Source organism: Janthinobacterium kumbetense, from assembly GCF_023703445.1.
Lineage (GTDB): Bacteria > Pseudomonadota > Gammaproteobacteria > Burkholderiales > Burkholderiaceae_D > Janthinobacterium > Janthinobacterium kumbetense.
Map to the genome: position 1 here is coordinate 114,293 of NZ_JAMQGR010000002.1, position 111,995 is coordinate 226,287.

Below are 111,995 nucleotides of genomic sequence, written 5' to 3' on the forward strand. Positions count from 1 at the left end.
CTGCGCCTGGGGCCGAACAGTCTGCTGGCCAAGGGCGCGCTGGGGGGCGCCACGGACAAGCTGACGTGGAAACTTGATGCGCCGCAACTGTCGACCCTGGGCCCCCGCTTTGCCGGCGTGCTGCAAGCGTCCGGTTCCGTCAGCGGCAAGATGGACGCGCCGGCCGCGCAGCTGACGCTCGATGGCCGCGATCTGACCTTCTTTGGCGACCAGCAATTGAAATCCATCAAGGGCAGCGCCAGCGTGGGCGCCGGCCAAGGCGCGCTCGACCCCATGGCCAGCAGCCTCGACATTACAGGCTACAGCACGCCCACCTTCAAGCTGGGCAGCGCCCGCCTGGCCACGACGGGCACGCGCGGCAGCCATACCGTGAGCCTGGCGGCGCGCAACGACGATTTCGATGCCACCGTGCAAATCCGCGGCAGCCAGAGCGGCGCCAGCTGGACGGGCACGATCGACAGCCTGCAAAACAAGGGCCGCTATGCGCTCGTGCTGCAAGCGCCCGTGCCCGTGAAAGTGGCGGGCCCTGCCGGCAGCGGCGTGGCAGGCCTGGGCCAGCCGGAGCAGATCAGCGTGGGCAACACCGCCATCAAATTGCCTGCGGGCAGCATCACCATGCAAAGCCTGGTCAAGAACGGTCCCCGCTGGACCAGTTCCGGCCAGGCGGCCGGCGTGGCGCTGACGTATCTGGCGCAAGTGATTCCCTCGCTGCAAGCCAATGCGCGCAGCGACCTGACCTTGGGCGCGCAATGGTCGCTCGACATGCAGGTGCCGACGGCGCAGCAGAAAGATCCCTCCCTGGCGGGCATGCTGCACATCTACCGCGAAAAAGGCGACGTGACGGTGGGTGTGGAACAGCCGCTGGCGCTGGGCTTGCGCACCTTCGACGCCCGCATGGATGTCGCCAACCAGCAACTGCGCCTGGCCGTGAAACTCGACGGCGCGCGCGCGGGGCAGAGCGATATCAATGCCACCGTGCAAATGCTGGGCGGGCGCATCAGCAACGACAGCGCCCTCTCCCTGACGGGCACGACCAGCATCGATACACTGGCCTGGCTGGCGCCGCTGACGGGCCAGCCGGGCCTGGAACTGGGCGGCGCCCTGAAAGTGGCCCTGTCCGGCAGCGGCACCATCGGCGCGCCGCAATTGAATGGCGACATCAACGGCAGCAAACTGCTGGTGAACTGGGCCGACCAGGGCTTGAAATTGCGCAATGGCGTGCTGCAAGCCAAGCTGGCCGGCGATCAATTGCAATTGCAGCGCCTGAGCTTTGATGGCGGCGATGGCAAGGTGCAGGCAGACGGCTGGGTACGCTTTGCGAATGGCGAAGCGAGCCTGGAACTGAAATTGATGGCGGACCGGCTGCAGGCGCTGTCGCGCCCCGACCGCACCTTGATCCTGTCGGGCAACAGCACCCTGGTCCGCAACGACAAGCGCTTCAGCTTCGAGGGCAAGTTCAAGGCCAACCGCGCGCTGATCGAACTGGCGCCGCAAGATACCCCCACGCAAAGCAGCGACGTGGTGGTGCTGGGCAAGGAAGTCAAGGGCAGCAAGGAAGCGCCGTCGCTGCCCCTGAATATCGACCTGGAATTTGACCTGGGCAATGCCTTCCACTTGCGCGGCATGGGCATCGATGCGGACCTGGCGGGCAATGTGCGCGCCAGGGTCATCAACCGCGCCGCGCCGCGCGTGACGGGCAGCATCAAGGTTGTCACAGGTCAATACGCCGCCTACGGACAAAAGCTGTCGATCGAACGGGGCTTGATCGCCTTCACGGGCGCCTACGACAACCCGTCGCTGAACATCCTGGCCGTGCGCAAGCGCCCCGAAGGCGAAGCCTTGTCGGAAACGAATGTGGAAGCGGGCGTGGAAGTGCGCGGCACGGCCCAGGCGCCGACGGCCAAGCTGGTGTCCACCCCGAGCGTGTCGGACAGCGACAAGCTGGCCTGGCTGATCCTGGGCCACGGCGCGGAAACGGCGGCCGGCGATGAAATGGCCTTGCTGACGACGGCGGCAGGCGCCCTCTTCGGCGGCTCCGGCGGCGGCTTGCAGGGCAAGCTGGCCAATTCGCTGGGACTCGACGAAGTGGGCCTGTCGCAGGCGCAAGGCCTGGAAAGCACGGTCGTCACCGTCGGCAAGCGCCTGTCCTCGCGCGCCTACCTGACGTTCGAGCAAGGCACGAGCACGGCGACGAGCCTGGTCAAGCTGCGTTACAAGCTGAACCGCCGCATCACCCTGCAATTCCAGACGGGCACGAACAATGCCCTGGACGTGCTGTACACGTGGGCGTTCGACTAATCAGACGTTGAAATGCAAGAAACAACAAAGGGCGCCTCGGCGCCCTTTTCTTTGATCTGCCGCAAAGGCAAAACTTACTCGGCCACGTCGAGGCCCCGCTCGATCATGCCTTCGACGTACGCGCGCAAATATTGTTCCAGCGCAGGGCCGGACAGCACGTTGGCCGTCAGCGCGCCATGGGGCGAGCCTTTCAGCACGCCGTCGTGATACACGCGCGCAATCCAGGCCACGTCCGTGCCCTGGGTGTAATCGAGTTCATAGTCGAACGATTCTCCGCTGACTTTGCGTGTGTAGACTTCCTTGACAATTGCCATCTAAAACAGCCTTTCTTGACGAGATTAACTGGGATGCGGGTGCGGCACGGGATCGTCCTGCGGCACCGGGTGCACGGGCCCCGGATGGTGCCCGGGCGCTTCTTGCGGCTCCGGCGCCGGCATGGGTTCATCGACGGGCGCCGGGTCGGGCGCGCGGTGGGCATGGATGACGGACATGGCTGGCCTCCCGGCGGACAAAAGAAGACCATACCACGAGATGCCCGCCGCCTGTCCATGTTTGCCTGCCGGCTTGACGTCCGCGGCCGGCGGCACGGCGTGACAAGGCATAGTGCTTGCATGCCATGTAAATGTCAACATGCAACTTTTACCGTTTGACAAGCATCGCCGCCCGTCCCCATCTGGCTTACAATCGCTGTTTTACCCGTACCCGATTGCATACATGGAAACCACCACCCTCGCCCTGCTGTTACTGGTCCCGCTGCTGGTCTGGCGCATTTATTCGCGCCTGAAGAAACTGGTGGCGCGCCAGAAGTCGCAGCTGTGGCGGCACTGGACGGTGGCAATCGCCTTCCCCGCGCTGCTGCTGTTCCTGGCGACGACGACGAAGTTCGACGTCCTGCCCCTGTCCAGCCTGGGCGCGGCCGCGCTGGCCGGCGGCTGGCTGGGCGTGCTGGGCTTGAAGCTGACGCGCTTCGAACAGGTCGGCAAGGACTTTTTCTTTACCCAGCACCGCTACCTGGGCCTGGCCATCACGATGCTGTTCATCGCCCGCCTGCTGTACCGTGGCATGGAAATCTACCTGAACTCGCGCCTCGACGTGCCCGTGCCGCCGCCACCGTTCGGCCAGAGCGCGCTGACGATGGCCGCCTACGGCCTCGTTATCGGCTACTACGCCGTGTATGCGTGGGGCCTGGTGCGCTGGCGCCAGCGCAACCAACCGCTGCAGGCGCCCGAATAAGTCATCCCGTCAGTAGTACTGGCACAGGCCTTCGCAGGTCGTCACCGACAGCGCCTGGCGTATCGTCGCCAGCGCCGGCGCCAGGGCGGGATCGAGGTCCTTGTCCGCATCAGCCAGGCTGGCCAGCAAACGCTCGCGCAACGGCGGCGCCATCAGCGCGACATTCGGCGCTGCGTACTGCGCGGCCGCTTCCAGCATGCGCTTCTTTTGCGCCACGTTCCAGAACGGCACTTGCACGAACTGCACCACGCCGACATACAGGGTGGTCGAGCCCTTGCTGAAGGCGCGCGCGCGCATGCGCTCCGTACCGCTCACTACCTGCAACGGCTGGCTACTGAATTCCTGCTCCATCAAGCCAATCAAGTGCGCATGGCAATGCATGCCAAAGGCAAAAAAAGTACTCATTTCATCGCCATAATTGGCCAGGTTCTCCGTTACCTGGTCATTGCGCGCCTGCTGCAACTCGGCGCCGGACAGCGGCAGCGGCCGCTCGCTGCCAAACGTGTAATACGCCTTGCCGATGTTGGTTGCCCGTTCGCACAGAGCCACGCTCGGGTTGATGTCCTGCAACGCCGCAACGGGCGCCCGGAACAGGCCCGGCGCATCGGTAATCCGGGCAATCAGCGCTGCCACTTCAGGGTCGCCCAGGCGCGGCAAGCCGCTTTGCAGCGTAGCCTTGGCCATCAGCGCTTCCAGGCGCGCGCTGGCTTGCTGGAAATCGGTATAGCTGTCGGCCCAGGCGGCAGGCGCCGCGAGGATGGAGGAAAGGCACAGCAGGCGGCCGAGGCGGCGCAACGGCATGGAAATCGACAGGGACATGGGATCAGGAAAACACTATTGGAAAATTGGCAATTATAGGCAATCTGTATCCACAGTGCATTTAATTATGTTTTACACCACGTTTTACCTAGGCGATGATGGTAACGCGCGGCCAGCGCGCCGCATAATCCTTGCTGGCGAGGCGCTGCGCATAGCCGTCCAGGCTGATGCGCGCCGGGTTGCGCCGTACCACCATATTGAACAGGTCATCGAGGCCATGCGGCGCGATGATGCCGATTTCGCCGTCAGGCTGCAGCGAGATGCCAACCGAGGTGGCAAACTCGGGCCAGGTAGCGATGGCGTCGTCGAGCGACCGCAGGGGCGGCACGGCGTAGCCGAACGCGTCTTCGAACCACAGGTGCACCCGCGCCTGGTTGCAAACCTCCCACGGCACGCCGGGCAGCACAGTTTCCAGGCGCTGGCGCAGCTGCGTTTCGCTTTCCGGACGCATATCGCAGGCATCGAAATACGCCACGTCGACGTCGCTCAAGGCCGACGCTTGCGCGTAGCCATGCAAGGCATCCCACACGAGGTTGCGCACGGCGCCGGCGCCGATGCAGCAGTGGGGCAAGCCCAGCTGCGCCACGGCGTGCAAGGCTTGCATGCACCACGGCGTGGCGCCGGCGATGGCGCGCAGGCGCGCCGCCAATGCTTCCTGCCGACTCATTCAGCTAGGGCCGGATCTGCGGCGCCACGCCGTCGTGGCTAACCATGCCTTCGACATTGCCGAAGTACACATCCAGGTCTTGCTTCGGATGGAAGTTGCGCAGCTTGACTTGCAAGGTGGTGGGGTTGATTTTGGTAAACGTGCCGGGGAAACACAGGCTGACCAGCTCGTCCGACTTGCCCTTGATCAAGTTCAAGGTAAAGTCTTCGATGCCATTCTTCCACGTATTGCCGGTGGTCAAAATGTACGACACCCACACGGCATTGACGAAGCCGCTTTCGCCCTGCTGGGCCGCCAGGCGGTTCCACGTCTTGTAGAAGGCCTTGTCGCCGCAGTATTTCTTTTCAAATGTATTGCCATCGCCCAGGTAGGACGCGCCCGGACCGGCCGCAACGAACGGCGCATATTGATGGCGCACGCGCACGACTTTGCCGGCAGGGAATTTCTGCTGCCACAGGTAGATGACTTTCACGGTCCAGGCCGGTACCCATTCCTCGTCGTACAGCTGGGCCAGCAAGCCTTCGCGGATCATGGTCTTGCTCTGCGCGGCCGTCAGCGGCGCCACTTTCTTGTCGAACGGCGTGTGCGAGGGGAAATACGCAATTTGCGCATCGGACAAGCCCAGCTGGCGCAAGCGGCCCGTCACGTCTTCGGCGTCGAGCTTGGCGACGAAGGTGGTTTTATATTCCTTGCGCTTGCCATCCACGTCGACGGTAAACTGCTGCGGCTGGCCATAATACGTGGGCGAGCCGTGGTAGCCGGAAGAGTATTCGGGCAGCGGGAAGAAGATCGTCTCTTCCACATCCGTTTTCGATTCGTTGAGGAACTCATACTCGACCTTGATCAATTCCGCGCTCACGCTGAGCACTTCCTTTTTCATGGCCACGGCATCCGTCTTGCCGAACAGGATGCCCCCAGCGCTCACGGAGCCGATGCCGTCGTTGGCCATGGCCGGCGCCGAACACGCCAGCGCCAGCGCGGCGGATGCCAGCAAGGTGCGCACCAGCATCACGCCACCTTGCCCGAGACGGGATCGACCCGGCGCTGCAGCACGAAAATCGGTTGCGCCCATTGGGTATCCTTTTTCTTCTTGCTCGTGATCAAAGTCAGTTCCGATGGATCGTAGACATCCGTGTTGTGCGTCAACGGCGTCGTCATCAGGTATTGCGCTTCCGTGTTCTTCAGGAATTCGCCAACCAGTTGAATGTTGCGGATATCGAGGTGGGCAAACGGTTCGTCGATGAAAACGAAGCCGCCGGAACCGTCTTCCGATTTCAGCAAGCCGATCAGCAGCACCAGCGATTTCATCACTTGCTGGCCGCCCGACGCTTCGCCATCGTTCATGCCGATGACGCCCTTGCCGTCGAACTTGAAGCGCACGTGCAAGCCCGCCTGCGACAGCTGCACGTCGTCGTTTTCCAGGCGCACGGGGTCAGCATGCACTTCGATGCCGGCCAGCTCGCCCAGCTCCTTGATATTCTTGCTGTAGGTCTTGATGGTGTAGCGCAAGCGTTCCATGTAGGCGCCGCGGGCATTGCCCGTCGCTTCGATGGCGCGGTTGTTCTGGTAGCGGCGCTCGTCCGTTTCTGACTGGCGGCCATGCAACTGGTCCGACAGGCGGTGGTGCTGGTCGATGACGGTGGCGTCGAGTTCCCAGTCGTCGCGCGCCAGGCTGTTTTGCAGGCTGGCCACGCGCAAGTCGACCTGGTGCGCATTCTGGTGCTCGGCCACAAGCGCCGCGCGTCGACCCGGCCTGCGCCAGCTTTTCGGCAAGTGGCGCCACGCATGGCGCAGGGCCAGCAAGGCGCGCGCATGCTCGGCGCGCTGTTCGATTTGTTTCTTGTAGCCCAGGCGCGAGCCCGCTTCCGCCTCGGACAGGGCCAGGCGCGCGTTTTGCCACACGGTATCGGCACGCGTGCGCGCCACGGTGGCGTTCTTCGTCAGGTTTTGCAGCTCGCCCAGGCGGCCGCCCACTTCCAGGCGCTCTTCCTTCAGCGGCTTCGAGTTGCGCAGCGCTTCGGCGAACTCTTCCTGGCGCGCACTGAGTTCCTTGGCCGCGTCGACGCCGGCGATGCGCGCTTTCAAGGCGCCCACTTCGGCCGCCAGCTTCGAAATCGCCAGGGTCAGGGTGTCTTCCTGTCCTTCCAGGCCCGGCAGGGAGCGCAGCAGCGCTTCCAGGCGGCCGCTGCGGCCAGCTTGGCCGAAGCGGTAGCGCGACGCTTCCACGAACAGCGAGCGCCCGCCGCGGCGTTCGCGGTGGTACGCCTCGGGCGTGATCCACTCTTCGTGGTTGCCCAGCTTGAAACCTGCTTCGACGGAATCGACGCGGGAAATGCGCGACAGTTGCTCGATCAGCCAGCTGGGCACGGGCGCGGAAAATTTCACCACGGCCAGCAGGCTCTCGTCTTTCGCCACCGGCGCCGTGACCAGGTCGGGCACGATGAAGTGGCGATAGCGCTCCTTCTCGGCCAGACGATAGGCGGCCGCCGCATCCTTGGCCTTGTCCAGCAACACCACCGAAGCGTAACCGCCCAGCACGCCTTCGACGGCGCCCTGCCAGCGGCTGTCCGTCACTTCGACGATGTCCGACAGCATCGCGTGGCCAATGCCCGCATCGCGCAGCGCGCGGCGCATGCCGCGCACATTGTCCGGCTCCGGCATGGCCGTCTTGCCTTGCAGCGCGGCAATAGTTGCCTGTTCGCCCGCGATGCGCGCCGCCAAGGCGTCGCGCTGCTGGCGCTGCTGCAGCAATTGCGCTTCCTTCTGTTCCAGCTGGGCCGCCACTTCGACGATGTCGCTGCCCGAGTCCGCCGCCAGCTTGTGCAAACGGTCTTTCTGCTCCAGCAGGCTGTCCAGCGGTTTGAGCTTGCTATTGATCAAGGACAAACGGCTCTGCAAGCCGATCGATTCCTGTTCCAGCAAGGTTTCGTTCATTTGCGCGTCGGACAGAGCCTTCGCCTGCGATGCCAGCGCGTTGCGTTTATCGGTCAGTTGCTGGTCCGCCTGCGCCATCGGTTTACGCGCATCGCGCAATTGACGGCTGGCCGTGGCCGCTTTTTCGCGCGCCTCGTGGTACTGCAGGCTGGGCAGCACTTCTTCCAGCAGGTTGCGGCGCTCTTTGTGCAACCCTTCCCACTGGTGGTAATTGGCCACGCGCAGGCGCAAGCCTTCCAGGTTGGTCTTCGACGCTTCCAGTTCCGTCTCGAAACGTTTCAGTTCCACTTCCGTGTCGCGCTGGTGGCGCTTGGCTTCGTCGTAGGCGTCCAGCACTTCCTTGTCGCCAAACACCTGGAACACCAGGTCGAGCAGCTGGCGCGGCGCATATTCGCACAATTTGTCCGTCTCGCCCTGCTCCAGCGCCAGCACTTTCGACATGGCGGGCGACAGGCCCGCATTGGCCAGGCGCTTGCGGTAATTTTCCACGCCGAGCCAGTCGTTGGCGTCCGTGATGTCCTCGATCTGCACATTGCCCGGACGCATCAGATACTGGCGCTTCCAGTCGCCGCCATTCTTCTGGATCTGGCAAAACAGGGTCACTTCATCGTCGCTGAAGAAGCCGGAACTGCGGAACGGGCGGTTCGACAGCTGCTTGCCCACGTTCTTGTTGTCGACCACGGCGCGCAGCCAGGCCGTCTGCTGGCCCGAGTGGCGCGCATAGTGTTTATAGGTGCGCCCCATCGAGCAATCGAGGCCAAACAGGGTACGCAAGGCGTCGAGCAAGGTGGTCTTGCCCGAGCCGTTCTGCCCCGCGATGGTGATGATCTTCGCGTCGAGCGGAATATTCTTGATGCGCTGCCAGTAATCCCAGTGCACCAGTTCAAGTGATTTGATATGAAACATGGGCGCTTTCAGTGAGGGAGGTCGGACGCGGGCTCATCGCCGTCGTCGGGCAGGTCGCCGATGTCGGCGGACAAGTCGTCCGCCAGGTCGGCGTCGGGCAACGTATCGCCGCTGACGGCCACCAGGCGCGCCGGCGCCCGCTTGAACACGTCAGCCAGGGCGCCGTTGATGATGCGCTCTTTCAAGACGTCCGTGTCCATCATCAGGTCCAGCAGCGGGCCTTCCAGGATGAAGTCGCCGCGCCGCTCGATGAAGCCCAGCTTGGCCAGGGTGCCCAGATTCATGTCCATGCGCGTCTTCTTGCCCAGCTTGTCGCCGAAGTCCGACAGCAGCGCCTTGTAGGAAATGCCGATCGACGCATCTTCCGCGCGCGGCAGCGGCTTTTCCGTGCCAAACATGTCGTTCTGGTCGTCGTCCGCGTGCTGGTGGGTTTCCTGGCGTTCACGCTTGGGCAGGATGATCTGCGCCCACAGCACCACCAGCAAGGCCACGCCATCGCGCGCCAGGCCGAAGTTATTGTTTTGCCACACGTCGCGCGCGCCGAAAATCTTCGGTTCGATGGTGCGCGTCAGTGCCAGGGTGACATGGTCGGCGTACACGTTGTCGAGCAATTTCAAGCCGCAGGCCAGCAAGCGCGCATCGATCTCGGCGCGGAACAGCTCGTCGGACAGCACGCGCTTGACGAGCTTATCGTCGCGGCGCAGGGTTTGATGCGTGAGCAGGCGCGCAATCAGGATTTGGGAATCGTCATTCATCAAAGGTGGCGCCATCTAAATCAAGTGAAACATTCAGTGAAAGCGAGGCGATCGACATGGCCGCCACGTGGGGGTCGGTCAGTTGGACCATCTCGTCGGTCGGTGTAAAGGTAATCGGCAAACGGGCCAGTTCGGCCGTGGATCCCTGCAAGCTCGCTTCGGAGACGTCGCCCAGCAGCGGCAGCATGGAGGCGCGGTACGAGGCCACGGCAAAGCTGGCCGGCAGCAGGGAATCCTGCACGGGCACCGATTTCGGCCCTTCTTCGCCGATGCTGGGGAAATTGCCCAGGCTGGCGAAGTTCGACAGGCGTTCGAGCAAGTCATCGAGTTCGAGTTGCATGGCGGGACCGTCGCTGATGGTGGTGGGCGCGTCCTCTCCGCTGGGCAGGCCCGTGTTGATGACACCCGCCGCCCGTTCGGACAGCAGTTCCGTTTCCGCCACGTCGATCATTTCGGCCGGCGTGGAGAACAGGGGGACGACAGGCTGGTCGATGGCGCCCTCGGCCAGGCTGGCCAGGTCGTCATGCAGCAAGAGCCAGCGCTTGATGTCCGTGGTCGACAAGCCCGACTGGCCCAGGTGCACCCGCTGGCGCTCGATCTGGTTCAGGGCGCGCGAAAACATGCCTTGCATGTTCAGCAATTTGCTTTGCGCGCGGCCGATCGCCTGCGCTGCCTTGTGCGTGGCGCTGTCCGCGTTTTCATCGGATGTGATCGCCACGAGGATCTCGGACCCCTTCTCGACCCAGTCGCAAGCCATGTTCCACTTCGCTTGCGCCGTGCGCAAACGGAATTCGGAACCGGAGGCAATCGCGTCGGAGAATTCTTCCGTCAAGTCCACCAGGCGGCCCAGCAAATGCTGCAGTTGCTCGACCGACACGCCACCGACGGCTTGCGCACCCGCCACCTGCGACAGCAGGAAACCCATTTCCGCTTCATCTTCCGTCTGCCCCAGGCCCAGCAAGCTGTCGATGGCGGACAGCACATTGCGCGCCATCGGGGTCACGCGGTACACGCCCTGCTGCGCATCCCAGGCCAGCAACTGGTTCGAGCGCAAGCGCAGCAAGACCGTTTCCAGGCTTTCCGGCAACAGGTATGCGAGTTTCGTATTGATATCGGCGCGCGTATAGGCGGACGTGGCCGCATCGGACGCGAGTTCGCGCAACACCAGCAGACGCACCAGCACGCCATCGAAACCGCCGTGGAACAAGGCCGTAAACACTTGCAGCAGGGGCTGCGCCCGCTTCAAGTGAAAAACTTGCTCAATTTCATCGGCCGAAATATTGGGCTGGAAATGCGCCTGCAAGGAATCGTGATGCTCTTGCTCTGTCTGATTTGCATCCGTAGCCACGGCTGCACTTGCCATTATATCAATCATTCTTTTCCGGATGAGTGTTCAGCGGGCGGCGCTGCGGGCTAACGCGGCGCTGCGGGGCGGGGGCGTCAGTATATCAGTTCTGACATGCAATTTAGCGCATGGGAGGGGGCGGTGCGGACATGGCGCAACACGGCCGGTGCGCCGTGCCGGGCCAGGAGGGTGAAATGGGGGGCCAAACACGGTATGCCTGGCCCCAAGCCATTAGTGAACACTTACTTCCTGACGATCTTTTGCAAGGTTTGCTCGACGTAATCGCCGTCTTCATCGGCGAACGTCACCTTCACGGGATACCATTCCAGCGACGGCGCCAGCCACAGGTCCACTTGCTGGCCCTTCTTGTCCGGCGGCGGCGCCTTGACCAGGTGCACGGCTTCCACCAAACCCTGGCCGGTGGCGACCGTCTCCTGCTTGACGACCTTGAAGGTCCACGGTTCGGCATCATGGCGGCCGGCAACGAAGAAGCTCCATTCCGAGCCGGGCGTGAATTTTTCCGGGGTGGCGCGCGCCACGCTGACCAGTTGCCAGACGGTGCTGTTGCGGTCCTGCTCGCCACCTTTCAGCGGATACGTTTCATCGCCCTCGCTGAAGACGATGCTCTTGCTGTCGCGCTTGAAGGTGGTCGTGGCCGCTTCCTTGCGGAAACGTTTTTCCACGAACTGCGCCGGCGCCAGGCCGTAATCGTCGACCGTGCCTTCGCTGCGCTGCTCCAGGATCTTGCCGAACAGGGCAGCCTTGGTTTCGGCCAGCAGCGAGTACTTGCCGTCGCCGGCGCGCCAGTTGCTGACCGATTCGCCGGACAGCGCAATGCCGCGCTGCTTCGCCTTGATCGAATAGACGAGGTCGGCCGACGGCGCCAGCTTGTACGGGCGCTTGATGACGGGATGGTCCACGGGCTCGTCCGCCGCCATGGCGGGCGTCAGGGTGGCCGCCAGCAGGCTGGCAGCCAGGACGCGTTTCAAGGTAGTCAAAGTAGTCATTTATTTTCCTGTTGATTCATTTACGGAGATCTTGGTCACGGTTTGCGTGGTCAGCGCCCCGTTCGCTTCGGTATTGCGTATTTGTACCGGATACCATTGCATGGACGGCGCCAGCCAGACATCGAGCTGCGACGAATACGTGCCGGGCTTCGGCGGCCGGCGCAGGTGCCACGTCACCAGGCGGCCCATTTTCGTGTCCAGTTCTTCCTCGCCCACCAGGTGGAAGCGGAACACGGTCGCTTCCTTTTCCTCGCCGACGAGAATATCGATATTGCCCACCAGCTGGTTGACGTCGGCACGGCCGATGGCGGCCAGCTGGAACGGCACGGTGGCCTTGTCCTGCGCCCCTTCCTGCCATGGCGCCGTGGCCGTCGTGGCCGAAAACGTGATGGCCTTGGCGTCGCGGTTGAAATGCGTGGCCGTTTGCGCGCGGCCCTTGCGTTTCTCCGTGGCCGTGACGGGCACGATGCCGCTGCCATCGATCCGGCCCTCGCTCGTCAGCACCAGCAGGTTGATGCGCGTGATCAGCATGCTCAAGCCCACTTCCAGTTTCAGCTGATACGTATCGCCCCGGTTTTCCCACGCCATCGCGGCCACGCCCTGCCACTTGGTGCCGTCCGCATCGCGCCTGTCCACGTGCAGGTCGAACTGGGCCGACGCGGGCGCGTTCGTCTTGTAGTGGCGTGCCTGCTCGACGGGCGGTGGCGGCGGTTCGCTGGCCGGCGCGGGCGCGGCGGCCACGGCGGGCGCCGGCGCCGTGATGGCCGGAGCCGCCACGGCGGCCGGCTCGCTCGTGGCCGGGCCTTCCGGCACGTCGCTGACGGGCGCCGTCAACTGCGGCGTTTCGCTCGACGCCAGCTCCGTCGGCGGCGGGGGCGGCGGCGGCCTGGGCTTGGGCACGGGCCGCAGTTCGGGCGGCGGCAGCGGCACCACCGGCAGGGGCTTGGGCGGCTCGGCGATCAAGGCCATGCTGACCATCTGCGCATGATTCTGTCCCAGCGGCACCATGCTGGCGCGCGAGGTGAGCCATTCCAACGCCACGTAATGCAGTACGCCGATGACCGCGACAAAGATGACGGTGCGGCGGCGCGGTGGCGAAAAGAAGGAGTCAGGCATCATAGGCCGTAGTGTAACGCTTCCGCCCCGCTTCCCGCTTCTTGCCCGTGCTCAACTCTTAATGTTTTATGTAAGAAAATGTTGGCGGCATTGCGTCAGTTGCAAGCCGATATCTGCTACGCTAAGGCTATCCACCTACCAGGAGATTTCGCATGGCAAACCCGCAAATGCCCCAAATGCCGGGCGCAGCAGTTGTGACCGATACGCTCGACTTCGTCAAAAACCTGTGGGGCAGCATGAGCGTGCCCGGCATGGGCATGCCTGGCATCACGGCGCCCACCATGTCGGTGGAAGAGCTGGACAAGAAAATCAATGACTTGAAGGCTGTTGAAGCATGGCTGAACCTCAACACCAGCATGCTGCGCGGCAGTATCCAGGCGCTGGAAGTGCAGCGCGGCACCATCGCCACCTTGAAATCGATGGGCGCGTCCCTGGCGGCAGCCATCACCCAGCCCGGCGCCAGCGAAAAATCCGTGTTTGAATCGGTACCCTACGCGTCCGCGTTTTTCCAGCAAGCCGCACCTGCGGCGCCTGAACCGAAACCGGCGCCGACGCCCGCACCGCCACCCGCTGCGGCGGCGCCCGCCGATGCCGGCAGCCAGGCCGGAGCCCAGCTGGCCAATCCAAGTGCCTGGTGGAATTTGTTACAAGATCAGTTCACGCAGGCCGTCTCGACAGCGATGTCGCCCGACGCCGCCAGCGCGGCAGCGGCCAGCTTTGGCGGCGTGAGCAAAGCCAAGCCAGCGGCCAGCAAGCCGGCCAAACCTGCCGAAGCAGGCACGGCAGCCAAGGCCAAGGCCCCGCTGCGCAAGGCGCCCGCGAAACGCGCAGCACCCAAGGCTAAAGCACCAGGCAAGGCCTGATGTTTCAAGCCGGCAATATGATCAGGCGATACGATGAATGCGGATCGCCTCGATCATGTTGTCGGCCTGGCGTTTTACGTCACCGATCGTGATCAGGCCTTCGTCGGCCAGCGCCTTGGCGTGCTCGTACGAAGACTGGAATGTTTCCAGCGTGTCTCCCTTGGCGGCGACCGGGCGTACCCAGGCAACGGCGCCGACCTTCATTTTTTTGTATACTTCATTGACCACATCACGCATAGTTTCTTCCTTATTGTTGTAAAGCAACTCAAGCACGGGCGAACCCACGCTGGCCCCTAGTTTATCATCCGGCACGCTCACGCACGGCTTTTCCCCCTTTTTCCGCTGCCGGCGGCGCATTTTCCGGCGCCGCGACGGCGTCTTCCGGCCCGGGCGGCGGTGTCAGCTGCACCAGTTGCTCCATCAATTGCGCGAAGCGCTGCTGCCCTGGTGCAATTTTGTCTACATACAACAACACTTCCATGGCTTCGGCCGCCAAATCGGCCTGAAACCCGCGCTGCTGCAGGAAGGAAACGATGATTTGCGCGGAATTGAACAGGATGCGCAAGTTGTTCGGCAGTTTTTCGCGCGCCGCGCGCATCCAGGCGACCGCTTCGTTGAGCTTGTCCGTCTTCCACAGCAGCACACCCTTGTTCATCAGGTCCGACGCTTCCTTGCGCGAGGCGATGATCAGGCTCGTGCCTTCATCGCCCATCTTCGCCTTGTCGAAAATCTTTTGCACTTCGTCCTGCACCACCTGGTTGTCGTGGTTGTTCTTCACCACGTAGCACAGCAGGCCGGCCGGCGCATCCTTGACGCCGACGGCGAACAGCAGGGTGGCCAGCTCCATGCAGATGGCCTTCTCGGGCCGCGCCGGGTCTTCCAGCAGCATGGCTTCGAGCTCGTCGCCGCACTTGCGCGCGCGCCGGTAATCGCCCGTTTCGTGGTGCACCATGCCTTCCGTGATCTTCGCGCGCAAGCCGATCTGTTCGGGCGAGAATTCGCGCTGCGCCAGCAGCAGCCACTGCAGCGCCTCTTTCGCATCCTTCTTCAAACCGCACACGCGCGCCAGTCCCAGGTAGGCGTCCGGCGTCTTCATGACGGAAAACTCGCCGATGGAAATACACTTGCGGAAAGCCTTTTCCGCCATGCTGACATTGCCCACTTTCAGGGCCGCCAGTCCCAGGTTGCGCTGGCGCGGCACGGAATTGGGCGACAGGCGCGCCGCCTTTTCCAGCACGCCGCACGCTTCCTCGTGCTGGCCCATCAGCTGGTAGGCGACGGCCATCTGGTCGTAGGCGTCGATGTAGTACTTGTTTTCGACGATCACGCCCTGGAAGATCTGCCGCGCCGCCTCGTGTTCGCCGTTATTCATGCGTATCTTGCCCAGGCCCGCCTTGGCCCAGCTGTAATCGCGCTCGGCCAGCACTTTTTCGTACACGGCGCGGGCTTTTTCCGGCTCGCCGCTTTTCAGCAGCAAACTGGCCTTCATGCGCAGCAATTCCAGCTCGTGCAGCTTGTTGACCTCGATCTGCGCGTCGCACAGCTTGGCGGCGCGCAGATAATCCTTTTCCATGCAAGCCTGGTCGATTTCGCGGAACACCTGCTTCTTGTGCCACACGCGGTTCAGCCGCGTCAGCAGCACGCCTTCCGTGATCGGCTTGATCAGATAGGCGTCGGGCTGGTGCTCGGCCGCGCCCATCACGGATTCCACGCTTTTTTCGGCCGACACCATCAGCCACACGCTCGATGGCGCCGTCAGGTTGCGCACGCGCGTCTCTTCCAGCACTTGCTGGCCATTCTTGCCTTCGCCCAGGTTGTAATCGCACAGCACCACGTCGTAGCGCGTCTTGGCCAGCAGCTTCATGGCTTCGCCGCCGCTGGCCGCCTGGTCGATATGCCGCGCGCCCAGGTTGCGCAGCGATTCGCGCAGCAGGATGCGGATGCCGATGAAATCGTCGACCAGCAGATAATGTTTGTCGGCCCAGTCGGTGCTGCCCGCTTCGGCGGCGGTGGCGTGGCTGTCTGTCGTCATGGATTCCTCGTTCAGGGCAGGCGCAGGATGAAACAGCCGCCGCCCAACGCGCCGCCATTTTCCAGGGCAATGCTGCCGCTGCTGCCCCGGTGCTTGTGCATCTTTGCCACTTCGCTGGAAAAATACAGGCCCAGTCCCGTGCTGTTGGTGGAAAAATTCACGCCGGCCGCCATGCCATCCATGGCCTTGCTGCCCGCGTCCAGCAAGGCCTGGGTATAGCCGTCGCCATTGTCTTCCACGCGCAGCTCCAGCATGTCGTCGTGCTCCCGCACGGACAGGCGGATCGTGTCTTTCGTGTAGCGGATGGCGTTGTTGATGGCATGCGCGAGCACGCCGATGACCAGGTCTTCATCGAGGGTCCAGATCAGCTCCGGCGGACAAGCCGTCTCCAGCAGGATGCCTTTCGAGGCCAGCAGGATCTTTTCCTGGTCCACCACCTGGTCGATGACCTGGCTCACCAGTTGCGGCTGCACGTCGAAGGGGTAGCCGGGCTTGCCCACTTCCTTGTACAGGGCCAGCAGCTGGATCAGGTTATCGTTGAGGCGCTTGGTCTGGTACAGCATCTGCGCCATCTGCAGGTAGGCGGGGTCGGCCTGGGGCGCGGGCTTGGCCTGCTCGGCCGCCAGCAGCGACTCCAAGGTGCCGCTGACAACGCTGATCGAGTTTTTCATGTCGTGCACGGTCGACGCCAGGAACAGGAAAAGCTCGGGCGAGCTGTGTTGATCTTCCACCGGATATCTCCTTGGGGGCCGCGGCTTGAATATTGCCAAGGATAAATTATACCGCCAGCCTGCGGGCGCCTGCCAGCCAGGCGCAAAGTCCGTGACATGACGCAACAATGCCGCCCCCGCTGGCGCAGGGGCGGCATCGGCTTGACAAGGCGGCAAGATCAGCGGCGCGCGCCCGCCAGGCGTCTGACCACGACGATCATACGGTCGATTTCCTCGTACGTGTTGTAGAAGGCGAACGAAGGGCGCACGGTCGCTTCCACGCCGAAGCGGCGCAGAATCGGCTGGGCGCAGTGGTGGCCCGAGCGCACGGCGATACCCTCGTCATTGAGGGCGCGCCCCACTTCCGCCGGCTCGTAACCGGCCAGCACGAACGAGGCCACGCTGGCCTTGTCCAGCGCCGTGCCGATCAGGCGCACGCCGGGAATCGCCTGCAAGTGGTGCGTCGCGTATTCCAGCAGCGCGTGCTCGTAGGCGGCGATGTTTTCCAGGCCGATGCGCTGCACGTAGTCGATGGCCGCGCCCAGGCCCACGGCATCGGCGATATTGCCCGTGCCCGCCTCGAAACGGTTCGGCACGCCCTGGTAGACGGTGCGCTCGAACGTGACGTCGGCAATCATGTTGCCGCCGCCCTGCCACGGCGGCAATTGCTCCAGCAAATCCGCCTTGCCATACACGGCGCCGATGCCCGTCGGACCGAACACTTTATGCCCCGAAAACACATAGAAATCGGCGCCCAACGCCTGCACGTCCACGCGCAGGTGCGACACGGCTTGCGCGCCATCGACCAGCACGCGCACGCCGGCCGCATGCGCGAGCGCGATGATCTGCGCCACGGGCGTGACCGTCCCCAGCGCGTTCGACACCTGCGTCACGGACACCAGCTTGGTGCGCCCGTTGAGCAGCTTGCGGAATTCATCGAGGATGATCTGTCCGCTGTCGTCGACGGGAATCACGCGCAATGTCGCGCCCTTTTCCGCCACCAGCTGCTGCCACGGCACGATATTGGCGTGGTGCTCGAGCTGCGAGACGATGATCTCGTCGCCTCTGCCGATGTACTTGCGGCCAAAGGTATTGGCGATCAAATTAATGCCTTCCGTGGCGCCCCGCACGAAGATGATTTCATTGGCCGAGGCGGCGCCCAGAAAACTGGCCACCTTGGCGCGTGCCGCTTCATACGCATCGCTGGCGCGCGCCGCCAGCGCGTGGGCCGCGCGGTGGATGTTCGAATTCTCGTGCGCATAGAAATACGACACCCGGTCGATCACCGACTGCGGCTTGTGCGTGGTGGCCGCATTGTCGAACCAGGCCAGCGGCTTGCCGTTGACCCGCTCGGCCAGCACGGGGAAATCGCGTCGCACGGCGTGCACGTCGAACGGCGCCGGCGTCTGGTGCTGGCCAGGCGTCGTCACCGAGGGCAGCTCGGTCTGGAAATAGAACGCGGGCTGGCCACTGGCTGGCGAGACGGGCAGCTGGCGCGCGGGCGCCTGCTGCGGCGTGGCAAACAGGCCCTGCACATCGTCGGGCACCGTCTGCCCTTGCCCCTGCCGCGCCAGGCCATCAAGGCCATTGCCCGACGCGGGATAACCATGCGCGCCACCGATAAAATAATACGGCGACGGCGCAGCCGGCGCATTGATCGCCGACAAGCGCGGCGTCGGTACGGATGCGGGAGCCGGCGCAATAGGCGCTTCCAAGGGCGCCGTCACGGGCGGCACCTGCGCCGTCGCCACGCCGGGAGCGATGGCGGCGAACACAGGACCGGGTTGCGGCGGCGGACGGTTCGCATAGCGGGGCGCCGCATCGAGCACGCTGCCGGAACCGCCGAGGCTGGGAGATTTATCCAAGCCCGGCAGGCGGGCAAAGAATTCTCCCGCCAGGCGGTTCAAGGTCGCTTCGTCGGGTAAAAACGGGACGGCAGGCAAGCCCGCCGCGCCATCACTTGTAGGTGTCTGGGTAGTCATGGTATTTACCGATCTCCACGTCTTCCAGTACGGCCAGCGCATCATCGGTCAGCACGGCCAGCGAGCAATACAGCGAAATCAGATAGGACGAAATCGCGTGGCGGTTGATGCCCATGAAACGCACGGACAGACCCGGGCTTTGCTCGCCCGCCAGGCCAGGCTGGAACAGGCCGATCACGCCCTGGCGCTGTTCGCCCGCGCGCAGCAGGATGATCTTCGTCTTGCCGTCTTCTATCGGCAGTTTGTCGGACGGCACCAGCGGCACGCCGCGCCACGTGAGGAACTGGGAACCGAACAGGCTGACGGTCGGCGGCGGCACGCCGCGGCGCGTGCATTCGCGGCCGAAGGCGGCAATCGCCAGCGGGTGCGCGAGGAAGAAGCCCGGTTCCTTCCACACTTTCGTCAGCAGTTCGTCGAGGTCGTCCGGCGTGGGCGCGCCCGTCAGCGTAAAGATGCGCTGGTCGTCGTGCACGCTGGCCAGCAGGCCGTAGTCGGGATTGTTGATCAATTCGCTTTCCTGGCGCTCCTTGATCGTTTCGATGGTCAGGCGCAGCTGCTCCTTGATCTGGTCGTGCGGACTGCTGTACAGGTCCGACACGCGCGTGTGCACGTCGAGCACCGTGCTGACGGCATTGAGGAAGTATTCGCGCGGCTGGTCGTCGTAGTCGACGAAGGTTTGCGGCAGTTCCGACTCGTCGCGCTGCGAGCAGGCCACGCGCACGTCCTTCGGATTTTTCACGCGGTTCAGGCGGTAGATACCCGCTTCCACGGGCAGCCATTGCAGCAGGTGCACGAGCCAGCGCGGCGTGATCGTGGACAGCTGGGGGACGCTCTTGCTTGCATTGGCCAGCTGGCGCGCGGCGTTATCGCCCAGCGCGAACTGGTTCTCTGTTGCTTCTGCCATGACTACTCCTGATGAGAAAAGTGAATATGCTTATCTGAAAAACAAATAAAGTATCAAGCGTCTCCCCTGATCTCTCAACATGCTATCGCCATCAACGCGACGTTTTAATCCACCCGCTTTAATCCACCAATTCCGGCTCGCAACGCGCCATCAGTCCCGCCAGGCCGATGCCCAGCGCGCCGGCCAGCTTTTCCACCGTCAGCAGCGACGGCGTGGCGGCGCCCCGTTCGATTTCGCCGATGAACGAGCGGTTCAAGTCGGCCGCTTCGGCCAGGCGCTCCTGCGACCAGCCATGCCCTTCGCGCAACTGGCGCACGGCCAGTCCAAACTGTTTGATCAACATGCTGTCCTCATGGGTGGTGGGCAAAAGCGGGGTGGGATGGCGCCGGCAACTCCGGCAACTCCGGCGCCTCCTGCTGGTTATGCGCTTGCGTGACATGGCTGCCGGGCGCCACGCTGCGGGTCAGCCAGACATTGCCGCCGATGACGGAGCCCTGGCCGATGGTCACCCGTCCCAGGATCGTCGCCCCCGCGTAGATGACCACGTCGTCCTGCACGATGGGGTGGCGCGCCAGTCCCTTTTTCAGCACGCCGTCGGCGCCGGCGGGAAAGCGCTTGGCGCCCAGGGTGACGGCTTGATAGATGCGTACCCGTTCGCCGATGATGGCCGTCTCGCCGATCACCACACCCGTGCCATGGTCGATGAAAAAGCCGCTGCCGATGATGGCGCCCGGATGGATGTCGATGCCCGTCTGCGAATGGGCCACTTCGGCGATGATGCGCGCCACCAGCGGCGCGCCCAGTGCATACAAGGTGTGCGCCAGGCGGTAATGGATGATGGCCAGGATGCCGGGATAGCACAGCAGCACTTCGTCGACGCTGTGGGCGGCCGGGTCGCCATGGAAGGCGGCCGCCACGTCCGTGTCGAGCTGGGCACGGATGCGCGGCAGCGCGCGGGCGAAGCGCTGCACGATGGCCAGCGCCTGCTGTTCGATGGACACCGTCTGCTGCAAGCCGTGCTGGCGCGCGTGGTAACTGAGTTCGCGCCGCACCTGTTCGTGCAAGCCCGTCAGGGTCGTGTCGAGCGTGTGGCCGACAAAGAAATCCTCGCTCTCCTGCTGCAGGTCGAGGGGACCCAGGCGCATGGGGAACAGGGCCGCGCACAGGGCTTTGATGATGTCGTGCAAATGCTGGCGCGACGGGAATTCGCGCGCGCCGCACTCCTGATTGCTGGCCAATCCTTCGCGCCACTGCTCGCGCACGGCGCGCAATTCATCGACGATCTGGCGCAATTCCCATTGCGGCTGCGCGGCAAGGGAGACAGGGGGAATGGCTCGCTGGTTCATGGTGATCCTGAAGGGAGATTTAATCTTGCAGCCAGGGCAGCGCATGCCAGCGCCAGCCACCGCTGTGGCCGCGCTGCTGCTGCTCGTCGAGGTCGCCCTCGAAGCCTTGCGCGATATTGAAGACGTGCGTGAAGCCCGCCTTGGCCGCCGCTTCGGCAGCTGCGGCCGAACGCTTGCCGCTGCGGCACAGCAGCACCACGACGGCGTCCTTGCCGCCCACTTTCGCTTCCAGTTCGCGCGTAAAGCGGGGATTGCGGTTCATGGACGTGCCGGTCGCCCACGCCACGTGCAGCGAGGCGGGCACGTAGCCGACGAAGGTGCGTTCTTCATTCGTGCGCACGTCGACCAGCACGGCTTTGCCGGCCTGCACCAGCTGCCATGCATCCTGCGCACTGACGATGCCCGCATACGGCAAGCCTTGCGCCTGCGCCTGGGTACGCGCGAGATTGAGCACTTCGTCAAACGCCGCCTCGCCGTGCGCGGCGCGGGGATCGAAAATCAGTTCTGCAGCAGCCATCTTTCCACCTCTTTATTCCGTCGTCAAAAACCAGCACGAGCCCACTGTAGCGAACTTATGTTGTTCGGAAAACAAATTAAAAAGAGTTTGGAAAGCTGAAAAACGTATATGGAGAAATCGAAGGGGGAGCGTCTGGAAATGCCCAGGGCCAGGCGGAGTGCCGAAGACAGTACGAACGTACGGCGAGGCAGGACAACAACGCCATGGGCTTTTTCAGGCGTTCCGGCGGCGCTCGCGCAGCAGGAAGCGGGCAGGATCGAGCGCCTCCGCCAGTTGGCGCTCCAGCGGCAGCGGTTCGCCCTCCAGCTGGCAAGCCAGCAGCTCGGCCGCCAGCGGCGCCCAGATCAGGCCGCGCGAGGCATAGCCGAGCAAGCCGAACAGGCCGGGCCAGCGGGGCACGTCGCGCAGGCGCTCGCAGCGGCCTGGCACGCCGGGGTCGGGCAAGGCGCCCGCCAGCGGCAAACGGTCCGGCGCCACGCAGCGAAAGCCCGTGCGCCCGGCCAGCGGCGCCTCGAACGGGGCTACGCCAAGGATGTCGGCGATCTTCGCGATATTTTCTTCCTGGCTCGATGGGCGCAACGTGGTGTCCGCGTCCGCATCGTAGCTGGCGCCCACGCAGACGACACCCTGGTGCGCCGGCGTCATGTAGGCTTCGCGGCAGACGACGAACGGCAACGAAGGCAAGCTGCCTTCGGCCAGGTGCGTGACCTGCCCGCGCACGGCGTCCAGCGGCAGGCCGGCCGCCTGCTCGACATCCACGGCCCCCGTGCCCGCCGCCAGGATGACGGTGGGCGCGGCCGCGATCAGGGTACCTTGCGCATCGCGCACCAGCCATTCCTGATCGCCGCGTTCGAGGCGCAGGGCGCTGCTGGAAAAGCGCCGCGTGAGCAAGGCGCCGCAGGCATCGAGCATGGCGGCGCAGACGGAGGACGGGCGCGCCCAGCCGCCCTGTTCGAACCACCAGGCGCCATCGGGCGCCGGCGCGCCCAGCATGGCCGCCGCCTCGGGCGCTTCCAGCCAGCGGGCGAATTCGCGCGGATACAGGCCGCTGGCGGCGATCTGCCGCTGCACCTGCGCATGCGCGTCATCGCGCGCCAGCTGCAGCACGCCGCATTGCGCGCCATCAAAGGCGCTGCCGATACCGCCCAGGTCCTGCCAGTAGCGCAGCGAGTACAGGTAGGCGGCGCGCACCAGGCGCGTGGCGATATTGTCGTCCTTCGACAGCTGCGGCATGAAGATGCCGGCCAGGTTGCCCGACGCCTCGCTGGCCGGCTGTGCATGGCGTTCGATCAAGGTCACCTTCCAGCCGCGCGCGGCCAGGCGTTCGCAGGCGGCCGCACCGGCCACGCCCGCGCCGATGACGATGGCGCGCCGCTCGGGCGCCACGGCAGCCACGTGCTCTGCGCGCCGCGCATAAAACATGGCGCGCAAACGGCTCTCGTCGAAGACAAAACCGTTCTTTTGCAGCGCCATGCGCTGCGCCTCGTCCAGGTGCACGGCCTGCAGGCGGGCGCCATCGACCATCAGGCGCGCCAGCACGGGCGTGGCTGCCGGCACCCAGGCCAGATGCACTTCGTCGACACGCGCCGACAATTGCGCCAGGCAGGCATCGGGCTCGCCGATCAGCACATCGAGCGTGACGAGGCCATCGTGCGAGACCATGCGGTGCAGGCCCGGCACGCAGGGCGGCCACTGCGCGCGCCACTGCTCGGGCAAGTGGTTGGCGTCGACGGGACGCGGCGCCAGCGCGATGTAATGCACGCGGCGGCCGCCATGCGCCGCGCAGGCGGCACGCAAGCGGGCGCCGTCAAAATCCGTGTCGAGCAGGACCAGCGCGCGGCGCATCAATGCCCCGCGCGGCAAAAGCAGGCGGGCGCATGGTCGTCGACCATGCCGATGCCCTGCATGTAGGCGTAGATGATGGTCGAGCCGACGAACTTGAAGCCCCGCTTGAGCAAATCTTTCGACAGTTTGTCGGACAAGGCCGTCCTGGCGGGACGCTCGCCGGTCTGCCAGCTGTTGACGATGGGCTGGCCATCGACATACGCCCACAGGAAGCTGTCCAGGGTCTGCCCTTCCGCGCGCAGGCGCAAATAGGCTTGCGCATTCGTGATGGCCGCCGCCACCTTCAGGCGATTGCGCACGATGCCCGGGTCGAGCAGCAGCTGCGCCACCTTGTCCGGGCCATACGCGGCGATCTTTTCCGCATCCCAGTTATCGAAGGCGGCGCGGTAGGTGTCGCGCTTGTTGAGGATGGTTTCCCAGCTCAGGCCAGCCTGCGCGCCTTCCAGGTTCAGCATCTCGAACAGCCGGCGCTCGTCGTGGCAGGGCACGCCCCACTCCGTATCGTGGTAATCGAGATAACGGGGATTGGCCGGATTGGCCCAGGCGCAGCGGGTAATATTCATGGTCGTGTTCTTCATGTGCAGGCAAGTCTCAGTATAGTTTATCGGCCGCGCAGGAGGCGCCCCAGTTCCTGCAAGCCGTGCGCCATCTCGGCCGGGGGAATCGCCGCAAAGCCCAGCAGCAGCCCGGGCGGCGTGGCGCAGGCGGCGCCGGCGTCAGGGTCGGCATAGTGGCCCAGCGGGCGCAATTCGATGCCGCGCGCCAGGCCCGCGTGCGACACCGCTTCCTCGTCATGGCTGCCGCGGAAATACGCGCACAGTTCCAGGCCGCTGTCGGTCGGGCCACAGGCGAGCTGGTCGTCGAGTTCGCGCGCCAGGCCACGCACCAGCAGGTCGCGTCGCTCGGCATTGCTGTCGCGCGTGCGGCGGATATGCCGGCCAAAGTGGCCCTCGGCGATGAAGTCGGCCAGCGCCATCTGCGGCACGATGGCCGTGTGGCGGTCCATCACGGCCTTGGCCTGCACCAGCGATTCGGCCAGTGCGGGCGGCGCCACCATGTAGCCCAGGCGCAGGCCCGGAAACAGCACTTTCGACAAGGTGCCCACGTACACCACGCAACCGGCCCGGTCCAGGCTTTGCAGCGAGGCCAGCGGCGCGCCCGTGTAGCGGTATTCGCTGTCGTAATCGTCTTCCACCAGCCAGGCTTTGTTTTGCGCGGCCCAGGCCAGCAAGGCCAGGCGGCGGGGCAAGCTCATGCTCACGCCCAGCGGCATCTGGTGCGATGGCGTCACGTATGCCAGCTTCGCCTGCGGGCAATGCGCCACGCCATACGCCACGTCCAGCCCCTGCGCATCGACGGGCACGGGAAAGACGCGCGCGCCGGCCGCGCGCAGCGGGCCGCTGGCGCCCCGGTAGCCGGGCGACTCCATCCAGGCCGCGTCACCGGGCGCCAGCAGGATGGTCGACAGCAGGAACAGCGCCTGCTGCGAGCCGGAGGTGATGACGATCTGCTGCGGCGTGCACTGGACGCCGCGCGACGCCTTCAGGTACACGCACAGCAGTTCGCGCAGCGGCAGGTAGCCGGCCGGGTCGCTGTAGCCGAAATGGTGGTCGGGCCGGCGCCAGCGCCGCGCTTCCAGCCGGTTCCACACGTCGAACGGAAAATGGTCGATGCGCGGCATGCCGACGCGAAAGGCGCGCAGCGGCCCCCGGTGGAAAGCCACCTGGCGCATGGCCACCACCACGCCCTGCCCGCGCGCCGACAGCGGCCGCAGCAAGCCCTGCGCCGCGGCAGGGACGGGCAGCGGAACGTCGCGGCTGACAAACGTGCCGCGCCCCACGGCGCCATCGAGATAGCCTTCGGCCGCCAGCTGCGCATACGCATTGAGCACCGTCTGGCGCGACACGGCCAGCAGGCGGCAAAAGTCGCGCGTGGGCGGCAGCTGCATGCCGGGACTCATGCGGCCATCGAGGATGGCGGCCTTGATGGCCGCATACAGCTGGCGAAACAGCGGCTCGCTGGCGCCGCGCTGCAGCGGCAAGGCGGCGATGACCTGGTGCAGGTGGGAAACTGGCATGGTGGCATTCTTGAATTGGTAGCTTCAAGATAGCACTTATTGGCTGTTTTAAATAGCCAAGACTGGCGCTAAGATGGTGCATCCCCCTTCTACTCTTGCGGAGCACCCATGCATCAGTTTTTCGCCACCGTGGCCTGGCAGCGCGACGGCCAGGATTTCGCCGGCCAGCGCTACAGCCGCGGCCATGAATGGCAGTTCGACGGCGGCCTGACGGTACCCGCCTCATCCTCTCCCCTGTCCGTGCCGCTACCCATGTCGGTGGCGGCCAACGTCGATCCGGAAGAAGCGCTGGTGGCCGCCACGTCGAGTTGCCACATGCTGTTCTTCCTGTCGCTGGCGGCGCAACGCGGCTACGTCATCGACGACTACCGCGACGACGCCGTCGGCGAACTGGGCAAGAATGCCGCCGGGCGCCTGGCCATGACGCGCATCGTGCTGCGTCCGCGCATCGTCTTCGCGGGAACGCCGCCCTCGCCCGAGGCGCTGGCCGCGCTGCACCACGACGCGCACGAGCGCTGCTACATCGCCAATTCACTGACGGCCGACGTGGTCGTGGAAGGAGCGCACTAGATGTACACGCCCGCCACCTTCCGCGAAGAGCGCCTCGATGTGCTGCATGGCCTGGTCCAGGCGCATCCGCTGGGCGCGCTGGTGCGCCATGGCGCCGATGGCCTGTGCGCCGACCACCTGCCGTTCGAGATCGCCGCGCCCACGCTTGATGCACCATTCGGCATCCTGCGCGCCCACGTGGCGCGCGCCAACCCGCTGTGGCGCGCGGCCGGCGGGAGCGATGACTGCATGGTGATCTTCCAGGGGCCGCACGCCTACATCACGCCCGCCTGGTATGCGGAAAAGCAGCGCAGCGGCAAGGAGGTCCCCACTTTCAATTACGCGGTCGTGCACGCGCACGGCCCCTTGCGCGCCATCGACGACGCGGCGTGGCTGCTGGCATTGGTGGAGCGCCTGACGGCGCGCCATGAGGCAGATCAAGCCGCGCCTTGGAAAGTGGGCGATGCGCCGGCCGGCTACATCGAGAAACTCTTGAAAGCCATCGTCGGCATCGAGATTCCCCTCACGCGCATCACGGGCAAATGGAAGCTGGGGCAGAACCGCAGCATGCAGGACCAGGCCAGCATGGCGCATGGCCTGGCGCTGGACACGCAAGCCGGCGCGGCGCAGGCCCTGGGCGCGCTGATCGCCGCCAACGTCAAGTCAGCCAGCTGACGGCCGCCGAAAACGTCAAAAACGACAGCGCCGTCGACACCAGAATGATGCGGGCGATGTGCGCTGCGCAGTGCTCACGATGATGCGCAAGGCGCGAGGCGCGGCCCGGGACAACGCGTCCACCCTCACGCCAGCCAGCTGACAGCCGCCGAAAACGTCAAAAACGACAGCGCCGTCGACACGAGGATGATGCGGGCGATGCGCGCAGTATTCGCGCCGAAACGTTCCGACAGCAGCGAGACGTTGCTGGCGCTGGGCAGGCAAGCCACCAGCACCATGCAGGTCAGCGCAAACGGATCGAGCGGCGCGCCCAGCGCGATGGCCGCGTGGCCGATGCCCCACACCAGCAGCGGATGCAGCAGCAGTTTTTTCAGCGCCACGGGCACGTACTCTTTCATCGGCGCCGGGTCGGCCGTGCTCATTTGCGAACGGGCCAGCACGGCGCCGATGGTAAACAGGGCGACGGGCGAGGCGGCGTCGGCCAGCAGGCCCACCGTCTGCATCAAAGGCTTGGGCAAGGCCAGTTCCAGCCACGACGTCAGGGCGCCCAGCACGATGGCCCACGGCATCGGATTGCCCACCATGCCCTTCAAGGCATTCATGACGGCCGCGCGGCTGCCATGCGCGCCGCCGCTGCCGATGCGCGACAGGGCGATGCACAGCGAGCTGGTAATGAGCATGTCGACGACGATGGTGACGATGACGGGGCCCGAGGAGCGGGGACCGAGCAAGGTCAATAGCAGGGGCACGCCCATGAAACCCGTATTCGGGAAAGCCGCCACCAGCGCACCGAAGGCGGCGTTGTTCCAGTCGATGCGGTGGCTCAGGGTCGTGGCCGTGGTGACGCCCACCATGATCAGGGCGCACAGCAGGTAGACGCCGAACACGCTGGCATCGAGCAGCTGCGCGATGGGCGTGGCGGCGCCAAAGCGGTACAGCATGCAGGGCAGCGCGAAGTACAGGACAAAACTGTTCAAGCCGCCGATGGCGGCCAGCGGCAGCAGCTTGCGCCGCACGGCCAGGTAGCCGCACAACACCAGGGCGAAGAAGGGAAAGGTGATGGCGAGGATGGTCAGCATGGAGCGCCATTGTAGCGCGCTGCACTGGCCGGCCGCCTGGCGCAAAAAAAGGCCGCTCGCGCGGCCCAAGGAGGTTTTCGGAAAAACGCAGGCGGCCGGCTAGGGTTTGAGCTGGGCGCGGATCTCGCCGGCCGGATAGGCGGCGCTGTGCACGTTCACGTACAGGTTGCCGGCCTGGTAGCTCGCATACTGGGGCGGCGTGAGCATGGTGCCGGCCGGCACGGCAAACATGCCTTCGGCGGTTTTCACCAGCGGCACGATGACGGGGCCGTTGGCGCCGGCGGGCGCTTCATGGATGTGCGCGACGGTGGCCACCATGCCCGTGTAGCGCACGCCGCCGCTGACGCCGCGGTCTTGGGCGACGCGGATATTGCTGCTGCCGCTGGCCGTGCTGGTATTGGCCGGCACTTCCTGCGCGCCCGTCAAGGTGACGTCATGGCCGCCTGGGTGATGCGGACCGTGGGAACAGGCGCCCAGCAAGGCGGCCAGCGCCAGCACGCTGGCGGCGCGGTGTACGTGTTGTTGCAGTGTGCTCATCGCAATACTCCCTCAACGGACATCGGATCACGGATGGCGCCCTGCCCTGCCTGTACAGCCGAGCCGGGCATACGCCGCACTTGAGTTGCATAGTGCGACAGTAACACCATGCCGCCGTGTCCGCTTTGCTGTACGCCAAACTTGCTGCTCGCCTGCCAGCGCGCATTCAGGCCAGGTGGCCTTCCGCCACCCAGCCGCGGTTGGCGGCCGGCGCCTTCGGCTTGGGCGCGATGCCGCTGCTTTTTTCCGCATCGAGGATGATGCTGCGCATGCTGTCGCTGGCGGCAGGCCCTGGCGCGAACGCGTAATACTCGTCGTTGATGGGCAAGCCCGTCGTGGCGTCGACCAGCACCGGGTCGGCGGCCAGGCCCGTGTCGCGGCTGGCGATGACGAGGCTGGCGCCTTCGGGCGCGAAGTTTTCATTACCCCAGGCAATAAACGCCAGCAAGACAGGCTTGAAGGCGCGCCCGGACTTGGTCAGCACATAGTCGTAGCGGGGCGGCTTGGCGCAATACAGGCGACGCGTCATCAAGCCCCCTTCCACCAGGTCGGCCAGGCGGCGCGTCAGGATGGTGGGCGCAATCTTGAGGCTTTTTTCAAATTCGTCGAAACGCGTCTTGCCGTAAAACGCTTCGCGCAGGATGAGGATGCTCCACCATTCGCCCACCTTGCCCAGGCTGCGTGCGATCGGGCAAGGCAAATTATTAAAGTTGGTATGTTTCATGACCATCTCCTCACGTTGATTCAACACAACAATCGAAAAAGTATTTCAGTTGCAATACGGAAACTTAGTTACTATCATCTTGAAAGCTACGCTCACCCCATGATGGCGGCCTGAAAATACGCACAAACTCACACTTTTCTTGTTCCAGTACAATCATGGCTCGTTCTGTCCCCCTCAACCCGGTACGAAAAATGGTGTCAGCCTTGCCATGCGGCATCGCTGACCACGCCCGTTTTTCGCCAGATGTATCCAAGATGACTCCTTTGAAGCTTGCCGTACTGCCAGCCCTGTTTGCCCTTGCCGTTTGCCAGACCACCACCGCCGGTACCGTCTCCTCCGCATCGTTCCAGGCCACCTTCGTCGTCCACGATGCGTGCACCATCGTCTCGCAGCGCGGCAGCGCCCAGGTGCGCTGCCAGCACAACACGCCCTATTTTCTGCACCAGCAGGCAACGCCAGCGGGCGCCGACCTCGTCACCGTCACGTTCTAGAAATAAATCGTTGCCGTCACCGTGTCCTTGTAATCGCCAGGGCGCGGCGACACCTGCGCCGGCACGCGGCCATAGATCGTCAGCGGCACGCTGGCGCCCGTTCCCGTCCCCGTCACCATGCTCGTGCCCGCCGTGCCATCACCCCATGGCGCACCATCGAGGGTGGCGGACAGCAAATAGCTGACCTTGTCCGTCGTCACCGTGTTCTTCATTTGCCGGTTGGCCACATTGGCCGCCACGCTGCCGCCGTTCAGGGCAATCTGATAGGCATTGTTATTGACGCAGCGCACCGACAAGGTGCTGGTACTGCGCAGGTTACCCGTCAGGATGGAGGCGTTAGCAAACGCCATCGGCGTGGCCGTGATGGTGCAATCGTTGACGGCCGTGGCATTCACCGTGAAACCGAAGCTGCCGCTGCTGGCCGTGCACCCCTGCAGGTTGACGAGGCCATACGTGGTGTAGGTGTAGGTGCCGACGCCGGCAAAGCTCGACGTATAGACGGTATTGGCGTTGGCGACCGTGGGCACGGCGGCCAGGGCGGTGCCGGCAGGAATCTTCGCGTACACGGTAAAGGTGGTGGAATACGTGCCGGGCGGCGCCAGCAAGCCAGCCGACAGGATCATGCCGAAGGTCGACGGCGCGCCCGGCACGCCGGCGCCGCCCCAGATCTTCGCCGTCGCATACGAATTGTCCACGTACACGTTGTACTCCATGCGGTTGCTGCCATTGCCCAGCTTGCGCGGCAGGGCCGACGTGGAATTCGTGCCCAGCCCCAGCGAAATGCACACTTGCGCATTGGGCGTGAGCAACTGCCCCAGGTTCAGCGACGAAAACAGGCAGCTGAAGGTCCCCGTGGCCTGCGCCACGTAATCGGTGCCGGAAATCGGGCTGACGGTGCCGAAATCGATATTCGTCACGCTGACCGTGCAGGTGTCGGCCGCCTGCGCCACGCCGCCCCAGGCGCAGCCCAGCAGCAGGGTCAGCCATAGCAGCAGGCGGCGCATCAGCGGCCTGCCCCGGCGCTGGCAGCGGCGCAGCGCAACGGCCCGATCACGGGCAAGCCGCCCGCGGCCGGACGTACATAGGCAAAACGCAGCGTGCATGCGCTGTCGCCTTCGCCGACTTGCAACTCGTTTTGTTCGAGCAGGTCGTCGACGAAAACGATGCCGTCGAATCCCACCACCGTCTGCTTGCCGCTTTGCACGTGCAACACGGGCAAGCCCGTGGCCAGCGCCTTGCCCTGCGCATCCTGGACGATGACGGTGGCCGCGCTGTAGCGCTCGATGGGAAAGGCCGCCAGCACGCCCGCCAGGTATTGCGGCACGACATTGATATTGCTCACGGGCACCCGCGCATCAACATCAAGCTCATCCGTGGCGATGCTGACCTGGTTATTGCCATAGGGATTCAAATTCGGCACCAGCAGATAACCGCCCCTGCCCGTCACGCCGATCTGGCGGTTTTCATGCAGCACAGGAATATTACCCACGCCGCCCGTGGAGACCAGCGCAAAACCGTTGCCCACCTGGCGCGCCGCCTCGATATGGCCATCCATCAGCACCAGCGCGCCAGCCGCGCCCAGCGAAGAGGCACTACCCATGCTGCTGCTTTGCGTGCGCGCGCTCACGCGGCCGTCATTGCCCAGGTATTCCACTTGCGCCTGCCGGTAGGCATTGCTGCCCGCCGTGCCAGCCTGCACGCTCCAGCCGAAGCCGCCGCCAAAGTCCGCCGCGCGCTGCGCACTGACGCTGCGGCCGCTCTCGCCGTTTTGCCGGCTGCTGTTCACGCTGAGGGCCAGATTGTTGTCGAAAGCCATGCTCAAGCCAAAGTAAAAGCCCCGCTTCTCGCGTTGCCGCAAGTCCTGGAACAGGCTGGCGTTGAAGAACAGGCCATGAAACAGGGTGGCCGAATAGCCCACGGTGGCCAGTTTCGATGGCGGCGCGCCAGGCGTGCGGTAACTGATATAGCTGCTGCTGATACTGCTTCCTGCAGGCAATGGCAGGCTGACGGTGAGGCGGTCGGCCGCGCGCACCACGGGGCTGCCATCGCGCGAGGCCAGGTCGCCAAAGCCGGCGCTGGCGCGCACGCTTTGCACATCGACGCTGAAGCGCGGCCCCATGTATTGATAGCCGGCACCCAGCTGCGCACCACGGCTGCGGCCGGCGCTGGCCGACAGCGAGCCGCTCAGCACGCCCGCCTGGCCCAGCCGCACCAGCGCACCCGCCCCCGCCTGATACAGGCCGGCGGCCAGTTCCGCATGGCCTTCAAGGGTGAAGCTGTCGCTGACGCCGTGGCGGCCGGAAGCGCTGGCAACCAGTTGCCGTTCATAGCCGAACAGGCGGCGGCCATAGTCGCGCCGCACGGCGCCCGCCTCGACCGAGTAATCGCTCAAGCCGCTGGCCAGCATGCGCGTATCGACATACAGGGGCAGCACGGTCGTCACGCTGCGCCCCAGCGCATCGCGGGTGATAATGGTGGCTTGCCCTGCGCCATTGATGCCGGCCACCTGGTTCAGCACGAATGGCCCGCTGGGCACGCTGGCAGCATATTGCTGCACGCCATTGACATACAGGCTCAGCGACGAAGGCACGAGCGCCGTGCCATCGACGGAAGCAACGGGAAAGGTCAGCAAGTCGGGGCGCAGCTGGAAATTCTTGCGCCACTGCACGCCGCCGACGCGCACGGCGCGGCTCCAGCTCAGCGACGAAGAAATCAGGTCGCCCACTTGCCACGTTTGCAAGGTGTCGGGGTCGGCGTGGCTCCAGAAGGTGTCAAAGCGCATGTACTTGCGCTGGTCCGACCCCAGGTTCACCGTGCCGGTATTGCTGAAGACGCCGCTGTCATTGAAGTAGCGCAAGTCGTTGAAGATGGCGGCGCGCCGCGTCCGGCCCAGTTCCGCATAGGCTTCGTAATTGAGGACGGCACCGGGCGTGACCGTCGATGGCGGCGTCTGCGCCGCCGTGCGCGCGCTGATGCGGTAAGGCGAGCGCAAGTCGTCCACCACCCGCAGCGACACGCTCTGGCGCGCCGCATCATATTCATAGCTGAGTCCGGGAATCGCGTCGAGCGCCACCTCGGTCTGACCGGGTGCGACCAGGCGCGCGGGGTCCAGCCCCAGCTGCTGCAAGTTCGCCACACTGCTGCGCAAGCCTTTGCCCACCTGGGTAAAGCGCAAGATCAGCCCGGTTGACTCAGCATTCACAGTGACCTCCAGATACAGTTCATTCGGCGCCGCCGGATCGCTGGGCAAGCTGGCGGGACCCGGATCGGCGCCCGTCAGGCCCGCCGCGCCATCGGCCCTGGCCAGCGGCGCCATGACCAGCAACAGCCACGCTGCCAGTGCGCGTTTCATGGTGTGGCCGCTTGCGCCCGGGGCGCGCAGCAAGCCGCCCCGTCATGGCAGCCATGTTCAAGGTGTCGAAGTCTTGGCAATGAGTGCCTTGGCATTCACATTTACCGCAATACTCAACGGCCCATCCAGTTCGGCCTCCCTGGCAACGGGCAGGCGCCAGACGCGCATGCGTGCCGCCAGGACATAACCAAACAGCCCCTTGCTGATGACAAACTCCTTGCCCGCCGGGTTCGTCAACGTCATCGCACCGATCTGCGCATGGAAATTGCCGCTGTTCTTGATGCGCAACATCCACTCGCCCTGTTCGCGGAAAACTTGCCAGTCGAGCACTTCCTTCCCCGGCGCACCGGCCGGCAGCACGAACACGGGCACCGAATAGCGCAGGCGGATATCGACGCCGCTGCGGCCCGCCTCATCCTCGCGGCTGACTTCATCGATGAGCACGCGATACGTCTTTTCCTGCGCGACAGGGCCAGCCTGGGCACGCACGAGGCGGATGGTCTGCCGGCTGTTGGCGGCGATTTCGACGATCGGCGGACTGGCCACCAGTTCCTGCGTCGGCGCCAGCGTTTCCTCGCCATCGCGCTGATCCCAGACGAATACCCGCACTTGCCCGTAGATGGGCTGGTCGCCGAGGTTTTGCAGGGTGAGGCCGGCCGCATTCTGCGCCGCGCGCAAATTGAGCGTCACCGGCGAAATCTGCAGGCTGGCACCGTGCGCGCCCGCGGCGCAGCAAGCCAGCAGCGCCAGCACGCCTTTCATCAGGGAAACAACACCGGCCTTCACGCAGCGCCTGGCTTAAAAGTAAACGGTGGCCGTGATGGTCGACTTGTAGGTGTCGGGCGCCGGTGTCGCCTGCGGCGGAATATTGCCGTACACCGTGATCGGCTGCGAGGAGCCGTTGCCCGTGCCGCCGACGGTATTCGTGCCCTGGGTATCGCCCCACAAGGTGCTGCCGGCCGTCTGGTACAGATTGAATTGCACCGTCCCCAGGTTGCCGCCGGTACCGCTCAGGTAGCGCGTCGTGCCGGTCGAGCCGGTGCCCGTTCCCGCCGTCAAGCCCACGTTATACAGCGTGGTATTGGTGCAGGTGACATTCACGGTCGTATTGACGTTCACGGCAGTAGCCAGTACACCCTGACTTTGGCCAAAGTCGAGATTGGCCGCCGCGATGGTGCAATTGGCGATGATTTTCAGGGTGACGTCGAAGGTGGTATTGGCGCTGCCATTCAGATACACGGCTGCGTCGGCGCCACGCGGCAAGAGCGCCGTGGCGGCAATAGCCACGCTGGCGGCGACGATAAGACGGGGGAAAATAACTCGCAACATGATACCTCCTGATGATGGAACATCATTAATGAGCCCGCCAATTTGAGGGGCATCGAGGATAGTCACGGTATTGCCGGCGTTTTCTTGGGCACGCAAACCAGGACGACAAAATACAGGTGCCGGGAGTCAGGAACCCGGGGACTCCGGCACTTTTTGCAGCATTGGCAAAACAGATTTTTTGGCAATCGACATTGCTTAAAATCAATGCACGAATGAATTATTGGCGATCTGGGAAATCCGCGCTTCTTCTGGCGGAGAAACATCTTTTGAAACACGAGAAAAGCAGAAAAAAAAGAAAAAGCGAGGCATAATAAGCCACAACTTGCTATTTGGTTAAGTCATCCATGCCATGCCATTGACCAGCGAAACCATCAAAAAGAACATCTTGCTCGTGGACGATTCCGCGTTCGAGCAGCGCATGCTGATGGAGCTGCTCAGCGAGCAGCCCTATCGTTTCAGCATCGCGTTCAACGGCTACCAGGGCTACCAGCTGGCACTAGCCACGCATCCCGACCTGATCCTGCTCGATGTGCGCATGCCCGAGATGGATGGCTACACGGCGTGCCGTTTGCTCAAGGCCAATCCCGAAACGGAACAGATACCCGTGATCTTCCTCAGCGGCGCCGATGCCGCCAAGGAACGCATCATGGGCTTGCAGGTGGGGGGCGTGGACTACATTTCGAAACCGTTCACGCCGGAAGAACTGGCCGCGCGCATCCATATCCACCTGGGATTGATGCGTAAAAGCAACAGTACCCTGCCGGTGACGACGCCGATCAGCGACAAGCTGCAGCATCCCGACCTGGTCTTCGTTAATGCCGTAAAGCAACTTATCCTCGACAACCTGGGCAGCCTGCCCAACCTGTCCGAAATCGCCCGCAGCGTCGGCACTTACCGCGAAAAGCTGACCCTGATGTTCCGCGAGCAGACGGGCATGACGGTCTTCGCCTTCATCCGCGAAGCGCGCATTGCCCGCGGCGTGGAATTGCTGCAGCAGACGGACATCGACGTGCAGGATATCGCCCTGCTGATCGGTTTTCACAACGCGGGCAACTTCGCCACGGCCTTTCGCGAACGCATGGGCGTGCCCCCCAGCGCCTACCGCCAGCGCCTGCAGGAGCAGACGAGCCAGCGGCAGGCGGCGGGCGGCTAGAACTTGTAGTTCAGCTTGAGCGCTGCAACGCGTCCGCGCGGGTCGGCCTGGGTAAAGTCAAAGCCGGTGGAGGCATAGTCCCAGGGCGCGCGCTTGTTGGCCAGGTTTTGCACGATGAAGGTGACGTTCGCCTGTGGCGTCACCTGCCAGCTGCTGGTCGCGTCAAAGGTGTTGAAGGCGGCCACCGATTCATCGAGGTGCGTCTCCTGCGCATAGCTGCCCACATAGTTCCAGGTCAGGGTCGACGACCATTTGCCCTGTTCCCAGGTGGCCGACGTGACGCCGCGCCACTTCGGAATGGAACCGAAGTGATTGGTGCCGGCGCCATTGGTGAGCGGCGCGCCATCGGACAGCGGCTCGGCAAAGCGCAGCACGCGGCTCAGCTGGCCTGCCAGGGTCAGCTTGCCCCAGTCCTTGTCGACAAAGCGCTGGCGCAGGTCGATATCGATGCCCGACACTTCGCGCTGTCCCTGGTTGCGGAACTGGCGGTACAGGGTCGTGATGCGGCCATCGGCACCGCGCGTGATCTGTTGCGGCGCCGTGCCTTCATTCTCGAGGATGGTGGTGGCGCTGGCCGTGCCGATCACGCCATCCTGCTTGATGCGGTAGTAATCGAGGCCGATGCTCGAGCTGCTGGTGGGCGACACCACCACGCCCAGGTTCAGGTTTTTCGAGCGCTCGGGGCGCAGGTTCGGATTGGCGATCGTCATCACCGTCACGCCGCGCGCCTGCGTCGGCGTCAGCGGGTCGCGGGCATCGATCACGCTGGTATAGCTGACGGCCGTGCTGTCGGTGATTTCCGGCAGCGACGGCGCGCGGAAGGCGCGTGAAACGGTGCCGCGCAGCAACAACCATGGCGCCGCCTGGTAGCGCGCGCTGGCTTTCGGCGAAAAAGCATTGCCGAAGTCGCTGTAATGGTCGGCGCGGCCGGCCACGTTGACGGACAGATCCTTCACGACGGGCACGTTGAATTCGGCGAACAGGGCCGACACATTGCGCGAGCCGTTGATGATATTGAGCGCGGGGCGCAGTTCCGTGCCCGACAGCACGGCCGTCGAAGTTTGCGAATCCATCTTTTCGCGGCGCCATTGAGCGCCGGCGGCAAAGCCCAGCGGGCCCGCGGGCAAGGCCCAGATATCCTTGGCCGCCGAGAAGTCGAGCGTGTCGAGCGTCGATTCGGCCGGGCGCAGGGTCGACAGGCGCAGGCGGTTGCGCACCGCTTCGCTGTTTTGCGATTGATCAAAGAAATTGTAGCTGCCTTCGGCCAGCACTTTCTGGAATTCGTAGCGGTTGACGAAGTTCTGTACCGTTTCCTCCAGCTTGCTGCTGGAATGGGCCACGGCCGTATCCCAGTCCCAGCCCGCCCAAGTGCCCTTGGCGCCGGCCAGCGCGCGGTAGAAGGTGACGCGGTCCTGCTTCAGGCGCGGCCCCAGGTCGAACAGGGTGGCCGTGAAGGGCAAGGGCGTCGTGCCCGGATTGTTCGGGTGCCCCACGGGCAGCACCACGGGGATGGTGTCGAGCAGCTTGGTGCTGTTGTTCCACACGCGCGTGGCGTTATTCACGCTCAACGGCGCGCTGAAGGTCTGGTCGGCGCGCGAATAACTGTGCAGCAAGTCGACATAGGCTTCCGTGTCCGCGTTCAGCTTGAGGGTGCCGCGCAGCGACGAGTGGATGCGCTGGATGCCCGGAATCAGCGTTTTATACGGCGCCGGATTGTAGGCCAGCACCTGGCCGCTGCGATCAGGATTGATATCGTTGTACGGCACCAGTTGCAGCGGGCCGCGCACGCCGCCCAGGGTCTGCGTGGGATCGTTGCCCGCGTAATTCGTGACAGCCCAGCCCAGGCTGCCGCGCTGCTGCTGGCGGTAATCGGCATCGCGCAGCCATGCCACGTCGCTTTGCTGCAGCTTGTCGCGCTGCTGCGCGTCGACCGAGAAGACCACGCTGTAGCCATCTTCCTCGAGCTTGCCGAAACCCGTTTGCAACGCCGCGCTCTTTTCATGCTGGCCCGTGCCTTGCGTCGAGCCGCCCCATTGCGCCGTGATGTCCGTGCCCGTGAATTCCTTGTACAGGATGATGTTGACCACGCCGGCCACGGCGTCGGAGCCGTACACGGACGAGGCGCCATCCTTGAGCACTTCGATGCGCTGCACGGCCGCCATCGGCAGGCTGTTCAGGTCGACGAAGGTCTGCTGCAAATCCTGCGCCGTGGCATAGCTGGCCACGCGGCGGCCATTCACGAGGATCAGGGTGTTTTGCTGGCCGATGCCGCGCAGCGACAGGCCCGAAGTGCCGGCCGAGAAACTGCCCGTATATTGTTCGTTGTAGCTGTTGCCGCTGTTGGCGGAGATGGCGCGCAGCACGTCCGACACGCTGGTCTTGCCGCCGGCTTTCAATTCCTTGGCCGTGATGACCTGCACGGCGCTGGCGCCCTCCTTTTCGCTGACGCGGATATTCGATCCGGTGACATTCACGCGCAGCATGTCGTCCTCGGCATGGGCAAGAGTGGTGACAGCGGGAAAGGCGGCGGCGATGGCAAGACTGATGGCGAGTGGTTTGAACATGGTTTCCTCTTATTGGGATTGCAGCCTTTTTCCGATAAAAAAGGCCGAGCAGGGGCACGCGGACCGGGTGGGCCAGCGGGCAAACGACAACGAAATGGATGGAGTGACTTAGGGGATGCGTGGACGGGCACGCATCGGCATCCACTGCGCCATGCATTGCATGGTCAGCTGATGACAGGTAGCGTAAAAACTGGCAGAAGGGGTAGAACGCAACATAAAAGACACCGGTAAGCGGGGAAAGGCCACTATATCCCGGCGTCTTTATCGCGTGAACGAATTAAAAATTGATTGTATATACGATTTGAATCTAAGGACTTGTCGTTTGACAACATTCAAGCATCGGCATGCGCCACTGGCGCCAGCGCCGCCCGGCGCGCCTGCACGCTCCACCAGTACCAGGAAACCACGGCATTGACCCAGTAAGCCGCATACAGCACGGCCGTCAGGTGCAGGCCGCGGCTGTAGTACAGCGGCACGGCCACGGTGTTGACCAGCAACCAGAAAGCCCAGGTTTCGATGCGCCGGCTCATCAGCAGGAATTGCGCGATGATGCTAAATACCAACACTGCCGAATCGATGAACGGCGCGTAGGCATTCGTAAAGCGGTGCAGCAGCATGCCGTAGATCACCACGGAGGCGATGCCGGCCGGCACCACCCACGCCAGGCTGCGCCAGCCCGTGCGCGTGATCGGCAACGGCTTGCCGCCGGCGCCACGCCGCCATTGCAGCCAGCCGATGACGCAGGTGACGATGAAAAACAGTTGCAGCATCACGTCGGCATACAGGTTGACCTGGAAAAACAGCACGGCAAACAGCACGCAGCCGACCATGCCGATCCACCAGGAATGAATATTATTGCGTCCGGCCAGGATGATGGAGGCAGTCATCAGTACATTGGCGGCGATCTCGAGCGGGGCAGTCAAGCGGTCTTCCTTTGCGGGGCAGTGGTGGCACCGCGCCACTATAGCCGATTACACTGTACGGTGTTCGCCGCGCCGGAGGCGACTTCCATGGGGGAAAGCGGCAAAAAACGCGCAAACATCGAGGAAATGCGAACCAGGCCCGCCTTCCGCAGCCTCAGCCCTTGACTTCCGCGGCCATTCTGGCAAATTGAATATCAAGTTGAAACTCCTGGAAACCTCCACATGCGCATGCGCCATCTCCTGTTTGCGGCAATGCTCGGCATAACTGCCCTGCCCGCCGTGGCTTGCCGCATGACGATGGCGCTGGAACAGTGGCCGCCATATATCTACCGCGATGCCCGGGGCCGCTTTACGGGCCTGGACTTGGAGTTGCTGCAAGCCATTTTCAAGGAAGCCCGGTGCACCCTCGTCACCTTGCCGGAATTGCCCACCGCGCGGCGCCAGCTGCTGTTCCAGAAAGGGGGGCTGGACCTGATGCTGGCCGCGTCCGAGACGCCGGAACGCCAGTCCTATGCCCGCTTTTCCCTCTCGTACCGCGACGAAGCCGTGGGCCTCTTCAGCAAATCCGGCGCGCCCGCCGGCCACCGCCAGATCGCCAGCTTCGCGCAGCTCATGCGCGGCAACTCGACCTTGCTGGCGCCCAAGGTGGGCTGGTATGGCGCGCAGTACGCGGCGGCCCGGCCGGCGCTGGAAAAGGCCGGCCGCCTGAATGCGTTCGGCAGCTTCCAGCAAGGCGTGCGCATGCTCGATGCGGGCCGCGCCGACCTGCTGCTGGGCGACGTGCTGGCCGTGCGCCACGAAGCGCGCCTGCAGGGCGTTGCCTTGAACACCCTGCCCTTCCTCATCCTGCGCGCCCCCGTGCACCTGATGCTCAATGCGCGCACGACCAGCGCCGACGACCTGGCGCGCCTGAACGCCGCCATCACGCGCCTGGAACAACGCGGCGCGCTGGCGGGGATACGCAGCAGCTACGAAGCGCCGTAGCCGCGGTCAGCCCTTGCTGGCCGCTTCGAGGATTTCCAGCTTCGTTTCGCGGCCGTTCTTTTGCACGCCCTGCGCCTTGTCGTAGCTTTCGATCAGCGCGCGGTACGGCGGCACGATGTGGTCCGTCATGATGGCGGCAAACTCCATCGCGTCGGCGCGGTTCCAGGTGCTCATCACTTCAGCCAGCACGGCATACGTGTCGATCGGCACGGCGCCCGCCTGCGTCACGCGCGCCATGGTGATGTCGGTGGCCATCTTCGACCAATTGCCCGAGGCGTCGATGATGGCAAACACCTTGTAGCCGGCCGCCAGCGCGCTGATGGTGGGGAAAGCCATGCACACGCTGGTGAGCGTGCCGGCGATCAGCAGGGTCTTGCGACCCGTCTTTTCGATGGCTTCGACCCAGGCCGGATTGTCCCAGGCATTGATCTGGCCCGTGCGCGGGATGTAGACGGCTTCCGGGTTGAAATGGTGGATTTCCGGGATCAGGGGGCCGTTCGGACCGTCGGGCACGGAAGCGGTGGTAAACGTCGGCAGTTTGGCCAGGCGCGACAGCTTGGCCAGCGCCGTGACGTGGCCGCGCAGCACGTGCTGCTCGATGTCGCGCACCAGCTGGAACAAGCCGCTCTGGTGGTCGATCAGCAGCATGACGGCGTCGTCGGGATCGATCATCGGCGGCAAACCTTGGAAGTTGGCGGGGGTGCTCATGGTGGTCTCCTCAAAAAACCATGCCGCGGGATGCGGCATGGGTACGGCACAAAGTGACTTACTTCTCGATGCGGGCGAAGCGGCCGCTGTTGAAATCCTCGAACGCCTGCGCGATTTCCGCTTCGCTGTTCATGACGAAGGGGCCATGGCCGACGATGGGTTCATCGATCGGCTCGCCGCTCAGCAGCAGCACCACGGCGTCGTTGTTCGCTTCGATGGTGATGCTGTCGCCATCGCGCTCGAACAGCGCCATCTGCGCTTCGCGCACCACGCTCTCGCCGTTGACCAGCACCGTGCCGTGCAGGACGATCAGCGCCGTGCTCCAGCCTCGGGTCACGGGCAGCTGCGTCAGCTTGCCCTGGGCCAGGCGCAGGTCCCACACCTGCATCGGCGAGAACGTGCGGGCCGGGCCATGCTGGCCGTCGAAGTCGCCGGCGATCACGCGCACGGAACCGGCATCGTCCGGCAGCGCCACGGTGGGAATCGTGTCGCTGGTGATGGCCTGGTAGCCGGGCGCCGTCATCTTGTTTTTCGCTGGCAGGTTCACCCACAGCTGCACCATTTCCAGGGTGCCGCCCGACTGCGTGAAGGCGGGCGAGTGAAATTCTTCATGCAGGATGCCGGCGCCGGCCGTCATCCATTGCACGTCGCCGGGACCGATCACGCCGCCCTGGCCCGTCGAATCGCGGTGCGCCACTTCGCCCTTGTAGACGATGGTCACCGTTTCAAAGCCGCGGTGCGGGTGCGAGCCGACGCCGGGCGGACGGGTGCCGGGCGCAAACTCGGCAGGGCCTGCATAGTCGAGCAGCAGGAATGGGCTCAGCTGCTTGCCATGGCCGTTATACGAAAACATCGAGCGCACGGGAAAACCGTCGCCGACCCAGTGCTGGCGGGGTGCGCTGTAGATACCTGTGACTGTGTTCATCTCGATCTCCTGTTGGGGTTTGCATTACGATGAAGACAGAATACGCTTGCAACGATGCAGGCGGTAGACGGTAAAATATGCCATCAGCGTTCCAAAAATAGAACGATCAAGGAGGCGGCATGCAGGATCTGAATGACTTGTATTACTTTGTGCAGGTGGTCGACCATGGCGGTTTCGCGCCGGCCGGACGCGCGCTGGGCATGCCGAAATCCAAGCTGAGCCGGCGCATCGCCCTGCTGGAAGAGCGCCTCGGCGCGCGCCTGCTGCAGCGCACAACGCGACATTTTTCCGTCACCGACGTGGGCCAGACGTTTTATGAACATTGCAAGGCCATGCTGGTGGAAGCGGAGGCGGCACAGGAAGCCATCGAGCTGACGCGGGCCGCGCCGCGCGGCACGGTGCGCCTGTCCTGCCCCATCGCCCTGCTGCATACGCTGGTGGGTCCCATGCTGGCCGGTTTCATGCGCGCGCATCCGCAGGTGACCCTGCTGCTCGAAGCAAGCAACCGCCGCGTCGACCTGGTGGCCGAAGGCATCGACGTGGCCATCCGCGTGCGCCCGCCGCCGCTGCCCGACAGCGACCTGGTGCTGCGCGTGCTGGCCGAACGCAGCCAGTGCATGGTGGGCAGCCCGCTGCTGTTCGCCGGCACGCCCGCGCCGCAGGCACCAGCCGACCTGGCCGACTGGCCCAGTCTGGCCCTGGGCGTGCCGCAACAGCACTACCAGTGGGATTTGCATGGCCCGGACGGCGCGCGCGCCCAGCTGCGCCACGTGCCGCGCTTCGTCACGGGCGACATGCTGACCCTGCGCGACGCGGCCGTGGCCGGCGTCGGCGTGGTGCAGCTGCCGACCATGATGATCACCGAGCAGGTGGCAGATGGCAGCCTGCTGCCGCTGATGGAGCAGTGGCGGCCGCAGCGCGAAATCATCCACGCCGTGTTCCCGTCGCGGCGCGGCCTGCTGCCGGCCGTGCGCGCGCTGCTCGACTACCTGGCGCACGGCTTCGCCGCGCTGGAGGAAGAGTGAGGGTTTTCAGGTACGATGGCGTACCCTCCCATCGCCTGGATGCCGCATGCGTTTATTGATCCTGTCGGACCTGCACCATGAGCTGTGGCGCGACGAAGCGCCGCAAGGCGACCTTGCGCTCAGCTGTCCCGATGCCGTCATCCTGGCCGGCGACATCGACACGGGCGCCCGCGCCGTCGCCTGGGCCGCCACCGCGTTTGCGGGGCTGCCGGTGCTGTACGTGCATGGCAACCACGAAGGCTATGGCCACCACCTCGACAAGGTGCGCCAGGAGCTGCGCAGCGCCTGCGCCACCACGGACAACGTGCACTTCCTCGACTGCGGCACGCACGTCATCACCGACCAGGCGGGCAACGCCGTGCGCTTCCTGGGCGCCACCCTGTGGACGGATTTCCGCCTGCTGGGCGACGACACGCGCCAGGCGGCCATGCGCGACGCGGAAGCCGTCATGAACGACTACAAGCGCATCCGCCTGGCCAACATGGGCTTTCGCAAGCTGCGCGCAGCCGACACGGCCATGTTCCACGCGCAGCAAAAAGCGTGGCTGGCGCGCGAACTGGCGCAGCCTTTCGGCGGCAGCACCGTCGTCATCAGCCACATGGCGCCGTCGCTGCTCTCGGTCGACGATGCCTACGGCAGCGAAGGCTGTTCGCCCGCCTACGCCTCGCGCCTGGACGAACTGGCCGCGCAGGCGAACCTGTGGGTGCATGGCCACATCCACGCTTCGCGCGATTACCACATCGGCCGCTGCCGCGTCATCTCGAACCCCTGCGGCTACAAGACGCGCAGCGGCACGCCGCAAAATCCCGCTTTTGATCCGAACTACATCGTCGACCTGCCGGCCCGCTAATCGTCAGCTTTGAGGCGGCCCGCCAGCCATTGCTGCAGGCGGTGCTTGCCGGCCCGGCGCGCCGCGCGCGGCGACGCTACCGACTGGTGCACGCCGGCGCCGCCGCGCAGCCTGGCGGCGGCCACCAGCGGATTGCGCGGCTTGGGCGTGGCTTTCACTCTGATTTTCATGGTATTTCCTTTCAATCCGGTCGTCCAAAACAAAAAACCCCGGCGAGTTTCCTCACCGGGGTTTGAAGGACACCGGCTCGGGATCGGCAATGCTGCCGATGGCCCCGAGCGTCATGCGCGGGGCTAGTGGTCGTACAATTTGCTGCCAGCCTGCTCGAACATGGGTTTCCTTTCCTTTATCTGGTTAATCTGCACTGCGGACGCTGATTCTGCGCCGTATGCTGCAGTGCGTCAACCGCTTTTCATGGCGCATGCGCCAACGTTGTTATTTTGTCGCAGCCTCGCCAGTCATGGCTTGTTCCTTGGCGATGCGGGCGTCGAGCTTCGCTTCATTTTTGGCAGCGTAGTTGCTGCACGCCTGCGCATCGATGAAGGGATTCGGCGTGACGCCTTCCAGCAGTTGCGTGAGCTTGCGGTCGCCGCCGGAGTGGTCGGGGTGCGCCGAGATCAGGATGTCGCACGGCAGCCTGGCGAAGTCCTGCATGACGCGGCGAAAGGCCGGCGTCAGGTCCGCATGGCGTTCATCGGCCAGGTAGTGAAAGTCGTCGGCCGCCACCGGCGTGAGGCTCGCGCCAAACACCACGTTCAGGCACTCCTGGCGCTCCGCATCCTCGCACGACACCCAGGTCCAGCTGGTGCTGCCCGGCGTATGCCCAGGCGTATGGCGCGCCGTGATGGTCACGTCGCCCAGTTGCAGGGCTTCGCCATCGGCGATCTCGCGCACGTTGTCCACGGCCGGCATGGGATCGATTTCGCCCGCTTGCGGATCTGCGGCAAGCACCGCTCCCGCGCGCAGCGCCTCCGCTCCCAGCGGGCTGGCGATCACTTGCGCGCCGCTGTCGCGGGCCAGGGCGGCGATGCCGCCCGAATGATCGAAATGCGCTTCCGTACTCAGGATGAACTTGATGTCTTGCAGGCGAAAGCCCAGCTCGAGGATATGTTCCTTGATGGCGGCCACCGATTGCGGCAATGCGCCATCGATGAGGATCAAGCCTTCGCGCGTGTCGATCAGCACCACGCTCAAGCCGCCCACGCCCACGTAATACGTGTCGCCGTGGATGCGCGCCGGTTGCTGCGGGCGGTTCCACTGCGCCGCATACGGCGAGGCGATCGGCTGCGTCAGGGGATCGACGGCGGGCGTGGCGGCATGCGCCGTCAACGGCAGCGCCATGGCGGCCAGCGCGATACTGAGCAAGGTCTTGGGAAGGAAGAAAGGCGGCATGCGGCTCCAGGAAGATAGGCAGTATGAATCAATGCCACAGGGTAACGTCGCTACCCTCGCGCGGTCAAGCAGACGGACGTGGCGACTTGCGCTACGATAGAGGCCCATCGACTGCCGTGCGCCTTGCCGCGCCCAATGCCATGCGTTTGCTGATCCTGTCCGACCTGCACCTGGAAGTCTGGGGCGAAGACACGCCCGCCATCGACCTTGCCGCCTGCCGCCCCGACGTGGTGATCCTGGCCGGCGACATCGACACAGGCAGCAATGCCATCGCCTGGGCCGCGCGCACCTTCGGCGCCCTGCCCGTGCTATACGTGCATGGCAACCACGAAGGCTACGGCCACCAACTCGAACGCATGCAGGACGCCGTGCGCGACGCCTGCGCCAGCGCGAATGCGCACGGCGCCAACATCCGCCTGCTCGACGGCGACGCCGTGGTACTGAACGGCGTGCGCTTCCTCGGCGTCACGCTGTGGACGGATTTCCTGCTGTTCGGCGCGCAGCGCCGGGAAGAAGCGCTGAACGCGGCGCAAGCCTACATGCCCGACTACAAGCGCATCAGCACGGGCGGCGACACGCCCCGCCTGCTGTGCGCCAGCGACACGGCGCAGCTGCACGCGCAGCACCGCGCCTGGCTGGAGCGGCAGCTGGCGCAACCGTTCGATGGCAAGACGGTCGTCATCACGCACATGGCGCCATCGATGCTGTCGGTGGAAGCGCAGTATGCAGACAACCTCGGTTCGCCCGCCTTCGCCTCGCAGCTGGACGCGCTGGTGGCGCAAGCGAACCTGTGGGTGCATGGCCACATGCATGCCTCGCTCGACTACCGCATCCAGGACTGCCGCGTGGTCTGCAACCCCTGCGGCTACAAACGGCCGGACGGCACGCCCGAGAACGAACGTTTTGACACAGGCTTCATCGTCGACCTGGCCAGCGCGGCTTAACGTTTTCCATAGCGCAGCTGCACCACGCCGCTGGGCAGCTGGCGCGTGCCGTCCAGGCGCCAGTCGCTGCGCGGCAAGCCATCCTCGAACAGGCGCACGCCCCGGCCCAGCACCACGGGCAGCACGGACAAGGTGACACTGTCGACGACACCGTCGCGCAAGCCGGCGCGGATGACCGCACCGCCATCGAGGTACACGTGGCGGCAGCCTTCCGCTGCCAGTCCCTGCAGCACTTCCCGCACGCTGCCTTCGCGGCGCTGCTCGCCATGGCGCGGCGCGAAGTCGCGGTGGCTCAAGACCACCACGCGCTTGCCCGCATACGGCCACGGCTCGAAGCCCAGCACGGCGTCATACGTGGTGCGCCCGATCAGCAGGGTATCGACCTGCTCCATCAATTGCGTGTAGCCGGTGGCCTCGGGCGAGTCGGGGGCCAACTCGGCCAGCCAGGACAGGTCGCCGTTTTCCCCGGCGATGCAGCCATCGAGGCTGATGCCGAGAAAAACGCTGACGAAAGGTTTTTGCATGAGTGCTCCTTGATTTAATTCTACGGTGTAGAATTATGCCCATGAAAACCCTAAAACTTCAAGCCATGGAATCTCCCGTGCGCCGAGCGGGTCGTCCCCGTCGCGCCCTGCCCGCACTGGACAACGCCAGCATCCTGCACGCGGCCCTGGCCCTGCTGGAAGAAAAAGGCGAGGCGTTTTCCATGCGCGCGCTGGCACAGAGCCTGGGCGTCGACGCCATGGCCCTGTATCACTACTACGCGGGAAAAGAGGAATTGTTGCTGGCCTTGATGGCGCAACGTTTTGCCGCGCTCGACCCACGCCAGCCGCCGTTTACGCGGCGCCAGGCAGCGCCACGGCGTGTGCTGGCGCTGTGCGCGCTGTACCTGGAACTGGTCAGCGCCACGCCGTATTTCGTGCGCCTGATGGCGCGCGGACTGGTGGAGCAAGCCGACGTGGCCGAGCGGTTTATGGCACTGTTCGAGCTGGCCGTCGACGGTCTCGCGCTGGACAAGAAAACCCGCTTGCGCGGGCGCGATGCGCTCGTCGATTTCCTGCACGGCTATGCGCTGGCGGGCAGGCCGGTGGGCGAGACGCAGTGGCACGCCTCGGTTTCCCTGATCCTGGCCGGCATGCAGGCCAGTGTTGAAACAAGCGCTTAATTGAACTGCTTGAAATCCGGCTTGCGCTTCTGGAAGAAGGCCGTAAACGCTTCCTTCGCCTCGGCGCCGCCCAGCATGGCGCTGAACAGTTTGTTTTCGTCGGCGATGGCGGCCTTCATCGGCTCCATGCGGCTTTGCTTCATCAGGCGCTTGGTGGCGCGGATCGAGGCGGCCGGCAGGGCCACCAGCTTGGCAGCCTGGCCTTGCGCGAAGGTCATCAGCTCGTACAAGGGCACGACCTTCGACACGAGGCCCATTTCCAGCGCCTCGCTTGCCGGGAAGGACTCGCCCAGCATCAGCTTTTCCGCCGCGCGCGGGTAGCCGGCCAGTTGCGTGAGCAGCAGGCTGGAACCGAATTCCGGGCACAGGCCCAGCTGCGTGAACGGCATCGAGAAGCTGGCATTGTCGGCCGCGTAGACCAGGTCGCAATGCATCAGCAGGGTGGTGCCGATGCCGATGGCCGGGCCGGAAACGGCCGCCACCACGGGCTTGCTGCTGCCGTACAGGGCACGCATGAACTGGAACACGGGCCGGTCGTGGTCGAGCGAGCCATCCTTCGGGCGCGCTGTCTTCATGAAGTCATCGAGGTCGTTACCGGCCGTGAAAATCTCGCGCTTGCCGCAGATCAGGATGGCGCGCACGTCGTCGTCCGTCTCCGCCGCCACCAGCGCATCGGCCAGGGTCTGGTACATGGCGCCCGTGATCGCATTCTTGCGTTCCAGGCGGTTGAATTCCAGGGTCAGAATGCCCTCGCTCTTGCTGCACACAATATCCATGTCGTCTCCAAAAAGATAAAGGGCGCCGGGGTAATCCCGCAGCGCCCTGTTTTATTGCTTTAGCCCGTCGAACTTAGACGCGCTCGAAGATGCCTGCTGCGCCCATGCCGGCGCCCACGCACATCGTGACCATGCCGTACTTCTGCTTGGTACGCTGCAGCGCGTGGATCACGGTGGCTGCGCGGATGGCGCCGGTGGCGCCCAGCGGGTGGCCCAGGGCGATCGCGCCGCCCATCGGGTTGACCTTCGATGGATCCAGACCCAGGTCGCCGATGACGGCCAGCGCCTGTGCGGCAAACGCTTCGTTCAGCTCGATCCAGTCCAGCTGGTCTTGCGTGATGCCGGCGGCGGCGCATGCTGCAGGAATGGCGAATTTCGGACCGATGCCCATGATTTCCGGCGGCACGCCGCGCACGGCGAACGAGGAGAATTTCGCCAGCGGGGTCAGATTATGCTCGCGCAAGATTTTTTCGCTGACGATCAGCAGCGCGCCGGCGCCGTCGGACATCTGCGAGCTGTTGGCGGCCGTGACGGAACCCTTGGCCGCGAAGACCGGTTTCAGTTTTGCCAGCGACTCCATCGACGAATCGGCGCGCGCGCCTTCGTCGGTGTCGACGGTGCGGCGCGTCACATCAACCTGGCCGGAAGCCAGGTTCGGCGTGCGCGTGATGATTTCCACAGGCGTCGTTTCCGCCTTGAAGAAACCGGCTTGCTGCGCGGCGATGGCGCGGCGGTGCGATTCGACGGAGAACGCGTCCTGCTGTTCGCGCGACACTTTCCATTGCTGCGCCACTTTTTCGGCCGTCAGGCCCATGCCGTAAGCCATGCCGATGTTCTCGTCGCTGAACATGTCGAGGTTCATCGACGGATGGTGGCCCATCATCGGCACCATCGACATCGATTCGATGCCGCCGGCGATCATCACGTCGGCTTCGCCCACGCGGATGCGGTCGGCCGCCATGGCGATGGCCGTGATGCCCGAAGCGCAGTAGCGGTTGACGGTGACGCCGCCCACGGTTTTCGGCAAGCCGGCCAGCAGTACCGAGTTACGCGCGATATTGAAGCCCTGCTCCGCTTCCGGGAACGAGCAGCCGATGATGGCGTCGGTGATCAACGCCGGGTCCAGGCCAGGCGCTTGCGCCAGGGCCGATTGCAGCACGCGCACCAGCAGGTCGTCCGGGCGGGTGTTTCTGAACATGCCGCGCGGCGCCTTGCCGATCGGGGTGCGGGTTGCAGAGACGATGTACGCGTCTTGAAGTTGTTTGCTCATTTTATGCTTTCAAAGATGTTGAACGAGGTTCGTGTTCTGTCGAATGTCCGGGGTAGAGGCTTATCGCTTCTGCGACAAATACCAGTCCACCGTCACCTGTGCCGCCAGCGTGCCTTCGGAGTCGAAGATATCGACTTCCACGGGAAACGCCACCTTGCCGTCCTGCGCCAGCTGCGCCTTCAGTGCAGCCAGGTCGCCCGGTACCCGGCCTTCGGCGCGCGTCGCGCCCCGGGCCACCTTCTGGTACTGGATGCGCGACTCCTTGGCCACCGGGCGCAAGCCCAGTATCAGCTCGGCGAAGCCGCCAGCCATGGCAGCGCCGGAAGCCGTTTCGGCCAGGGTAAACAAGGCGCCCGCATGCTGCGTGCCCAGGTGATTATTCAGTTTTGGATCTTCCGGCAGCGACACCTTCGAGGTGCCGGCGCCGATGTCGTCGATGCTGATCCCCAGCAGCCGCACGAAGGGCAAGGTGTCCATCATCTGTTGTTTGATACGGTCATACACCATGCTTGGCCTCACGCGCAGTAATACTCTAAAAACCAGGGACAGGATCGTCATCGACGTTGTGCTTAGTTGCGTACCGGTTTACCGGTTTGCATCATGCCCATGATCCGTTCCTGGGTTTTCGGATGGTTCAACAGCTCCAGGAATGCCTTGCGTTCCATATCCAGCAGCCACTGTTCGCTGACGAAGCTGCCCTGGTCCACGTCGCCGCCCGATACGATCTCGGCGATCATCTCGCCCAGCTTGAAATCGTGCGCCGAAATGAAGCCGCCGTCGCGCATGTTGACCAGCTGCGCCTTGATGGTGCCCCAGCCGTAACGGCCCGTCACCTGGATCAGCGACGGCAGTTGCGGACGGAAGCCCGCGTCGAACATGGCGCGCGCTTCGACCTTGGCCACGTGCAGCAGCTCATAGGCGTTGAACACGATCACGTCGTCTTCCTTCAGGTAGCCCATTTTCTTCGCTTCCAGCGCCGATTTCGACACGTTGGCGGTAGCTGCATTGGTGAAGCCCGTTTTCAGGAATTGCAGGATGTCGTTACCCTTGGCTTCCTTGTAGGCGCGCTGCGCCGCTTCCTTCAGGCCGCCGCCGGCTGGAATCAGGCCCACGCCCACTTCCACCAGGCCGATGTACGACTCGATCGAGGCCACGCGCTTCGACGCATGCAGCGCCAGCTCGCAACCGCCGCCCAGTGCCAGGCCAGCGACCGCGGCGATCACCGGCACGTTCGCGTATTTCAGCGACATGAAGGTGTTCTGCAGTTCGGCGATGATCGGATCGACGGCTTTCACGCCGCCTTGCATGAACGCCGGCAGGGCCGATTGCAGGTCGGCGCCGGCCGAGAAGGCGCCGCCTTCGGCTGCGTCGGCGTGCCAGATCACCAGGCCCTTGAAGTTCTTTTCCGCTTCGGCCAGCGCCAGTTTCAGGCCATTGATCACGCCTTCGCCGATCACGTGCATCTTCGTCTTGAACGAGATGATCAATACATCGTCGCCCGTATGCCAGACGCGCACGGATTCGTCTTCGAAGACGGTGGTGCCGGCGGTCTTGCCGTCGATGGCGCCGCTGCCCAAGTTGGTGCCAAAAACGGGCGCGCGGAACGGCTGGCGGTCGTACACGGCCAGGGTCGAACGTGGCACGAAGCTGTTCGACACGGCGGAGTACGAGCCTTCCGGCGTGTGCACGCCGCCTTGTTCAGCGACCGGGCCTTCGAAGACCCAGGCTGGCAGCGGTGCATTGCACAGCGCGTGGCCGGCGTCGATGTCTTCCTTGACCCAGTTGGCCACTTGCAGCCAGTTCGATGCCTGCCACGTTTCAAACGGACCCACGTTCCAGCCGAAGCCCCAGCGCATGGCGAAGTCGATGTCGCGCGCATTGTCGGCCACGGTGTCCAGATGGATGGCGATGTAGTGGAAAGCGTCGCGGAAGATCGCCCACAGGAACTGGCCTTGCGGGTTCGTCGATTCGCGCAGCGCCTTCATCTTCTTGACCGGATCCTTTTCCTTCAGGATGCGGGCGATGATGTCGGCAGCCTTGGCGCCGCCGGCCACGTATTCACCGGTGGCGAAGTCCAGGCGTTGGATTTCCTTGCCGACCTTCTTGTAGAAACCTGCGCCGCTCTTCTGGCCCAGCGCGCCTTTTTCCACCAGCGATGCCAGGACGGCCGGCGTCTTGTAGACGGCAGCGAACGGGTCGTTCGGCAGGTAGTCCTGCATGGTCTTGATCACATGGCCCATGGTGTCCAGGCCCACCACGTCCGCCGTGCGGAAGGTGCCGGACTTGGCGCGGCCCAGCTTGGCGCCCGTCAAATCATCGACGACGTCCACGGACAGGCCGAATTTTTCGGCTTCGTGCACGATGGCCAGGATGCCGAACACGCCAACGCGGTTGGCGATGAAGTTCGGCGTGTCTTTGGCGCGGACCACGCCCTTGCCCAGGGTGGTGGTCAGGAAGCCTTCCAGCTGGTCGGCGATCTGCGGCTTGGTGAACTCGGTCGGGATGATCTCGACCAGGTGCATATAGCGCGGCGGGTTGAAGAAGTGCACGCCGCAGTAGCGCGATTTCAGGTCGGCGTCGAAGCCTTCGGCCAGCTTGGTGATCGACAGGCCCGAGGTGTTCGAGGCGAAGATCGCGTTCGGGCCGATGTGCGGGGCCACCTTCTGGTACAGGTCGTGTTTCCAGTCCATGCGCTCAGCGATGGCTTCGATGATCAGGTCGCAACCGGCCAGCAGGTCCAGGTTGTCTTCGTAGTTGGCGACCTGGATCAGCGCGGCGTCATCCTTGTTGCCCAGCGGCGCAGGCGACAGCTTTTTCAGGTTCTCGATGGCGCGCAGCACGATGCCATTCTTCGGGCCTTCCTTGGCCGGCAGGTCGAACAGCACGACCGGCACTTTCGCGTTGATGCAATGGGCGGCGATCTGCGCGCCCATCACGCCGGCGCCGAGGACGGCTACTTTTTTAACGATGAAATTGGTCATATTTTCCTCAAGTCTTAGAACAGGTCTGCGTCGAGTGCCATCAGGTTGGCCGAACCGGAACGCGCCTGACGGATCAGGGTTGCCGTTTCAGGCTGCAAACGGGCGAAGTAGAAACGTGCGGTAGCCAGTTTGGCGGTGTAGAACTTGTCGCCGCTGGATTCTTTTTCGAGGGCGATCTTGGCCATCTGCGCGAACAGGTAGCTGTAGATCATGTGGCCGACGACGCGCAGGTAAGGCACGCATGCCGCGCCCACTTCGTCCGGATTCTGGAATGCCTTCATGCCGATTTCCATGGTCAGCTTGGTGACTTTGTCGCCCAGGTCGCCCAGTGGCGTAACGAATTCGCTCATCGCTTCATCGGTACCGTTGTCTTCGACGAAAGCCTTGATCTTTTCGCCGAACTTGCGCAGCTTGGCGCCGTTGTCGCCCAGGATCTTGCGGCCCAACAGGTCCAGCGACTGGATCGTGTTCGTGCCTTCGTAGATCATGTTGATGCGCGCGTCGCGCACATACTGCTCCATGCCCCATTCCGAGATGTAGCCATGGCCGCCGAACACTTGCATCGCGTCCGAAGTGGCGATCCAGGCGTTGTCGGTGATGAAGGCCTTGATGACAGGCGTCAGCAGCGCCACTTCATCGGCCGCTTCCTTGCGCACGTCGGCGTCTGGGTGGTGCAGTTCGCGGTCGATCTGCAGCGCCACATAGGAGGTGAAAGCACGCGCGCCTTCGGCGTAGGCTTTACCGGTCAACAGCATGCGGCGCACGTCAGGGTGCACGATGATGCGGTCGGCCGGCAGTTCCGGGTTCTTGATACCGGACAGCGAACGCATTTGCGTGCGGTCCTTGGCGTAGATCAGCGCGTTCTGGTAAGCGATTTCCGTCAGGCCCAGCGACTGCATGCCCACGCCCAGGCGGGCCGCGTTCATGAAGACGAACATGGCGTTCAGGCCCTTGTTCGGCTGGCCGATGATCCAGCCTTTCGCGCCGTCCAGGTTCATCTGGCAGGTCGAATTGCCGTGGATGCCCATTTTTTCTTCGATGGCGCCGCAGGTGATCGGGTTGCGCTCACCGACCGTGCCATCCGCGTTCGGCAGGAATTTCGGCACCAGGAACAGCGAAATGCCTTTCGAGCCTTCCGGCGCGTCCGGCACGCGGGCCAGCACCAGGTGCAGGATGTTTTCCGCCATGTCGTGCTCGCCGGCCGAGATGAAGATCTTGTTGCCGGTGATGGTCCAGGAACCGTCCGCCTCAGGCAGCGCTTTCGAGCGCAGCAGGCCCAGGTCGGTGCCGCAGTGCGGTTCGGTCAGGCACATGGTGCCCGTCCATTCGCCCGACACCAGCTTCGGCAGATACACTTCCTTCTGGTGGTCGGTGCCGTGTTCCTTCAGGCACTCGTAGGCGCCGTGCGACAGGCCTGGGTACATGGACCAGGCCTGGTTCGACGAGTTCAGCATTTCATAGAACGAATTGTTCAGCACGACAGGCAAGCCCTGGCCGCCATATTCCGGATCGCACGCCAGGGCCGCCCAGCCGCCTTCAACGTACTGCTTGTAGGCTTCCTTGAAACCTTTCGGCGTGGTCACGCTTTTCGTGACGGGGTCGTGGTGGCACCCTTCGCGGTCGCCGGAGTGGTTCAGCGGGAACAATACTTCGGAGGTGAATTTGCCGCCCTCTTCCAGCACCTGGTTGATGATGTCGGCATCGACGTCGGCGTACGACGGCATTTGCTTCAGTTCTTCTTCCACTTGCAGGAACTCATGCAGGACGAATTGCATATCCCGGATTGGCGCGACGTATTGACCCATAATTTTCTCCTGAAGGCGATTAGCTAAAGTGTTGTACTTGTAAGTGCGTGTGCGTTGTTGCGGATACTGCCTGACGGCTTATTTGCTTGTGACGGAATTCTGGTACGACGCCAGCAGGCGGACAAAACCCGCTTGCGCCCGTTCGATGCTGCCCGGCACGCGCAGGAAGCGCGCATCGTGATGCAGGGCCAGGATCAGGCCATACATCTCGTACACCAGCTGCTGGGCATCCGTGTCCGCTTTCAGGTCGCCCGTGGCGATCGATTGCTCGACACAGCGCAGCAGCGCGCCCTGCCAGGCCCGCACCATGGCCACCAGGGCTTCACGGATGGGACCGGGACGGTCGTCATACTCGACGGCGCCGCTGATATAGATACAGCCCGATGCGATTTCCACGCTGACCCGCTTGACCCAGCGCGCAAACATCGATTGCAGGCGCTGGATGCCGCGTGGTTCTTTCATGCTGGGAAAAAAGACTTCTTGCTCGAAACGATAGTGGTAAAGCTTCAGCACTTCCATCTGCAAGTCTTCGCGCGAGCCAAAGTGGGCAAACACGCCCGACTTGCTCATGTTCATTTTGTCCGCAAGCAACCCAATGGTCAGGCCTTCCAGGCCGTCGCGGCTGGACAAGTCCAGCGCCACGTCGAGGATGGCTGCACGGGTCAGTTCGCCCTTGCGCATGAATTTGACTGAAGTATTCAAGAGGTCCGTTCTAAAAGTGATGTTGCCGATTTGGCGGACTGAAGCGAGGGTAAAAAAAAGCACGCTTCGAAAAAATCCGAACGCTCGTACTATTATCCACTACCACGTAAAAGTCAAACGGGAACTTTAGAGCCGGCGTTCTATTGGTGCAGCGCAGCATTTTCAGGCTGCGTGTTTACAGCGATTTCAGGAGGGCAAAAGCGTCGCGCGCCCTTGCCGCTCCACATCAGGCGAGCCTCAGGAAAGGTCGCCTGCCTTGCTCAATTGACGGCGATCGCGCTTGGTCGGCCGCCCCTTGATGGTGGTGCCTGGCTCGCGGAACAGCTTGCGCTCCTCGGCCAGCTGCTCGCGGCGGGCGATGCTGGCCGGCGTTTCCCCGTACAGCAGGCGCGCCACAGGCGCCGCGCCGCGCTTGTCGGACAAGCCCAGCACGGCCACTTCCCATGTCTCCGCGCCATTGTCGATGGCCAGCTCGTCACCCAAGCGCAGGCTGCGCGCCGGTTTCACACGCTCGCCGCCCACTTTAACTTTCCCCGTGTCGACGGCCTCGCTGGCCAGCGAGCGCGTCTTGAAGAAGCGCGCCGCCCACAGCCATTTGTCCAGCCTTACCGTTGTCATCTCATTCATGCGTACTTGCCTACTGAAAAAATGCGCATCACCAGCCGGTACACGAGAAACGCGGCTTCATAGCCGATGCGCCGGAAACGGCCGATGTGCTTGAAATCATCCTGGTGAATCACGATGCCGTCGGCGACACCCTGCTCGATGTGCTGGCGCAAGCTTTGCGCGAACGCCACATCCTTGATGACCACGTTCGCTTCCTGGTTCAGGAACAGGCTCAGCGCATCGATGTTGCTGGAACCGACCGTCGCCCAGTCATCGTCGACGACGGCCACCTTGGCGTGCAGCTGCGTCTTGCGGTATTCGACGATTTTCACGCCGGCGGCCAGCAGCTTCGGATAAAACGAATGCGCCACGGCGTCCTGCATGCGGAATTCGCCCACGCCGATCAACAGCACCACGTCCACGCCCCGCTGGGCCGCCTGGGCCAGGGCGCGGCGCAGCTTGTGGCCGGGCGCGAAATACGGGTTGGCCAGCATCACGCTTTTCCTCGCCTGGCCCAGCGCCTGCAGATAGGCGCGCTGGATGGTGCGGCGGTTGCGCAGGTTATCGCGCACGACAAAGCCGGCCACCACCGGGTTCTTCGCCAGCTCCTTGCTGACGACGCGCATCTTGCGGTACAGCTTGATACGCCGCACCAGGTTCATCTTGCCCAATCTTGCCCACTGCGCCTGCACTTCCTCGTGGATGGCGTCCACCAGCGGGCCCTTCACCTGCACGGCGAAATCCCAGCGCGGCGCTTCCAGGCTGATGTTGTGGTCGTAGTCGCAAAACATGTCGTCGTTGATATTGATGCCGCCCACCAGCGCGATTTCGCCATCGGCCACGCAAATCTTGCGGTGCGTCCGCGTGATGCCGCGCCGGAACCACGGATTGAAGATGCGGTGGTGCACGCCCGCCGCTTCCAGCTCTGCATGCATGGCGTTGACCCGGCGGTTGCCCGTGCCGAACCAGTCCGTGATCATGCACACCAGCACGCCGCGCGCGGCGGCACGCTTGAGCGCATCGAGCACCAGGGCGCCCGTGGCGTCGTCGGCAAAGATATACGTTTCAAAATACACTTCCGAGCGCGCGCCGTCGATGGCGGCGATCAAGGCTGGAAAGTAATCGGTGCCGCAATACAGCAGCTGGATGTCGTTGTGGGCGATGAAATTGACTGTGCGCATGCCGGCAGTCTACGCGAGTTTCAAAGCAGCAACTATCGGCGCGTGGTCCGACAGTTTGGCCCACAGGGTGCCGTGCATCACTTGCGCGCCTTCCACGTGGAAACCGCGCACATAGATGCGGTCCAGGCGGAACCACGGCAAGGCGGCGGGAAAGGTGCGCGCCGGCACGGGGATCGGCGTTTTCGTCTGGCGCCGCGCCAGGGTGCGCACCAGGTCGCCCAGGGCCGAGTTCGACGCGCGCTGGTCAAACACTTCCACCACGCCAAGCGCATTGCGCAGCTTGTCGCTGAGCGTGTTGCGCCAATCGTTGAAATCGCCCGCAATGATGACGGGCTCGCCATTCGGCGCCGATTCCATGACGGCGTCGATCAGCGCCTGCGTCTGGCGGCCCCGCCCCGACTCGAACAGGCCCAGGTGGACGACGTAGCAATGCACGTCGGCCTGCGGCGTCTTGAGCACGCAATGCAGGATGCCGCGTTGCTCGTAGGCATGGTCGGACACGTCGTGGTTGGTTTGCGAAGCGATGGGAAACTTGCTCAGCAAGGCGTTGCCATGGTGGCCATGGTCATATACGGCATTCATGCCGTAGGCGGAATGGTGCTCGGGGCCGGCAAAGAACTCGTGCTGCGACGCTTCCGGCCAATGCTTGTGGCCGTTTTTCTCGGCGCCATAGCGGGCCGCGTTGCGGTCGTGCTTGCCTTGCACCTCTTGCAAAAAGACAACATCGGCATGGAACAGGGCAATCGCCTGCTTTAAAGCATGCACGCGGGGCAAGCCCCGCACGGAGGAGACACCCTTGTGTATATTATAAGTTGCTACGCGGATTTTCATGCATTGATTCTACTCCCAGACAGGCCCCGCGCGGCGCCGGCGTAGGTGCGCGTGCGCACCTAAAACCCACAATCAGGCCAGCATGCGTCCCACGCCCGCCGTCACGCTGACGATCAGCGCCGTGATGCCCGCCGCCCAGACGATCTTGACCAGCAACGGCGCGCCGCGCCAGGCCACGGTGCGCTTGCCCTTGGCAAACGCACCCGGGTGCAGCAGCCAGCCGATGGCCATCAGCGGCATGCCGATCGGCGGCGTGCGGCCGGGCACGGTGGAGCTGAACAGCAGGAAGATAAAGCACAGGCAAAAAACGATGCCCAGGGTGCCCAGCAGTTTTTGCTGCGCAGTCAAATGTAACCAGTTCAACATGGAATGCTTTCTAGGGAAATCAGGTGGGACGCGCCAGACCCGTCATGGCCGGCAATTGCAAGATCGCTTCCGCGTTGGACGACGAGAAACAGCGGTCGGCCGCCGCCAAGTAAGGCAGCCACGCATGCTGCAAATGCTCGCGCGGACTCAGGGTGACGGCGATGTCGCGCGGCACTTGCACGCTGAACACGTGTTCCGTGTTGCGCGTCACGCCCGGCGCATAGCGGTGGCGCCAGATCGGATAGATCTCGTACACATTCGACAAGTTCCAGTCGCGCAGCACGATATCGTGCCCATCGACAACGATGCCGGTTTCTTCCGCCAGTTCGCGCGCGGCCGTCTGCAGCAGCGGTTCGTCGACAGCGTCGACGGAACCCGTCACGGATTGCCAGAAACCGGGTTGGCCCGCGCGCTCGATCAGCAAGACGTCTAGGTCAGCCGTATGGATGACGACCAGCACGGAAACGGGAATTTTATGGCTCATATCAAGAATGAAAAAGGCGCCTCGCAGCGCCTTTTTTTGCCTCAGCAAGTAGAACGGTAGCGGCTGCCTGGGCAGCCGCATGCTTCATTACACTACTTTTGGCTCGGTGCTGCGCAAACGGATGTGCAGTTCACGCAGTTGCTTCTCGTCAACTTCCGACGGCGCATGGGTCAGCAAATCTTGCGCGCGCTGGGTTTTCGGGAAAGCGATCACGTCGCGGATCGATTCGGAACCCGTCATCATGGTCACGATACGGTCCAGGCCGAATGCCAGGCCGCCATGCGGTGGCGCGCCGTATTGCAGGGCGTCGAGCAGGAAGCCGAATTTCAGCTGCGCTTCTTCGGCGTCGATCTTCAACGCGCGGAAGACCTTGCTTTGCACTTCTTCGCGGTGAATACGGATCGAACCGCCACCCAGTTCCCAGCCGTTCAAGACCATGTCGTAGGCCTTGGCGATGCAGGCGCCCGGATCGCTTTCAAGCATGTCTTCATGGCCGTCTTTCGGCGCCGTGAATGGATGGTGGGTCGCCGTCCAGCGGTCCGCTTCTTCGTCATGCTCGAACATCGGGAAGTCGACCACCCACAATGGCTTCCACACGTCTTCGAACAGGCCGGCTTTCTTGCCGAATTCGCTGTGGCCGATTTTCACGCGCAGCGCGCCGATGGCGTCGTTGACGACCTTGGCCTTGTCCGCGCCGAAGAAGATCAGGTCGCCGTCTTGCGCACCCGTCTGCTCCAGGATCGTGGCCAGCACGTCGGCAGGCAGGAACTTGACGATCGGCGACTGCAATCCTTCAGGGCCCTTGGCTTTCTCGTTGACCTTGATGTAAGCCAAGCCCTTGGCGCCGTAGATGGCGACGAACTGGGTGTAGGCGTCGATTTCCGAACGGGGCATGCTGCCGCCTTGCGGTACGCGCAGGGCGACCACGCGGCCGCCCTTCATGTTGGCGGCGCCGTTGAAGACCTTGAATTCGACCGACTTCATGACTTCGGTCAAGTCCGTGAAGGCCAGCTTGACGCGCATGTCCGGCTTGTCGGAGCCGTACAGGCCCATTGCTTCGGCGAAATCCATCACCGGGAACGGGTTCGGCAAGTCGATGTTCAGCGTGTTCTTGAAGACGACGCGGATCATGTCTTCGAACAGGTCGCGGATTTCCTGTTCCGTCAGGAACGAGGTTTCGCAATCGATCTGCGTGAATTCAGGCTGGCGGTCAGCGCGCAAGTCTTCGTCGCGGAAGCACTTGGTGATCTGGTAATAACGGTCGAAGTTGGCGACCATCAACAGTTGCTTGAACAACTGTGGCGATTGCGGCAAGGCAAAGAAGCTGCCCGCGTTCACGCGCGACGGCACCAGGTAATCGCGCGCGCCTTCTGGCGTCGACTTGGTCAGCATCGGCGTTTCGATGTCGATGAAGCCCAGCGCGTCGAGGTACTTGCGCACTTCCATCGTCACCTTGTAGCGCAGGCGCAGGTTGTTTTGCATTTGCGGGCGGCGCAGGTCCAGCACGCGGTGCGTCAGACGCGTCGTTTCCGACAGGTTGTCGTCGTCCAGCTGGAACGGCACGGGCACGGAAGGGTTCAGCACTTCCAGCTCCGAGCAGACCACTTCGATCTTGCCCGATTTCAAGTTGTTGTTGATCGTGCCTTCGATACGGTTGGTCACGACGCCCGTCACGCGCAGGCAGAATTCGTTGCGCACGGCTTCGGCGACCTTGAACATCTCCGCTTGTTCCGGGTTGCAAACGATTTGCACCAGGCCTTCACGGTCGCGCAAGTCGATGAAAATCAGGCTGCCGTGGTCGCGGCGGCGATGTACCCAGCCGCACAGGCTGACGGTTTGTCCCAGCATGGCTTCGGTAACGAGGCCGCAGTATTCAGTACGCATAGACATAAAATTCTCAGTTCAGGTTAGTGAGTGTTCAATCCGGCCACGTCCCGCATGGGACGCCTGCCTTTATTCTTTGGCTGCCGGGGCCGGTACAGCAACAACTTCCGCAGGCGCCACCACGCCCATCGAGACGATATATTTGAGCGCCGCATCGACGCTCATGTCGAGTTCGACGACATCGCTGCGCTTCATCATCAGGAAAAAGCCCGATGTCGGATTCGGCGTCGTCGGCACGTACACGCTGACATAGTCGCCCACCAGGTGGTTTGCCGCATCGCCGCCCGGCACGCCGGTCAGGAAAGCGATGGTCCAGGAGTTCTGGTGCGGATACGGCACCAGCACGGCCTTGCGGAAGGCATTGCCCGACGGGGAAAACAGGGTATCCGACACTTGCTTGACGCTCGAATACAGGGAATTGACGATGGGTATGCGTTGCAGCAATTTTTCCCACAGTTTCACCACGTAATTGCCGACCAGGTTATTCGTCAGCAAGCCCGTGAAGAACACGATCAGTACCGTCAATACCGTGCCCAGGCCGGGAATGGTGCTCAGCGCGGGAATCTGGCGGCCGAACCAGACGCTGGGCTGCGTACTGCCGGGCACCAGCAACAGCGACTGGTCCATCGTGCTGATGACCAGATTCAGGACCCAGGCCGTAATGGCCAGGGGCACCAAAATCAGTAATCCGGTAATAAAGTATTTACGCATCGGTTTCTCGGTAAGGGATCGTATCGGCGCGGCGCGCTTTTCAGTCCGCTTTCGGCGCAGCGGCAGCCGGGGCGGGCGCAGGGGCCGCGGCAGGCGCGCTCTCTGCTGCCGGGGCGGGTTTGGCGTTATCGGCCGGGCCCGTCGGAATGGCCGTGGTGGGCGCCGTGCCGCCGCGGAAATCGGTCGCGTACCAGCCGGTGCCCTTCAATTGGAAACCGGCGGCCGTCAATTGCTTCTTGAAACTGGGCTTGCCGCACGACAGGCACACCGTCAGTACTGGATCGGAGATCTTTTGCAAGACGTCCTTGGCAAAACCACACTCGTCACAACGGTAAGCGTAAATCGGCATCTCTACTCCGAGAAAATCATCAAAAACCCTGAATTATAAAGCTTTTCCTTTGTCGCCAGCGGAAATTGCCCCGCCCGCCTCAGTCCGCCCGGCGGCGCCAGCTCATCCAGCGCTCCTTGCCGGCGAAGACGGCGATGGAATCGTCGACGGCGTCGTCGGCCAGGCAATCGAAATGCGGCGCCAGCAATTCCTGCAGTGTCTCACGCGATATGCCGAACGGCGGCCCCTTGGCATTGTCGTCAAAGAAGAAATAGCCGGCCAGCATGGCACCGGGCGCCAGCAGCTGCGCCCAGCGGGCCGCCACTTGCGGCCACATGGCGCGCGGCATGGCGCACAGGAAAGCCCGTTCATAGATCAGGTCCAGCGGCGCATCGGGTTCCCAGGCAAAGAAATCCGCTTCCACCACCCGCCCTGCCCGCTCACCCAGCTGGATGCGCGCGGCCGCCACGGCGGCCGGTGAAAAGTCGATGGCCGTAGCATCCCAGCCGTGTTCCAGCATGAAGACCAGCTCATACGCCGAGCCGCAGCCGGGAATCAGGCAGCGCAGCGGCGCCGGGCTGCCGGCAACGAAGCGTCGCAGGCGCGCGGGCACGCCGCCGTGGTCCCAAGGCGTGAATTGCTTCTCGAAACGCTCGTCCCAGAAGGCGGGCGAGAGCGGGTCGCGGGTATGGAAGTCAGCCATCACTTACGTCCTCAGCCAGTTAAAACGGCAGTTGATGCCAGCGCATGAACACTTGCAAGCCCAGCGCGCCGAGCGCGAAAGCGCCCACGAAGTAGACGATAAAGCTCAGCAGGCGGTTCGTCTGGCGTTGCTCTGCGAGCAAGGTTTTCATCAGTTCCACCTCGTTTTCGCGCGGTTCGCCATGCACCGTCAAGGCCTGGTGCAGCAAGCGCGGCAGTTGCGGGAAGATGTGCGCGTAGCGGGGCGCCTCCGCGCGCAGGCGCTCCATGAAGCCTTGCGGCCCCACCTGGTTGCTCATCCATTTTTCCAGGTAGGGCTTGGCCGTTTGCCACAGGTCCAGTTCCGGGTCCAGCTGGCGGCCCAGGCCCTCGATATTGAGCAGGGTCTTTTGCAGCAGCACCAGTTGCGGCTGCACTTCCACATTGAAGCGGCGCGAGGTCTGGAACAGGCGCAGCAACACTTGCCCAAAAGAAATATCTTTCAGCGGACGGTCGAAGATGGGCTCGCAGCAGGCGCGCACGGCCGCTTCCAGCTCATCGACGCGCGTATCCTTCGGCGCCCAGCCCGATTCGATATGCGCCTCGGCCACGCGCTTATAGTCGCGGCGGAAGAAAGCGAGGAAGTTTTGCGACAGATAATCCTTGTCGTAGTCGTTCAGGGTGCCGACGATGCCGAAGTCCAGCGCGATGTAGCGGCCGAAGGATTCGGGCGCGATCGACACGAGAATATTGCCCGGATGCATGTCCGCATGGAAAAAGCCATCGCGGAACACTTGCGTGAAGAAAATCTCCACGCCATCGCTGGAGAGTTTACGCAAATCCACGCCGGCCGCCACCAGGCGCTCCGTCTGCGACACGGGAATCCCATACATGCGTTCCATGACGATGACGCTGCTGGAACAGTAATCCCAGTGCATTTCCGGCACCAGCAGCAAGTCCGAGTTGGCGAAGTTGCGGCGCAGCTGGCTAGCGTTGGCCGCCTCGCGCATCAGGTCCAGCTCGTCGTGCAGGTATTTGTCGAACTCGCCCACCACCTCTTTCGGTTTCAGGCGCTTGCTGTCGGCCCACAGGCGGCTGGTCCAGTCGGCGGCGATATGCATCAGGGCCACGTCTTCGTCGATCAGCTTTTTCATGCCTGGACGCAAGACCTTCACGGCCACTTCGCGGCCATCTTTCAGGGTGGCGAAGTGCACCTGGGCAATCGAGGCGGACGCCACCGGTTCGCGCTCGAAGCGGGCAAACAATTGATCCGGGTGCGCGCCCAGGGACTTGGTGATCTGGGCGACGGCCAGGTCGGAATCGAACGGCGGCACCCGGTCTTGCAGGCGCGCCAGCTCTTCGGCGATGTCGAGCGGCATCAGGTCGCGCCGGGTCGACAGCACCTGGCCAAATTTGACGAAAATCGGACCCAGCTCTTCCAGCGCCAGGCGTAGGCGCAAGCCCCGCGGCGACGACAGGTCACGCCAGAAAATCAGGGTATCGATCAATTTGGCGGTGCGGGGAACTTGCAGACCAGAAATCGCTATCTCATCCAGGCCGTACTTGATGGAAACACGGATGATTTTAAACAGGCGCAGGAATTTCAATATCATGTAGACAAATCCGGTGAGGAGGGCTGCGGCTGGACGGCGGCGACCGCCTTTTCCAGCCGGGCAAGGCGCTTGGCCAGGCGTTCGACGTCATCGCGCACGCGTGTCACGCCAGCGGAATACTCTTGCAGGGTAGAAGGACGGATCAGCATGGGCTGTTCGTCGAGAAAATATTCGGCCACGTTTTCCGCCAGCTTTTGCTGGCCCGTGCGCACAAAGGCGGCCGCATCCTTCGCGCCGGAAACGAGGCGCGTGGCCAGCATGGGGCCGACGACCTTTTCCAGGTCGTGCTCGGCCTCCCAGCGCAAGCCCTTGCTCAATTGGGAAATCGCATTGGCAAACTCGGCATCGCCTTCGATCTTGACGTAGGAGAACGCCCGCTCGCGGTTTTGCAGGATCAGCGGCACGTCGGACAATTTCACGCGGATGGTGACGTTGGCCGGCATGTCGGCCGGCGCCGCTTCCAGCATGCCGGCGCTGTCGACGCGCAGACGCAAGGCCACGGCGCCCGTGTCGATGCAGGCCAGCTTGCCGGCGTGCACGGCCAGTTGCTGGCGCGCCCACGGCTCCTGCGCCAGCAAGTGGTTGATTGTCGCGATGACGGGCGTCATCAGGGAGAGATCGGAAAGTGGTGCCATCTATATACTGCGCGCCGCGCGCGCCCCCAAAAAGAAAAAACCGCCCATCAAACAAGGTGGGCGGTTTCGATCTTACCAGTTCAGCAGGAAATATCTGTCAAGCATCATGCATTCCGCATGGACTTAAGCCATTATTCAGCAAGTTTTTACAATTAATTCAATTGCTGGATGCCTGCCAGAACCCAGCCGCTATTGCCGCTGACGGGTTTCGACATATTCCACACTTCCGCGAACGGTTCCGCTGCGGCGCCCGGCGCCGAACGGATCAGGCCCGTAAACTTCACGCTGGCCAGGTAGTCGTTGACGCTCGTTTCGATCCCCAGCAGTTCGGCATCGACGGTGACGACATCCGTAAAGTCTGGCTGCGCGCCCCGTTCCTGGATTTGCATGCGCAGTTCCGCATACACTTCCGGCGACGTGAATTCGCGGATATCGTTGACGTCCGCCTTGTCCCAGGCCGCTTGCAGGCGAATGAAATTGCTTTTCGCGTGGCGCAGGAAGGCGTCCTTGTCGAAGTCGCTTGGTACGCCCCATGGCGCGGCAGCCGGCGCCGGCTTGTCCAGGCCTACGCCGGACGAGACGGGTTGCAGCGGCGGCAGCGGCGGGATGCGCGAACCGATGTCAGGCACGTTGCCCGCTGGCGCAGGCTGGTTGCCGCCAAAACCGGCAAACGGCGCATTGCCGCCGGCATTATTGTCGCGTTTGCCACGTACCATGCGGTAGATGAAGAACGCCACGCCGGCCAGCAAGGCCACCATCAACAGGGTGCTGATCATGCTGGCCAGGGCGCCGCCCAGGCCAAAGTGCGACAGCAAGGCGCCCAGACCCAGGCCCAGCAAGGCGCCGCCCAGCAAGCCCTTCCAGCGGCTCGGTGCCTTGGCGGCAGGGGCCGGCGCGGGGGCTGGCGCAGGTTGCGCCTGGCGTGGCGCGGCGGCCGGCGCCGGGGTTGGTGCCGGAGCAGGCGCCTGGCGGCCCACGTTTTGCGACTGGCGGCCAAACGAACGGCCACCGCCCATGGGACGGGCCAGCGCCTCGCCCAGCATGGATACCGTGGTCGCGGCCAGCATCATGCCGACCATAAATTTCTTCAATTTCATTCCATCTCCTAAAATCACCGGCTTGGTGAGTTACAGCTTGAGTTACATCTTGATGCCGGTATGCAAAGCGGCAATGCCTGCCGTCAAATTGTAGTACTGCACCCGCTCCAGGCCCGCCGTTTCCATCATGGTCTTCAGCGTTTCCTGGTCCGGATGCATGCGGATCGATTCTGCCAGGTAGCGATAGCTTTCCGCGTCGCCGGCGATTTTCTGTCCGAACCACGGCAAGACCGAGAACGAATACAGGTCGTACGGCTTTTGCAGGGGCGCCGCCACCTTGGAAAACTCCAGCACCAGCAGCTTGCCGCCCGGTTTCAGCACGCGGCGCATTTCCGCCAGCGCCACATCCTTGTGCGTCATGTTGCGCAAGCCAAAGGCCACGCTGACCCGGTCGAAATAATTGTCGGGGAATGGCAGTTTTTCCGCGTCACACAACAAGGTGGGGGTGAGCAAGCCGCGATTCAAGAGGCGGTCGCGGCCTACGCGCAACATCGATTCATTGATATCGGTCAACCAGACTTCGCCGGTAGGGCCCGCCTGCTTGGCGAACGCCTTCGACAGGTCGCCCGTGCCGCCGGCGATGTCGAGCACCTTGAAACCGGGGCGCACGCCCGCGTTGGCAATGGTAAACGTCTTCCACAGACGGTGCAGCCCGCCCGACATCAAGTCGTTCATCACGTCGTATTTGGCAGCGACGGAATGGAACACCTTGGCGACTTCGCGCACTTTGTCGTCTTCTGCAACTGTTTTGTATCCGAAATGGGTCGTATTGGTCATGGTAGGCAGTCTGTTTGAACTTGGGAGCATTATACAAGCGGCAGGCGCATTTCCCCGTGACGCCGGAGAAGGTATTGCCTTTCCACTGCATTCGCAGCCAGCATGGCTGCCCGGGCATACGCCGCCAGCGCTCTTGGGCGGTCGCCCTGGCGGCGCAGCAAGTCGGCCCGGGCCGCGTGCAGATAATGCGAATTGGCAAGGCTTGGCACAGCTTCCAGGCGTTCGAGCCACGCCAGGCCGTGCTCTGTGCCATGCGCCATCGCGCAGGCGATCACGGCATTGAGCAAGATCAAGGGTTCCGGCTTGTGCCGCAGCAAGGCGCCATACAGGGCGCTGATCTGGCGCCAGTCCGTCTGGCTGGCCGTGACGGCCCTGGCGTGCAGGGCGGCAATTGCCGCCTGCAACTGGTATGGCCCCGGCGCGCACGCCGGCAAGGCTTGCGCCAACACGGCCAGCCCTTCGGCAATCAAATCCGCCTGCCACAGGCGGCGGTCCTGCTCTTCCAGGGTCAACAACTGGCCTGCGGGCGAGAGGCGGGCCGGGCCGCGCGACGCTTGCAACAGCAGCAAGGCCAATAGCCCCTGTACTTCCGGCTGGCCGGGCTGCAGGCTGTCGAGCAGCCGCCCCAGGCGCAGCGCTTCCGCGCACAGGTCGGCGCGCAGCAGGCTATCGCCGCCGCTGGCGCAATAGCCTTCGCTGAACACCAGATAAATCACGTGCTGCACTTGCGCCAGCCGTTGCGGCCAATCCTGGGCCGGCGGCAACTCGAAAGGGATGCGCGCTTCGGCGATCTTGCGCCTGGCGCGCAATAGCCGCTGCGACAGGGCCGCTTCCGCCACGCCGAAGGCGCGCGCGATCTCTCCCGTGGACAAGCCACACAGGGTGCGCAAGGCCAGCGCCACCTGCGCCTCGGGCGCCAGCGCGGGATGGCAGCAGATGAACAGCAGGCGCAGGCGGTCGTCCTCGATGGCTTGCGTTTCATCAAGCATGGCCGCCGGCAGACAGGACAGCACGGCCTCGGCCTCGCTGACGCTCTTGCCCGCGCGGCGCACGTGATCGAGGCCCGCGTTGCGCGCCACCGAGCTGAGCCAGGCCGCGGGATTGGACGGGATGCCCGCCTGCGGCCACAGTTCCAGCGCCTTGCGGCACGCTTCCTGCAACACATCTTCCGCCAGGCCCAGGTCGCCGAAACGCCGCATCAGGCCGGCCAGCACCCTGCCCTTTTCCTGGCGAAAGACGTGTTCGACGGCCGCAATGGCGTCGCCGGCCATGTTTATGCCGTGACAGGCCGCACTTCGATGGTGCCCAGGGAAGCCGCCGGGCAACGCCCGGCCCAGGCCAGCGCCTCGTCCAGGTGGGCGCAGTCCAGCAGGTAATAGCCGCCCAGCTGCTCCTTGGTTTCCGCGAACGGCCCATCCGTGATGACAGGCTTGCCGTTTTGCACACGCACGCTGGTGGCGTTGCGCACAGGCGCCAGCTCGGCGCCGCCGCGCATCACGCCCGCCGCCTCCAGGTCCTGCGTATAGCTGACAAAGTCGGCCATCAGGCTGGCCATCTGGCCCTCTTCCATGGCGGCATAGCGCGCCTCGTCGGCGTAGATCAGGATCATGTATTCCATAGTCTCTTCTCCAAAAGAAAAATGCCCGCAAGCGCGGGCATCCATACGACGAACGGGGCGGCGGCAATCCGACAAGATTACCGCATTATTTTTTCTAAACACCTAAAAAACCGTAGCGAGCGGAAGCAAGTTGTGGCCGAGAAGCGGAACTGTGCTTGAGCACAGTGAGCATCGGCGGCCGCAAATGGCGACGCGCAGTAGGTTTTTCAGGTGTTTTAATGTTTGTGCCCGCAACTGGGTCCATGGACATGACCGCCGGAAGATTGCTTGACCGTCATGTCCGCCTTGGCGTCGCGGCCGCTGTCGCCCGGGTAACCGGCGGCTGCCAGGCGATCCAGGTAATCCTGCCACAGGGTCGCTTGCTCGGCGCCCAGCTTGTACAGATATGCCCAGGTGTACAGGCCGGAATTGTGGCCATCGCTGAAGGTGGGCTGCACGGCGTAGTTGCCGACCGGCTCCAGACCCGTGATGCCGACCAGACGCTTACCTAATTGCAAGGTTTCCTGGCCCTTGCCATGGCCCTGCACTTCGGCCGACGGCGAGTACACGCGCAGGTATTCGAACGGCAAGGCAAATTCGCTGCCGTCGTCGAACGCCACGTCGAGCACGCGCGACTGGTTGTGCACGATCAAGCCGGTGGGTTGGGGTGTTGCTGCTTTTTCAGTCATGACAATACTTTATGCGGATAAACGTTGAAGGATGGCGTCGCGCAAGGCCGGCAACAGGGCGCGGCGCGCGGCCAGCACCTCGGGCGCCGTTTCGCGCTGGATCACCGCCCAGCTGGGGTTCGGGAAATGCGCGTCGTCGCGGTAGCGGGGAATCACGTGCCAATGCACGTGCGGCGTCATGTTGCCGAAACTGGCGACATTCACCTTTTCCGGCTGCATCACTTCCCGCACGGCCAGTTCAACTTGCCACACGACTTCCATGACGTAGTTGCGCTCACCGGGCGTCAAATCCGTCATTTCCTTCACGTGCTTGTTCCAGATCACACGGCAAAAGCCGGGGTAGCTAGGGTCGTCGACAGCCACGACAGACAAGCGCTCGCTGCGCCACAGCAAGGTCTCCAGAGCCTGCTTGTTGGCGTAGCCGTCCAGCAAGTTGCACAGATCGCAACTCGTAGACATCACACGAGCACCCGTTCGATGCCGCCGTCATTGGCGCGTTTCACGTAATCCGGCATCCAGTTCTCTCCCAGCAAGTGTTTGGCGATCTCGACGACGATGTAGTCGGCCGTCGTGCCCGAATCGTCATTGTAGCGCGACAAGCCTTGCAGGCACGACGGGCAGCTGGTGAGGATTTTGACGTCGCCCGTGAAACCGTCGCCGCGCAGCTTGTCGGCGCCCTTGACCATCTCTTCTTCCTTGCGGAAACGCACTTGCGTGGAGATGTCCGGGCGCGTGACGGCCAGCGAACCCGATTCGCCGCAGCAACGGTCATTCTTCTCGATCTTCACGTTGTCTACCGTGCTGATCAGGGAATTGATGGTCTTGCCCGATTCCTGCAGCTTCATCGGATTGTGGCATGGCTCGTGGTACATATAACGGGTGCCGTTGACGCCTTCCAGCTTGACGTTTTTCTCCAGCAAATACTCATGGATATCCATGATGCGGCAGCCGGGGAAAATCTTTTCAAACTGATACGTCGCCAGCTGGTCGTAGCAAGTGCCGCACGACACGAGCACCGTCTTGATGTCCAGGTAATTGAGCGTATTGGCCATGCGGTGGAACAGGACGCGGTTATCCGTCATCATCTTCTCGGCCTTGTCGAACTCGCCCGCGCCGCGCTGCGGATAACCGCAGCACAGGTAGCCCGGCGGCAAGACCGTCTGCACGCCCACTTCCCACAGCATCGCCTGCGTGGCCAGGCCCACTTGCGAGAACAAACGTTCCGAACCGCAACCGGGGAAGTAGAACACGGCTTCCGTATCGGCCGTCGTCGTCTTCGGATTGCGGATGATCGGAATGACCTTGTCGTCTTCGATATCGAGCAGCGCGCGTGCCGATTTCTTCGGCAGGTTGCCCGGCATTTTCTTGTTGATGAAGTGGATCACCTGCGCCTTGACGGGCGGCTTGCCCGTCGATGGCGGCGGCGCTTTGGTTTGCTTCTTGGCAAATTTCTTCAGCAAGTCGTGGCCCAGGCGTTGCGCCTTGTAACCCCAGCCGATCATGACCTTGCGCGTGGCGTTGATGGTCACGGGATCGGTGGCGTTGAGGAACATCATCGTGGCCTTGGTGCCCGGATTGAAGCTCTTCTTGTCCATCTTGCGCAACAAATTGCGCATGTTCATCGACACATCGCCGAAGTCGATATTCACCGGGCAAGGCGTCACGCATTTATGGCATACCGTGCAGTGGTCGGCCACGTCCTCGAACTCTTCCCAATGCTTGATGGAAATACCGCGGCGCGTCTGTTCTTCGTACAGGAAGGCTTCGATCAGGGACGAGGTCGCCAATATCTTGTCGCGCGGCGAGTACAGCAAGTTGGCGCGCGGCACGTGGGTCGAACACACGGGTTTGCACTTGCCGCAACGCAAGCAATCCTTGACGCTGTCGGCGATGGCGCCGATATCGCTTTGCTGCATGATCAAGGACTCATGCCCCATCAGGCCGAACGATGGCGTGTAGGCATTGCGCAAGTCGGCGCCCATGCCCGGCAGGTTCAGCAATTTACCCTTGTTGAACCGGCCTTCCGGATCGATGCGCTGCTTGTAGCTGCGGAATTCGCCGATCTCTTCTTCCGTCAAAAATTCCAGCTTGGTGATGCCGATACCGTGTTCGCCGGAAATCACGCCATTGAGCGAGCGGGCCAAAATCATGATACGGCCCACGGCTTCGTGGGCGTCCTGCAGCATTTCGTAATTGTCCGAGTTGACGGGCAAGTTCGTGTGCACGTTGCCATCGCCCGCATGCATGTGCAGCGCGACGAACACGCGGCTACGCAAGATGCGCGCGTGAATCGCCGTCGCCTCGTCCAGGATCAGCTTGAACGCGGCGCCGTTGAAGATCTGGCGCAGCTGGGCGCGGATCTCTTGCTTCCAGGTAATGCGCACGGTGCGGTCCTGCACCACGTCGAACAGGGTGGCGTCCGGCTGCGTTTCCAGGCGCGCATCGAACACGGGCAGCAAGCGTTCCATGCCCAGTTCGGCCAATTCGCCTTTCACGTCCGCCAGCGGACGGTCCAGCTGGGCCAGCAGATAGGTCCAGCGGCTCGTCACTTGCGCCAACAGCTGCTGCGCCTGCTCGGCGCGGTCGCCCAGCATTTCCGCATCGTCGACCCGGTCGTCGGACGCATCGTCGCTCTTGCCTACTGGCAAATTACCCTTGCCAAAGAATTCGCTGAGGGCCTCGGCCAATTGCAGTTTATTCTTGATCGACAACTCGATATTGATGCGTTCGATACCATCCGTGTATTCACCCATGCGATTGAGCGGGATCACGACATCTTCATTGATCTTGAACGCATTCGTGTGCTTGGCGATCGCCGCCGTGCGAGCCCGGTCGAGCCAGAATTTCTTGCGCGCTTCCGGGCTGACGGCGACAAAGCCTTCACCCACGCGGGTGTTGGCGATGCGCACCACTTCCGATGCCGCTTGCGCGACGGCATTTTCATCGTCGCCGACGATGTCGCCGAACAGGGCCATTTTCGGCAGCACGCCCCGCTTCGACTTGGTGGCGTAGCCGACGGCGCGCAGGTAGCGCTCGTCCAGATGCTCCAGGCCCGCCAGGCGGATGGTCGTGTATTGCTCGCCTTTCGCTGGCAAGCCGTCGAGGTAATCCTTGATTTCCACGATCGACGGGATCGCGTCGCGCGCCTGGCCGAAGAATTCCAGGCAGACGGTGCGGGCGAACTTCGGCATCTTGTGCAGAATCCAGCGCGCCGACGTGATCAGGCCGTCGCAGCCTTCCTTCTGGATGCCCGGCAAGCCGGCGAGGAATTTATCGGTGACGTCCTTGCCCAGGCCTTCCTTGCGGAACTTGCGGCCAGGAATTTCCAGGATTTCCGTCTTGAACGGCGCGTTTGGTTTCGTCGCGTCGCGCGTGCTCGGGTGACGCCATTCCAGCTGGAAACGTGCCAGTGCGATATCGTGGATCTTGCCCAGGTTATGGTCGAGGCGCGTGACGTCGAGCCAGTCGCCGTTCGGGTCGACCATGCGCCACGAGGCCAGGTTGTCCAGCGCCGTACCCCACAGCACGGCTTTCTTGCCGCCCGCATTCATGGCGACGTTGCCGCCGATGCAAGAGGCGTGCGCCGACGTCGGGTCGACGGCAAACACGAAACCAGCCTTTTCCGCCGCTTCCGACACCTTGTTCGTGATCACGCCGGCGCCCGAATTGATGGTCGCGTATTCGTGCGTGAGGCCCGGCAAGACCGTCATTTCCACGGCGCCCAGGGTGATGAGTTTTTCCGTGTTGATGACGGCCGACATCGGCGTCAGGGGAATCGCGCCGCCCGTGTAGCCGGTGCCGCCGCCGCGCGGGATGATGGTCAGCCCCAGCTCGATACAGCCCTTCACCAGGCCGGCCATTTCCTCTTCCGTGTCGGGCGTGAGCACGACGAACGGGTATTCCACGCGCCAGTCGGTGGCGTCCGTCACGTGCGACACGCGCGTCATGCCGTCGAAGCGGACGTTATGCTTTTCCGTATAGCGTCCCAGTACCTTGACCGTGCGTTTGCGCAAGTCGTAGGTCTTGCGGAATTCGTCGCCAAAGTCGGCCACGGCCTTGCTGGCCGCTTTCAGCAGCAGCTCCACGTTGGCGCTGCGCGCTTGCGCCACTTCCGGCGCTTCGCCACTGGCGGCCACGTCGCCGCCGGCCGCGTCGATGGACAGGCGGCGCTTGTCGACTTCGGCCAGGCGGTGATGCAAGGCATCGATCAAGCCCTGGCGGCGCTTCGGGTTGTCGAGCAAGTCATCCTGCAGGTAGGGATTGCGGCGCACGACCCAGATGTCGCCCAGCACCTCGTACAGCATGCGGGCCGAACGGCCCGTCTGGCGGGCGCCGCGCAGCTCGTCGAGCAGGCGCCAGGAGTCCTCCCCCAACAGGCGTATGACGATCTCGCGATCGGAAAACGACGTGTAGTTATACGGGATTTCGCGCAGGCGGCTTGCTGCGGGACCATTCGGCGTTTCTGCCAGTAAAGCTTGGATATGTGCGGGAGCGTTCATGGAGTGTGGTGACGATGTGGACTGGACCCTAAAGGCCCATTTTATCTTATTGCGCCGCACCATGCGGGAACAGCCTTATGCCGCCCAAGGTTTAAGCACCGCACCCGTCACCATAGCAAATACGGAAAAGCCCTATTTTGCATGAATAAAAAATCAGTGTTGATCATTTTTCGACGCAAAAATGCCAAGAATCAGAGTCTGCTGCAAACTATCGAACTGCCCAAAAATGGGGCAAAACGGCGTTGCATTACGCCCCGTTTGCGCCCACTTTACGCCAGCATTTGTCCAATCCGGTGCCATACGCCATCGGGCACGTTCAGCAGCAAGCCCGTCATGGTCAGGTAGCGCGCGCACTTGCCGACGGCCATGTAGGCCACGCTGGGCCAGAACGGCAGCTTGAGCCAGCCGGCCAGGGTGCACAGCGGGTCGCCCACGATGGGCAGCCAGGCCAGCAGCATGGTCTTGGCGCCATAGCGGGCCAGCCAGCGGAACCAGCGCGTGTCGCGTTCCTTGGCAAACGCCTGCTTGGCCCGGTAGCCCATCCAGTAGTCGACGACGCCGCCCAGGGTGTTGCCCAGGGTGGCGACGCCGATGGTGGCCCAGAACAGCGCGGGATTGGCCTTGATGACGGCAAACACGGCTGGTTCCGAGCCGAGCGGCAAGAGGGTGGCGGAAATAAAGCTGATCAGAAAGACCGATGTCAGCCCGACTTCCGGTGCGGCGATCAGCTGCAGCAGCCAGGCGATTGCGGATTCGATCATGGAACACTTCGCGATGCAGTAAGGCTCTCCATTATAATGAAGAGCAGCTTGCGCGCCGCACAATCCGCGCCGGCCGGCACAGGCCTACCCGCCCGCAGTTCCACAGAGCATTATTGTCGCCAGGCTATCCGCCGCGGCGCCGCCGCTATCGCCCGACACGCTCCAGACCCTTTCTGGCCCAGAATCACTTGCTTGCAGACTATGAACATCGACTACCTCAAGAAAATCCTGACCGCCCGCGTCTATGACGTCGCTACCGAAACGCCGCTGGAACTGGCCCCTGCCCTGTCGCAACGCCTGAACAACCAGATTTACTTCAAGCGCGAAGACATGCAAAGCGTGTTCAGTTTCAAGATTCGTGGCGCCTACAACAAGATGTCCAAGCTGAGCGAAGCGGACCGCAAACGGGGCGTGATTTGCGCCTCGGCCGGCAACCACGCCCAGGGCGTGGCCCTGTCGGCCGCGCGCATGGGTTGCCGCGCCGTCATCGTCATGCCGACCACCACGCCCCTGGTGAAGGTCGAGGCGGTCAAGGGGCGCGGCGGCGTGCACGTGGAAGTGGTGCTGCACGGCGAGTCGTACACGGATGCCTACAACCATGCGCTGACCCTGGAAAAGGAACAGAAGCTGACCTTCGTGCACCCGTTCGACGATCCGGACGTGATCGCCGGCCAGGGCACGATCGGCATGGAAATCCTGCGCCAGCACGCCGGCCCCATCCACGCCATCTTCGCGCCCATCGGCGGCGGCGGCTTGATCGCCGGCATTGCCGCCTACGTGAAACAGATCCGTCCCGACATCAAGATCATCGGCGTACAAAGCGTCGATTCGAACGCCATGGCCCGTTCGCTGAAAGCGGGCGAGCGCGTGACCCTGAACGACGTGGGCCTGTTTGCCGACGGCACGGCCGTGCGCCTGGCCGGCGAGGAAACCTTCCGCCTCGTGCAGGCGTATGTCGATGAAATCATCACTGTCGACACGGACGCCATCTGCGCCGCCATCAAGGACGTGTTTACGGATACGCGCAGCATCCTGGAGCCGTCCGGTGCGCTGGCCATCGCCGGCGCCAAGGCCTATGTGGAACGGGCCAGCCTGACCAAGCATCCCGTCAACAATGAAACCCTGATCACCATCGCCAGCGGCGCGAACATGAATTTCGACCGTTTGCGCTTTGTCGCGGAACGGGCCGAACTGGGCGAATTCCGCGAAGCCGTGTTTGCCGTCACCATGCGCGAACAGCGTGGCAGTTTCAAACGTTTCTGCTCGCTCATCGGCGCGCGCAACGTGACGGAATTTAATTACCGCATCAGCGATGAAAAAGCCGCGCACGTGTTCGTCGGCATCCAAATTGCCGACCGACATGAATCAAGCGTGCTGGCGAAGACTTTCGAGGAACACGAATTCAAGACCCTGGACCTGACCCACGACGAGCTGGCCAAGTCGCACATCCGCCACCTGGTGGGCGGCAAGAGCCGGCTGGCGCAGGACGAGCTGCTGTACCGCTTCGAGTTCCCCGAGCGCCCGGGCGCCCTGATGCGCTTCCTCGACAGCATGGCGCCGAACTGGAATATTTCCCTATGTCACTACCGCAGCCAGGGCGGCGACGTGGGCCGCATCCTGATCGGCCTGCAAGTGCCGCCCGATGAAATGGGAGAATTCGCCCGCTTCCTCGATACCCTGGGCTACCGTTACTGGGATGAAAGCAGCAATCCCGTCTATAAGCTGTTCCTGGGGTAAGCATCACCTCCCGGCGGCGGCTACTCGTCGTCGGGAGAATTAGGCTACCATGCGTGCTTGACTGAATTCACGCCACACGACCATGACCACCACCAACGACCTCGCCGAACAATCCCCGCTGGGCAAAAGCTCCGCCTACCGCACCGATTACGCGCCGGAACTGCTGTTTCCCATTCCCCGCCAGGGCAAGCGCGACGAGCTGGAATTGCGCGGTACATTACCGTTCTTCGGCCTCGATATCTGGAATGCGTATGAGCTGTCGTGGCTGAACCAGCGCGGCAAGCCGCAGGTGGCGATTGCCAAGGTCAGCGCGCCGGCCGATTCGCCGAACATCATCGAATCGAAGTCGTTCAAGCTCTATTTAAATTCGTTCAACCAGACCAGGCTGGACAGCCCGGATGCGCTGCTGGCCCTGCTCAAGCAGGACTTATCGAAGGGCTTCGGCGCGCCCGTGCAAGTGGAACTGACCTTGCAGGACGATTTCGGCAAGCTGAAAATGGGCGAATTCGACGGCGTGCTGCTCGACCGCCTGGACCTGGAAATCACGCAATACACGCCCTCGCCGCTGCTCTTGAAGGCGGCGCTCGATGAAGCGCCGGTGGAAGAAAAACTCGTCTCGCATTTGCTCAAATCGAATTGCCTGGTGACGGGCCAGCCCGACTGGGGCAGCGTACAGATCGAGTACGCAGGACCGCAGATCGACCAGGAAAGTCTGTTGCGCTACCTGATCGGTTTCCGCGAACACAACGAATTCCACGAGCAATGCGTAGAGCGCATCTTTGTCGATATCTTGCGTCAGTGCAAGCCTCAAAAACTGTCCGTGTATGCGCGCTACACGCGCCGTGGCGGCCTCGACATCAATCCCTGGCGCAGCAACTTCAGCACCGGGGCGATGCCGGGCAATCTGCGCAATGCGCGCCAGTAACGCCAAACAACACCCCGCAACCATGCCAACAGGAATGTTGGCTGTGTTTTAAAACAACGTTGCAGTAGTGCCGCAGAGCATGTCAAAGACGCTGAAAAATCGGAAAATCGGCATTCGGCGGCGGAAAAACCGGCGCACCGCGTGTTTTTAATCAAGAAATAGCCGATACACGCCGATGTTATTTTTTTGCTAAAATGATGACCATGTGGGCTGTAGCGCCCACTGCGCCCGCAGCGGGCGTATACTGTTGAGAATTGGCGTTACAGGCCGCCGAAACAGGCCTATAATTCGGCTCGCAAGCCCTCTGCGCATTGCACCATTTCATTGAGTGTCATGACTAATCTTAGCAAAATATTATCCCTCGAGAACGTCCTGCTGGACCTGGAAGTCTCCAGTAAAAAGCGCGCCTTCGAGCAAGCCGGCCTGATCTTCGAAAACAATTACGGCATCGCCCGCTCTACCGTCTCGGACAATCTGTTTGCCCGCGAACGCCTGGGCTCGACCGGCCTGGGTCATGGCGTGGCCGTGCCGCATGGCAGAGTCAAGGGCAGCAAAACCTTGAAAGCGCCCCTGGGCGCCTTCGTGCGCCTGGCCGAGCCGATTCCATTCGAATCGCCCGATGGCAAGCCCGTCAATCTGCTGTTTTTCCTGCTGATTCCAGATCATGTCACCCAGCAACATCTGGAAATCCTGTCGGAAATCGCCGAAATGTTTTCCGACGACGCCTTCCGCACGGCATTGGCCACGGATCCGGAACCGAAATCCGTGCATTCGCGCATCGTCAATTGGCAACCCAGTCTGCAAGCGGCAGGTTAAACTTCAGGTATTCCTCCACTCCTGAAGAAGACTGCCATGTTGCAAACGCCGCTGACGATACAACGCCTGTACGACGATAATCGTGAAAGTCTGCAACTGGGCTGGTTCGCCGGCTTCCCCGGCGGCGAGCGCCTGATCTCGGGCGACGTCTCGTCGGCCGCCGACCAGGTGGGCCACTTGAACCTGATCCATCCGGGCCGCATCCAGGTCTTCGGCCACCAGGAAATCAATTATTACCAACGCCTGAAGGTCAACACGCGCACCCACGTGATCGGCGAACTGATCGCCGGCGGTCCGCCCGCGCTGATCATCGCGCAAGGGCTGGAAACGCCGCCCGACATCCTCGCCATCTGCGACGAACAAAACATTCCCCTGTTCTCCACCCCGCTGCCGGCCGCGCAAGTGATCGACTTCCTGCGCGTCTACCTGTCGAAAAAACTGGCGCAACGCATCATCATGCATGGCGTGTTCATGGACGTGCTGGGCGTGGGCGTGCTGATCACGGGCGACTCGGGCCTGGGCAAGAGCGAGCTGGGGCTGGAACTGATCTCGCGCAGCCACGGCCTGGTGGCAGACGACGCCGTCGAATTCTCGCGCATCGCGCCCAACATGATCGAAGGCCGCTGCCCGCCCCTGCTGCAAAACCTGCTGGAAGTGCGCGGACTGGGCTTGCTCGATATCAAGGCCATCTTTGGCGAAACGGCCGTACGCCGCAAGATGCGTTTGAAGCTGATCGTGCATCTCGTGCGCCGCAACGCGCTGGAAGAAGAAGTCGAGCGCCTGCCTTTCCTGTTCCCCACGGAAGACGTGCTGGGCTTGCCCGTGCGCAAGGTCGTCATCCCCGTCGCCGCCGGCCGCAACATCGCCGTACTGCTGGAAGCGGCCGTGCGCAATACGATTTTGCAACTGCGCGGCATCGATACCTTGCAGGAGTTCATGGAACGGCAACGACTCGCCATGAGTGGCGATTAATGTTGCCAAGGAGTTCGCCCTTGCAAGGGCGAACCGTTACGCAGGCGGAGAGCCATGCTCTCCGCAACCCCTGCAGCACCAGAGATTGGCAATCAGCGGGGATTAATCAGCAAGAAGCACGCCCTCTTTTGTTTAACCAATACTACAGTCCAAATTGCAATAATTTGTAAAGATAGTTGCCCTGGGAGCGGAGCGCCGGTCTTTATTGTATGATCGGGTTATGCATATCGTCCTTATCACCGGAATATCCGGCTCCGGTAAATCCGTCGCGCTCAATGTGCTGGAAGATACCGGTTACTATTGTGTCGACAACCTGCCACCGGCCTTGCTGCCCAGCCTGGTGCAGACCCTGCTCGACGAAGGTACACCGCAACTGGCCGTCGCCGTCGATGCGCGCAGCGCCGAGTCGCTGACCAGCCTGCCGCACAATGTGGCCCTGCTGCGCGACCAGGGGCACGACGTCAAGGTCATGTTCCTGACAGCCACCACGCATTCGCTGGTGGCCCGCTTCTCGGAAACGCGGCGCAGCCATCCGCTGTCGCACGAATTGCGTCCGAACCAGAATCCGGCCAGCCGCCGCACCCTGATCGAGTGCATTTCGGAAGAGCGCGAACGCCTGTCGACCATCGAACAGCTGGGCCATGTGATCGACACGTCGGAACTGAGCGCCAACAAGCTGCGTGCCTGGATCAAGGATATCGTCGCCTCCGAACGCGCGCCGCTGACCCTGTTCTTCGAATCGTTCGCCTTCAAGCTGGGCGTGCCGCTGGACGCCGATTTCGTTTTCGACGTACGGGCCTTGCCGAATCCCTATTACGACCTGGCCTTGCGCCCCCTCGATGGACGCGACGCACCCGTGATCGCCTTCCTCGACGCGCAGCCCAGCGCGCTGGAACTGCTGGCCGACATCCGCGCCTTCATCGAGAAATGGCTGCCGTCATTCAAGTCCGACAACCGCAGCTACCTGACGGTAGCCCTCGGCTGCACGGGCGGCCAGCACCGCTCCGTGTACATGGCGGAGCGGCTGGCGCAATATTTCGGACCCAACGAGCGCGTGGTTCTACGCCACCGCGAGCGCAGCTAGTTAATCGAGGTGGCGCAGCGGATGCGCCGCAGCCGGCCAGACGGGCGTAAAGAAGCGCGCCACCATGGCCGCGTCGACTTCGTCCAGGCTGGCGGGGTTCCAGCGAGGGGCATTGTCCTTGTCGACCACCAGCGCGCGCACGCCCTCGAGCACTTCGCCATGTTCGAAATTATGGCGTACCACCGTGCGCTCCAGGCGCAGGCAATCGGCCACGCCCAGGTGGGCGCCCCGCTGCAGCAATTCCAGGGTCACCGACATCATCAAGGGCGAACGCAGGCGCATGGCCGCCAGCGCCTTGGTGGCGAACGCGCCGTCGTCCTGCGCCAGCGAGGCCATGATGGCCGCCACGGAGCCGGCGCTGAAATGGCGGTCCAGCGCTACGCGCGCCGTGGCCAGGGGAGAAACGCCTGCCTCGGCCTGGAATGGCGCCGCCAGCGCCTTGATGGCCACCGGCAAGGCCTCGCCCGGCGTCGATTCAAACAGGTCCAGCAGCGCCCCCATCTGTGCTTCGGGCAGGTAGACATCGGCCAGGCCCGTGTACAGGGCGTCGGCCGCGTTGATCGTCAAGCCCGTCAAGCCCACGTACAGGCCCAGCTGGCCAGCCAGGCGGGACAGGAAATAACTGCCGCCCACGTCCGGGAACAGGCCGATATTGACTTCCGGCATGGCCATGCGCGTGCGGCCCGTCACGATGCGCAAGCGGTTGCCTGGCCCGGCTTGCGCCACGCCCATGCCGCCGCCCATCACCACGCCATCCATCACGGCGATATACGGTTTCGGGTAGAAATGAATTAAATGATTTAAAGCATATTCTTCCGTAAAGAAATCTTCCAGCAAGGCGCTGCCGCCTTGCGGCGTGGCCAGACCCGCATCGTAAAAGAAACGGATGTCGCCGCCGGCGCACAGGGCCTTGTCGCTGCTGGAGCGGATCACGACGGCGTCCACCTGCGGATCGTCGCGCCAGGCCAGCAGGGCCGCGCTCAGCGCGCGCACCATCTCCAGCGACAGGGAATTCAAGGCTTTCGGACGGTCGAGCACGATGTGCCCGGTGCGGTTGCGGATGGAAGTCTGGACGAAGTCGCTCATGGCAGGCAGGAAAGAAGTGAAAGTGCGAATATTCTAATGCCTGCGCGGGGAACATTGCGTTCCGCTGGGCGCAAAAAAGGGCGCAATGTGCGCCCTTAGTTGATCACAACTGCTGGAAGCGGGTGGCCTTAGACGGCGACGACGGCTTCTTCCTCGGAGTTGTCTGGCAGATGCTTGATCGCCTCTTTACCGTGCCCTTGCACTTTGGTTTTGTATTTCATCACTTGCCTATCGAGCTTGTCGATCAGGGTATCGATCGCGGCGTACAGGTCGTGCGCCAAGCTTTCCACATAGACAGTCTTGCCGCTCAAACGCAGGTTGACTTCAGCCTTTTGACGTTTTTCTTTCTCTTTGAGGTTATCCACGGTCAGAATCACGGCGATATCGATGACTTGATCGAAATGACGTTTCACGCGCTCCAGCTTCGTTTGTACGTATTCACGGATGGCTGGTGTCACTTCGAGATGATGTCCGCTGATGGTGAGATTCATACACACTCCTAAAGATGATCGGGTTCGTGCGGTCCATCCTATCCGGCCCGCAGAGGAACCGAAAAAAACTTACAAACACTTACGCAGGCTCACTGGCGGAATTTTTAATGCTTCCCGGTATTTGGCAACAGTACGTCGCGCAATCACCATGCCTTGTTCCCCCAGCATGTCCGCAATCTTACTGTCGGATAAAGGATTTTTAGGGTCTTCTGCTCCTGTCAGTTGCACGATCAATGCCCGTATCGCCGTCGATGACGCTTCGCCCCCCGCTTCGGTGGCGACGTGGCTACCAAAGAAATATTTCAACTCGAACATGCCGTGCGGGGTCAGCATGTACTTTTGAGTTGTTACCCGCGAGATAGTACTCTCGTGTAAACCCAGTGTATCAGCTATTTCACGGAGCACAAGGGGGCGCATGGCAACGGCCCCATGCGAGAAAAAGTTCTTTTGTCTTTCTACTATCGCCTGCGCCACGCGCAGGATCGTGTCGAAGCGCTGGCGCATATTCTTGATCAGCCACTTGGCTTCCTGCAACTGTGCGCCCATGGCGCCCTCCCCCTTGCCCTGCTTGAGCAAGTTGGCGTACATGGCGTTGACGCGCAGGCGCGGCATGACGTCGTTGTTCAGGGTGACTTGCCAGCCATTGCGCGCGCGCTTGACGACGACGTCGGGCACCACGTAATCGGACACGTCCGAGGCGAACACGGCGCCCGGATGCGGATTGCACTGGCGAATCACCGTCTGCGCTTCGCGCAAGTCTTCATCGTCGCAATCGAGGGCTTTTTTCAGCTTGTTGAAATCGCGCTGGGCAAACCAGGCCAGGTGCTTTTCCACGATCACGAGGGCCATGCGCCGCGTCACCATGGCGATGTGCGGCAAGCGCTTGATTTGCAGAGCCAGGCATTCGGACGCGTTGCGCGCGCCCACGCCCGGCGGATCGAAACTTTGCAGCAGCGACAAGGCCGTGCGCATCTCGTCGGCGTCGATTTCCAGCTCTTCCGGCAGGCGCGCCAGGATGTCGTCGAGCGACTCTTCCAGGTAGCCATTGTCGTCGAGCGCGTCGATGATCAGCTCGACCAGCGCGCGGTCGCGCAATTCGAGCACCGTCACGCGCATCTGCTCCATCAGGTGTTCGCGCAGAGTGCAGTGATGGGCCTCCAATTGCGGACGCGAATCTTCGTCGTCGGGCGCCTTGCCCCGGCTCGCCTCACTCCAGTCGCTGTCGCCGCCATCCGCGGCGGCCGGGCTGTCGCCCCCCTCGCCGTCAAACGCTTCCGCTTCGGCCGGCGCTGCGGGCGCCTCCTGGCCTGGTGGCTGGGGCGGCGCTTCGGCCGGTGCGGCCGTGGAGCTCAAGGCCCCGTCGGACAGCAGGCGCAGCGAGCGGTCGAGCGGATCGTCGAGGCGTTCGAGCAAGGGATTGTCCGTCAGCAATTGCTCGAGTTCCTGGTGCAATTCCAGAGTAGACAATTGCAACAGGCGTATCGATTGCTGCAACTGCGGCGTCAGTGCCAGGTGCTGCGAAGTGCGCAGCTGCAATGATTGTTTCATTGGCTTACATGCGGAAGTGTTCGCCCAGATAGACCCGGCGTACCGACTCGTTCGCAATGATGTCGTCGGGGCGTCCCGACGCCAGCACCGAGCCCTGGTTGATGATGTAGGCGCGGTCGCAAATACCCAGCGTCTCACGCACATTATGATCGGTAATCAGCACGCCGATATTGCGCTCCTTCAAGAAACGCACGATGCGCTGGATCTCGATCACGGCGATCGGATCGACGCCGGCGAACGGCTCGTCGAGCAGCACGAAACGGGGATCGGTGGCCAGCGCGCGGGCGATTTCCACGCGGCGGCGTTCGCCACCGGACAGGGACAGCGCCTGGTTCTCGCGCAGCTTTTCAATCTGCAAGTCGGCCAGCAATTTATCCAGCCGCTCCTCGATCTCGGCCTTCGTCAGCGGACGGCCTTCGACGGTCTGGATTTCCAGCACGGCGCGGATATTGTCTTCCACCGTCAGCTTGCGGAAGACGGACGCTTCCTGCGGCAGGTAGGACAGGCCCATCTGCGCGCGGCGGTGGATCGGCAGGCTGGAGATATCCACGCCGCTGATATCGATGCTGCCGCCATCGGACGGCACCAGGCCGACGATCATGTAGAACGAGGTGGTCTTGCCGGCGCCGTTCGGGCCCAGCAAGCCCACCACTTCGCCGCATTCGACTTGCAGCGAAACATCATGCACGACTTGCCGCTTGCCATAGGTTTTTTGCAGCCCGCGAACGATCAGGGTGCTGCCGCAACGTGTATTTTCCATTATTTCTTTCCTGGCGCGGGCGTGGCCGGCGCTTTCTCCGCTGCCGGCGCCTTGGTCTTCGGCTGGATCACCATGCGCACGCTGCCGCCATCGGCGGTGCTGGTGCCGCTGTTGGAATTTTCCATCGCAAATTCTTCCTTGCGGCTGTCATACGAGATGAAAGCGCCATTGGCCACATCGGTGACTTTCGCGCCTTCCAGGCGCGTCAGCTTGGCTCTGGAAAACAGTTTCACCACTTCCGTCTTGTTGTCGTATTCCACGCGCTCCGCTTCGCCTTCGACCCACAGGTCGCCCGCGCCATCGCGCTTCTGGCGGAAGGTCGCAAGCTTGCCGGGATCGGCCCAGAAGGTGATGAACTGGTAGCCTTGCGGGTCTTCCGTGATCAGGGCCCGGCCCGCCTTCATGGTCAGGGTCCCCTTGACCAGCACGACGTCGCCCGTCAGGGTGCGCACCTGCTTGACGTCATCGACGTGGCCGCTGCGTGCCGTGATGACGGCTTCCTTCTCGGAATCGGCCTTCTCGGCATGCGCCACGCCCATGATGGCCAGCGAAAATACGGTCAACAGCAAGATGTTCTTCATAGTATGGTTTCCTTGTTTCATTCTGTCATTTTGCCGCCGCGGCCGGGCGCGGTTTCGGCGGGAGGACCATGCGCAGCGCATTCTGCACTTCCACCACGCCGGTGGCGTTATTCGCCTTCATGCCGATGCCATTGATGCGCGAGGCGCCCGTCAGGATATCGACAGGCACGTCCGTTTCCATTCTTTCCTCGTCCGGGAACACCGTCAGCGCTTCCGTCTTGACCGTCAGGTTCTGCGCCTTCGGACTGGCCACGCGGTCGATCACGACCTTGCGGTGCAGTTGCAGCCGGGTATTGTCCTGGTCGATATGCGCCTGTTCCGCATTCATGTTCATCGGCGGCATGCCTGGCGTGAGCTTGCGCACGAAGGGCTGGTCGATATCGGACGAATCGTCCAGCGGATAATGCGTGAGCTTGGTGCCCGACACGATATAGCTGGGCTTGCCCGTCAAGTCCATGCGCACCATGCTGAAATTGGTGATGAAATAGTCGGGTTCATCCAGATGCTTGCTGGCCGTGATGTCCTGGCCATTCTTGTTCATCACCTCGAGCAGCCAAAAGCTGCCCAGCGCGACGACAACCGCGCCCAGCACGGTAAAAATCATGCGCCAGCGATGGGCGCCTCCTGGCTTACGCATAGGGCTTCACTCTTTCAAAGGTCACTGGCGAGGCGGCGCGCCTCACTCCAGGAACGGCGCCATGACGCGCGCATAGTTGTCCTGGGCGCGCAGCAGGAATTCGCAGATCTCGCGCACCGCGCCGCGGCCGCCGCCGGCCTGCGTCACATGGTGGGCCAGGCCCTGCGCCTCCGGACGCCCGCCCGGCACGCTGACGGCAAAGCCCACGCGCTTCAGGATGGGCGCGTCGATGACGTCGTCGCCGATATAGCCGCATTGCTCTTCCGTCAAGCCCGTCAGCGCCAGCAATTCGCGAAACGGCGTCAGCTTGTCGTGGCCGCCCTGGTGCACATGGGTAATGCCCAGGTCTTGCGCGCGGCGCGCCGTGATGGCCGAGCGGCGCGCGCTGATGATGGCCGTCTGCACGCCCGATTCCTGCAGCAGCTTGATGCCCAGGCCATCATACACATTAAACGTTTTCATCATCTCGCCGTCCGGGCCGAAATGCAGGCTGCCGTCGGTGAGCACGCCATCGACGTCAAAGATCATCAGTTTGACCTTGGCCGCCCGCGCCAGGTTGTCCGCCACGCTGTCCATCAGATCACCTTCGCTTGCGTCAGATCATGGATATGCAGCGCGCCCACCAGCTTGCCGTCGGCATCGACGACCAGCATCTGGTTGATGCGGAACTGCTCCATCACGGCCACGGCGTCGACGGCCAGGCGTTCGGGCGCGATGCTGCGCGGCTGCGCATGCATGACGTCGCGGATCGCCACTTGCGTGAAATCCTGCACGCGCTCGAACATGCGGCGCAGATCGCCATCCGTAAACACGCCCACGGGGCGGTTGTCCGCGTCGACGACGGCCGTCATGCCCATGCCTTTCTTGGTCATTTCCTCCAGCGCCTGCAGCAAGGAAGCGTCCACGGGCACCTTGGGTACGCGTTCGCCGCTGCGCATGACGTCATGCACGTGCGTGAGCAAACGGCGGCCCAGGGCGCCGCCCGGGTGCGAGCGGGCGAAATCTTCTTCCTTGAAGCCGCGCAAGTCGAGCAAGGCCACGGCGATCGCGTCGCCCAGGGCCAGGGTGACGGTGGTGCTGGCCGTCGGCGCCAGGTTCAGCGGACACGCTTCTTTCTCAACAGAAATATCCAGGTGCACGTCGGCCAATTGCGCCAGGCTCGAATTGGGCTTGCCCGTCATGGAAATCAGCACGCCGCCCATACGCTTGACGACGGGCATGATGGCCATCAGTTCCGATGATTCGCCGGAGTACGATATGGCAATAAAAGCATCGTCCGAGGTGACCATGCCCAGGTCGCCATGGGCCGCTTCGGCCGGATGCACGAACAGGGCCGGCGTGCCGGTGGAAGCGAGGGTGGCGGCAATCTTGCGCGCAATATGGCCGGACTTGCCGATGCCGGAGACGACGACTCGTCCCTTGCATTGCAGCAACATCGCCACGGCGCGGCCCACGCTGTCGTCCGTGGCCAGGCGCGCATGCAGCGCAACGATGGCGTCGGACTCGATCTGCAAGGTGGTGCGGGCCAGCGCGACAGCGCGCTCGGTCGTCGCTTGCATGTCAATTCGATCAAAAGCTTTCAGCATTGTTTTTTCATGGGTTACACTCATGCCCAAAGTATAAACGAATTAGGAAAGCAAAAAACTTGCCAGTCACAACAAACAACGATTTCCATTGACCGTACCGGGCAACCCATGTTTTCCTCGCTTGAACTGACCCTGATGTTACTCGGCAGCGCCGTGCTGGGCGTGGTCGCTTTCAGAATGTTGCATTTGCCGCCCATGCTGGGCTACCTGGCCGTCGGCATCGTCATCGGCCCCCACGCGCTGGGCCTGGCGGCGGAAAACGAGGCCAGCCACACCTTGGCCGAGTTCGGCGTCGTCTTCCTGATGTTTTCCATCGGGCTCGAATTTTCTCTTCCCAAGTTCCTCGCCATGCGGCGCATCGTCTTCGGCCTCGGCATGGCGCAGGTGGTCACCACCATCATCGCCACCGTCGTCTTCGGCTGGTTTGTCGCCCGCTACCTGTCCGCCTACATCCACCTGAGCTGGCAAGCCGCCTTCGCCCTGGGCGGCGCGCTGGCCATGTCGTCGACGGCCATCGTCTCGAAAATGCTCACGGAGCGGCTGGAACTGGAAAGCGAACACGGCCGCAAGATCATCGGCATCCTGCTGTTCCAGGACTTGGCCGTCGTGCCCCTGCTGATCCTGATTCCCGCCCTCACCCGCGATTCGGACAACCTGGCCGAAACACTGGCCTGGGCCGGCGGCAAGGCCCTCGTGGTGCTCATTTTGCTGCTGTTCATCGGCCAGAAGATGGTACGCGGCTGGTTGACCATCGTCGCCAAGCGCCGCTCGCAAGAGTTGTTCATGCTCAACCTGCTGCTGATTACCCTGGGGGCGGCGTGGATCACGGAACGGGCAGGATTGTCGCTGGCCCTGGGGGCCTTTGTTGCCGGCATGCTCATTTCCGAGACGGAATTCAAGCACCAGGTGGAAGAGGATATCAAGCCTTTCCGCGACGTGCTGCTGGGCCTGTTCTTCATCACCGTCGGCATGCTGCTCAATATCCGCGTGGTGTTTGAGAACTGGTGGCTCGTGCTGCTCTTGCTGTGCGGCCCCGTGCTGCTGAAATTCGCCCTGATCGCGGGCCTGGCCCGGCTGTTCGGCTCCAGCAACGGCGTTGCCTTGCGCACGGGGCTGGGCCTGGCGCAGGCGGGCGAATTCGGCTTCGTACTGCTGAACCTGGCCGGCGGCATCAAGCTGATGGACCCGTTCGTCGTGCAGGTGGTGCTGGCGTCGATGGTGCTGTCGATGCTGGCGGCGCCCTTCCTCATCGCCAAGTCCGACGCCATCGTCATGAAACTGGCGGCCAACGACTGGATGATGCAATCCTTGGCGCTGACGAAGATCGCCACGCGCACCATGGCGTCGCAGAAACACGTGCTGATTGCCGGCTTCGGACGCAGCGGGCAAAGCCTGGCAACCCTGCTGGCGGAAGAAAAGATCGAATACCACGCGCTGGACCTGGACCCGGAACGGGTGCAGGAAGCGCAGCTGGCCGGCGCCCACGTGTCGTACGGCGACGCGGGCCGGCGCGAAAGCCTGGTAGCGGCCGGTATCTACCGGGCCAGCGCCGTGGTGATCACGTACGCCAACACGCCTTCGGCACTGAAATTATTGCATTTACTCAACGAAATGGCGCCCACCTTGCCCGTCATCGTGCGCAGCCACGACGATACCGACCTCGACCAGCTGAAGAAGGCGGGCGCGGCCGAAGTGGTGCCGGAATTGATGGAAGGCAGCCTGATGCTCGCTTCGCACGCGCTGATCATGATGGGCGTGCCCCTGCGCCGCGTGGTGCACCGGGTGCAGGCCGCGCGCGAGGAGCGTTATGCCTCGCTGCGCGGCTATTTCCACGGTTCCAGCGATGCGGGCGACGATGCCGAGCTGGAACGCCTGCATACGGTCACCGTCAGCGACGGCGCGCACTGCGTGGACTTGCCCTTGAGTGCGATCGACGTGGCCGGCTGCGGCGCGTTTGTCACGGCCATCCGCCGCGGCCGCGGCCGCCTCGACGTCACCCCCGAGACGCAGCTGGCCAGCGGCGACGTGGTGGTGCTGCGCGGCACGGCCGACGCCGTGGCCAAAGCGGAAACATTACTATTAAAATAACTATTCGGACGGTGCCTGCCAGCTGATGACCTTGTTGCGGCCATCGGCCTTGGCCTGGTACAGGGCCTGGTCGGCGTGCGCCACCAGTTGCTGCGCCACCGTTTCGATCGGCAGCAGCGCCGCGTCCGCTTCCAGGCTGGCCACGCCGATCGAGACGCTGACCCACGCTTGCGCGCTGCCCGGCAAGTCGAACATGGTGCCGGCGATGCTGGCGCGGATGCGTTCGGCAACGAACGTCGCACTGTCGAGGTCAGCGTCGATCAGCAGCACGACGAATTCCTCGCCGCCGAAGCGGCCCAGCGCATCGGAGCGCCGCAATTCCGTGCGGATGCGCGTGGCCACTTCGCGCAGCACTTCATCGCCGCCCTGGTGGCCATAGGTGTCATTGACCAGCTTGAAATGGTCGATATCGATATACATGCATGAAATGCAATAATTCTGGCGCCGCGCGCGGGCGATTTCTTCCAGCAGCCGGCGGTCGATATAACGGCGGTTGTAGACGCCCGTCAAGGAATCGGTCAAGCCGATGTATTTCAGCATTTCATTGCTGATCACGTTTTCCAGGCAAATGGCGATGATGGAAGCCATGTGCTTGATGAAATCCGTGCCCAGCACGGGCGTAAAGCGCGTCACGTCGCTGCTGGCCAGGTTCAGGCTGCCGATCAGGCGCTTGTTGCGCAGCAAGGGCACCAGCGCCACGCTGCGCAGGGGCGAGTCGATGCCCGGGAAACGCGGGCCATGCACGGCGGCATCGAAGGCGCCCAGCAGCGGCAGCGGCGGCAAGGCCGCTTCGCCCTCGGCCACGGGCGCCGACGGGGCAAAACCCAGCTCCGCCACGGCATGTACGAACAGCAACTGCGGGAAGGCGCTGAAATCGACGCCCAGCTTTTCCATCACCAGCACGATATCGTCATCCTCGTCGAGCAGGCTCAAAGTGACGCCGTCGAGGTCGGAAATCACGGGCAAGGTGCGGAAAATGGTGCCGATCAGTTCGGGAAACGTGGACGCGCCGACGATTTCCAGATCAAACGCCTGGTGGCGGCACATGATGTCGTGGTTGCGCTCGACCTGTTCCAACAGGAAAGCCATGCGCGCCCGCAAGGCCTGGTTTTCGGCTTCGAGGCTGGCAATGCGCGGGTCCGGCGGTATTGCTTGATTCATAGAAACCTTAAACCCTTCTGTGCGGGCGCCATGCTTAAAATGCCAGTTCGAAACCGATGTCCTGCCCCACTACGATACGCTCATCGCCGCCTTCGGTGACGATGGCGTTCATGCCGAAGCAGATGGCGCCGTCAAGCTCGGGCTTGGCGCGGTAGCCATGCATGACGTCGAGCGGGTCCGGTCCGGGCACGCCCGTGGCCTGGTCCACCGACGGAATCGGGCAGCGCGAGCACGGCTTGACGGGTTTTAACACGGTCGCGCCGAATTGCAGGAAGTCGGCGTAGTCTTCCTCGAAGGCGCCGATATCGCCGATGACGAGGTTGGGACGGAAACGGTTCATCGGCAAGGCCTCGCGGCCGGCGGCACGCAGCTTGTCATTGACATCGGCTAGCGAGGCGCTGCCGGCGATCAGCACCGGATAGCCATCGGCAAACATGGTCGAGGCGGCCACGCCATCCGTCCACTTCGTGCTGGTGGCGCGCACCACGTCCGGGTGAAAGCGCACGAGGCGGCACGGCACGCCGATGGCGTTGGTAAACCAGGTGGCCGTGACGTCGTCGCAATCGTAGGCGCGCACGGTATCGTCCCACACTTGCACGTCCAGCATGGGCGCCAGTTGCGGATGCGGCAAGCCCAGCTCGATTTCCAGCCGCAACATGCCCGGCGCGCGCAATTCCAGGGTGGTGGCCTTGATGGACGGCACGATCAGCGCCATGCGCGGATGTTCGCGCTGCGTCAGGAAGCGGCCGTGCTCGTCCACCACCATCCATTCGCGGTCGAACACGTGTTCGCTCATCAGCCCTGAGCGCGTCAGGACCGCCTCACGCAAATGGATGCCGGCGCACGATTTGATCGGATACAGGATGATGTCGGACAGGATAGCCATGGACAGGGGAGAAGGAACAGTGTTGCTGCTTCAGCCAGGAAGTTATTCAAAAACGAAGTATGGCAGCAAAGCGGGCAAGCGTAAATCCGCCAAGCCCAGCCGCAGTGGCCGGGCCGGCGTGACGGCGATCAATACGTGTAGAAAATACGCTGGATTTCTTGCGTACTATTGGTTTTGGTCAAGGCCAGCATCAGCAGGATGCGGGCTTTTTGCGGGTTCAGGGTGTCGGATACGACACTGTCGAGTTCATCGTCGTTGGCTTCGCCATTGCGCGCCACAATGCCCTGGCCAACGCGGCTCGAACGCACGATCAGCACGCCCTTCTGGCGCGCTTCCACCAGGGCCGGCTTCATTTGCGCGGCCACGCTGCCGTCGCCCACGCCCGCGTGGATGATGCCCTTGGCGCCGGCGGCGATGAAGGCGTCCATGCCGACGCGGTTCATGTTGGCGTAGCCGTAGACGATGTCCACTTGCGGCAAGGCATCGAGCTTGCTGATATCAAATTCCGATTCCAGCGTGTGCTTGCGCGTCGACTGGCGGTAGAAGAAAGCCTTGCTGCCCTGGATGTAGCCGAGCATGCCCAGTTCCGGCGACTTGAAGGTGTCGGTGGTCGAGGTGTTGGTTTTGGTCACTTCGCGCGCGGCGTTGATCTGGTCGTTCAAGGCCACCAAGACGCCCTTGCCCACGGCTTCCTTGCTGCCCGCCAGCATCACGGCGTTGTACAGATTGATGGGGCCGTCAGCCGAGATGGCCGTCGACGGACGCATGGCGCCCACCACCACCACCGGTTTATGGCTCTTCACGGTCAGGTTCAGGAAATACGCCGTTTCCTCGATGGTGTCGGTGCCGTGCGTGACGACCACGCCATCGACATCGCTCGAGGCCAGCAGCACGTTGATGCGCTTGGCCAGGGCCAGCCAGTGGCTATTGCCCATGCTTTCGCTGGCGATCTGGAACACTTGCTCGCCTTTCACGTTCGCCACTTTTTTCAATTCCGGCACGGCCGCGATCAGGCGCTCGACACCCACGGTGGCCGAGGTGTAGCCGACGGTGGTGGTGCTGTCGGCGCCGCTGCCGGCGATGGTGCCGCCCGTGGCCAGGATCACCACATTCGGCAATTTGACGGCCGCCTGCTGCGCGCGCGCGGGGGAAGCGGCGATAAAGCCCATCAGCATGGTAGCCAGCATCAGCTGTGCACAAGAATGGAATTTGCGTGAAAACATGGTGCTCCCGTGAGGTGTACTGTCAAAAATAACAAAGTCGTGTGCAAATTATATGTCATCCATGCCAGGGCAAATCCCGAATTCATGTGTATCGCGCAAACGTGCGCGCCTTCCCTTGCGCTACAGTGGCGCCATGTCCACACTGCCGCCCATCCGGTCTTGCCTCCTCCTGCCGTTCGTCTTGATGGCGCTCAATGCCTGCGCCACGCAAATCGAACTGCGCACGGCGGCGCAACAGGAACAATGGGGGCGTGAAGCGGCCAGCCAGGGGGACTGGACACAAGCCATGCGCAACTACGCGGACGCCGTCGGGAACGTCGAACTGGGCCACGGCGATCTCGCTTGGCAAGCACGGCTGCACCACCAGGCGGGACGCGCCGCCAGCGGGGCCTGCCGCTACGATGCGGCCGAATTTCATTTCCGCCAGGCCATCGCGCTGGCGAAACGCAGCAAACAATCGAGCGCCCTCGACTACAAGGCGCTGATCGACCTGTATGAACGCGAGGGCAAGGCGACGGAAGCCTTGGCCGTGCGCAATGAACTGGGGTTTCATCAATCGTGGGCACTGGGCGCCTTTGCCGACCTGGAATCGCTGCCGGCGGGCAAACCTTGCGGAGTTGCTCGATGAATATCGCACGCACCTTGCTGGCCGCCTCCACCCTCTGCGCCACCATGGCGCCGGCGCGCGCCGTCGAAGCACCGCTGCCCTTATGGGAAGCGGGCGTATTGGGCGGCACGGCCGTCACTCCCGCCTATCCGGGCGCCAGCGAACGCTCGATGCGCAGCCTGGCCCTGCCCTATCTGATTTATCGCGGGAAAGTCTTGCGCGCCGACCGCTCCGGCGTGGGCGCGCGCCTGTTCAATACGGAGCGATTCGATTTCGATATCGGTTTTGCCCTGTCCTTGCCGGCCAGGTCCAGCGACGTGCCGGCCCGGCGCGGCATGCCGGACCTGGGTACCCTGGTGGAATTTGGCCCGCGCCTGAAAATCAGGCTGGCCGAGCCGACGCAGCACAGCCGCCTGGGGCTGGAGCTGCCCTTGCGCGCCGTCATCGAAGCGCGCGGCGGCCTGCGCCGCCAAGGCACCACCTTCGAGCCGCGCCTCGTCTACGCGCTGCAAGACGGGCAGCAGGCCTGGCACGTCGATGCCAGCGTCGGCGCCGTGCTGGGCAATGCCACCATCAACGATTACTTGTATAGCGTCAGCCCCGCATTTGCCACCGGCCAGCGCCCCGCGTATGCGGCAAAAAGCGGGCTGATGCTCACGCGGCTGGGCCTGGGCGGTTCGTACCGGCTGCAGCGGGACTGGCGCGCCTTTGCCTTTGTACGCTACGACACTTACACAGGCGCCGCCAACCGCGCCAGTCCCCTGCTGCGCCAGAACAGCGGCACCTCGGCCGGCATCGGCCTGATGTGGACGTGGCAACGTTCAAGCAGCCTGGCGCGGGGCCCGGACGACTAGCGGCTAGACGGCTTAAAACTCCGTCGTGGCCGACAACATGACCGTGCGCGGCGCGCCCAGGCCCAGGCTGGTCCATTGCGGCAGCGCCCAGTACGCCCTGTTGCCGACGTTCGTCACGCTGGCGCGCACCGTCAGGGGCCGACCCGCCGCCTTCGTCGCATAGCGGGCGCCCAGGTCAAACACGGTGCGGCCCGGTACGGACATCGAATTGTCGGCATTGATATATTGCTTCGATGCCGCCGTCGCGTTCGCCGTCAGGGTCACGCCAGGGATGGCGGGCGTATCCCACTCGACGCCCAGCTTGGCTTGCAGCTTGGGCACGCCCGTCGCCTGCTTGCCCTGGTTGGCGCCGCCCATGGTCTTGCTCAAGACCGGGTCGACATACGCCACGCCGCCCATCAGGCGCACGTCGCGCAGGGGCGAGCCGAAGAAGCCCCAATCGATGCCGCGGTTGCGTTGTTCTCCGCCAAAGGAAAAGATATTGCTGACCGGGTCGACATAGCTGCTGGGCCGCTTGATTTCATACACGCTGACCGTATGCGCGAACTCGCCCAGGTCGACCTTGACGCCAAGCTCCGCCTGCTTCGATTTGTATGGAGCAAAGACCTCGCCCGAGTTGGCGGCCGTCAACGGCGCCGTGGCGCCCTGGCTCAAGCCTTCGATGTAGTTGCCGTACAGGGACACCGTTTTGCTCGCCTTGACCAGCAGGGCGACGGCGGGCGTGGTGGCGCTTTCGTCATAGCGCGAGGTGCGCGCGCCCGTCTTGATGTTGAAGTTGTCGCTGAGCACTTCCTGACGGCGCAAGCCCACCGTCAGCTGCACGGTGTCTTGCGCAAAGGAAAGTGTATCGACCAGGCCAAAGCTGGCCAGGCGCAGTTCCGCCTTGGAAATTTGCGGCGCGTCGAAGCGCGTCGCCGGGCCCCAGACGGGATGGTAGATATTCGTGATCCAGTCTTTCGCCAGGGTATTCCTGCGCCCATACTGTTTGTCCGTGTGGTGATAATACGTGGCGTTGACGGCCCATTGATGGCCGATATCGCCCGTGCGCAACTTGCCCCGCAAACCCGCTTCCGCCGACTGTTTTTCCACGTCGAAGCCCAGGTCGGCGACGTTGGTGCGGTAATCGCCGGCCGTGTTGAATACCTGGATCAGGTAGGCGCCCGTCGACTGGTAGTCGGCCCGGCTGGCGCCCACGGCCGCATACGCCATCACTTGCGCGTTCAAGTCCAGTTCGCCGCGCAGCATGGCGCCCTTGTCCTTGGTATCGTAAAACGCCCAGCTGGGATTGAGCAGGGTTTCCGCTTTCGGCGGACGCGGCACGGGCAAGCCGGGGGCCAGGTTGACGCCCCGGTTCAAGCCATCGGCGCGGTCCTCGCTGTGATACAGGTCGGCGGACAGGCGCGCGCCATTGCCACGCCAGTCCAGCCCGACCGAGACGAGCCGGGTCTTCTTTTTCTGGTGGTCGATGGCGCCGTCGCCGTCGCGGTAGACACCGTTGACCCGGATGCCGAATTGCTGATTCTCGCCAAAACGTTGGCCCAGATCAATATGCCCGCCCCATTGCGAGTCCGACATGTACGACGCCGTCACGCGCGCCAGCGGCGCATCGCCCGCGCGCTTGGGCACGAGGTTGATGCTGCCGCCCACGGAACCACCCGGTGGCATGCCGTTGAGCAAGGCCGATGGCCCTTTCAGCACCTCGATGCGCTCGAACATTTCAGGCGACGTGCGGTAGTACGGCGAAATGCCGTACAGTCCGCCAAACGCGACGTCGCCGATATTCGAGCTGAAGCCCCGTATCGAATAATTCTCGCCGATGATGCCCGTCATGCCGCTGCTGAAGACGGTAGGGTCGGCGGCGGAAATCACGTCGGTGATGTCGCGCGCTTGCCGGTCTTCGATGAATTTATCCGTATAGCTGATGGTGTTGAACGGCGTTTCCATGAAATCCTTGTCGCCAAGAAATCCCACGCGGCCGCCGGATGCCACTTGTCCGCCTGCGTAGGCATCCGTCACGCTGTTGCCCTTGCCCCACACCGTCACGGCCGGCATGGTGGCGGCGGCTTCGGCGGCGGCGCTGTGCGCCGGTTCGCGGCGCACCGTGTAGCTGCCATTGCCCTCGCGCACGGCTTGCAAGCCATGGCCGCGCAGCAATTCGTAAAAGCCTTCGGGTACGCTGTAGCTGCCGGACAGGCCGGCGCTGTTCTTGCCTTGCAGCAAGCTAGCCTCGACCGTCAATTCGACGCCTGCCTCGGCCGCGAAAGTGTTGAGCGCCAGGCCCAACGTACCGGCCGGCACGCTGAACGCTTGCCGGGCCTGGCCCGCCGCCGCTTGCGCATAGGCCGGCGGGGCCGCCACGCCCAGCGCCCCCACGGTCAAGCCCGTGATGAGCGCCAGTTGCACGGCGGTGGCGATACGACTCAGGTTCAAGGCGGGAAGATGGCGGGTTGCCATGCGTTGGGTCATAAAGTAAATCCTTTCAGAAGGGATGATTGCTTGTTCTCACCCTATCTCCCGAACGAAAAGGCAAAACCCTCAATGCAAATACGACTCATTACGAAAATAATTTATCTCACTGATAACCCTTGAGCACGTCGTCGATCACCCGTTTCAGCGACGTCACGCTGGCCGCCGTGATGTACCAGGCATCCGCATCGACGAAGACCACGCGGCCGTTCTTCCACGCATTCGTCTGGCGCAACAGCGGATTGGCCATCTGTTCGGCCGTCATGACGGGACGGTGTTCCATTACGGCCGTGCGGTCCACCACATAGATGATGTCGGGATTGGCTTGCTGGATGAACTCGCTGGAAATGGGCTGGCCATGCAAGCCCGCCTCGATGGCCGAACTGGCAGGTTTCACGCCCAGCGCGTCGAAAACAAAACCGTAGCGCGACCGCACGCCGAAGGAGCTGAAGGCGCCGTTGTTGTGCAGCACGATCAGCGCCTTCTCGGGACGCTCCTGCGTCACCTTGCGCGCATCCGACACCTTCGCATCGAGCTCCGCGGCTTTCCGGCTGGCAATGTCTTCCTTGCCGAAGATGCGCCCCAGTGTCAGCAAGTGTTGCTTGACCACCTCGATGTGCTTGCTCTCGCTGTTCTGGTAATCCACGTCGAAATGCACCGTGGGCGCGATCTGGCTCAGTTCCTTGTAGTGGTTGGCCTGGATCGACGTCATCAGTATCAGGTCGGGCCGAAGCGCATGGATATGCTCGAGATTCGGCTGCACGATGGCGCCCAGGTCGCGGATGCCCTGGTCTTCCTTGTAGCGGGTAAGAAAGTGCGGCACGTAATCCTTCACCATGCCGGCCACGGGCACGCCCAGCTGGTCGAGGAAATCGACTTCGTTCATGTCGAGCACGGCCACCCTCTGCGGACGATGTGTGAGCACCGTCGTGCCCAGCTTGTGCTCGATGGTGATGGGCGCAAACGCCTGCGGTGGCGCGGAGGCGGCAGGCGCTGGCGGCGTCGTGGCTGCCTTGTCGGTGCAGCCTTGCAGGACGGCCATGGCGGCGAACAGCACGGCCAGCGCGCAGCGGGGTTTGTTGCAGATCATGTCAAGCTCCTGTGGGGGTGAAGTAATTGCAGACGCAGCCGCGCTCGTCGCGCACGATGTGGAAATCGATGTCGTACAGGGCGCGCAAGCGTTCCTCGGTGACGACCTCATGGGCGGGGCCGGAAAAGCGCACGGTGCCGCCCTGCATGGCGACGATGTGGTCCGAATAATTGGCGGCGAAATTGATGTCGTGGATCACCAGGATCACCGTGCGGCCCTGCTCGTCGCACAGGCGGCGCAGCGCGCGCATGATTTGCACGGCGTGTTTCATGTCGAGGTTGTTGAGCGGCTCGTCGAGCAGCAGAATATCGGTCTGCTGGGCGATCGTCATGGCCAGGAAGGCCATCTGCCGCTGGCCGCCGCTCAGCTCATCGACATACGCCAGGCGCAGATGCTCCAGCGACAGGAAGGCGATGGCGTCATCGATGGCTTGCCGGTCCTGCTCTGTCAACGCGCCTCGGCTGTAGGGAAAGCGGCCGAAGGCGACCAGCTCTTCCACCGTCAGGCGCAAGTGAAAATCGGGCGACTGGCGCAGGGTGGCCACGAGTCGCGCATAGTCCCGGATCTGGATGGCTGCAATGCTGCGCCCGTCTATCATAATCTCGCCGCCTTGCGCTTCCTGCAGACGCGCGATGAGCATCAGCAAGGTCGTCTTGCCGGCGCCGTTCGGGCCGATCAAGGACGTCACTTTTCCCCTGGGAAACTGCGCGCTGACCTTGGCCAGTACGCGCTTTTCGCCGTAGCTTTTGTCAATCTGTTTGACGTGGATCATGCTGTGCCTCGGGTGCGGACCATGAGCGCGAGGAAATAAGCGCCACACACCAGGTTGACGAGGATGCCAACCGTGGTCCGGTAGTTGAAAACGTGCTCGACCAGCAACTGGGCGGCCAGGAAGATGACGATGGCGATGGCGCAGCCCAGCGGCAAGGTGACGCGATGGCGCGCCGTGCGGGCCAGGGCGTAAGTCGTGTTCGCTACAAAGATGCCCATGAAGGCCGTCGGTCCCAGCAAGCTCGTCGACACCGCCACCAGCACGGCGATCAGCGCCAGCTGCAGCCGCACCATGCGCCGGTAATCGATACCGAGCGAGATGGCCTGTTCGCGCCCCAGCGCCAGCACGTCGAGCGCCGGCAAGGTTTTCAGCACGGCCACGCAGGCGGCGCCCGCCAGCACGGCCGAGTACAGCAACTGCACGGGCTGCGCCTTGTTGAACGAGGCCTGGCTGAATCCTTGCAAGATGGCAAATTCACCGGGACTGATGCGCAGCTGGATGAACTGGGTAAATGTGCCAATCACCATCGTCAGCACGAATCCCAGCAGCAACAGGAAATACACGTTGTTCTTGCCATCACGAAACAGCCAATAGTGGATGGCCCAGGAATACGCGAGCATCAGCGCGATCGACACGACAAAATTGCCGTTCTGCCCCAGCAGCACGACGCTGTGCATGCCCATCGCGAGGATCAGCAGCGATTGCAGCAGCAAATACACGGCTTCGTAACCCATGACGGCCGGCGTCAGGATGCGGTTGCCGGCGATGGTCTGGAACACAATCGACGAGACGGCCACGCAAACGCCGCCGATGACGATGGCGGCCAGGCGCGACATGCGCTTGGGAATGACGTAATCGACATCCAGATTTGCGCCGATGAAAAGGAAAGCGAGCGCCAGGGCCAACACGGCCAGCCAGAGCATGCGCTGGTTCAAACGGCGCCTCATCGCCGCCCCCGGATGATCAACATGAGGAACAGCACGCCCCCCACACCCCCTGCCGTCAGGCCGATGGGCACTTCGAATGGATAGATCAGCAAGCGCCCCGCGATGTCGCAGGCGAGCAGCAGCGACGCGCCGCCCAGCGCGACAATGGGCAGGGTGCGGTCCAGCTTGTCGCCGTAGCGCAAGGCCACCAGGTTGGGGATGGCCAGCCCGACAAACGGGATCGCCCCCACCGTGATCACCGTGGCCGCCACCGTGACGGCCACCAGCATCAGACCCAGCGCCACCGTGCTCCCATAGTTCAAGCCCAGGCTGGTAGCCATGCCCTCGCCCATGCCCAGCACCGTAAAGCGCTGCGCATACAGATACGTGAGGGCAACGATGGGCAGGATCAGATAAATAATTTCATAGTTGCCCTGCACGATCTTCGAGAAATCGCCCAGCAGCCAGCCCTGCATGCTTTGCAGGATGTTGTTGCGGTAAGCATAAAACTCGGCCACGGCGCTCAGCACGCCGCCATACACGAGGCCGATGACGGGCACGAGTATCGTGTTCTTGAAGCGGATGCGGCGGATCAGGGCCACATACACGAGGCTGGCGGCAAAGCAGAAGGCCAGCGCGAACGCCATCTTGCCGGCCGTGCCCGCCGCGGGCGCCACGGTGAGCGCCACGAGAATGCCCAGCTTGGCCGCGTCGAGCCCGCCCGAGGTGGCCGGCTCAACAAATTTGTTGCGCACGATGTGCTGCAGGATGACGCCGCACACGGACAGGCCCACGCCCGTCAGCACGAGCGCCGCCAGGCGGGGCAGCCGGCTGGCCGTCAGGGTCAGCCATGCATCGGCGGACGGCGCGTCGGACGAGGACAACAGCTGTGCCCACTCCATCTGCCTGGCGCCCACCAGCAAGGACGCGCAGCACAGCAGGAAGAAGACAAAGAACAGACGCGCGCGTGTCAAATGCGGGACTCCGTGCCAGCCTGGCGGGCGGGCGCGGCGATGCGCCAGCCCTTGGCCGCCTGGCGCTGGGCCAGGAAATGCGCATACAGGCCGTGCTGCGCGCGCAAGGTGGCTGGCGCGCCTTGCTCGCGGATCACGCCACCGTCCAGCACGACGATCTGGTCGGCCATGGCCACCGTCGACAACTGGTGCGCGATGACGATCACCGTGCGCTTGCCGCGCAGCCGCGCCAGCGCTTCGGCGATGGCGGCCTGGTTTTCCGCGTCAAGCGCGGCCGTCGCCTCATCGACCAGCAAAATCGGCGCATCCTTGACCAGGGCGCGGGCAATCGCGATGCGCTGGCGTTCGCCGCCGGACAGGCGCGCGCCGCCCTCGCCGACCAGGGTATCGAGTCCCTGCGGCAGGCGGGCGATGATCTCGGCCACACCCGCCTGGCATGCCGCTTCCCGCACCTCGGCATCGGTGGCGCCGGGCTTGCCGATGCGAATGTTGTCGCCGATGCTGCCCTGGAACAGATAACTGTCCTGGAATATCTGGCTGATCTGGCCAGCCAATTGCTCGCTGGACATATCGCGCACATCGACGCCGCCCACCAGCACCGCGCCTGCACTGGCGTCAAAGAAACGCGCGATCACGCGCACCAGGGTCGTCTTGCCGGAGCCGGACGCGCCGATCAGCGCCGTCATGCTGCCCGGCGCAATCTGCAGGTTGATGCTCGTCAAGACGTCGGCCTGATCCTGTGCATAGCGAAAACCTACGCCGCGCAATTCAACGGCGCCATCGCGCGGCGCTTGCGGCTTGTCTGCTTCCGGCAGCGGCTGCACGGCGAAAATATCGCGCGCCGCGTCGAGCGGACCGCGCGCGCCGCGCAACACTTCGCCATAGCTGGCCACTTCCTGCAGCGGGTCGACAAAGCGCACCACCAGCAGCAAGGCCACGATGACGGCGATGGCGTCGCCCGCGCCGGCAGCACCGCCCGCCAGGCTGTCAAGCCACAGCGCGGCGGCGGCCAGCAAGGCGGCAAAGATGGCTTGCACGGTCCAGGCGTTGAGCACGGACGACAGCGCCGACAGGTAAATGAGCCGCGTGCCCGCGTGGCGCTGCGCATCGATCGCTTGCTGCAGGAAACGCGTGCCGCCGCCATCCCCGTTGCCATTGAATGCGCGCAAGACGGATTGCGCTTGCGCAAACTCAACGAGGCGCTGGCTGGTCTGGGCAAAATGGTGGTGATAGGCATCGTCGGCGCGCTGGCCCAGGTGCGCGGTGAGCCGCAAGGCGCCGGCCAGCAGGGGCAGCGCCAGCAGCGCGATGAGACCCAGCTGCCAGTGCAGCGCGAACAACGCGACGACCATCACGACGGGCGTGACGGCGCCGCAGATGACGGGTGTCAACACGTGGGCGGGCAGCTGGGCCACGTTCATCATGCCTTGCGTGATGACGTGGCCCAGTTTTGCCGTGTTGTCCGGCGTGAACCAGCCGACGGGCAGGCGCGCCACGTGGTCGCCCAGGCGCTGGCGCGCCCCTTGCAGCACCGTCACTCCCACGCGCACGCCGGCCTTTTCCACCTGGCGCCGCCAGGCCCAGCAGGCGACCAGCCCGGCCAGCAGCACCAGCAGCCACAGGACCGCGCCGCCCACGTCGCCGCCCAGCAGGCGGCCCAGGGCCAGCACCAGCGCCGTGATGGTCAATCCGCTGAGCACGCCATACGCGAGCGCCATGGCACAGTAGCGGCGGAACACGGGCGCGTCATCACCCAGCAGTTGAATAAACGTTTTCAGCATGGCAGCACCGCGTCTTCCTGGAAATCCTGATAGCCGCCCAGCGCCCACAGTTGCGCATAGCGGCCCTTGTCGGCGAGCAAGCCGGCATGGCTGCCCTGTTCGACGATGGCGCCGTTCTCGACGACGACGATGTTGTCGGCATGCATCACCGTGTCGAGCCGGTGCGCAATGATGAGCAGGGTGCGGTCCCGGGCAAAGCGCGACAGCGCGTCCTGGATCGCCACCTCGTTTTCCGCATCGGCCGCGGCCGTCGCTTCATCGAGCACCAGCACGGACGGGTCGAGCAGCACGGCACGCGCGATGCTTACGCGCTGCAACTCGCCGCCGGACAATTGCGCATCTTCGCCGATGACGGAATCGTAGCCGCGCGGCAAGGCCAGGAGGCGTTCATGGATATTTGCCAGGCGCGCCGCCTGTTCGATCTCTTGCATGCTGGCCGATGGCCGGCCCAGCGCGATGTTCTCGCGCACGCTGGCGTGGATCAGGCGCACTTCCTGCAGCACGAAACCGATGCGCCGGTACAACTCGGGCGTGGCGATGTGCCGCAGGTCGACGCCGCCCAGGGTGATGCGCCCCTCGGTCGGGTCGAAAAAGCGCAGCAGCAGCCGCGCCAGGGTCGATTTGCCGGAACCGGAAGCGCCGACGATGGCCGTCACCGTGCCGGGCTGCAAAGTCAGCGTGATATCCGACAACACCTTGTTGTGCCCATCGTAGGCATAACTGACGCCTTCCAGGCGGATCTCCGTGCCGTCGGGCAACTGCTGCTCATCCGGCGCCGGCTGCGCCAGCACGGGCGTATCGAGCAAGGCTTGCACGCGCTGGGCCGCTCCCGTGGCGTTGTTGAGGTCATGCGTCAGGTAATGCAGTAGCAGCATGGGCGCGGAAATGCCGGGCGCCACGAGGGCGAACGGCAGGATATCGACGGGCGCCATCCAGCCCAGGGCCACGAAGGCCGTACCGGCAAGCACCACCACGCCCAGCACGGCGACGGGCGCGATCAGCGCGTTGGCATTCGCCATCGAGCCGACCAGCGGACGGGTAAACGCGGCAAACGCCTCCGCAAACGCATCGACGGCCGTGCGGTAGCTGCCGTGCGCGCGTCCCGTGGCGCCAAACGCCTTGACCACGGGAATGCCGTTGACGAATTCCACCACGGCATTGTTGATGCGCCCCATGCCGGCGACGAATTGTTCCATGTTGCCGCTGCTGGCTTTCATGGCGCGGCCGAAGAACAGGAAGAAGCCGGGAAATGGCAGGATGGCGATGAGGGCCAGGCGCCAGTCCATGGCGAACAGGTAGATGACGGAAATGGCGATGGCGCCCACGGCGCGCCCCGTCGTCGTATAAAAGTGCGCCGTGAGGCTGTGCAGGGTATTGATGTCGTCCTGCATCGCCTGCTTGACCTCGCCCGAGGCCCGGCTGGTGAACCAGCCCAGCGGCACCTGTCCCAGGCGCTGCATGGCTTGCAGGCGCAATCGATGCGTGAGGTGGTTGTCGGCCAGGTGTGCGGCCAGTTCGCCTAGCGACATCAGGGCCATGCCGAGGAACAGGCAGGCGACGCTGGCGATGATGACCGGCCACACCTCGCCGTGCGCCAGCGCAGGGTCCAGGGCGATGTGCGCCAGCCGTGCGATGCCCGCCAGCGGCACCAGGGTGAGCATGGATCCCGTGCCGGCCAGCACGGCGGCGGCGATCAGGCGTCCGCGGATGGGGTGCAGTATCCGGCTGATCGGGCCGGGCTGGCGGCGTTGGCTACGCATGGGAAAAACGGGAAAAAACGTGCATAAGGTCAATGAATAAGGGTGGCTCTCACCCTATATCCCGAACGAGAATGCAAAACCCTCAATCGGGCCCGGAAAATTGTCAGGCAGCGGCCTGGGGTATGGCTTGCACCGTCACCCAGTAGCGCGTGCGCGCGAGGATTTGCACGGGCAAGGCCAGCGCCAGGTTATGCAGCGCGCGGTCCGTGTCGCGCAGGGAAAACACGCCATTGACGCTCAAGCTGGCCACGGCCGGGTCGCAGCGCAGCAGGCCGGGGCGATAGCGGGCCAGTTCCGCCAGCAAGTCGTCCAGGCGCATGTTGTCGGCCACCAGCACGCCCTTCGTCCAGGCCGCCGCGCTGGCCGGCACGGGGGCGGCCGATTGCACGATGTCTGCCGAGAAGATGGCGCCGTAGCCCGTGGCGATGCCCACGGCGTGGCCGGGCGCATGCGCGAGGCGTATTTCGACGGCGCCCTCGAAGACGGCCACGCGCGACGTGTGTTCGTCTTGCCGTAAAGTAAAACGCGTGCCCAGCGCCTGCACCGTGCCGTGGCGGCCCTGCACGCGGAAAGGCCGCTGCGCCGGGTCGGGATCGTGCGCCGTGGTGACGAGGATTTCGCCGCTGCGCAGGATCAGCAAGCGCTCGCTGGCGTCGAAGCGCACGTCGATGGCGGACGCCGAGGCCAGCATCACGCGCGTGCCGTCAGGCAAGGTAATCTCGCGGACCTCGCCCGTGGCCGTGCCGTGGCCGGCCGTGGCCACTTGCCAGGCATCCGTGCCGCGCAGCATGTACGCCATGCCGCCCACGGGCAGCAGCACGGCCAGCAGCTTCAGGGCACGGCGGCGGTTCAGGTAGGCGGCGGGCGCCGGTTCGCGCAGCGCGTGCCGGGCCGCATCGCGCGGCACGCTGTGCAGTTTGCCCTCGAACGCTTGCAAACGCTGCCAGGCGATGGCGTGATGCGGATGGGCCGCGCACCAGCGGGCACAGGCAGCCCGGTCTTCGTCGCTGGCGTCATCGGACCACAGGCGCGCCATCCACTGGGCAGCCTGCTGCACGACGGCGGGCGCGATCACCACCTCCATGGCTCAGGCGTCCGGCGCGTGCATGGCCTGGTAGCAGGCCAGCAAACCGGCGGCGATGTATTTTTCGACGGACGAGACGGACACCTGCAATTCGGCGGCGATGTCGCGATAGCTGAGGCCATCGAGTTTGCACAGCAACAGGGCCTTGCGCGCCTTGGCGGGCAACTGGTGCAGCACCGCATCGATTTCCGTCAGCGCCTCGATCACCAGCGCGCGCTCTTCCTCGGACGGCGCCAGCGCCTCGGGCACCAGGGCCAGCACTTCCAGGTAGGCGGCCTCGATCTGGCGACGGCGGTACAGGTCGATGACCATGCCGTTGGCGATCTGCGTCAGGTGACGGCGCGACTCCCCGGCCGGCGGCATGCGCCCCGTCTTCATCAGGTGCAGGTACACATCGTGCGCCAGGTCGGCCGCATCGAAGGCATTGCCGAGTTTACGGCGCAGCAAGCCACGCAGCCAGTGATGGTGGTCGGTGTACAGACTGCTGACTTGCTGCTGAAGCGCTAACTCGGCGGTGCTCACGATACCCTTCCTGTCGCCAACGGCCGGCAAGAACAGGCGCATCGGATTATAAATGAGAATTATTCTCATTGTACGCCGAGTGACGAGGAAAACGCAATACGGCGACGGGCAGCAAACGCCCTCAGCCCTGCTGCCGGACGGGCCTGAACAGCCTGAACGCGGCCCACAGCGAAGGCCGGTAGACGTGCAGTGCGGCAGCGAGCAGCACGCCCCACGCCAGCGGAGCAAGCACCCCCAGGCGCTGGGCAAAAAACGCGTGGCCCGCCGCCAGCAGCGACAGCAGGACGGTGCTCAGGTACAGCGAACGGCGCGGCAACGGACGCCAGACGCGCATGCCCAGCTCCGTCTTGACGACGAAATACACGAGGAAGCCCAGCAGTTGAGACACGGCGGCGCCCGTGGCGCCATGGCGCGGCACCAGCACGGCGCCCACCAGCAAGGTGCCCAGCAAGCCGGCCGCAAAGGCGGCGATGGAAAATGCCGGACGGCGGGCCAGATTGATGCCGACGCCGGTCACTTCCGCCAGGGCATACAGCAGCGGCTGGCCAACCGTGGCCACCGCCATGTACGCGACGCCATGATAGTTGGGAGGCAAGACCCAGCCGATCAGCCAGGCCAGGGCGCCCGCCAGGCAAAAGCCCACCACCACGATGGCCTGCGCATGGCGGCAAATGGCCGCAATATTCGACAGGCCGCCGCCGGCCGCGGCCCACTTGTGTACTTGCGGTATCCAGACAATCGTAAAAATCGATTGCACCAGCCAGGCGCCGGCGGCCACGCGCGTGGCCAGCGCATAAATGCCGAGTTCGTCAAAGCTGGCAAAGAAACGCAGCAAACCCATGCCAGCCGACAACATGAACATATAAAAAATCCCGCTCACCAGCAGGGGCGCAGCCTCGGAAAGCAGGCGCCGCAGCAGCACCCGGTCCACGGCGGTGTTCCAGGCTTGCGCCAGCGATACGCGCGCATGCCACAACAGCCATAGCGTGACCAGCCAGGTGGTGGCCACGACCAGGCTTGCCAGGTGCACGAAATTGCGCTGCGGATCCCACCACAGGACAGGCAGCAGCAACAGCAGCGACATTTTCGGCAATACCTGCGCCAGGCTGAATACCCAGGCGCGCTCCTGCATGCGGAACAGCTGCGCGATCAGGCGATTGGCCAGAGCGCTCAGCATGCCGGCGGCGAACAGGACAGCCAGTGCAGGTTGCGCCACATCAAATAACAGTTGCGCTACGGGCGCGGCAAACACGAGTATCACGGCCAGCGCCACGGGCGCGAGCAGCACGGCCGGCAGCAGGCACGCTTTCAGCAAGCCGCTACGCGCGGTGCTGTAATGGTATTCATGCAGGAAAGCCTTATCCAGCCCCAGTGACAGCAGCAAACCGGCCACCGTGCATGCGGTCATGAAGAAATCCAGCTTGCCGATGTCGGCAGGCGGAAACAGCCAGGCCACGGCAGGCACGGTGGCCAGGCCGCACAGCAGCGACAAGATGGGGCCGGCTGAAAAACCCGCGAGACGGTTCAGGCGCATCGTTCAGCCGGGCCGGGCATCTCAGCCATGCCTGTCGTTGGAGAAACGATAGGGCACCGTGTCCGAATCGGCCGGCACGCGCCAGTGGTCCGGCGCATCATAGCGATACGCATGGTCCACCGCATTGACGAGGATGGCAAGAGTGCTGCAGTAATTTTGCACGCCATGCCAGACGCGCGGCGGCACGACGAGCAGGCCGGGACGCCTGGTGCCCAGCTTGAATTCGTTGAGCATGCCAAAGGTGGGCGACTCCTCGCGCGCGTCGTACAGCACCACGCGCATCTGGCCCGCCGCCACGAACAGGCGGTCCGTCGTGATGGCATGCGCATGCCAGGCGCTCAGTCCGCCCGGCTCCAGGGTCGAGGCGAATATCTGGCCTATCTGTGCCGCATCGGGCACCCATTCGGTGCGGAAAATTTCGGTCAGGCTGCCGTACGCCGTCAAGACAGGCTTGATTTCCTGAAAGATCACGCCATCGATCAAGGAAGGCGTTGCCGGCTTCCATTCCTTGGTAATGCTGACGCCATCCTGCTTCGCGCCAGCCAACAACCAGTTATCTTTCTCAACCACCAGATTTACCCCTAGAATTTTTATTAAAATGCTCTTATGTATTGCAACCGTATTATCTATCGCTGCGACATGTCCTTCAATCCCCGGCGGCGGCGTAATTCACGTAAAAATGTGCCTTTGCGCCAATATTTGAGCCAGAAGCCGGGATGCGGCGGCCACAGCCCCAACATATAGCAAAGACGGCGTGACAATGCTTTCATGGCCGTTATCGCGGACTGTAGCGGTGCAATAAGACGCTCACGGCCCACCTTGCCATACAGCGTGGAGACAGCCTGCAGAATATTCAGCGGATCCTGCATGTGCGCCCACCAGAACGCATGCTCGGCGTGTTGCCGCTCCAGGTAGGCATTGCTGCGGCTGCCAGACTGGATCAGGATGGCGCCGATGCGGGAGTGGGCCAGCATCGGCCGTCCCGCGCGATACACGCGGTGCAGCCAGGCTTGCGACGGCCAGCAGCGCACTTCCCATGAGGGCTGCCATGGGCCGATCTGCAGGGCCAGCTCGCGCCGCATGATCCACAGGGTAGCGGGCACGTCCATCCACGGACGGTACGGTTGCACGCCGTCCGCCAGCGCCCCCACCATGTGATATCCCACCGGCAAAACCACCAGTCCCTGGCCAAAAGCCAGGTCGGCCCCGGTGCGCTCGAGGACCTCGATACTGCTTTGCAAATGATCGGGCAACCACAGGTCATCGTGGTTCAGGAATGCCAGATAGGTGCCGCGGGCCAGGCTGACGCCGACATTGTTGGGCCCCGTCTGTTCGCCGTAATTGGTTTCCAGATTCACAAAGCGGATGCGCGCGTCGCCGAACGCGGCGACCACCTCGGCGGTATCGTCGGTGCAGCAATCGCCGACAATAATCAGTTCCCAATCCTGCACGGTGCTGGCGAGTGCCGACTGAATAGCGTACCCGAGGATATTGCTCCGGTTGTACGTGGCCATGACGATGGAAACGAGCGGCGGTTTCTCCGGCTGCATGGCAGGCCTTTTCAAATAGACAAACAAAAAATGCCGCCCAAGTGCATTGAGCGGCATTTCGCAATGGACGAATGCAATATGTTGCTGGCGCTTGCCAGCAAGCATCTGTCCTTAGACGTTGAACAGGAAGTTCAGCACGTCGCCATCCTTGACGACGTATTCCTTGCCTTCGGCGCGCATCTTGCCCGCTTCCTTGGCGCCCGCCTCGCCCTTGTAGGCGATGAAGTCGTCATAGGCGATGGTTTGCGCGCGGATGAAGCCGCGTTCGAAGTCGGTGTGGATCACGCCGGCCGCCTGCGGTGCGGTGTCGCCCACATGGATGGTCCAGGCGCGCACTTCCTTCACGCCTGCCGTGAAGTAGGTTTGCAGGCCCAGCAGCTTGTACGCGCCGCGGATCAGACGGTCCAGGCCTGGCTCTTCCATGCCCATGTCGGCCAGGAAAGCGCCCTTGTCGGCGTCGTCCAGGTCGGCGATTTCCGCTTCCAGCGCCGCGCAGATGGCGACGATAGGGGCGTTTTGCGATTGCGCATAGGCCGTCAGCTGGTCCAGCAGCGGGTTATTCGTGAAGCCCGAGTCGGACACGTTGGCCACGAACATGGCCGGCTTGGCCGTGATCAGGCACAGCGGCTTGATCAGTTCCATTTCATCGGCGTCCAGGCCCATCGCGCGCACGGGTTTCGCGTCGTTCAGGTAAGGCATCATGCGTTCCATGATGGCCAGCAACTTGGCCGCATCCTTGTCGCCCGAGCGGGCTTTCTTGTTTTCGCGGTGGATGGCCTTTTCCACGGTGCCCATGTCGGCCAGCGCCAGTTCGGTCTGGATGACTTCGATATCGTCGAGCGGGTTGATCTTGCCGGCCACGTGGATGACGTTGTCATCTTCGAAGCAGCGCACGACGTTGACGATGGCGTCCGTTTCGCGGATGTGCGACAGGAACTGGTTGCCCAGGCCCTCGCCCTTCGATGCACCGGCCACCAGGCCGGCGATGTCGACGAATTCCACGATGGCGTTGACCATGCGTTCCGGCTTGACGATGGCGGCCAGCGCATCCATGCGTGGGTCCGGCACTTCGACGACGCCGACGTTCGGCTCGATGGTGCAGAACGGATAGTTTTCAGCCGGGATGCCGGCTTTCGTCAGTGCATTGAACAGGGTGGACTTGCCGACGTTCGGCAAGCCGACGATACCGCATTGGAGACTCATGGGAAAACCTTTAAATAATCAATTTTGCCGGCAAGCGGCTGGTGCAAAAACGGCCTGTACAGGCGTTTTCTGGATAATCTTGCTGTAATAAATCTGGTAAGGGTCAATTGTACCTCTATGCACCCTACTCTTCAAAAAAACCGCCCTCTGTGCCGCTAACTGTCGCCATCCCCGTCGTCCGGCTGCGACGCGTCGAATTCCAGGATGTCGCCGGGCTGGCATTCGAGCATCTCGCAGATTTTCGACAGGGTATCGAAACGCACGCCGCGCACCTTGCCCGACTTTAGCAGCGACAGATTCTGTTCCGTGATGCCGATGAAGGCCGCCAATTCCTTCGATTTCACTTTTTTCCTGGCCAGTACCAGGTCGAGGCGCACGACGATGCCCATCAGATGAACCCGCTGTTTTCATCGGCCAGGCGCTGGCCTTCATGGAGGATTTGCGCCAGCGCAAAGAACACGGAGCACAGCAGCAAGGTCCACAAGTCGCTGCCCGTGACGTCGACCACCAGGCGCAACTGGCCCGCGCCCTCTTCCAGCAAGCCGAACAGCATGCCGCGCACGGTCGGCTCCAGCAGGGTCAACAGCGTTCCCAGCAGCAAGCCGCCCGCGAAACGGCGAAAGTGCGCCGCCACCTGCGGCGTAAAGTACACGCCCTGCTCGAACTGGCGCAGGACCCGGGCCAGCTGGCGCACGGCATCGCCCAGCACCAGCAAGGCCGGCAAGGCCAGCGCCAGGCCCAGCACCCGCTGCCACCACGGCATGGCCGCCAGGTGCTCGAATGGCTGGCTCTGCAGTTGCAGCATCAACTCGTACATGCCGGCGCCACCCAGTGTCCCATGCGCGGCCGGCGCAGGCGCCAGCCAGCCCAGCACCGTCAGCAGCAGGTACAGCACGAAGAACGTCGTCACGCCATGGCGCACGCGCCGGCTCAATACAGCGGGGCCTGACTGATTTTTTTTCATATTTAAAAGTATACGAAAGTACAAAGTGCCGTTAGAATAAATTATCGTAAAACAATAATTAAATCATGTTTTGCGACCATTTTAACATGTTCACCCTATCCTATCGACTGGAGACACCATGAAAACCCTGCTTGCCTCACTCGTTTGCAGCACCGCCTTCTTGCTCGGCGGCACCGCCCGCGCGCATGACTTGAACGCCATGCTGCAGCAGGCGCTGGCCGACAGGAGCGTGCCGGCCATGGCCATCCTGCTCATTCGCGACGGCAAGATCGATGCGCAGGCGCAGGCGGGCGTGCGCGCCAACGACGGCCATGACGCCGTACGCGCCGATGACGTGTGGAATATCGGTTCCGACGGCAAGGCCATGACGGTGACCCTGATCGCGCGCCTGGTGGAGCGGGGCGTGCTGTCGTGGGATGCGCCGCTGTCCAGCATGCTTCCCGCGCTGAGCGCCGGCATGCGCGCCGAGTACCGCGACGTCAACCTGATGGACTTGCTGGCGCACCGCGCCGGTTTACCGCCCAATCCGGACGAGGACTGGATCAATTCCACCTACACGGATGCGCGCCCCTTGCCCGTGCTGCGCCTGGAATACGCACAGCGCGCGCTGGCCGACGCGCCGGTGGCCGCACCGCGCGGCGAATCGCATTATTCGAACAGCGGCGCCATGATCGCCGCCGCCATTGCGGAGCGGATCACGGGCAAGACCTATGAGGAACTGATGCAGGCGGAAGTATTCGGCCCGCTGGGCATGCAGGCCGCGTTCGGTCCCACGGTGCTCGGACAAAACCTGGGCCACAAGGAAGGCAAGCCGATCGCCGGCTTGATGGCCAGCAACCCGCTGATGATGGCGCCCGATGGAGAAATCCACCTGAGCATGGCTGACTGGGCCAAGTTTGCGCTCGATCAACTGCAGGGCGAGCAAGGCAAGGGCAAGCTGCTGAAACAGGAAACCTATGTCTTGCTGCATACGGCGCAGGGCGACACGAACGCGGCCCTGGGCTGGGGCGTGATGCATTTCCCGCCCCAGGCGCCACAGCGCGTGCTGACCCACCTGGGCTCGAACGGCTACTGGCACGCGCTGATCGCGCTGGCGCCCGGCAGCGGCGACGGCTTGCTGATCGCCGCCAACGCGGGTGAAGGCAGCAGCGCCCAGGCCAGCCAGCAGCAGATGGCGAAAACCATCATGGCCGGCTTCGGCAAGGCGGGGAAATAACTACGCGGTGTGCAACTTCATGGTTGCCGCCTCGAACTTGCCCTCGACGATCAGCGGCATGACTTGCAAGGATTTGTCGATCGCCTGCTCGATCAGCTCCTGGTCTTCGCGGCGCGGGCGGTGCAGCACGAAATCGGCTACCTGCTGCTGCAGGCTCAGGGTGCGCGGATGGCCGATGCCCAGGCGCAAGCGCCAGTAATCCTGCGTGCCCAGCGCGGCCGTGATGTCCTTCAAGCCATTATGGCCGCCGGCCGAGCCGCCCTTCTTCAGGCGCGCGATGCCGGGCATCAGATCGAGTTCGTCGTGCACGACCAGCACCTCATCGGCGGCGGTCTTGAAGAAACGCGCCAGCGCGCCCACGGACTGGCCCGAGCGGTTCATGAAGGTCAGCGGTTCGAGCAGCCAGACTTCGTTACCGCCGATGGAGGTCTTGGCCAGCATGGCGTTGTAGCGCGAATCGCGCTGCAAGCGCGTGCCGGGCAAGCTGTTGGCGAGGTTGTCCACCAGCCAGAAGCCGGCATTGTGACGGGTTTGTTCGTATTCGGGTCCCGGGTTGCCGAGGCCGACGATCAGGCGTATGGGCATGGCTGTGTCTGCAGTGTAAAAACGTATTATCGGTGAAAACAGGCAGAAAAAAACCCGTCCGGAGCGAACCGGACGGGTTTTTCCTTGCGACTACCGCATTGCTGCGGCGGCAAAATTACTTCTTGTCAGCAACAACTTCAGCAGCAGCGGCTTCAGCAGCAACGTGGCCAGCCGGTACCGAAGCGGTAGCGATGGTCAGGTTGGCGCCGTGGGTGACAGCGGTCACGCCAGCTGGCAGGACCAGGTCGCCAACGTGCAGCGAGTGACCGACGTCGATGTTCGACAGGTCAACGTTGATGAATTCTGGCAGTTGGCCTGGCAGGCACGAAACTTCGATTTCGTTGGCTACGTGGCTGATGGTCGCGCCGTGCAGTTTGACTGCTGGGGAAACGTCAGCGTTCGTGAAGTGCAGAGCAACTTTCACGTGGATAGCTTGCTTAGCGTCAACGCGTTGGAAGTCAGCGTGCAGAACCAGTTGTTTGTATGCGTGGACTTGGAAGTCGCGCAACAGAACTTGCTGGGAAACGCCGTCGATTTCCAGGTCCAGGATCGACGAGTGGAACACTTCTTTTTTCAGCGCGTGGTACAGGGCGTTGTGATCCAGCGAGATCAGCACTGGGGCTTCAGCGCCACCGTAGACGATACCAGGGGTTTGGCCGGAAATGCGCAGGCGGCGGCTCGCTCCGGAACCTTGCAATTCGCGTTTAAATGCGATAACTTTCATGTGAAACTCCAAGAAGAACAAGGCTTGCGCCTTGTGTTATGAAGATTCCCGCGACCAGGAATCTTCGAAAATGGGCGCATACGCGCCCCGAAAACTAAAATACTACGGCGCAACAGGCAAAAAGCCGGTCGCGCCGCAGGTGACGTCTGTTGCTGCTCTTGTCGAATTAATCGATAAAGAGGGAAATAACCGAATCGCCCTTGATGATGCGCTTGAACGTCTCGGCCAGCAGCGGCGCGCACGTCAATTGACGGATCTTGCCGCAGGCCAGGGCCGCTTCGGACAGGGGGATCGTATCGGTCACGACCAGTTCATCGAGTGGCGAGGCCGAAATACGGTCAATCGCCGGGCCCGACAGCACCGCGTGCGTGCAATACGCCACGACTTTTTTCGCGCCGCGCTCTTTGAGCACTTCGGCAGCCTTCGTCAGGGTGCCTGCCGTGTCGACCATGTCATCCATGATCACGCAGTTGCGGCCTTCGACTTCACCGATGATGTTCATCACTTCCGACACGTTCGCTTTTGGACGACGCTTGTCGATGATGGCCAGGTCGCAGCCCAGGCGTTTTGCCAGGGCGCGCGCACGTACCACACCGCCGACGTCCGGCGACACCACCAGCAGATCCTGGTAGTTTTTCTTTTGCAGGTCACCCAGCAAAATTGGCGAAGCGTAGATGTTGTCGACTGGGATATCGAAGAAACCTTGAATCTGGTCAGCGTGCAAGTCCATGATCAGGACGCGCTCGACACCAGCTTCTTCCAGCATGTTCGCCACCACCTTGGCCGAAATTGCCACACGCGCG

The 111,995-nt window shown here is 63.3% G+C and carries 110 protein-coding genes (2 of these 110 running past the window's edge); 21 read left to right on the forward strand and 89 right to left on the reverse strand.

Annotation, left to right across the window (positions count from 1 at the left end; genetic code table 11):
- Nucleotides 1-2,298, forward strand: the 3' portion of a protein-coding gene (locus NCG91_RS07865) for a translocation/assembly module TamB domain-containing protein (protein WP_251349300.1). It extends 2,130 nt beyond the left edge of the window; the window shows 2,298 of its 4,428 coding nt (coding positions 2,131-4,428); its start codon lies beyond the left edge, outside the window; the stop codon is at nt 2,296-2,298.
- 74 nt (nt 2,299-2,372) lie between these two features.
- On the opposite strand, the gene NCG91_RS07870 is transcribed toward NCG91_RS07865, so the two are convergent.
- Nucleotides 2,373-2,612 (reverse strand): hypothetical protein, encoded by a 240-nt coding sequence (locus tag NCG91_RS07870; protein ID WP_099378551.1) that lies wholly within the window; start codon nt 2,610-2,612, stop codon nt 2,373-2,375.
- 24 nt (nt 2,613-2,636) lie between these two features.
- On the reverse strand, nt 2,637-2,789 hold the full coding sequence (locus NCG91_RS07875) for a hypothetical protein (protein ID WP_168208500.1): 153 nt from the start codon (nt 2,787-2,789) through the stop codon (nt 2,637-2,639).
- 223 nt (nt 2,790-3,012) lie between these two features.
- Between NCG91_RS07875 and NCG91_RS07880 the strand changes: the two genes are divergently transcribed.
- Nucleotides 3,013-3,531 carry a CcdC protein domain-containing protein gene (locus NCG91_RS07880; protein ID WP_251349301.1) on the forward strand — a complete coding sequence of 173 codons (519 nt, stop codon included), beginning with the start codon at nt 3,013-3,015 and terminating at the stop codon, nt 3,529-3,531.
- A gap of 9 nt (nt 3,532-3,540) precedes the next feature.
- On the opposite strand, the gene NCG91_RS07885 is transcribed toward NCG91_RS07880, so the two are convergent.
- The 8 genes from NCG91_RS07885 to NCG91_RS07920 form a co-directional block, all read right to left on the reverse strand.
- A complete protein-coding gene (locus NCG91_RS07885; RefSeq protein WP_251349302.1) occupies nt 3,541-4,350 on the reverse strand; it encodes a hypothetical protein in 810 nt (269 codons plus the stop codon).
- 88 nt (nt 4,351-4,438) lie between these two features.
- Nucleotides 4,439-5,017: a nucleotidyltransferase family protein gene (locus NCG91_RS07890; protein ID WP_251349303.1), complete on the reverse strand. Its 579-nt coding sequence runs from the start codon at nt 5,015-5,017 to the stop codon at nt 4,439-4,441.
- 4 nt (nt 5,018-5,021) lie between these two features.
- The gene (locus NCG91_RS07895) at nt 5,022-6,026 is read right to left on the reverse strand and encodes a DUF4424 family protein (RefSeq protein WP_251349304.1); all 1,005 of its coding nucleotides are present in this window, start codon (nt 6,024-6,026) and stop codon (nt 5,022-5,024) included.
- Nucleotides 6,026-8,857: an ATP-binding protein gene (locus NCG91_RS07900; RefSeq protein ID WP_251349305.1), complete on the reverse strand. Its 2,832-nt coding sequence runs from the start codon at nt 8,855-8,857 to the stop codon at nt 6,026-6,028. Before NCG91_RS07900 ends, NCG91_RS07895 begins: the two co-directional genes overlap by 1 nt.
- 8 nt (nt 8,858-8,865) lie before the next feature.
- Nucleotides 8,866-9,612 carry a hypothetical protein gene (locus tag NCG91_RS07905; RefSeq protein ID WP_077399077.1) on the reverse strand — a complete coding sequence of 249 codons (747 nt, stop codon included), beginning with the start codon at nt 9,610-9,612 and terminating at the stop codon, nt 8,866-8,868.
- Nucleotides 9,605-10,975 carry a hypothetical protein gene (locus NCG91_RS07910; protein WP_251349306.1) on the reverse strand — a complete coding sequence of 457 codons (1,371 nt, stop codon included), beginning with the start codon at nt 10,973-10,975 and terminating at the stop codon, nt 9,605-9,607. The genes NCG91_RS07905 and NCG91_RS07910 overlap by 8 nt, the downstream gene beginning before the upstream one ends.
- 224 nt (nt 10,976-11,199) lie before the next feature.
- Entirely contained in the window at nt 11,200-11,964 is a 765-nt protein-coding gene (locus tag NCG91_RS07915; protein WP_099665640.1) for a DUF3108 domain-containing protein, read from the reverse strand.
- Nucleotides 11,965-13,083 carry a DUF3108 domain-containing protein gene (locus tag NCG91_RS07920; RefSeq protein WP_251349307.1) on the reverse strand — a complete coding sequence of 373 codons (1,119 nt, stop codon included), beginning with the start codon at nt 13,081-13,083 and terminating at the stop codon, nt 11,965-11,967. It abuts the gene before it with no gap.
- A gap of 149 nt (nt 13,084-13,232) precedes the next feature.
- On the opposite strand from NCG91_RS07920, the gene NCG91_RS07925 reads away from it, so the two are divergent.
- Nucleotides 13,233-13,943 carry a PhaM family polyhydroxyalkanoate granule multifunctional regulatory protein gene (locus tag NCG91_RS07925; protein ID WP_251349308.1) on the forward strand — a complete coding sequence of 237 codons (711 nt, stop codon included), beginning with the start codon at nt 13,233-13,235 and terminating at the stop codon, nt 13,941-13,943.
- Nucleotides 13,944-13,964: 21 nt separating this feature from the next.
- Here the strand turns inward: NCG91_RS07925 and NCG91_RS07930 are convergent, their stop codons facing one another.
- The 11 genes from NCG91_RS07930 to pdxR form a co-directional block, all read right to left on the reverse strand.
- The gene (locus NCG91_RS07930) at nt 13,965-14,261 is read right to left on the reverse strand and encodes a hypothetical protein (protein WP_251349309.1); all 297 of its coding nucleotides are present in this window, start codon (nt 14,259-14,261) and stop codon (nt 13,965-13,967) included.
- Nucleotides 14,245-15,975, reverse strand: coding sequence for a response regulator (locus tag NCG91_RS07935; protein WP_099665642.1), 1,731 nt, complete (start codon nt 15,973-15,975; stop codon nt 14,245-14,247). Before NCG91_RS07935 ends, NCG91_RS07930 begins: the two co-directional genes overlap by 17 nt.
- An 11-nt stretch (nt 15,976-15,986) precedes the next feature.
- The gene (locus NCG91_RS07940) at nt 15,987-16,706 is read right to left on the reverse strand and encodes a sensor histidine kinase (RefSeq protein ID WP_251349310.1); all 720 of its coding nucleotides are present in this window, start codon (nt 16,704-16,706) and stop codon (nt 15,987-15,989) included.
- Between the two features lie 158 nt (nt 16,707-16,864).
- A complete protein-coding gene (locus NCG91_RS07945) occupies nt 16,865-18,667 on the reverse strand; it encodes a family 2A encapsulin nanocompartment cargo protein cysteine desulfurase (protein WP_251349311.1) in 1,803 nt (600 codons plus the stop codon).
- Entirely contained in the window at nt 18,642-19,571 is a 930-nt protein-coding gene (locus tag NCG91_RS07950) for a family 2A encapsulin nanocompartment shell protein (RefSeq protein ID WP_034784363.1), read from the reverse strand. The genes NCG91_RS07945 and NCG91_RS07950 overlap by 26 nt, the downstream gene beginning before the upstream one ends.
- A 118-nt stretch (nt 19,572-19,689) precedes the next feature.
- Nucleotides 19,690-19,914 carry a helix-turn-helix domain-containing protein gene (locus tag NCG91_RS07955; RefSeq protein ID WP_034784364.1) on the reverse strand — a complete coding sequence of 75 codons (225 nt, stop codon included), beginning with the start codon at nt 19,912-19,914 and terminating at the stop codon, nt 19,690-19,692.
- A 7-nt stretch (nt 19,915-19,921) separates the two neighbouring features.
- Nucleotides 19,922-20,917, reverse strand: coding sequence for a serine O-acetyltransferase EpsC (epsC, locus tag NCG91_RS07960; protein WP_251349312.1), 996 nt, complete (start codon nt 20,915-20,917; stop codon nt 19,922-19,924).
- A 19-nt stretch (nt 20,918-20,936) separates the two neighbouring features.
- Entirely contained in the window at nt 20,937-21,434 is a 498-nt protein-coding gene (locus NCG91_RS07965) for a rhodanese-like domain-containing protein (protein ID WP_251349313.1), read from the reverse strand.
- A gap of 213 nt (nt 21,435-21,647) precedes the next feature.
- A complete protein-coding gene (gene mnmC1 / locus NCG91_RS07970; RefSeq protein WP_251349314.1) occupies nt 21,648-23,279 on the reverse strand; it encodes an FAD-dependent 5-carboxymethylaminomethyl-2-thiouridine(34) oxidoreductase MnmC1 in 1,632 nt (543 codons plus the stop codon).
- Entirely contained in the window at nt 23,279-23,842 is a 564-nt protein-coding gene (locus NCG91_RS07975) for a DNA-3-methyladenine glycosylase I (protein ID WP_251349315.1), read from the reverse strand. Before NCG91_RS07975 ends, mnmC1 begins: the two co-directional genes overlap by 1 nt.
- A 38-nt stretch (nt 23,843-23,880) precedes the next feature.
- A complete protein-coding gene (gene pdxR, locus NCG91_RS07980; RefSeq protein ID WP_251349316.1) occupies nt 23,881-25,356 on the reverse strand; it encodes a MocR-like pyridoxine biosynthesis transcription factor PdxR in 1,476 nt (491 codons plus the stop codon).
- A gap of 108 nt (nt 25,357-25,464) precedes the next feature.
- Between pdxR and NCG91_RS07985 the strand changes: the two genes are divergently transcribed.
- Both NCG91_RS07985 and NCG91_RS07990 read left to right on the forward strand, forming a co-directional pair.
- The gene (locus NCG91_RS07985) at nt 25,465-25,926 is read left to right on the forward strand and encodes an OsmC family protein (protein ID WP_251349317.1); all 462 of its coding nucleotides are present in this window, start codon (nt 25,465-25,467) and stop codon (nt 25,924-25,926) included.
- The gene (locus tag NCG91_RS07990) at nt 25,927-26,580 is read left to right on the forward strand and encodes an FMN-binding negative transcriptional regulator (protein WP_251349318.1); all 654 of its coding nucleotides are present in this window, start codon (nt 25,927-25,929) and stop codon (nt 26,578-26,580) included.
- Between the two features lie 125 nt (nt 26,581-26,705).
- Here NCG91_RS07990 and NCG91_RS07995 read toward each other — a convergent pair whose 3' ends face one another.
- The 3 genes from NCG91_RS07995 to NCG91_RS08005 form a co-directional block, all read right to left on the reverse strand.
- A complete protein-coding gene (locus NCG91_RS07995) occupies nt 26,706-27,659 on the reverse strand; it encodes an AEC family transporter (protein ID WP_251349319.1) in 954 nt (317 codons plus the stop codon).
- A gap of 99 nt (nt 27,660-27,758) precedes the next feature.
- Nucleotides 27,759-28,196, reverse strand: a complete 438-nt coding sequence (locus NCG91_RS08000; RefSeq protein WP_251349320.1) for a CHRD domain-containing protein — start codon at nt 28,194-28,196, stop codon at nt 27,759-27,761.
- A gap of 166 nt (nt 28,197-28,362) precedes the next feature.
- On the reverse strand, nt 28,363-28,920 hold the full coding sequence (locus tag NCG91_RS08005; protein ID WP_034753667.1) for a winged helix-turn-helix transcriptional regulator: 558 nt from the start codon (nt 28,918-28,920) through the stop codon (nt 28,363-28,365).
- Nucleotides 28,921-29,174: 254 nt separating this feature from the next.
- On the opposite strand from NCG91_RS08005, the gene NCG91_RS08010 reads away from it, so the two are divergent.
- Complete coding sequence (locus NCG91_RS08010; protein ID WP_251349321.1) at nt 29,175-29,411, forward strand: hypothetical protein; 237 nt, start codon at nt 29,175-29,177, stop codon at nt 29,409-29,411.
- Here NCG91_RS08010 and NCG91_RS08015 read toward each other — a convergent pair.
- Genes NCG91_RS08015 through NCG91_RS08030 form a run of 4 tightly spaced genes read right to left on the reverse strand, consistent with a single transcriptional unit; the run spans nt 29,408 to nt 34,092 of the window.
- Complete coding sequence (locus tag NCG91_RS08015; RefSeq protein ID WP_251349322.1) at nt 29,408-30,415, reverse strand: Csu type fimbrial protein; 1,008 nt, start codon at nt 30,413-30,415, stop codon at nt 29,408-29,410. The two genes, NCG91_RS08010 and NCG91_RS08015, sit on opposite strands and share 4 nt — an antisense overlap.
- Nucleotides 30,415-32,763: a fimbria/pilus outer membrane usher protein gene (locus tag NCG91_RS08020; protein ID WP_251349323.1), complete on the reverse strand. Its 2,349-nt coding sequence runs from the start codon at nt 32,761-32,763 to the stop codon at nt 30,415-30,417. Before NCG91_RS08020 ends, NCG91_RS08015 begins: the two co-directional genes overlap by 1 nt.
- Before the next feature lie 57 nt (nt 32,764-32,820).
- Nucleotides 32,821-33,549 carry a fimbrial biogenesis chaperone gene (locus NCG91_RS08025; RefSeq protein ID WP_251349324.1) on the reverse strand — a complete coding sequence of 243 codons (729 nt, stop codon included), beginning with the start codon at nt 33,547-33,549 and terminating at the stop codon, nt 32,821-32,823.
- A 12-nt stretch (nt 33,550-33,561) separates the two neighbouring features.
- Nucleotides 33,562-34,092 carry a Csu type fimbrial protein gene (locus tag NCG91_RS08030; protein ID WP_077399020.1) on the reverse strand — a complete coding sequence of 177 codons (531 nt, stop codon included), beginning with the start codon at nt 34,090-34,092 and terminating at the stop codon, nt 33,562-33,564.
- Nucleotides 34,093-34,441: 349 nt separating this feature from the next.
- On the opposite strand from NCG91_RS08030, the gene NCG91_RS08035 reads away from it, so the two are divergent.
- Nucleotides 34,442-35,245, forward strand: coding sequence for a response regulator transcription factor (locus NCG91_RS08035; RefSeq protein ID WP_251349325.1), 804 nt, complete (start codon nt 34,442-34,444; stop codon nt 35,243-35,245).
- Here the strand turns inward: NCG91_RS08035 and NCG91_RS08040 are convergent.
- Together NCG91_RS08040 and pnuC are read right to left on the reverse strand one after the other, a co-directional pair.
- A complete protein-coding gene (locus tag NCG91_RS08040; protein ID WP_251349326.1) occupies nt 35,242-37,809 on the reverse strand; it encodes a TonB-dependent receptor in 2,568 nt (855 codons plus the stop codon). The genes NCG91_RS08035 and NCG91_RS08040 overlap by 4 nt on opposite strands.
- Nucleotides 37,810-38,141: 332 nt before the next feature.
- Entirely contained in the window at nt 38,142-38,732 is a 591-nt protein-coding gene (gene pnuC / locus NCG91_RS08045) for a nicotinamide riboside transporter PnuC (RefSeq protein ID WP_099665658.1), read from the reverse strand.
- A 252-nt stretch (nt 38,733-38,984) separates the two neighbouring features.
- Here pnuC and NCG91_RS08050 point away from each other — a divergent pair, with 252 nt between their 5' ends.
- Nucleotides 38,985-39,716: a substrate-binding periplasmic protein gene (locus NCG91_RS08050; protein WP_251349327.1), complete on the forward strand. Its 732-nt coding sequence runs from the start codon at nt 38,985-38,987 to the stop codon at nt 39,714-39,716.
- A gap of 6 nt (nt 39,717-39,722) precedes the next feature.
- Here NCG91_RS08050 and NCG91_RS08055 read toward each other — a convergent pair whose 3' ends face one another.
- Nucleotides 39,723-40,424, reverse strand: a complete 702-nt coding sequence (locus tag NCG91_RS08055; RefSeq protein WP_251349328.1) for an isochorismatase family protein — start codon at nt 40,422-40,424, stop codon at nt 39,723-39,725.
- 58 nt (nt 40,425-40,482) lie between these two features.
- A complete protein-coding gene (locus NCG91_RS08060) occupies nt 40,483-41,349 on the reverse strand; it encodes a pirin family protein (RefSeq protein WP_251349329.1) in 867 nt (288 codons plus the stop codon).
- A gap of 119 nt (nt 41,350-41,468) precedes the next feature.
- Between NCG91_RS08060 and NCG91_RS08065 the strand changes: the two genes are divergently transcribed.
- Together NCG91_RS08065 and NCG91_RS08070 are read left to right on the forward strand one after the other, a co-directional pair.
- Nucleotides 41,469-42,374, forward strand: coding sequence for a LysR family transcriptional regulator (locus tag NCG91_RS08065; RefSeq protein ID WP_251349330.1), 906 nt, complete (start codon nt 41,469-41,471; stop codon nt 42,372-42,374).
- A 46-nt stretch (nt 42,375-42,420) separates the two neighbouring features.
- Nucleotides 42,421-43,224, forward strand: a complete 804-nt coding sequence (locus NCG91_RS08070; protein ID WP_251349331.1) for a metallophosphoesterase family protein — start codon at nt 42,421-42,423, stop codon at nt 43,222-43,224.
- Here NCG91_RS08070 and NCG91_RS08075 read toward each other — a convergent pair.
- Nucleotides 43,221-43,394, reverse strand: coding sequence for a hypothetical protein (locus tag NCG91_RS08075; RefSeq protein WP_251349332.1), 174 nt, complete (start codon nt 43,392-43,394; stop codon nt 43,221-43,223). The two genes, NCG91_RS08070 and NCG91_RS08075, sit on opposite strands and share 4 nt — an antisense overlap.
- Nucleotides 43,395-43,659: 265 nt before the next feature.
- A complete protein-coding gene (bla, locus tag NCG91_RS08080) occupies nt 43,660-44,616 on the reverse strand; it encodes a subclass B3 metallo-beta-lactamase (RefSeq protein ID WP_251349333.1) in 957 nt (318 codons plus the stop codon).
- 86 nt (nt 44,617-44,702) lie between these two features.
- Between bla and NCG91_RS08085 the strand changes: the two genes are divergently transcribed.
- Nucleotides 44,703-45,560 carry a metallophosphoesterase family protein gene (locus NCG91_RS08085; protein WP_251349334.1) on the forward strand — a complete coding sequence of 286 codons (858 nt, stop codon included), beginning with the start codon at nt 44,703-44,705 and terminating at the stop codon, nt 45,558-45,560.
- Here NCG91_RS08085 and NCG91_RS08090 read toward each other — a convergent pair.
- Nucleotides 45,557-46,084, reverse strand: a complete 528-nt coding sequence (locus NCG91_RS08090; RefSeq protein WP_099665665.1) for a dihydrofolate reductase family protein — start codon at nt 46,082-46,084, stop codon at nt 45,557-45,559. The genes NCG91_RS08085 and NCG91_RS08090 overlap by 4 nt on opposite strands.
- A gap of 41 nt (nt 46,085-46,125) precedes the next feature.
- On the opposite strand from NCG91_RS08090, the gene NCG91_RS08095 reads away from it, so the two are divergent.
- Nucleotides 46,126-46,725: a TetR/AcrR family transcriptional regulator gene (locus NCG91_RS08095; protein ID WP_251349335.1), complete on the forward strand. Its 600-nt coding sequence runs from the start codon at nt 46,126-46,128 to the stop codon at nt 46,723-46,725.
- On the opposite strand, the gene NCG91_RS08100 is transcribed toward NCG91_RS08095, so the two are convergent.
- The 25 genes from NCG91_RS08100 to NCG91_RS08220 all read right to left on the reverse strand — a co-directional run bounded on the left by NCG91_RS08100 (nt 46,722) and on the right by NCG91_RS08220 (nt 72,999).
- Entirely contained in the window at nt 46,722-47,501 is a 780-nt protein-coding gene (locus NCG91_RS08100; RefSeq protein WP_251349336.1) for an enoyl-CoA hydratase, read from the reverse strand. The genes NCG91_RS08095 and NCG91_RS08100 overlap by 4 nt on opposite strands.
- 73 nt (nt 47,502-47,574) lie before the next feature.
- Entirely contained in the window at nt 47,575-48,771 is a 1,197-nt protein-coding gene (locus NCG91_RS08105) for an acetyl-CoA C-acyltransferase (RefSeq protein ID WP_251349337.1), read from the reverse strand.
- 60 nt (nt 48,772-48,831) lie between these two features.
- Entirely contained in the window at nt 48,832-49,278 is a 447-nt protein-coding gene (locus NCG91_RS08110; RefSeq protein WP_099665668.1) for a PaaI family thioesterase, read from the reverse strand.
- Nucleotides 49,279-49,340: 62 nt separating this feature from the next.
- A complete protein-coding gene (locus NCG91_RS08115; RefSeq protein ID WP_251349338.1) occupies nt 49,341-51,752 on the reverse strand; it encodes a 3-hydroxyacyl-CoA dehydrogenase/enoyl-CoA hydratase family protein in 2,412 nt (803 codons plus the stop codon).
- A 14-nt stretch (nt 51,753-51,766) separates the two neighbouring features.
- Nucleotides 51,767-53,557, reverse strand: coding sequence for an acyl-CoA dehydrogenase C-terminal domain-containing protein (locus NCG91_RS08120; RefSeq protein ID WP_034753387.1), 1,791 nt, complete (start codon nt 53,555-53,557; stop codon nt 51,767-51,769).
- 78 nt (nt 53,558-53,635) lie between these two features.
- On the reverse strand, nt 53,636-54,238 hold the full coding sequence (locus NCG91_RS08125; protein ID WP_070278980.1) for a TetR/AcrR family transcriptional regulator: 603 nt from the start codon (nt 54,236-54,238) through the stop codon (nt 53,636-53,638).
- Between the two features lie 258 nt (nt 54,239-54,496).
- A complete protein-coding gene (locus NCG91_RS08130; RefSeq protein ID WP_099665670.1) occupies nt 54,497-54,886 on the reverse strand; it encodes an RNA-binding S4 domain-containing protein in 390 nt (129 codons plus the stop codon).
- Nucleotides 54,883-56,046, reverse strand: coding sequence for a cardiolipin synthase ClsB (clsB, locus tag NCG91_RS08135; protein ID WP_099665671.1), 1,164 nt, complete (start codon nt 56,044-56,046; stop codon nt 54,883-54,885). Before clsB ends, NCG91_RS08130 begins: the two co-directional genes overlap by 4 nt.
- Before the next feature lie 9 nt (nt 56,047-56,055).
- A complete protein-coding gene (locus NCG91_RS08140) occupies nt 56,056-56,877 on the reverse strand; it encodes an endonuclease/exonuclease/phosphatase family protein (protein ID WP_251349339.1) in 822 nt (273 codons plus the stop codon).
- Nucleotides 56,878-56,949: 72 nt separating this feature from the next.
- A complete protein-coding gene (locus NCG91_RS08145) occupies nt 56,950-57,243 on the reverse strand; it encodes a hypothetical protein (RefSeq protein WP_046682130.1) in 294 nt (97 codons plus the stop codon).
- A 19-nt stretch (nt 57,244-57,262) separates the two neighbouring features.
- Complete coding sequence (nudB, locus tag NCG91_RS08150) at nt 57,263-57,727, reverse strand: dihydroneopterin triphosphate diphosphatase (RefSeq protein ID WP_251349340.1); 465 nt, start codon at nt 57,725-57,727, stop codon at nt 57,263-57,265.
- An 87-nt stretch (nt 57,728-57,814) separates the two neighbouring features.
- The gene (aspS, locus tag NCG91_RS08155) at nt 57,815-59,617 is read right to left on the reverse strand and encodes an aspartate--tRNA ligase (protein ID WP_180278639.1); all 1,803 of its coding nucleotides are present in this window, start codon (nt 59,615-59,617) and stop codon (nt 57,815-57,817) included.
- A gap of 63 nt (nt 59,618-59,680) precedes the next feature.
- Nucleotides 59,681-60,322, reverse strand: coding sequence for a DUF502 domain-containing protein (locus tag NCG91_RS08160; RefSeq protein ID WP_077398981.1), 642 nt, complete (start codon nt 60,320-60,322; stop codon nt 59,681-59,683).
- 40 nt (nt 60,323-60,362) lie between these two features.
- Complete coding sequence (locus tag NCG91_RS08165; RefSeq protein ID WP_077398979.1) at nt 60,363-60,671, reverse strand: FmdB family zinc ribbon protein; 309 nt, start codon at nt 60,669-60,671, stop codon at nt 60,363-60,365.
- Between the two features lie 79 nt (nt 60,672-60,750).
- Complete coding sequence (locus tag NCG91_RS08170) at nt 60,751-61,353, reverse strand: methyltransferase (RefSeq protein ID WP_251349341.1); 603 nt, start codon at nt 61,351-61,353, stop codon at nt 60,751-60,753.
- Between the two features lie 19 nt (nt 61,354-61,372).
- Nucleotides 61,373-62,944 (reverse strand): ubiquinone biosynthesis regulatory protein kinase UbiB, encoded by a 1,572-nt coding sequence (ubiB, locus tag NCG91_RS08175; RefSeq protein WP_099665676.1) that lies wholly within the window; start codon nt 62,942-62,944, stop codon nt 61,373-61,375.
- Nucleotides 62,941-63,579, reverse strand: a complete 639-nt coding sequence (locus tag NCG91_RS08180; RefSeq protein WP_251349342.1) for a ubiquinone biosynthesis accessory factor UbiJ — start codon at nt 63,577-63,579, stop codon at nt 62,941-62,943. The genes ubiB and NCG91_RS08180 overlap by 4 nt, the downstream gene beginning before the upstream one ends.
- A 152-nt stretch (nt 63,580-63,731) precedes the next feature.
- Nucleotides 63,732-64,676: a Tim44 domain-containing protein gene (locus tag NCG91_RS08185; protein ID WP_251349343.1), complete on the reverse strand. Its 945-nt coding sequence runs from the start codon at nt 64,674-64,676 to the stop codon at nt 63,732-63,734.
- 42 nt (nt 64,677-64,718) lie between these two features.
- A complete protein-coding gene (ubiE, locus tag NCG91_RS08190) occupies nt 64,719-65,453 on the reverse strand; it encodes a bifunctional demethylmenaquinone methyltransferase/2-methoxy-6-polyprenyl-1,4-benzoquinol methylase UbiE (RefSeq protein WP_034753359.1) in 735 nt (244 codons plus the stop codon).
- Nucleotides 65,454-65,482: 29 nt separating this feature from the next.
- A complete protein-coding gene (locus tag NCG91_RS08195; RefSeq protein WP_251349344.1) occupies nt 65,483-66,724 on the reverse strand; it encodes an RNA polymerase sigma factor in 1,242 nt (413 codons plus the stop codon).
- Between the two features lie 2 nt (nt 66,725-66,726).
- Nucleotides 66,727-67,071 carry a YciI family protein gene (locus NCG91_RS08200; RefSeq protein WP_251349345.1) on the reverse strand — a complete coding sequence of 115 codons (345 nt, stop codon included), beginning with the start codon at nt 67,069-67,071 and terminating at the stop codon, nt 66,727-66,729.
- A gap of 215 nt (nt 67,072-67,286) precedes the next feature.
- Nucleotides 67,287-67,739, reverse strand: a complete 453-nt coding sequence (locus NCG91_RS08205) for a gamma-butyrobetaine hydroxylase family protein (RefSeq protein WP_251349346.1) — start codon at nt 67,737-67,739, stop codon at nt 67,287-67,289.
- Nucleotides 67,740-67,748: 9 nt separating this feature from the next.
- Entirely contained in the window at nt 67,749-68,198 is a 450-nt protein-coding gene (locus tag NCG91_RS08210) for an HIT family protein (RefSeq protein WP_251349347.1), read from the reverse strand.
- Nucleotides 68,198-72,238 (reverse strand): DUF3683 domain-containing protein, encoded by a 4,041-nt coding sequence (locus NCG91_RS08215; RefSeq protein WP_099665683.1) that lies wholly within the window; start codon nt 72,236-72,238, stop codon nt 68,198-68,200. Before NCG91_RS08215 ends, NCG91_RS08210 begins: the two co-directional genes overlap by 1 nt.
- A 269-nt stretch (nt 72,239-72,507) precedes the next feature.
- The gene (locus tag NCG91_RS08220) at nt 72,508-72,999 is read right to left on the reverse strand and encodes a YqaA family protein (protein ID WP_251349348.1); all 492 of its coding nucleotides are present in this window, start codon (nt 72,997-72,999) and stop codon (nt 72,508-72,510) included.
- A gap of 201 nt (nt 73,000-73,200) precedes the next feature.
- Here NCG91_RS08220 and ilvA point away from each other — a divergent pair, with 201 nt between their 5' ends.
- The 5 genes from ilvA to rapZ all read left to right on the forward strand — a co-directional run bounded on the left by ilvA (nt 73,201) and on the right by rapZ (nt 78,533).
- Entirely contained in the window at nt 73,201-74,736 is a 1,536-nt protein-coding gene (gene ilvA / locus NCG91_RS08225; RefSeq protein WP_251349349.1) for a threonine ammonia-lyase, biosynthetic, read from the forward strand.
- Nucleotides 74,737-74,818: 82 nt separating this feature from the next.
- Nucleotides 74,819-75,661, forward strand: coding sequence for an NADPH-dependent 7-cyano-7-deazaguanine reductase QueF (queF, locus tag NCG91_RS08230; protein WP_099665686.1), 843 nt, complete (start codon nt 74,819-74,821; stop codon nt 75,659-75,661).
- Nucleotides 75,662-75,994: 333 nt separating this feature from the next.
- Nucleotides 75,995-76,477 carry a PTS sugar transporter subunit IIA gene (locus NCG91_RS08235; RefSeq protein ID WP_071079718.1) on the forward strand — a complete coding sequence of 161 codons (483 nt, stop codon included), beginning with the start codon at nt 75,995-75,997 and terminating at the stop codon, nt 76,475-76,477.
- A 36-nt stretch (nt 76,478-76,513) separates the two neighbouring features.
- On the forward strand, nt 76,514-77,449 hold the full coding sequence (gene hprK, locus NCG91_RS08240; RefSeq protein WP_034753337.1) for an HPr(Ser) kinase/phosphatase: 936 nt from the start codon (nt 76,514-76,516) through the stop codon (nt 77,447-77,449).
- Between the two features lie 220 nt (nt 77,450-77,669).
- Nucleotides 77,670-78,533: an RNase adapter RapZ gene (rapZ, locus tag NCG91_RS08245; protein WP_099665687.1), complete on the forward strand. Its 864-nt coding sequence runs from the start codon at nt 77,670-77,672 to the stop codon at nt 78,531-78,533.
- Here rapZ and NCG91_RS08250 read toward each other — a convergent pair whose 3' ends face one another.
- From NCG91_RS08250 to NCG91_RS08285, 8 genes are all read right to left on the reverse strand, one after another.
- Entirely contained in the window at nt 78,534-79,619 is a 1,086-nt protein-coding gene (locus NCG91_RS08250) for an enoyl-CoA hydratase/isomerase family protein (RefSeq protein ID WP_251349350.1), read from the reverse strand.
- Nucleotides 79,620-79,747: 128 nt separating this feature from the next.
- Nucleotides 79,748-80,110 (reverse strand): ribosome hibernation-promoting factor, HPF/YfiA family, encoded by a 363-nt coding sequence (hpf, locus tag NCG91_RS08255; RefSeq protein ID WP_034778388.1) that lies wholly within the window; start codon nt 80,108-80,110, stop codon nt 79,748-79,750.
- 69 nt (nt 80,111-80,179) lie between these two features.
- On the reverse strand, nt 80,180-81,658 hold the full coding sequence (locus tag NCG91_RS08260) for an RNA polymerase factor sigma-54 (protein ID WP_251349351.1): 1,479 nt from the start codon (nt 81,656-81,658) through the stop codon (nt 80,180-80,182).
- Nucleotides 81,659-81,662: 4 nt separating this feature from the next.
- Nucleotides 81,663-82,418 carry an LPS export ABC transporter ATP-binding protein gene (lptB, locus tag NCG91_RS08265; protein ID WP_077398949.1) on the reverse strand — a complete coding sequence of 252 codons (756 nt, stop codon included), beginning with the start codon at nt 82,416-82,418 and terminating at the stop codon, nt 81,663-81,665.
- The gene (gene lptA, locus NCG91_RS08270; RefSeq protein WP_099665690.1) at nt 82,418-82,999 is read right to left on the reverse strand and encodes a lipopolysaccharide transport periplasmic protein LptA; all 582 of its coding nucleotides are present in this window, start codon (nt 82,997-82,999) and stop codon (nt 82,418-82,420) included. The genes lptB and lptA overlap by 1 nt, the downstream gene beginning before the upstream one ends.
- Nucleotides 83,000-83,024: 25 nt before the next feature.
- A complete protein-coding gene (gene lptC / locus NCG91_RS08275; RefSeq protein ID WP_251349352.1) occupies nt 83,025-83,636 on the reverse strand; it encodes an LPS export ABC transporter periplasmic protein LptC in 612 nt (203 codons plus the stop codon).
- 42 nt (nt 83,637-83,678) lie between these two features.
- A complete protein-coding gene (locus NCG91_RS08280; RefSeq protein WP_077398943.1) occupies nt 83,679-84,212 on the reverse strand; it encodes a KdsC family phosphatase in 534 nt (177 codons plus the stop codon).
- Nucleotides 84,212-85,246, reverse strand: coding sequence for a KpsF/GutQ family sugar-phosphate isomerase (locus NCG91_RS08285; protein WP_369811625.1), 1,035 nt, complete (start codon nt 85,244-85,246; stop codon nt 84,212-84,214). Before NCG91_RS08285 ends, NCG91_RS08280 begins: the two co-directional genes overlap by 1 nt.
- Before the next feature lie 84 nt (nt 85,247-85,330).
- Here NCG91_RS08285 and NCG91_RS08290 point away from each other — a divergent pair, with 84 nt between their 5' ends.
- The gene (locus NCG91_RS08290; protein WP_251349353.1) at nt 85,331-87,310 is read left to right on the forward strand and encodes a monovalent cation:proton antiporter family protein; all 1,980 of its coding nucleotides are present in this window, start codon (nt 85,331-85,333) and stop codon (nt 87,308-87,310) included.
- On the opposite strand, the gene NCG91_RS08295 is transcribed toward NCG91_RS08290, so the two are convergent.
- The 3 genes from NCG91_RS08295 to NCG91_RS08305 form a co-directional block, all read right to left on the reverse strand.
- Complete coding sequence (locus NCG91_RS08295; protein ID WP_077398937.1) at nt 87,311-88,471, reverse strand: GGDEF domain-containing protein; 1,161 nt, start codon at nt 88,469-88,471, stop codon at nt 87,311-87,313.
- Between the two features lie 34 nt (nt 88,472-88,505).
- Complete coding sequence (locus NCG91_RS08300; protein ID WP_251349354.1) at nt 88,506-89,357, reverse strand: MOSC domain-containing protein; 852 nt, start codon at nt 89,355-89,357, stop codon at nt 88,506-88,508.
- A 128-nt stretch (nt 89,358-89,485) separates the two neighbouring features.
- The gene (locus NCG91_RS08305) at nt 89,486-90,580 is read right to left on the reverse strand and encodes a type II asparaginase (RefSeq protein ID WP_099665695.1); all 1,095 of its coding nucleotides are present in this window, start codon (nt 90,578-90,580) and stop codon (nt 89,486-89,488) included.
- 133 nt (nt 90,581-90,713) lie between these two features.
- Here NCG91_RS08305 and NCG91_RS08310 point away from each other — a divergent pair, with 133 nt between their 5' ends.
- Nucleotides 90,714-91,208 (forward strand): hypothetical protein, encoded by a 495-nt coding sequence (locus NCG91_RS08310; protein WP_251349355.1) that lies wholly within the window; start codon nt 90,714-90,716, stop codon nt 91,206-91,208.
- Nucleotides 91,205-92,041 carry a MipA/OmpV family protein gene (locus tag NCG91_RS08315; protein ID WP_251349356.1) on the forward strand — a complete coding sequence of 279 codons (837 nt, stop codon included), beginning with the start codon at nt 91,205-91,207 and terminating at the stop codon, nt 92,039-92,041. The genes NCG91_RS08310 and NCG91_RS08315 overlap by 4 nt, the downstream gene beginning before the upstream one ends.
- A gap of 12 nt (nt 92,042-92,053) precedes the next feature.
- Here the strand turns inward: NCG91_RS08315 and NCG91_RS08320 are convergent, their stop codons facing one another.
- From NCG91_RS08320 to NCG91_RS08390, 15 genes are all read right to left on the reverse strand, one after another.
- The gene (locus NCG91_RS08320) at nt 92,054-94,507 is read right to left on the reverse strand and encodes a TonB-dependent receptor (RefSeq protein WP_251349357.1); all 2,454 of its coding nucleotides are present in this window, start codon (nt 94,505-94,507) and stop codon (nt 92,054-92,056) included.
- 106 nt (nt 94,508-94,613) lie between these two features.
- A complete protein-coding gene (locus tag NCG91_RS08325; protein WP_251349358.1) occupies nt 94,614-95,597 on the reverse strand; it encodes a siderophore ABC transporter substrate-binding protein in 984 nt (327 codons plus the stop codon).
- Between the two features lies 1 nt (nt 95,598).
- The gene (locus tag NCG91_RS08330) at nt 95,599-96,369 is read right to left on the reverse strand and encodes an iron ABC transporter ATP-binding protein (RefSeq protein WP_251349359.1); all 771 of its coding nucleotides are present in this window, start codon (nt 96,367-96,369) and stop codon (nt 95,599-95,601) included.
- Nucleotides 96,366-97,316, reverse strand: coding sequence for an iron chelate uptake ABC transporter family permease subunit (locus NCG91_RS08335; RefSeq protein WP_251349360.1), 951 nt, complete (start codon nt 97,314-97,316; stop codon nt 96,366-96,368). The genes NCG91_RS08330 and NCG91_RS08335 overlap by 4 nt, the downstream gene beginning before the upstream one ends.
- Nucleotides 97,313-98,269, reverse strand: coding sequence for an ABC transporter permease (locus tag NCG91_RS08340; protein WP_251349361.1), 957 nt, complete (start codon nt 98,267-98,269; stop codon nt 97,313-97,315). Before NCG91_RS08340 ends, NCG91_RS08335 begins: the two co-directional genes overlap by 4 nt.
- A complete protein-coding gene (locus NCG91_RS08345; protein WP_251349362.1) occupies nt 98,266-100,050 on the reverse strand; it encodes an ABC transporter ATP-binding protein in 1,785 nt (594 codons plus the stop codon). The genes NCG91_RS08340 and NCG91_RS08345 overlap by 4 nt, the downstream gene beginning before the upstream one ends.
- Nucleotides 100,044-101,810: an ABC transporter ATP-binding protein gene (locus tag NCG91_RS08350; RefSeq protein ID WP_251349363.1), complete on the reverse strand. Its 1,767-nt coding sequence runs from the start codon at nt 101,808-101,810 to the stop codon at nt 100,044-100,046. The genes NCG91_RS08345 and NCG91_RS08350 overlap by 7 nt, the downstream gene beginning before the upstream one ends.
- A gap of 103 nt (nt 101,811-101,913) precedes the next feature.
- On the reverse strand, nt 101,914-102,894 hold the full coding sequence (locus NCG91_RS08355; protein WP_099665705.1) for a FecR domain-containing protein: 981 nt from the start codon (nt 102,892-102,894) through the stop codon (nt 101,914-101,916).
- Nucleotides 102,895-102,897: 3 nt separating this feature from the next.
- Nucleotides 102,898-103,416 (reverse strand): sigma-70 family RNA polymerase sigma factor, encoded by a 519-nt coding sequence (locus NCG91_RS08360; protein WP_251349364.1) that lies wholly within the window; start codon nt 103,414-103,416, stop codon nt 102,898-102,900.
- Nucleotides 103,417-103,537: 121 nt separating this feature from the next.
- Nucleotides 103,538-104,950, reverse strand: a complete 1,413-nt coding sequence (locus NCG91_RS08365; RefSeq protein ID WP_251349365.1) for a lipopolysaccharide biosynthesis protein — start codon at nt 104,948-104,950, stop codon at nt 103,538-103,540.
- Between the two features lie 21 nt (nt 104,951-104,971).
- Nucleotides 104,972-105,520: a dTDP-4-dehydrorhamnose 3,5-epimerase family protein gene (locus NCG91_RS08370; RefSeq protein ID WP_251349366.1), complete on the reverse strand. Its 549-nt coding sequence runs from the start codon at nt 105,518-105,520 to the stop codon at nt 104,972-104,974.
- 56 nt (nt 105,521-105,576) lie between these two features.
- Nucleotides 105,577-106,605, reverse strand: coding sequence for a glycosyltransferase family 2 protein (locus tag NCG91_RS08375; RefSeq protein ID WP_251349367.1), 1,029 nt, complete (start codon nt 106,603-106,605; stop codon nt 105,577-105,579).
- Between the two features lie 6 nt (nt 106,606-106,611).
- Nucleotides 106,612-107,703 (reverse strand): redox-regulated ATPase YchF, encoded by a 1,092-nt coding sequence (gene ychF / locus NCG91_RS08380; protein WP_251349368.1) that lies wholly within the window; start codon nt 107,701-107,703, stop codon nt 106,612-106,614.
- Between the two features lie 155 nt (nt 107,704-107,858).
- A complete protein-coding gene (locus NCG91_RS08385) occupies nt 107,859-108,092 on the reverse strand; it encodes a helix-turn-helix domain-containing protein (protein ID WP_034778346.1) in 234 nt (77 codons plus the stop codon).
- Complete coding sequence (locus NCG91_RS08390) at nt 108,092-108,667, reverse strand: DUF2975 domain-containing protein (RefSeq protein ID WP_251349369.1); 576 nt, start codon at nt 108,665-108,667, stop codon at nt 108,092-108,094. The genes NCG91_RS08385 and NCG91_RS08390 overlap by 1 nt, the downstream gene beginning before the upstream one ends.
- 118 nt (nt 108,668-108,785) lie before the next feature.
- Between NCG91_RS08390 and NCG91_RS08395 the strand changes: the two genes are divergently transcribed.
- The gene (locus tag NCG91_RS08395; RefSeq protein WP_251349370.1) at nt 108,786-109,883 is read left to right on the forward strand and encodes a serine hydrolase domain-containing protein; all 1,098 of its coding nucleotides are present in this window, start codon (nt 108,786-108,788) and stop codon (nt 109,881-109,883) included.
- On the opposite strand, the gene pth is transcribed toward NCG91_RS08395, so the two are convergent.
- The 3 genes from pth to NCG91_RS08410 all read right to left on the reverse strand — a co-directional run.
- Nucleotides 109,884-110,468 carry an aminoacyl-tRNA hydrolase gene (gene pth / locus NCG91_RS08400; protein WP_251349371.1) on the reverse strand — a complete coding sequence of 195 codons (585 nt, stop codon included), beginning with the start codon at nt 110,466-110,468 and terminating at the stop codon, nt 109,884-109,886.
- Nucleotides 110,469-110,583: 115 nt separating this feature from the next.
- The gene (locus NCG91_RS08405) at nt 110,584-111,192 is read right to left on the reverse strand and encodes a 50S ribosomal protein L25/general stress protein Ctc (protein ID WP_077408940.1); all 609 of its coding nucleotides are present in this window, start codon (nt 111,190-111,192) and stop codon (nt 110,584-110,586) included.
- Between the two features lie 166 nt (nt 111,193-111,358).
- Nucleotides 111,359-111,995, reverse strand: the 3' portion of a protein-coding gene (locus NCG91_RS08410) for a ribose-phosphate pyrophosphokinase (protein WP_034753270.1). 314 nt of this gene lie beyond the right edge of the window; the window shows 637 of its 951 coding nt (coding positions 315-951); its start codon lies beyond the right edge, outside the window; its stop codon occupies nt 111,359-111,361.

What these genes read in the sequence shown, in the direction of transcription:
- NCG91_RS07870 (WP_099378551.1), bottom strand. Translation starts at nt 2,612, where the DNA reads ATGGCAATTGTCAAGGAAGTCTACACACGCAAAGTCAGCGGAGAATCG.
- NCG91_RS07875 (WP_168208500.1), bottom strand. Translation starts at nt 2,789, where the DNA reads ATGTCCGTCATCCATGCCCACCGCGCGCCCGACCCGGCGCCCGTCGAT.
- NCG91_RS07880 (WP_251349301.1), top strand. Translation starts at nt 3,013, where the DNA reads ATGGAAACCACCACCCTCGCCCTGCTGTTACTGGTCCCGCTGCTGGTC.
- NCG91_RS07885 (WP_251349302.1), bottom strand. Translation starts at nt 4,350, where the DNA reads ATGTCCCTGTCGATTTCCATGCCGTTGCGCCGCCTCGGCCGCCTGCTG.
- NCG91_RS07890 (WP_251349303.1), bottom strand. Translation starts at nt 5,017, where the DNA reads ATGAGTCGGCAGGAAGCATTGGCGGCGCGCCTGCGCGCCATCGCCGGC.
- NCG91_RS07895 (WP_251349304.1), bottom strand. Translation starts at nt 6,026, where the DNA reads ATGCTGGTGCGCACCTTGCTGGCATCCGCCGCGCTGGCGCTGGCGTGT.
- NCG91_RS07900 (WP_251349305.1), bottom strand. Translation starts at nt 8,857, where the DNA reads ATGTTTCATATCAAATCACTTGAACTGGTGCACTGGGATTACTGGCAG.
- NCG91_RS07905 (WP_077399077.1), bottom strand. Translation starts at nt 9,612, where the DNA reads ATGAATGACGATTCCCAAATCCTGATTGCGCGCCTGCTCACGCATCAA.
- NCG91_RS07910 (WP_251349306.1), bottom strand. Translation starts at nt 10,975, where the DNA reads ATGGCAAGTGCAGCCGTGGCTACGGATGCAAATCAGACAGAGCAAGAG.
- NCG91_RS07915 (WP_099665640.1), bottom strand. Translation starts at nt 11,964, where the DNA reads ATGACTACTTTGACTACCTTGAAACGCGTCCTGGCTGCCAGCCTGCTG.
- NCG91_RS07920 (WP_251349307.1), bottom strand. Translation starts at nt 13,083, where the DNA reads ATGATGCCTGACTCCTTCTTTTCGCCACCGCGCCGCCGCACCGTCATC.
- NCG91_RS07925 (WP_251349308.1), top strand. Translation starts at nt 13,233, where the DNA reads ATGGCAAACCCGCAAATGCCCCAAATGCCGGGCGCAGCAGTTGTGACC.
- NCG91_RS07935 (WP_099665642.1), bottom strand. Translation starts at nt 15,975, where the DNA reads ATGACGACAGACAGCCACGCCACCGCCGCCGAAGCGGGCAGCACCGAC.
- NCG91_RS07945 (WP_251349311.1), bottom strand. Translation starts at nt 18,667, where the DNA reads ATGACTACCCAGACACCTACAAGTGATGGCGCGGCGGGCTTGCCTGCC.
- NCG91_RS07950 (WP_034784363.1), bottom strand. Translation starts at nt 19,571, where the DNA reads ATGGCAGAAGCAACAGAGAACCAGTTCGCGCTGGGCGATAACGCCGCG.
- NCG91_RS07955 (WP_034784364.1), bottom strand. Translation starts at nt 19,914, where the DNA reads ATGTTGATCAAACAGTTTGGACTGGCCGTGCGCCAGTTGCGCGAAGGG.
- epsC (WP_251349312.1), bottom strand. Translation starts at nt 20,917, where the DNA reads ATGAACCAGCGAGCCATTCCCCCTGTCTCCCTTGCCGCGCAGCCGCAA.
- NCG91_RS07965 (WP_251349313.1), bottom strand. Translation starts at nt 21,434, where the DNA reads ATGGCTGCTGCAGAACTGATTTTCGATCCCCGCGCCGCGCACGGCGAG.
- mnmC1 (WP_251349314.1), bottom strand. Translation starts at nt 23,279, where the DNA reads ATGCGCCGCGCGCTGGTCCTGCTCGACACGGATTTTGACGGCGCCCGC.
- NCG91_RS07975 (WP_251349315.1), bottom strand. Translation starts at nt 23,842, where the DNA reads ATGAATATTACCCGCTGCGCCTGGGCCAATCCGGCCAATCCCCGTTAT.
- pdxR (WP_251349316.1), bottom strand. Translation starts at nt 25,356, where the DNA reads ATGCCAGTTTCCCACCTGCACCAGGTCATCGCCGCCTTGCCGCTGCAG.
- NCG91_RS07985 (WP_251349317.1), top strand. Translation starts at nt 25,465, where the DNA reads ATGCATCAGTTTTTCGCCACCGTGGCCTGGCAGCGCGACGGCCAGGAT.
- NCG91_RS07990 (WP_251349318.1), top strand. Translation starts at nt 25,927, where the DNA reads ATGTACACGCCCGCCACCTTCCGCGAAGAGCGCCTCGATGTGCTGCAT.
- NCG91_RS07995 (WP_251349319.1), bottom strand. Translation starts at nt 27,659, where the DNA reads ATGCTGACCATCCTCGCCATCACCTTTCCCTTCTTCGCCCTGGTGTTG.
- NCG91_RS08000 (WP_251349320.1), bottom strand. Translation starts at nt 28,196, where the DNA reads ATGAGCACACTGCAACAACACGTACACCGCGCCGCCAGCGTGCTGGCG.
- NCG91_RS08005 (WP_034753667.1), bottom strand. Translation starts at nt 28,920, where the DNA reads ATGAAACATACCAACTTTAATAATTTGCCTTGCCCGATCGCACGCAGC.
- NCG91_RS08010 (WP_251349321.1), top strand. Translation starts at nt 29,175, where the DNA reads ATGACTCCTTTGAAGCTTGCCGTACTGCCAGCCCTGTTTGCCCTTGCC.
- NCG91_RS08015 (WP_251349322.1), bottom strand. Translation starts at nt 30,415, where the DNA reads ATGCGCCGCCTGCTGCTATGGCTGACCCTGCTGCTGGGCTGCGCCTGG.
- NCG91_RS08020 (WP_251349323.1), bottom strand. Translation starts at nt 32,763, where the DNA reads ATGAAACGCGCACTGGCAGCGTGGCTGTTGCTGGTCATGGCGCCGCTG.
- NCG91_RS08030 (WP_077399020.1), bottom strand. Translation starts at nt 34,092, where the DNA reads ATGTTGCGAGTTATTTTCCCCCGTCTTATCGTCGCCGCCAGCGTGGCT.
- NCG91_RS08035 (WP_251349325.1), top strand. Translation starts at nt 34,442, where the DNA reads ATGCCATTGACCAGCGAAACCATCAAAAAGAACATCTTGCTCGTGGAC.
- NCG91_RS08040 (WP_251349326.1), bottom strand. Translation starts at nt 37,809, where the DNA reads ATGTTCAAACCACTCGCCATCAGTCTTGCCATCGCCGCCGCCTTTCCC.
- NCG91_RS08050 (WP_251349327.1), top strand. Translation starts at nt 38,985, where the DNA reads ATGCTCGGCATAACTGCCCTGCCCGCCGTGGCTTGCCGCATGACGATG.
- NCG91_RS08055 (WP_251349328.1), bottom strand. Translation starts at nt 40,424, where the DNA reads ATGAGCACCCCCGCCAACTTCCAAGGTTTGCCGCCGATGATCGATCCC.
- NCG91_RS08060 (WP_251349329.1), bottom strand. Translation starts at nt 41,349, where the DNA reads ATGAACACAGTCACAGGTATCTACAGCGCACCCCGCCAGCACTGGGTC.
- NCG91_RS08065 (WP_251349330.1), top strand. Translation starts at nt 41,469, where the DNA reads ATGCAGGATCTGAATGACTTGTATTACTTTGTGCAGGTGGTCGACCAT.
- NCG91_RS08070 (WP_251349331.1), top strand. Translation starts at nt 42,421, where the DNA reads ATGCGTTTATTGATCCTGTCGGACCTGCACCATGAGCTGTGGCGCGAC.
- NCG91_RS08075 (WP_251349332.1), bottom strand. Translation starts at nt 43,394, where the DNA reads ATGAAAATCAGAGTGAAAGCCACGCCCAAGCCGCGCAATCCGCTGGTG.
- bla (WP_251349333.1), bottom strand. Translation starts at nt 44,616, where the DNA reads ATGCCGCCTTTCTTCCTTCCCAAGACCTTGCTCAGTATCGCGCTGGCC.
- NCG91_RS08090 (WP_099665665.1), bottom strand. Translation starts at nt 46,084, where the DNA reads ATGCAAAAACCTTTCGTCAGCGTTTTTCTCGGCATCAGCCTCGATGGC.
- NCG91_RS08095 (WP_251349335.1), top strand. Translation starts at nt 46,126, where the DNA reads ATGAAAACCCTAAAACTTCAAGCCATGGAATCTCCCGTGCGCCGAGCG.
- NCG91_RS08100 (WP_251349336.1), bottom strand. Translation starts at nt 47,501, where the DNA reads ATGGATATTGTGTGCAGCAAGAGCGAGGGCATTCTGACCCTGGAATTC.
- NCG91_RS08105 (WP_251349337.1), bottom strand. Translation starts at nt 48,771, where the DNA reads ATGAGCAAACAACTTCAAGACGCGTACATCGTCTCTGCAACCCGCACC.
- NCG91_RS08110 (WP_099665668.1), bottom strand. Translation starts at nt 49,278, where the DNA reads ATGGTGTATGACCGTATCAAACAACAGATGATGGACACCTTGCCCTTC.
- NCG91_RS08115 (WP_251349338.1), bottom strand. Translation starts at nt 51,752, where the DNA reads ATGACCAATTTCATCGTTAAAAAAGTAGCCGTCCTCGGCGCCGGCGTG.
- NCG91_RS08120 (WP_034753387.1), bottom strand. Translation starts at nt 53,557, where the DNA reads ATGGGTCAATACGTCGCGCCAATCCGGGATATGCAATTCGTCCTGCAT.
- NCG91_RS08125 (WP_070278980.1), bottom strand. Translation starts at nt 54,238, where the DNA reads ATGCGCAAGGGCGAACTGACCCGTGCAGCCATCCTCGACGTGGCGCTG.
- NCG91_RS08130 (WP_099665670.1), bottom strand. Translation starts at nt 54,886, where the DNA reads ATGAATGAGATGACAACGGTAAGGCTGGACAAATGGCTGTGGGCGGCG.
- clsB (WP_099665671.1), bottom strand. Translation starts at nt 56,046, where the DNA reads ATGCGCACAGTCAATTTCATCGCCCACAACGACATCCAGCTGCTGTAT.
- NCG91_RS08140 (WP_251349339.1), bottom strand. Translation starts at nt 56,877, where the DNA reads ATGAAAATCCGCGTAGCAACTTATAATATACACAAGGGTGTCTCCTCC.
- NCG91_RS08145 (WP_046682130.1), bottom strand. Translation starts at nt 57,243, where the DNA reads ATGTTGAACTGGTTACATTTGACTGCGCAGCAAAAACTGCTGGGCACC.
- nudB (WP_251349340.1), bottom strand. Translation starts at nt 57,727, where the DNA reads ATGAGCCATAAAATTCCCGTTTCCGTGCTGGTCGTCATCCATACGGCT.
- aspS (WP_180278639.1), bottom strand. Translation starts at nt 59,617, where the DNA reads ATGTCTATGCGTACTGAATACTGCGGCCTCGTTACCGAAGCCATGCTG.
- NCG91_RS08160 (WP_077398981.1), bottom strand. Translation starts at nt 60,322, where the DNA reads ATGCGTAAATACTTTATTACCGGATTACTGATTTTGGTGCCCCTGGCC.
- NCG91_RS08165 (WP_077398979.1), bottom strand. Translation starts at nt 60,671, where the DNA reads ATGCCGATTTACGCTTACCGTTGTGACGAGTGTGGTTTTGCCAAGGAC.
- NCG91_RS08170 (WP_251349341.1), bottom strand. Translation starts at nt 61,353, where the DNA reads ATGGCTGACTTCCATACCCGCGACCCGCTCTCGCCCGCCTTCTGGGAC.
- ubiB (WP_099665676.1), bottom strand. Translation starts at nt 62,944, where the DNA reads ATGATATTGAAATTCCTGCGCCTGTTTAAAATCATCCGTGTTTCCATC.
- NCG91_RS08180 (WP_251349342.1), bottom strand. Translation starts at nt 63,579, where the DNA reads ATGGCACCACTTTCCGATCTCTCCCTGATGACGCCCGTCATCGCGACA.
- NCG91_RS08185 (WP_251349343.1), bottom strand. Translation starts at nt 64,676, where the DNA reads ATGAAATTGAAGAAATTTATGGTCGGCATGATGCTGGCCGCGACCACG.
- ubiE (WP_034753359.1), bottom strand. Translation starts at nt 65,453, where the DNA reads ATGACCAATACGACCCATTTCGGATACAAAACAGTTGCAGAAGACGAC.
- NCG91_RS08195 (WP_251349344.1), bottom strand. Translation starts at nt 66,724, where the DNA reads ATGGCCGGCGACGCCATTGCGGCCGTCGAACACGTCTTTCGCCAGGAA.
- NCG91_RS08200 (WP_251349345.1), bottom strand. Translation starts at nt 67,071, where the DNA reads ATGGAATACATGATCCTGATCTACGCCGACGAGGCGCGCTATGCCGCC.
- NCG91_RS08205 (WP_251349346.1), bottom strand. Translation starts at nt 67,739, where the DNA reads ATGACTGAAAAAGCAGCAACACCCCAACCCACCGGCTTGATCGTGCAC.
- NCG91_RS08210 (WP_251349347.1), bottom strand. Translation starts at nt 68,198, where the DNA reads ATGTCTACGAGTTGCGATCTGTGCAACTTGCTGGACGGCTACGCCAAC.
- NCG91_RS08215 (WP_099665683.1), bottom strand. Translation starts at nt 72,238, where the DNA reads ATGAACGCTCCCGCACATATCCAAGCTTTACTGGCAGAAACGCCGAAT.
- NCG91_RS08220 (WP_251349348.1), bottom strand. Translation starts at nt 72,999, where the DNA reads ATGATCGAATCCGCAATCGCCTGGCTGCTGCAGCTGATCGCCGCACCG.
- ilvA (WP_251349349.1), top strand. Translation starts at nt 73,201, where the DNA reads ATGAACATCGACTACCTCAAGAAAATCCTGACCGCCCGCGTCTATGAC.
- queF (WP_099665686.1), top strand. Translation starts at nt 74,819, where the DNA reads ATGACCACCACCAACGACCTCGCCGAACAATCCCCGCTGGGCAAAAGC.
- NCG91_RS08235 (WP_071079718.1), top strand. Translation starts at nt 75,995, where the DNA reads ATGACTAATCTTAGCAAAATATTATCCCTCGAGAACGTCCTGCTGGAC.
- hprK (WP_034753337.1), top strand. Translation starts at nt 76,514, where the DNA reads ATGTTGCAAACGCCGCTGACGATACAACGCCTGTACGACGATAATCGT.
- rapZ (WP_099665687.1), top strand. Translation starts at nt 77,670, where the DNA reads ATGCATATCGTCCTTATCACCGGAATATCCGGCTCCGGTAAATCCGTC.
- NCG91_RS08250 (WP_251349350.1), bottom strand. Translation starts at nt 79,619, where the DNA reads ATGAGCGACTTCGTCCAGACTTCCATCCGCAACCGCACCGGGCACATC.
- hpf (WP_034778388.1), bottom strand. Translation starts at nt 80,110, where the DNA reads ATGAATCTCACCATCAGCGGACATCATCTCGAAGTGACACCAGCCATC.
- NCG91_RS08260 (WP_251349351.1), bottom strand. Translation starts at nt 81,658, where the DNA reads ATGAAACAATCATTGCAGCTGCGCACTTCGCAGCACCTGGCACTGACG.
- lptB (WP_077398949.1), bottom strand. Translation starts at nt 82,418, where the DNA reads ATGGAAAATACACGTTGCGGCAGCACCCTGATCGTTCGCGGGCTGCAA.
- lptA (WP_099665690.1), bottom strand. Translation starts at nt 82,999, where the DNA reads ATGAAGAACATCTTGCTGTTGACCGTATTTTCGCTGGCCATCATGGGC.
- lptC (WP_251349352.1), bottom strand. Translation starts at nt 83,636, where the DNA reads ATGCGTAAGCCAGGAGGCGCCCATCGCTGGCGCATGATTTTTACCGTG.
- NCG91_RS08280 (WP_077398943.1), bottom strand. Translation starts at nt 84,212, where the DNA reads ATGGACAGCGTGGCGGACAACCTGGCGCGGGCGGCCAAGGTCAAACTG.
- NCG91_RS08285 (WP_369811625.1), bottom strand. Translation starts at nt 85,246, where the DNA reads ATGAGTGTAACCCATGAAAAAACAATGCTGAAAGCTTTTGATCGAATT.
- NCG91_RS08290 (WP_251349353.1), top strand. Translation starts at nt 85,331, where the DNA reads ATGTTTTCCTCGCTTGAACTGACCCTGATGTTACTCGGCAGCGCCGTG.
- NCG91_RS08295 (WP_077398937.1), bottom strand. Translation starts at nt 88,471, where the DNA reads ATGAATCAAGCAATACCGCCGGACCCGCGCATTGCCAGCCTCGAAGCC.
- NCG91_RS08300 (WP_251349354.1), bottom strand. Translation starts at nt 89,357, where the DNA reads ATGGCTATCCTGTCCGACATCATCCTGTATCCGATCAAATCGTGCGCC.
- NCG91_RS08305 (WP_099665695.1), bottom strand. Translation starts at nt 90,580, where the DNA reads ATGTTTTCACGCAAATTCCATTCTTGTGCACAGCTGATGCTGGCTACC.
- NCG91_RS08310 (WP_251349355.1), top strand. Translation starts at nt 90,714, where the DNA reads ATGTCCACACTGCCGCCCATCCGGTCTTGCCTCCTCCTGCCGTTCGTC.
- NCG91_RS08315 (WP_251349356.1), top strand. Translation starts at nt 91,205, where the DNA reads ATGAATATCGCACGCACCTTGCTGGCCGCCTCCACCCTCTGCGCCACC.
- NCG91_RS08320 (WP_251349357.1), bottom strand. Translation starts at nt 94,507, where the DNA reads ATGACCCAACGCATGGCAACCCGCCATCTTCCCGCCTTGAACCTGAGT.
- NCG91_RS08325 (WP_251349358.1), bottom strand. Translation starts at nt 95,597, where the DNA reads ATGATCTGCAACAAACCCCGCTGCGCGCTGGCCGTGCTGTTCGCCGCC.
- NCG91_RS08330 (WP_251349359.1), bottom strand. Translation starts at nt 96,369, where the DNA reads ATGATCCACGTCAAACAGATTGACAAAAGCTACGGCGAAAAGCGCGTA.
- NCG91_RS08335 (WP_251349360.1), bottom strand. Translation starts at nt 97,316, where the DNA reads ATGAGGCGCCGTTTGAACCAGCGCATGCTCTGGCTGGCCGTGTTGGCC.
- NCG91_RS08345 (WP_251349362.1), bottom strand. Translation starts at nt 100,050, where the DNA reads ATGCTGAAAACGTTTATTCAACTGCTGGGTGATGACGCGCCCGTGTTC.
- NCG91_RS08350 (WP_251349363.1), bottom strand. Translation starts at nt 101,810, where the DNA reads ATGCGTAGCCAACGCCGCCAGCCCGGCCCGATCAGCCGGATACTGCAC.
- NCG91_RS08355 (WP_099665705.1), bottom strand. Translation starts at nt 102,894, where the DNA reads ATGGAGGTGGTGATCGCGCCCGCCGTCGTGCAGCAGGCTGCCCAGTGG.
- NCG91_RS08365 (WP_251349365.1), bottom strand. Translation starts at nt 104,950, where the DNA reads ATGCGCCTGAACCGTCTCGCGGGTTTTTCAGCCGGCCCCATCTTGTCG.
- NCG91_RS08375 (WP_251349367.1), bottom strand. Translation starts at nt 106,605, where the DNA reads ATGCTTGCTGGCAAGCGCCAGCAACATATTGCATTCGTCCATTGCGAA.
- ychF (WP_251349368.1), bottom strand. Translation starts at nt 107,703, where the DNA reads ATGAGTCTCCAATGCGGTATCGTCGGCTTGCCGAACGTCGGCAAGTCC.
- NCG91_RS08385 (WP_034778346.1), bottom strand. Translation starts at nt 108,092, where the DNA reads ATGGGCATCGTCGTGCGCCTCGACCTGGTACTGGCCAGGAAAAAAGTG.
- NCG91_RS08390 (WP_251349369.1), bottom strand. Translation starts at nt 108,667, where the DNA reads ATGAAAAAAAATCAGTCAGGCCCCGCTGTATTGAGCCGGCGCGTGCGC.
- NCG91_RS08395 (WP_251349370.1), top strand. Translation starts at nt 108,786, where the DNA reads ATGAAAACCCTGCTTGCCTCACTCGTTTGCAGCACCGCCTTCTTGCTC.
- pth (WP_251349371.1), bottom strand. Translation starts at nt 110,468, where the DNA reads ATGCCCATACGCCTGATCGTCGGCCTCGGCAACCCGGGACCCGAATAC.
- NCG91_RS08405 (WP_077408940.1), bottom strand. Translation starts at nt 111,192, where the DNA reads ATGAAAGTTATCGCATTTAAACGCGAATTGCAAGGTTCCGGAGCGAGC.